Here is a 113932-nt window from a genome sequence, read left to right as displayed (position 1 = left end):
GCCGCCTCCGCGCTGTACGCGGCGCTGACGCGCCAAGTCGAATCGATCAGCCTGCGCCTGCCTACAGTGCGCGATGGCGAGTTGCAACCGCTCGAAGACGTGCGCTTCGAAGCGGCAGGCTTTGGTCCGTCCGCGCGGCTGTGGCCGGTCACGGAGCCCGAGCGTGACCGCGGGCTGGATCGCGAACAGACGCTGTTGGAATACTTCGTGTTCCCGCAGAAATTCAACTTCGTCGATCTATGCGGCTTCGATGCGTCGATGCTGCCGATGGGTGAATCGCAAATGACCTTCGAGATCGAACTGAACGCTCGCGTGCCTGTCGACTATCCGGTCAGTCGCGACAGCTTTCGTCTCTTCTGCACGCCCGTGATCAATCTGTTCGAAGTGGACGCGTTGCCGCTGCGGCCGACAGACCGGCATGACCGCGAGCATCGCGTACGTCTGCAGCAGGATGTGGCGGGGCACGTCGAGCCGTATCACGTGCTCGCGGTGACGGCGGCCGATCCGGAAGACAGCGCGCGCCACGCCTACGGCGCATTCACGAGCTTCCGCCATCGCGGCTGGACGCTGCGCTACGAGAAGCCTGAGCGGTATTTCCATACCTCGATGCGCTTTGGCGTAACCGGCCGCGAACTCTGGGTGACGCTTTCCGGTTCGCTCTGGGAGCGCTTCCATGCGGATGCCCGACACGATGAGAATCGTCCAAAGCCGGACGGCTACCTGACGGTTCGCGCGCTCGCGAACAACGGACGCCTGCCGCGCATGGCGCTGTCCGAGGCGACGATCAACGAGACCGTGTCGGGTTTTACCGGCATCGCTTCCGTGCGCAATCTGACAGCGCCGACTTTGCCGCTCTATCCTCCGCGCTATCACCCGGAGTACGACTGGCGCGTGCTCGGGCACTACACGGCAGGCGGCGCGAATGAGTTGAACATGATCGGGATGGGCGGCGTGGTGGTGCTCCGTGAGGCGCTGGAGCTCTACGACTGGTCACACGACGAAAGCATCGCGCGACGCATCGATGCGATTCGAGACGTGCGGCTGTCCGAGCATGAAAGCGTGGGAAAGGGGCCTATGCGCTTCGAGATTCGCGTTCACGTTCGGCTCGATGCGAGTGCGTTTGACGGACCCGGCGATGCGACGCTCTTCGGCGATGTCCTGAGCCGCTTCGTTGGCCGCTATGCAAGCTTCCATCACGCGACGCGGCTCGTGCTGAATATCGACGGCAAGGACACGCTTTTTCCGCTCATGGAATTCGAGGGTGCGCCTTTCTAATAGCCGCATCGCTCAGGGTTTTCCTGTATCCCTCCACGCCACAGCAACCCCAACCCAATGCCATACTCCCCGGAATAAACTTCCACGGAGCATCCGGTTTTGTTCGATCTCACGTCGCTGGCTCTCTTTCTGCGCGCCGTCGAAATGGGCAGCCTGTCCAAGGCGGCGCAGCAATCGCATATGTCGCTATCGACGGCGAGCCGGCGCATCGCGCTGCTCGAACATCACTTTCGCGTGGGGCTTCTGAATCGCACGTCGGCGGGTGTCGAGCCCACGCCGGCCGGCGAAGCGCTCGCGCGTCACGCCACGGAACTGCTGCTCAGGACCGACGCGATCTATAGCGAGCTATCCGATTACACGAAAGGCTCCGTCGGCCGCGTGCGCGTGTTCGCCAATATCTCCGCGATCAGCCAGGACTTGCCCGATCATCTGCGTGCGTTCTCCCAGCGCTATCAGGACATCAAGCTGCATATCAGCGAATTGCGCAGCATGGACATTCTTCAGGCGCTGCGCGAAGGGCGCGCGGATGTCGGCGTGGTGACGTCGCAGAGCGGCATGGAAGGCATTCGCCTCGCGCCATATTGCACGGATCGCATCAGCGTCGTCGTGCCCGAAGATCACGTTCTGCAAGGCGATCAGATCGATTTCGCCGCGCTGCTCGAGCACGATATCGTCGGTCTGGACGATAAGGCCGAAGTCACGCGCATGCTCGTCAAGGAAGCCGCGCTCGCGGGCCGCACGATCCGCTTTCGCGTACAGGTGCAAAGCTTCGAAGGCATGTGCAGGCTGATCGCGGCGGGGCAGGGCATCGGCGTGTTGCCCGAAGGCGCGGTGCGGCTCTTTCGCGAACCCATGCGTCTGCGCTTCATTCGCCTGACGAATCCGTGGGCCGAGCGCGTGATGTCGGTCGGCATACGCGTGGGCGCGGCGCCTTTGCCCGCGCGCAGGCTCTTCGATTATCTGAGCGGACTCGCGCCCGCATCGCTCGTCGCGCCCGGCGGGGAGCGCGCCGCAAGCTGAGCCCTTGCGGATATTCGAAGACTCCCGTTTCCGGATTCGCACTTCCGCAGCAACAACGCCTCCGCTAGATTTCCCCTCAGATCAAACGTCGAAAACTAGGAGACAGAGCGCAATGGCAACGACACATCACATCGCCGTCATTCCGGGCGATGGCATCGGCAAGGAAGTCATGGTCGAAGGGCTGCGCGTGCTGAAGGCCGCCGCCGCGCGCTACGACATCGCGCTCGATTTCGACGAGTTCGCATCATGGTGCACCGAGCATTACGTCCAGCACGGCACGATGATGCCCGTCGACTGGGACAAGCAGATCGGCAAGCACGACGCGATCTTCTTCGGCGCGGTCGGCACGCCCGACATCGTGCCGGACCATACGGCGGTGTGGGAATCGATCATCAGGATTCGCCGCGAGTTCGATCAATACGTGAACCTGCGTCCCGTGCGGCTGATGCCCGGCGTGCCTTCGCCGCTCGCCAATCGCAAGCCCGGCGACATCGACTTTCTGGTCGTGCGCGAGAACACCGAAGGCGAGTATTCGTCGGTCGGCGGACGCATGTTCGAAGGCACCGAGCGCGAGTTCGCGACGCAGCAGGCGGTCTTCACGCGCACGGGCGTCGATCGCATTCTCGACTTCGCGTTCAAGCTCGCGCAGAGCCGTCCGAAGCAGCAGCTCACCGCCGCGACCAAATCGAACGGCATCTCCATCACGATGCCGTACTGGGACGAGCGCCTTGCCGAAGCGGCGAAGCGCTATCCGGACATCGCGACGAACAAGTTTCACATCGACATTCTGTGCGCCCATTTCGTGCAGCATCCTGACCGTTTCGATGTCGTGGTCGCGTCGAATCTCTTCGGCGACATTCTTTCCGATCTCGGTCCCGCATGCACGGGCACCATCGGCATCGCGCCTTCGGCGAACCTGAATCCCGAGCGGCGCTTTCCATCGCTCTTCGAGCCGGTACATGGATCGGCACCCGATATCGCGGGCAAGGGCATCGCCAATCCGATCGGGCAGATCTGGTCGGCCGCGCTGATGCTCCAGCATCTCGGACGCGGCGACGCGCGCTACGAAGCGGCGGCGAAGACCATCCTGTCGGCCATCGAAAGCGTGCTCGAAAACGGCCCGCGCACGCCCGACATGGGCGGCACGGCGAACACCATCGAAGTCGGCAAGGCGATCGCCGAAGCCGTCACCGAACATGCACTGATCACGGAGTAAGCATGGAATACCGTCACTTCATCGGCAACGCGTGGAAAGCGGGCGACAACGGCGAATCGCTCGATGTCATCGATCCGAGCACCGGCGAGCCGTTCGCGGCGATTGCACGCGGCAACGCCGCCGATATCGCCACGGCTGTCCACGCAGCGCGCAGCGCAATGGGCGATGCGCTCGACGGTCCGTGGGCGAAGCTCTCGCCTGTCGAGCGCTCGAACCTGCTGTTCGCCTATGCGAACGCCGTTCTCGAACACGCCGACGAACTCGCGCAACTCGAAGCGCGCGACACCGGCAAGGCGCTCAAGACCGCGCGCACCGATGCGGCCGTGCTCGCGCGCTATCTGCAGTATTACGCGGGTTGCGTCGACAAGCTGCACGGCGAAACGCTGCCCTATACGACCGGCTTTACCGTGCTGACGGTACGCGAGCCGATCGGCGTGACGGGCCACATCATTCCGTGGAATTACCCGATGCAGATCTACGGCCGCAGCGTCGGCGCGTCGCTCGCGGCGGGCAATGCGTGCGTCGTGAAGCCCGCCGAGGACGCGAGCCTGTCGATCGTGCGGCTCGCAGAAATCGCCGCCGACGTCGGCTTTCCGGCTGGCGCGATCAACGTCGTCACCGGACTCGGCAGCGAGGCGGGCGCGGCGCTGTCGGCGAACGAAGGCATCGGTCATATCTCGTTCACCGGCTCGACCGCGACGGGCGCGCTCGTCGGACGCACGGCGGCGGAACGTCATTGCCCGAGCGTGCTCGAACTCGGCGGCAAGTCACCGCAACTCGTTTTCGACGATGCCGATCTCGACGAAGCCTTGCCCGTGATCCAGAACGCGATCGTGCAGAACGCCGGACAAACGTGTTCGGCGGGCAGCCGTCTGCTGGTTCAGCGCGGCATCTACGAAACCGTGATCGGACGTCTCGCGCAGCGTTTCGAAGCGCTGCGTTCCGGGCCGCCCGCGATGGATCTCGACATGGGTCCGCTCGTCAACGCGAAGCAACATGCGCGTGTGCGCAGCATCGTCGAGCAGGCGGAAGGCGAAGGCATACGCGTCGCGGCGCGCGGCAAGATCGTCGTGGAAGCGTCGCGCAATGGCTTCTTCCAGGAAGCGGTGCTGTTTCGCGACGTGCCGCCGCAAAGCCGGCTCGCGCAGGAGGAAGTCTTCGGCCCGGTGCTCGCGGTAATGCCCTTCGACGACGAAGCCGAAGCCGTGAAGCTCGCCAATGGCACGAACTACGGTCTCGTCGCGGGCGTGTGGACGCGCGACGGTTCGCGCGGCCTGCGACTCGCTCGCAAGCTGCAGGCGGGCCAGGTGTTCATCAACAACTATGGCGCGGGCGGCGGCGTCGAGTTGCCGTTCGGCGGCGTGAAGGCGAGCGGGCATGGACGCGAGAAGGGCTTCGAAGCGCTGTACGGCTTCACGAGCCTGAAGACCATCGCGATCAGGCACGGCTGAGTCTCGCGCGGGTTCACATCATCATGGCGACTCTCAACATCATCGGCGCGGGGCGGGTCGGCGCGACGCTCGGCAATCTGATCGTCGCGAACCGCGTGCTCGATATCGGCGATGTATGCGACAGCGATCTCGCGCATGCGCATGAAGCGGTCGATTTCATCGGCGCGGGCCGCGCGCTCGACGACATCGCCGCGATGCATCCCGCCGATATCTGGCTGCTCTCGGTGCCCGATGCACGCATCGCGGACGTGGCGCAAGCGCTTGCGGCGCATCGCAAGCATGATGCGCCGACGATTGCCGTGCATTGCAGCGGCGCGCTCGACGCCGACACGCTCGCGCCCTTGCGCGCGCTCGGCTGGAGCGTGGCGAGCGCGCATCCGATGCTGAGCTTCGCGAAGCCCGGCACGGCCGTGTTCCAGTTCGAAGGCACGCCATGCGGACTCGAAGGCGATCGCGCCGCCCGCGATGCATGGAGCGAGATTCTCGCGGCCATCGGCGCGCGCTGCTTCGATATCGAGCCGGGCAGCAAGGCGCTTTATCACGCGGCGGCGGTCGTCGCATCGAACTTTCTGCCGATACTGGCGGCGATGTCCGTCGAGATGTGGCAGGCGGCCGGCATTCCGCAAGCGCTCATCGAAGACATGATGCACACGCTCACGCGCAATGCCGCCACCAACGTCGTTTCGCTCGGGCCGAAGGATGCGTTGACCGGTCCGGCGGCGCGCGGCGATCGCGCGGTCGTGGAAGTGCAATCGCAGGCGATCGGCGCGTGGGACACGGTATCGCGCGATGCCTACGACGCGCTCTCGACGCTCGCCACGCGCCTCGCGCTGACGGGCAAGGTGCGAGGGTAATTGACGCGATCAAACAGCGAAATCCGTCGAACTCGATGACTCACGCCACGCGTCCGTTTCGGCTTCGACATGCGCGTTCTTCTCCGCGATGGGCTTCAGCGTGTCGGTGCCGAGCGCGAGGCGCAGCGGCGGCGTTTGCGCATCGGCGAGCGTGATGAGCGGCGTGCGGTCATTGATCAGGGGATATCGCCGCAAGCCACAGCGCCTGTTGCAGAGCGTCGAACCGGCGCTTGCGATGCTCACGTCTGCCATCGCGGATGCGAAGAACGCGAAGGAAGAGATCGCCGGGCCGTTGCGCATCAGCGCGCCGAAAGCGCTCGGTAGTTTTTTCGCCGTCGCGCATATCCGCGAAGGACGTCTCGTACCCTTGCTCACGCGTCAAATGACGCAGCGCGAATCGATCTACATCTACTATCGGCATCGAACGGAGCGGCCGCTTCGCGTGCGAACGTTCATCGACTTCACGATCGCAAAGCTCGCGGGAAACGCCGATTTCTGCCTTACGCCGACGCGATTGCGCGCGCTAGCGAAATGAACGGCCCGATTCCCTGCGATATCGCGAAGCGCCGATTAGAATCCATCTTGCCTTTGCATCCTCCATTTCACGCAAGCTACCGGAGCCACGCAATGAAGATGATCAATGCGCTCAGATTTGCCGCCGTTGCATCAGCGATAGCCTTTTCCGTCAACGTATGGTCGCAGACCAGCGATGCGGGATCGACCCAGTCCGCGACGCCTTCGGCGAGCACGGGAAGCTCCAAATCGACGGCGCGCAAAGCCAACCGCGCGCTCAGCAAGAAGGTGTCTCAGGCATTGCAGAAAGGCGGCATCGACACGAACGGCATGAATGTGATCGCCAAGAACGGCGCGATCACGCTCGCCGGTCACGCAGCCGATGGCGAGCAGATCGACCAGGCGGCGTCGATCGCGAAAGGCGTGGACGGCGTGAAGTCGGTGAAGAATGTTCTGACGATTCAGGAAGGCGGGCAGTAACACACTGCTTCTGAGCGCGCGCTCGCGCATGTCATGAACTCGTTCCTGGATGTCGGCGATCGCGAACGGCAACGCCTGCCGTTTCGCGAATCGCTGCTCGCGATGCTCGGCATCGCGTTCGTCACGATGCTCGTCGCGCTCGATCAGACCATCGTCGGGACCGCGATGCCGCGCATCGTCGCCGAACTCAAGGGCTTCGATCTGTACGCGTGGGTCGCGACGTCGTACATGCTCGCGTCCGTCATCACCATTCCGATCTTCGGGCGGCTCGGCGACCTTTACGGACGAAAGCCGTTTCTGCTCGCGGCGATCGTGCTGTTCACGCTGGCGTCGGTGCTGTGCGGATTCGCCGACAGCATGCTGTTCCTGGTAATTGCGCGCGGCGTGCAGGGCATCGGCGGCGGCATTCTGCTCGGCACGGTGTTCGCCGCCGTCGCCGATCTCTTTCCCGATCCGAAGCTGCGTCTGCGCTGGCTCGTGCTCGTCACGTCGACGTTCGGCGTCGCCAACGTGATCGGCCCGACGCTCGGCGGCATGCTCACGCAGATGCGCGGCTGGCGGCTCGTGTTTTTCGTCAACGTGCCAATCGGCATCGTCTCGCTAATGTTCGTGCTGATGTTCGTGCCGAACCTGCATCATGCGAAGACGCGTGGACGGATTCAGCTCGACTGGCTCGGCGCGTGCGTCGTCGCGGTGACGCTCGGCGCATTGCAACTGCTGATCGAACTGCTGCCGAAAGAAGGCGTCTCGCGCACGACGATCGTGCTTGCGCTCGTCACGCTCCTGTTCGGCGCGACACTGTACTTCTGGGAAAAGCGCATGGGCTATCCCGTCGTGCCCGTCGACGTGCTGATGGACCGCAAGCTCGCCGCGCTTTTCGCGATCTCCGTGCTCGGCGGCTTCGCGCTCTTCTCGATGGCCTTCTACATTCCGCTGCTGTTTCAGGGCGGCTATGGCATGTCGCCGCACGATTCGGGCATGCTCATCACGCCGCTGCTGCTCGGCACGACCGTCGGCAGCATGATCAACAACCGCATCGTCACGCGCATCCCGCGTGCGAACGTGCTGATGTATGCGGGCTTCGCGCTTTCCGTGGCCGGCTGTCTCGCGCTCGTCTCGCTCGATGGTCACGAACCGCATGCCGTCTGGATGGCGTGCATGGGCGCGAGCGGACTCGGTCTCGGGCTCGTCGCGACGAATCTCACCATCTGCTCGCAACAGATCGTCGCGCGCGAGCAGATCGGCGCGGTCACGGCGTTGCTGCAATCGCTGCGCATTTTCGGCGGCATGCTGGGCACCGCGATCACCGGCGCGCTGCTCGGGCATCTCTATGCGCAAAACGTGCATCGTCCGCTCGATTCGTATCAGGCGACGCAGTGGCTCAAATCGTTCGCGAGCCCGGACCTGCTGATCGACCGTGCGGAACAGTCTGCGCTGATCGAACGCCTCGTCGCGGCGGGCCAAGCGGCCGATGCGATGACGATGATGCACTCGGCGCGCATGGCGCTCGTCGCGTCGATTCACGTCGGGCTCGTGGTCGCCGCGATGGCGGCGTTCGTCGGCCTCTGTCTCGCGTGGTTCGTGCCTGCGGTGCGCGTCGATTATGGCGATGCGAAAGGACAAAGCGCGTGACGTTTGCCGAACGACCATGCGAAACGGTGTCAGCGTTTGCCGCCGAGCGCCTTCACAATGTGTCTCGTCGGCTCGCTGGTCGCGAGTCGTGAAATTTCCGACATATGAACCCAGCGGCAGCGAGAGATTTCATTGCTCGCGCGCGGCTTCGCGTTCTTCGGCACATCGCAGAAGAAGACGTGATGGTGCTTCTGCCTTCCACGATGCTGAAACAGGAATTTTGCCGACTTGCCCGCGAGACGCGTTTCTTCCTTGAGTTCGCGAAGCGCGGCGTCCGAAAGATGCTCGCCTCGCTTGAGCATGCCGCCGGGCAGCGCCCACTTGGTGCGACGTCGCGCCACCAGAAGTATCCGGTTGCCCTTCCGACAAATGACGGTGGCTCGCTTCCTCAAACCGACTCCGTTATCTATAAGCTATGTCCTGTCAACGGACCCAGTGTACCCAACCGTTTTTTCATTGTGGAGCATCCGATGACAGCGGCATTTTCCGTATTGCGCATGAAGCAAGACATGTTCCGCTCGCCCCGCGCAGCGGGTATGCATGTTGCGTAACCGGGTCATTCGGTAACAGGGAGCGATCATGGACGATCGAACGCGCATCACGGCCGAAGCCAGATTCGGCGATCTCGCGTCGCCGCTGATCGACGAGGCGATGCAGCACGCTGCCACGCTCGACGGAAACACGGACCCGGAAGTGCTTCACAAGCTGCGTGTTGCGTTGCGCAGGCTGCGCACTTTGTTCTGGGCATACCGGCCTTTGCTGGACGAAGAATTCGATACGCGTCAGCGCGCCCTGTTCAGGTATCTCGCGACATCGGCGGGCAGCGCGCGGGACTGGGACATTCTGATCGAATTGCTGCATGAACTCGATGTCGAAGGATTCGACGAAACGGTGAAGGCGCATCGGGCTAACGTGCTCGCGACGAGCATCGAAAATCTCGCCAACGCGGACATGAAGCATGTGCTGCTGAGCGGATTGAAGGAAGCGAATCATCAGCTCAACACGGGACCGCAACGCGTGCCGGTCGAACGGTTCGCGAAGAAGCGCATCGGCGCGGCGCGCAGTCAGCTGAAGAAGCGCATCAAGCGGGCGTTGCGCGCGAAACAGTCAGACTATGCTGCGTATCACGAAGTGCGCAAGGCGGGAAAGAAGGTGCGTTATCTGATCGAGTTTTTCGAGCCGGATATCCCGGCGAAACTGCGCGCCGAGGTGAAGAGCCTCAAGCGGCTTCAAAAGCGCTTCGGCGCGTTGAACGATGTCGTTGCGAGCCGCGATTTGCTTTCGAATTCACGAGGCGAATTCGCCGACGATGCCAGCGAAAAGCACGCGTTACGTGCGCTGAAGGCGGAGCAGAAACATCGCTTCAAAGCTGCGAGAAAAGCGATTCGTTGATATCGTCGTGATCGCATATCGGCCGAAAGGATGTTGTCATCATGGCGCGCAACGAATACGTTGTCTTCAAGGGCACGGTCAAGCTCGGCGTCCCCTTTCTTCAGGGCTATAAGGGCGATCCGCATTACGTGATCGTCAGCGAGGACGCGAACGGCAAGCCATTCGACATCGTCACCAACGTGAAATCCGATAGCTCGCTGACGGGGCCAGCGGGTTATCTCGTGCTGTATGTCTGGAATCGATACTTCGATCATCCGATGACGGCCGATCTCGACAAGCTGTCGGCGGGTGTGTCGACAGCGAACTTCCCGAAGCTCGATTACGTGCACGATTCGCGACTCGTCGATCTCGACGCGATGCGCCCGATCCCGCTCGACACCAAGGACGAGAAGAACGATATCAATGCGCTTCTCAACGAGATGCTGCAACTGGACATGTCGGCGAACGGCGTCGATTACGTCTATGAAACGCCGAGCTATAGCGACGATCGCCTCGGATGGAAGCCGACGAAAGACGTGACCGTCTATGGCTTTGGCTTCCTGTTCGAGCCGGGGAAGGACGGGCTGCACGAGACGCATATGAATCAGGGCAACCCGAAGCCGGGCAAGGGCACGCATGTCAAGGACCACTCGAACGAGAACGGCGTGTTTCAGGACGGCGCGGTCATGATCGAATTGGACGGCAAGTTTCAGGCGCTGTTCGTCGCGTTCCAGACGCAGCTCGTGCCGACCGACAGCCGTGGCCGCCCGATACCGGGCCAGTCGCATCCCATTCTGCATGGCAAGACGTGATCGATCGCGCGGGAAACGCGCAGGTTGACGTACGCGCGACGAGGGCTTTGAGCCGATTCGCGCGATGACAGGCACAATACGATGAATCCCCATCCGGATTGGCCCGCAGAGGCCGCCGGCCTTCGCTCATTCGTCGTTGTCATGAACCACGCTCATCCTTCGAAGAATTCCCCGCAATTCCTGCTGTTTCTGGTTTGCCTGTTCGCGTCGGCGGGGCAGCTCGCCATCGATATCTACGTGCCCGCGTTGCCCGCGATGGCGCGTTACTTCGCCACGTCGCCCCAGGCGATCCAGTCGAGCGTCTCCGGCTACATGGCGGCGTATGCGATCGGTCAACTGGTCTTCGGCCCCATCGCCGATGCGTACGGGCGCAAAAAAGTGCTGGCGTTCGGGCTCGTCGTCTTCACGCTCGGCTGCTTACTGTCGCTCGCGGCGACGAACCTCGAAACCTTCCTGCTCGCGCGGTGCCTGCAAGGCTTCGGCATCGCGGCGACCAACCTGCTCGCGAAGGCGATCATCACCGATTCGTTCAAGGGCCTGGCGCTGCTGCACGCGTTCACCTACATGTCGATCGCGTGGGGGCTCGCGCCGATCGTGGCGCCCGTGATCGGCGCGCACTTGCAGGAATGGTTCGGCTGGAAGTCGTGCCTCGTCTTTCTGCTCATCTATTCGATCGTGATGTGGACGCTCATATGGCGCTATCGCGAGACCTTGCAGAAGCCGGTGCATCTCGCGCCGCGCACGCTGTTCACGAATGCGGGCAAGGTGTTGTCGAGCCGCGTTTTCCAGAGCTGTTTTCTCGCGCAAGGGCTGTGCTACAGCATCCTGCTCGTATTCAACATCGTCGGCCCCTTCATGGTGCAGAACACGCTGCACAAGCCGCCGACGTACTTCGGCTATCTCGCGCTCGCCATCGGCATGATGTATTTCCTCGGCGGGCTGTCGAACCGCGTGCATGGCGCGCGTCTGCCGAGCGCGGAGCAACGGCTGCGCATCGGCGCGCGCGTGATGGCGGGCGCATCGGTCGTCATGCTGCTGCTCTCGCTGACGGTCGGCCTCACCGTATGGACGTTGTCCGCGCCGGTGCTCGTGATGGGCTTCTGCGCCGGCGCGATGTACCCGACGCTGATGGCAAAGGGCAATTCGCTCTTTCCGCATATCGCGGGCCTTACCGCGGCGATTCTCGGCTGCTCGCTCTTGCTCGTGTCGTCGGTGATGATGGGTCTCGCGGGCTTCGTGTCGGTGCAGATTCTCACGCCCCTCGCGGCGTTCTTCGTGATTCTCGCGTTCACCGTCGTCGCGATGGTGACGTTGCTGCTGCGCCATCTGGAGCAGTCGCAGGCCACCGGCACCGTGCGGGAAGGCGTCGACGCAGCCTGATGCGCCAAAGCGGTGCGGCCTGCAATGCATTGCAGAAAAGCTTGTTTGTCCAAGTCTTTTTGAAGGCTTAGATTCGAGCTGTTCATGCATCGAGGAGGCGAGCCATGCCGCACTTCCTGACTCACTACTGGCAGGCGCTTTCGGGCCCTTCGCAGCGTGCGCGTGAGCGTTCGGCCAACGACGCGCACGCCGCGAGCGAAACCACGCGCGCCGAGCAGCTCGAGCACATTTCCGTCTACGCGCGCGCGGGATATTTCAACATGGGCTATACCGTGGATGCGTTTCAGTTGCCCGGAGAATCGCCGCTGCACTGAAGCGCACGAACGAGACTCACCGCGCGGCGCGCATCGACAGGCCGTTCAGCAGCCGTTGCAACTCGTCGATATTGAAAGGCTTCGCGAGTATGGTGAAGCCGGTGCGGCGCGCCTCGTCGAGCTGATCGGCGTAACCCGTCATCAGCGTGACCGGCTGATTCGGGCGCGTCGACTTGATCCATTCCGCGAGCTTGATGCCGTCGTAACTACCGGGCATCTGGATGTCGGAAAGCACGAGATCGAATTCATCGCCGGCTTCGAGCATCTGTCTCGCGGCATCGCCTGACGATGCGTGGCGCGCTTGCCAGCCGAGCACGTCGATCACGGCGCACAGGCCCGCCGCGACTTCCTCGTTGTCTTCGACGATCAGCACGGTGGACGATGGCGCTTCGCGATCGACGGTCTCCACAGGCGGCGCATCCGCAGGCGCATCGACTTCGCCGGTCCAGTGCGGCAGATAGATGTCGACTGTCGTGCCGAAGCCCCATGCAGAATTCACGCGCGCCGTGCCGCCCGCCTGCTCGGACATCGCGAGCACTTGCGCGAGTCCGAGCCCTGTCCCGGCGCCCGCGCCCTTGGTGGTGAAAAGCGGTTCGAACGCTTGTTTTGCGACGTCGGTGCGCATGCCGACGCCGCTGTCCTTGCACGAGATCACGACGTATTCGCCGGCGCCGAGACCTTCATGCGTCGACGTATAACGCACGTTGTTGCACTCGATGCGAAAGTCGCCGCCGTGAGGCATCGCGTCCTTCGCATTCACGGCGATGTTGATGAGCGCCGAGGTCAGCTCCGTCGCATCGACGCGCACGGTCCACGTCGATGGCGGCACGCGCGAGCCGAACGTGACCTTGTCGCCCACCGACGCGCGCACGAGCGGCTCGGAGTCCATCATCCAGCGATCGAGGCGGATGACCTGCATCTGAAGCGGCTGACGTCGCGCGACGCTCAGCAGGCGGCGTGCGAGCGATTGCGCATTCTTCGATGCGCGCTCCACCGCCGCGACTTCCTTTTCCAGGCCGTTGAAGCCCTTGCGCCGTGCCAGTTCCATGTTCGACGTGACGACCATCAGCAGGTTATTGAAGTCGTGCGCGACGCTCGCGACGAGATTGCCGAGCGCGCCCATGCGTTGAAGCCGCCGCGTGGCCGCGACGGCCGAGCGGCGCAGCGCAAGTTCGCCGCGCCAGTTGTGCCATGCCGCTTCTTCCGCTTTGAGGCGTCGCAGCGAGAAGCCGATCAGCACCCACAGCGCGATGCACGGAATCAGTGCGATCGACGCGATCGATACATCGCGCCGCCACCATGCGAGGCGCACGTCATGAATCGAAAAGCCCGCCGCCGCATAGACGGGATAGTCGCCGACACGCCGCCACGCCGCGAGCTTTTCATCGTTGTCGAGCGGCGATATGTAACGCATCAGACCCGTGGGCTTGCCTTGCGCAAATGCGCTCGCCAGCACCGAATGGCGATCGGGCGCATTGGGCGCGGACGCCGGCGGAAAACGCGCGAGCACGGCGCCGTCGTCGCGATGTAGCGCGAGCGTGAGCGCGGGATCGCTCACGATGAGTTCGCCATAGAAATCGAACAGATAGTCGCGCCGCACGGCAATCGCGATTTCGCCGAGAAAGCGGCCGTCTTTCGCATAGCGTGCGCTCAGCGTGTTGACGATGTCCGTGTTCTTCACGCGCCCGCGCTCGGGCATGGAAACATGAAAGCTCGAATGCGTATCGCGCGTCGCGATGAAATCCGCACGATCGCTGACGGACACATCGGGCGCGGGAAAAAAGCGGCTGCTGAGCACGAGCCTGCCGCGACTGTCGAGCACGGAGAGCGCCGCGATCTGTTCATGAGCCGCCGCGAGACGCGCGAGCTTGTCGTGCAGCTCCGACTGGCTGCGCGCGATGAAATCCGCGTCGCCGCTGCCGAGCATCTCGTCGATGCGCGAGATCAGTTCGCGGTTGATGCTGAAAACGGTGTTGGCCTTTTCGTCGACGATACGCACGAGCCGTTCGAGCGACTCGCCGGTTTCGGCGAATGTGCGTCCGTAAGTGTAGTAACCGTACAGGCAGAAAAATGCGAAGGGAATGACGATCGACGCAACGAGTGCAGCGAAGAGCCGTCTGCGCGCCGCGCGAAAGTCGAGCGGTGGCAGAGAGGGCAGGGTCTCTGCGGTGCCCGAAGCGGAGTGTTCTTCAGATTCGTTCATGGCGCGTTGCAAGGCGTGCGCGAGCGCCGAAACGCTCGTTTCGATGGTAGCACGCAGGTCTGTCATCGCCATGCATGAGTGCGCATCGGTCGTCGCGCAATCAGGCTGTGGTATAAGCACCGCATGCGCGCGCCCGCTCGCGGCGCGCAACGAACGTAACAGGAGCATGCAGTGAGAAGGACCGCCGAAAACAAGCTGAAGGTGGTCGCAGTGCGGGTCGATCCACAATTCGAACAACGGCTGCGACTTCTGGCGGAAGTGACGGGGCGCAAGCAATCGTTCTTCCTCCAGCAGATGATCGAGAACGGCATCGGCGCAATGGAAGAAACCTGGCTGCCGCCGGACGTGCTCGAACAAGTGAGGAGCGGTGCGTTGCCGCCGTTGCAGCAGGATCGCGTCTCGACCGCGGACCTCTTCGGCGATCAGGCCGATGAATGATCGATGATGGCGACGCCCCGATCGCGCTTCATCGCGCATGACGCGACATGCGAAGACGATGTGCTCGCGCGCATCGTCTTCGGTGCGGCGAGCGGCGGGCCGTGCATCGAAAGCGGTGTGCCGACGCTGCGCCTCGCGATGTGCGACGACTCTCACGACGGCTTCGCCGAAATCTGGACAGGCAACGGGCCGATCCGCAGCGGACGCTTCAACGATCTCGTCTTCGCGCACGACGACGAGTTTCTCTTTTGCGCGGGCTTCATCGCGTCGTCCGGCCGCTATACCGAAGCCACGCGACAAGCGTATGGCGATGCGTTCGCGCTCGTCGGCGAGCTGGACTTCCCGAAGATTTTCCGCATGTGGAACTTCATCCCGCACATCAACGGGGCGAATCGGGAAGGGCTCGAGGTGTATCGCGATTTCTGCCGTGGACGCGCCATCGCGTTCGAGCAGGATTACACGGGCGCATCGGGTATGCCGGCGGCGACCGGCATCGGCACGTCGGGCGATGGCGTCGGCTTCTATTTTCTGGCGTGCCGCGCAAATTCGCCGCGGCATATCGAGAACTCGCGACAAACGCCCGCGTATGAATATCCGCAGCGATACGGTCCGAAGTCGCCGAGCTTCGCGCGCGGCACCTTGTTGGACGATACGTTGTACGTCTCGGGCACCGCGAGCATTCTCGGACACGAGACCGTGCACGAAGGCGATCTCGACAAGCAATGGCATGTCGCGATCGGCAATATCGCGCATCTGATCGGCATCGAGAATCTCGAAGCGCAGAACGTGAGCGGCGGCTATACGCTGCGCGACCTCGATCAGATCAAGGTGTATTACCGTCATGCGGCGGACTTGCCGCGCGTGATGGAACTCGCGCAGACCGCGTTTCATGCGGATGCGAACATCCGCTATGTCAAGGCCGATATCTGCCGCGCCGATCTGCTCGTCGAGATCGAGGGCATTGCTTCATATCGTCGTCGATCAGACTGACGCCGATTGCCTGAGCGTCTTCACGAGGAGGCTATACAGGCCGTCCACCGCTTTGGAGCCGCGCGAATCGCGACTGCGATAGACAGCGACTTCCATCGGTTCGAGCGGACCCAGGCCTTCATCGTTGCCCAGAATGCGGAGATGGTCCGGCGCGCTGCATTGCGTCAGCACCGCGACCGCGAGACCGCTTTCGACGGCGGCAATCTGCCCGGCCAGACTCGAACTGTTGTAGACCACCTTGTAGCGGCGGCCTTGCTGCGCGAGCGAATGAATCGCGCTGCGCCGCGCGAGGCTCGCGCTTTCATAGACGGCGATCGGCAACGGATCGCGTCTCCATAATTCGAATTGCGCCGCGCCGACCCAGACCATCGGCTCATGGAACAGCAGCGTGCCGCGCCGGCCGTGATCGCGCGATACGAGCGCGATATCGAGCTCGCTATTCGCGATGCGCGGAATCAGCGATGTCGATTGCTCGCAGATCAACTCGATCTCGACGCCGCTGTGCCGCGGCGCAAAGCGCTTCAGCACGGGTGTCAGATATTTGGCCGCGTAGTCGTCGGGCACGCCGAGGCGCACGCGGCCGGTGAGTTGCTCGCCCTGAAGCGCGACCTGCGCCTCGGCATGCAGATCGAGAATGCGCCGTGCATAGCCGAGCAGCGTTTGCCCGTCGTGAGTCAGTTCGAGCGCGCGCGAGCCGCGTTCGATGAGCCGCAATCCGAGCGCGCTTTCGAGCTTCTTCAATTGCATGCTCACCGCCGATTGCGAACGATGCACTTCGCCCGCCGCGCTCGACAGCGAACCCGCATCGACGACGGCGACGAAGCACTTGAGCCAGTCCATCTGCAAATCGTGTTGTTTCATGGGTCTGATCGGAGATTTCGAAAATCGAATGGATGATCTTCGAATTATGCGCTTTTCGTTCTATCGATCGCGGCACACACTTGGGGCATGAACACGAACGCGTCATCCTCTTCCCGTACAACCGCGCGCAGTGAAGCACGATCTGCGGCAGGCGCGTTGCCCTTTATCGTCGGCTGCGCGCTGCTCGGCACGATCGGTGTTTTCCTGCACGAAGCGAATGCCGATCCGCTGACCGCGACATGGTTTCGCTGCGCTTTCGGGCTTCTGGGCATGAGCGCGTGGCTCATCTCGCGCGGACAGACCCGCTTTCTGCGCCTCACGCGCAGCAACGTTCTTTGGGTGCTCGCGGCGAGCCTGCTGATGGTGTCGAGCTGGGCGCTCTTCTTCAGCGCGGTCGAGCGCATATCGGCGGGCGTCGCCATCGTTCTGTTTCATATGCAGCCGATGTGGGTGCTGCTATTCGCATCGTTGTGGCTCAAAGAGGCGATCGGCGGGCAGCGCGTCATGGCCGTGGCAGTCGCGATGTGCGGACTCGTGCTCGCGACGGGCATCGCCGGACACGCGTCGGACGGCTCTCTGCAGCCCGCGTACTGGACGGGCGTGGCCGCATGTCTGGCCGGTTCGCTGTGCATGGCGGGCGTGACGATCACCGCGCGACGGCTGCGCGATCTGCCTGCGGGCGTGCTCGCGTGGTGGCAGTGCGCCATCGGCACGCTGTCGTTATGGATCTGGCCGATGCAGCACGGGTGGCCCGCATGGGGCATGTCGTGGGCGTGGCTCGCGGGCCTCGGGCTGATTCACACGGGCTTTGCGTACACACTGATGTATATCGGCATGGCGCGGCTCGACACCGCGCGCGTCGCCGTGCTTCAGTTCATCTATCCGGCGGTGGCCATCGTCATCGACTGGCTGGTTTTCGATCAGCGTTTGAGCGGCGCGCAGATGACGGGCATTGCGTTGATGTCGGTGGCGATAGGCTTTGCGGAGCGCGTCCGCAAGGCGTGACTCAGATGCTTCAATGACGCCCGCGCCCCGCCATTCGCGCGCGGTCGAGCATGAACTCGATGAACGCCAGCGTCGCGCGCGTGTGATGCCGGTTCGGCATGTAGAGCATGTACATGTGCGTGCCGAAGATGCTGAGCCGCCATTCGTCGAGCGCGGTGACGATCGCGCCGCGCCGCATGTCTTCCGACACGACGTAATCCGGCACGATGCCGACGCCGAGACCCGCGAGGATCGCATCGCGCAAAAACAGGAAGTTCTCGGAGATGAGGCTCGGTTCGAGGAGCACTTCGTGACGTTCATCGTCGAGATAGGCGGCGACGCGCGTCTGCTTGCCGACGACCGTCGCGGTGATCACCGGCACGACGCCCAGTTGCTCGAGCCGCGTGGGCATGCCGTGCGTTTCGGCATACGCGGACGATGCACACGCGACGTACCGCACCGGCCCCATGTCGCGCGCAACGAGACTCGGCGGCGGCTCGGGCATCACGCGCACGGCGATATCGACTTCGTCGCGCAGCAGGTCTTCGACGCGGTTTTCGAACATCACGTCGAGCACGATATCCGGGTACTCGCGCTTGAACGCGATCAGCCATTCCGACATCACGAGCTGTCCATAACCGCTCGGCACCGATAACCTCACGCGCCCCTGCAATCCTTGCCCGAGCGTCGATACCGATTCCTGCGCCGCGAAAAGCGCGTTGCGGATCGAACGGCCGTGCTCGTAGAGCTTGAGGCCGAGCTCGGTCGGCTCGACGCGTCGCGTGGTTCGCCGCACGAGCTGCAAGCCGACGGACTTTTCGAGCTGATTCAGGTGATAGCTGACATTCGCGCGCGTCATCTTGAGGCGGCGCGCCGCTTCGCTCAGATTGCCCGCATCGAGGATTTCGACCAGCAGCGTCAGCTCGTTGACGTCCACGGCATGGCTCGATTGTCAAAAGAGATTTGACAGTCTGTCAATCGAGCCTGTGATTGTCAAGGATGCCTGTCCCCGCGAGAATGCTGCCAGGTAAAACAGGAACATCGACTCAGGAGACTTCATCCATGACGCTTTCGAGCGCGCCCGAAACCGCATCCGCGGTTCAACACGAATTACGCGGCAGCGTCCTTGTCGTGACGATCGACCATGCGCCCGTCAACGCACTCAACGCTGCCGTGCGGCGCGGTCTCATCGATGCAATCGAAGCCGCCGATGCAGATGCCTCCGTGCGCGCGGTGCTGATCGTCGGCGCAGGCCGGAACTTCATCGCGGGCGCGGACATTCGCGAGTTCGGCAAGCCCGCTGTGCCGCCGTCGTTGCCGGACGTGTGCAACCGCATCGAGCGTTGCGAGAAGCCCGTCGTCGCGGCGATACACGGCGCGGCGCTTGGCGGCGGACTCGAAGTCGCGCTGGCGTCGCATTACCGGATAGCGGTCGCCGGCGCGAAGCTCGGCCTGCCCGAAGTGCAACTGGGACTCTTGCCGGGCGCGGGCGGCACGCAGCGCTCGGCGCGTCTGATCGGCGCACAGGCCGCGTTGTCGATGATGTTGAGTGGCCGTCACATCGGCGCGGAGGAAGCGCTGCGTCTGGGTCTCGTCGACCGCGTCGGCCAGAGCGACGACGTGTTCGCCGAAGGCCTTGCTTTCGCGCACGAACTCATCGCGACGAAGGCCGCGCCGCGCCGCACGAAGAACGCGCGCGGACTCGCGGACAAGGAAGCGAGCGTGGCAGCGATCGCCGCCGCGCGCGCCGAGACGCGGAAGAAGTCGCGCGGATTGCTGTCGCCGCTGAAGATCGTCGATTGCGTGGAAGCGGCGTTGAATCTGCCCTTCGACGAAGGCTTGCGCTTCGAACGCGAGCAATTCCTCGAATGCCGCGAGAGCCCGCAACGCGCGGGTCTCGTGCATGCGTTCTTCGTCGAACGCGAAACGCAGAAGTCGCCCGAAACGCGCGACGCACAGCCGCGCGCGCTCGATCGCATCGGTGTGATCGGCGGCGGCACGATGGGTGCGGGCATCGCCGTCGCGCTGCTCGACGCGGGTCTCGCGGTGACGATGATCGAGCGCGACGAAGCCTCGCTCGAACGCGGAAGCGCGCATGTCGAGAAGGTGTACGACGCGCTGATCGCGAAGGGCCGCCTGACGCACGAATCGAAAACACGCGCGCTGCAACGCTTTCATGGCGACACGAAATACGACGCGCTCGCCGATGCCGATCTCGTCATCGAAGCCGTGTTCGAGGACATGGCCGCGAAGAAGGCCGTGTTCGCGCAACTCGATCGCGTGTGCAAGCCGGGCGCGGTGCTCGCGACGAACACGTCGTATCTCGACATCGACGAGATCGCGGCGAGCATCTCGCGTCCGCAGGACGTGCTCGGGCTGCACTTCTTTTCGCCCGCGAACATCATGAAGCTGCTCGAAGTGGTCGTGCCCGCGCGCGTGAGCGCCGATGTCGTTGCGACCGGTTTCGAACTCGCGAAGAAGCTGAAGAAGGTGGCGGTGCGTGCGGGCGTGTGCGATGGATTCATCGGCAATCGCATGCTCGCGGTGTATCGCGCGGCGGCGGATCATCTGATGGAAGACGGCGCGTCGCCGTATCAGATCGATCGGGCCGTGCGCGACTTCGGCTTTCCGATGGGACCGTATCAGGTCATCGATCTGGCTGGCGGCGATATCGGCTGGGCCGCGAGAAAGCGCCGCGCCGCGACGCGCGATTCGAACGCGCGTTACGTGCGTATCGGCGATGAACTGTGCGAGCGCGGCTGGTTCGGCCAGAAAACGGGACGCGGTTTCTATCGTTACGAAGACGGTGCGCGCACGGGCACGCCGGATGCGGAAGTCGAGTCGATCATCGATGCCGAGCGCGAGCGTGCGGGCGTCAAGCCGCGACCATTCACCGATGAGCAGATCGTGCGCCGCTACCTGGCCGCGATGATCAACGAGGGCGCGAATATCGTGCACGAAGGCATTGCGCAACGTCCGCTCGATGTCGATGCCACGTTGATGCACGGCTTCGGTTTCCCGCGCTATCGCGGTGGCCCGATGCATTATGCCGATACCGTGGGTCTCGACAACGTGCTCGCAGATATCCGCGCATTCGCGCAGGAAGATCCGCTCTTCTGGCGCGCGTCGCCGTTGATCGTCGATCTCGTGGCGCGCGGGAGGAATTTCGCGAGCCTGAATCAGACGGCCTGACGCGTGGCCTTTCAATCACTCATGGAATCGCAGTCATGGACCTGACATTCAACGCAGACGAAGAAGCCTTTCGCGCCGAAGTCCTAGCGTTTCTGCGCACATCGCTGCCAGAGCATGTTGCGCAGAAGGCGCGCACGGGCGAGCGCCTGACGCGCGACGACATGGCGCAATGGCACGCCGCGCTCAACGCAAAAGGCTGGCTCGCGAATCACTGGCCGAAGGAGTATGGCGGCCCGGGCTGGACCGCGGTGCAGAAGTTCATCTTCGAGAACGAATGTGCGATTGCGGGCGCGCCGCGCATCGTGCCTTTCGGTGTGAACATGCTCGGGCCGGTGCTCATCAAATACGGGAGCGAGGCGCAGAAGCGTCACTGGCTGCCGCGTATTCTCGATGGCTCGGACTGGTGGTGTCAGGGCTATTCGGAGCCGGGCGCGGGTTCCGATCTCGCATCGGTGCGTACGACAGCCGTTCGCACGATGGAGAACGGCAGCGAGTATTACATCGTCAACGGACAAAAGACGTGGACCACGCTCGCGCACTTCGCGAACATGATCTTCTGTCTCGTACGGACGTCGCAGGATGCGCGCAAGCAGGAAGGCATCAGCTTTCTGCTCATCGACATGAATACGCCGGGCGTCGACGTGCGTCCGATCATCACGCTCGACGGCGAGCACGAAGTCAACGAAGTGTTCTTCACGGACGTGCGCGTGCCCGTTGCGAATCTCGTCGGAGAGGAGAACAAGGGCTGGACGTATGCGAAGTATCTGCTGACCTACGAGCGCACGAACATCGCGGGCGTGGGCTTTTCAGTGGCCGCGCTGAGCCGGCTGAAGGCTGTTGCGGGCAAGGTGCAATGCAACGGCCGCGCGCTCATCGACGATCCTTTGTTCGCCGCGCGTCTCGCGCGTGTCGAGATCGATCTGGAGAACATGAAGACGACGAATCTGCGCGTGATCGCGGCGGTCGCGGGCGGCGGCGCGCCAGGCGCGGAAAGCTCGATGCTGAAGATTCGCGGCACGGAGATTCGCCAGGAAATCTCTTCGCTGATGCGTCGCGCGATGGGTCCGTACGCGCAGCCGTTGATAGACGAAGCATTCGAAGATGACAAGGATGCCGAACTATCAGATGCGGCGTCGGAGTACTTCAACAATCGCAAGCTGTCGATCTTCGGCGGCTCAAACGAAATACAGAAGAACATCATCTCGAAGATGATCCTCGGTCTTTAAAGGACGCGCACGATGAATTTCCAGCACACGGAAGACCGGCGTATGCTCGCGGATTCGCTGAACCGCTTCATCGCCGAGCAATATGGCTTCGATGTGCGCGACAGGATCGCGCGTTCGCAAGAGGGCTTCAGCCGCGATATGTGGCGACGGTTTTGCGAGCTTGGCATCGTCGGCGCGTTCTTCGATGAATCGATCGGCGGCTTCGGCGGCGACGGGTTCGATGTGTCCGTCGTGTTCGAAGCGCTCGGTCGCGGGCTCGTCGTCGAACCGTTTCTCGATACGTTGATCGTCGGGCGCGCACTTGCCTTCGCGGGCGATGAGCGGCAGCGCGAGATCGTTGCGAGCATGATCGACGGGACGGCGATCGCAGCATTCGCGCATGACGAACCCGGCTCGCACTACGAGCTTGCACGCGCGAACACGCGCGCGACCCGGCATGGCGATGGATGGATGCTCAACGGCGCGAAGGGCGTCGTGCAGCAGGGCGAACATGCGGACGTGCTGCTCGTGTCGGCGCGCACGTCGGGCAACGAGTACGACGAAGCGGGCATTTCGCTCTTTATCGTGCCGCGCGATGTGCAGGGCGTGAAGATGCGCGGCTATCGCAAGATCGATGGCGGACGCGTGGCGGAAGTATCGCTCGAAAATGTGACGCTCGATGCCAATGCGCTCGTCGGCAATGAAGGCGATGCCTACGCGACGCTCACGCATGCGATCGGATATGGTCTCGTCGCGCTCGTGTCGGAAGCGGTCGGCGCGATGGATGTCGCGAAGGAGCACACGCTCGAATATTTGCGCACGCGTAGGCAGTTCGGCGTGCCGATCGGCGCGTTTCAGGCGTTGCAGCATCGCATGGCCGATGTGCTGCTCGAGATCGAGCAGGCGCGTTCCGCTGCGATCAATGCGGCGGCGGCGGTCGGCGCATCGGGTGTTGCGCGCGAGCGAGCGTTGTCGGCGGCGAAGCATTCGGTCGGGCGCATCGGCACGCTCGTCGCGGAAGAGTCCATTCAGATGCATGGCGGCATCGGCATGACGTGGGAGCTGCCGCTTGCTCATTACGCGAAGCGGCTCGTGATGATCGATCATCAATTGGGCGATGAGGATCATCATCTCGCGCGGTATATCGCGCTGGGGCGGGGGGCGCTTCGCTGAAGCTTCACTACTTCAAGCCGGGATCATACAAATAGGAGACAATGACGCCCTAGCTCGCAACCCAAGGACCATGTAGAGCAACAGATAAACTCGCGAGCCAGGTTCCCGGACCTCCAGATAGTGGCAACCGAAAATATCTACAACCCGAGTCTCAACGCACCCGCCCCGGCACGCGCGCGAAGCTCGACGCCGAACGTCATCGTGCTGTGCGGCACGCTCATCGCGCTTCTCATGGTGGCGCTTTGCGCGCTGGTCCTGTATCAGGGCCGGGTCGATGCGCTCGATCGCGCGCGCGACACGTCCCGCAATCTCGCGTTGCTCGCCGAGCGCGACATCGAGCGCAATTTCGAACTCTACGAACTGTCGCTGCAAGCGGTCGTCGAAGGCGTCGAACGCGACGACGTAATGAGCCTTCCGCCCCGCCTGCGCAACGACGTGCTGTTCGACCGGGCGGCCACAGCGCGCGATCTCGGGTCGATCCTCGTGCTCGACGAGAACGGCAAGATCATCATCGATTCGGGCAGCCTCGTGCCCCGGCCGGGCGATTTCGCGGATCGCGGCTATTTCACGGTCCAACGCGACCGGCCAGACGCCGGGCTTTACATCAGCGGCCCGTATGCGTCGCGATTGCGCGGCGGCGCGCCCAGCATCGCGTTGAGCCGCAGACTCTCGCGTCCCGACGGGTCCTTCGCGGGCGTCGCGATGCTCGCCATCAACCTCGAATACTTCCGCAATCTTTTCGCGGGGCTTTCGCTCGGGCCGCACGGCGCGGTGTCGCTCATCAATCACGACGGCCTGATGATCATGCGTCAGCCGTTCGATCCGCGCGTGATCGGCCGCGACATCAGCCAGGCCGATACCTTCAAGAAATTTCGGGCGGCGGAGCAGGGCAGCTTCAGCGAAACATCGTCGATCGACGGGAGGCGCCGCCTCTACTACTTCCGCAACTTCCCGAATCTGCCGCTCATCATCATGGTGGCCGAAGGAGAAGAGGACATCTACGCGGCATGGCGGCGGCGCGCGATCATCATCGGCTCGTCGATGGGCGTGCTCGCTATCGGATTCATCGCGTTGTCGTTCGTGCTCGCCGCGCAATTCAGGCGGCGCATGCGCGCGGAGTCGGAGCTACAGTTGCTCGCGCGCACCGATGGACTCACCGGGCTGCACAATCGCCGCACGCTGGGCGAGATTCTCGATCAGGAATGGCGCAGGGCGCGCCGCACGCGCAGTCTCTTTTCGCTGCTGTTCGTCGATATCGACCGCTTCAAGGCCTTCAACGATGCCTACGGCCATCAGGCCGGCGACGACGCGCTCGCGGCCGTCGCACGCTGCATCGGCGACAACATACGGCGGCCCGTCGATACCGCCGCGCGCTACGGCGGCGAGGAGTTCGTCGTCGTATTGCCCGACACGCCCGCCGACGGCGCCGCGAAAATCGCCGAGAAGATTCGCGCGGCCATCAGCGATCTGTCGATCGAGCACGCGGGCAGCGAGTTCGGCCGCGTCACGGCGAGCATCGGTCTCGCGAGCTGGCGGCCGGAACGCGACGACGACGTAAGCGCGCTCATTCGCGCGGCCGACGAGGCGCTCTACGATGCGAAAGCGCGCGGGCGCAACCGCATCATGCAGGCAAGTTTCGTCTGAGACGGTGGACGAAAGTTCGTCGCGCAACGGCCGGGCATGTGCGTGCACGCAAAATGCTTGTTTTGCCGTAAGCTCTCGACGCCGCGCGGGCCGCCCGCCCACGACGCGACCGACCCGAACCCTTCCGATGACCCAAACGCCCGATCCCGAAGCCCGCCGCCTCGCCACGCTGGCGCGCTACCACACGCTCTTCAACGCGATCGATGACGGCTTTTGCATCATCGAATTCATCGATGGCCCGCACGGACCGCTCAGCGATTATCTGCACGTCGAAGCCAATCCGGGATACGAGCGGCACTCGGGCATTCGCGACATCGTCGGCAAGACCTTGCGCGAGATCGATCCGACCGATGCCGACGGCTGGGTCGAAATCTACGGCGACGTTCTGCGCACCGGCGCGACCGCGCGTTTCGAGCGCTACTTTCTGTCGGCGGGGCGGCATATCGAGGTGTCGGCGTCGCGCGTCGAACCGCCCAGCCTGCGGCAAGTGTCGATCCTCTTTCGCGACATCTCCGCGCGCAAGAAAGCGGAGGAAGAACGCGATCGCGCGATCGCGTCGCTGCGCGCGTTCAACGAAACGCTGGAGCAGCGCGTCGCCGAGCGCACGGCGGAATTGATGCGCGCGGAAGAACAACTCCGTCAGGCGCAGAAGATGGAAGCGGTCGGTCAGTTGACGGGGGGCCTCGCGCACGACTTCAACAATCTGCTGGCGGGCGTGTCGGGCTCGCTGCAGTTGCTCGGCATTCGGCTGAGCCAAGGACGGATCGCGGAGGTCGACAAATACGTCGTCGCGGCGCAAGGCGCGGTGCGGCGCGCGGCGGCGCTGACGCATCGGCTGCTGGCGTTTTCGCGGCGGCAAACGCTCGATCCGCGTCCCACGGACGTCAACGCGCTCGTCAACGGCATGACCGAGCTGATCCAGCGCACGGTCGGCCCGGGCATCAAGGTGGAGTCTGTCGGCGCGACGGGCCTGTGGCCCGCGCTCGTCGATTCGGGACAACTGGAAAACGCGCTGCTCAACCTGTGCATCAATGCACGAGACGCGATGCCCGATGGCGGGCGCATCACCATCGAAACGGCCAACAAGTGGATCGACCACCGCGCGGCCCAAAGCCACGACATGCCCGAAGGCCAGTTCCTGTCGCTGTGCGTGACGGATACCGGCACCGGCATGACGCCCGATGTCATCGCGAATGCGTTCGATCCGTTCTTCACGACCAAGCCGATCGGCATGGGCACGGGCCTCGGTCTATCGATGATCTACGGCTTCGCGAAGCAATCGGGCGGCCAGGTTCGGATCTATTCCGAAGTCGGGCAGGGCACGACGGTCTGCATCTATCTGCCGCGCTTCTATGGCGGTGTCGATGACGATGCCGCCGATCAATCCGCATCGCCGATCTCCGGCGCGGAGTCGGGCGAAACCGTGCTCGTCGTCGACGATGAACCGAGCGTTCGCATGCTTATCGTCGATGTGCTGGAAGAGGCCGGCTACGCGGTGATCGAAGCCGCCGACAGCATCGCGGGCCTCAAGCTGTTGCAGTCGAATGTGCGGATCGATCTGCTCATCAGCGATGTCGGCTTGCCCGGCGGCATGAACGGACGCCAGATGGCCGATGCGGCGCGCGAGGCGCGTCCCGATCTGAAAGTGCTCTTCATCACCGGCTATGCGGAGAATTCGGTGATCGGCAATGGACGCCTGAAGCCCGGCATGCAAGTGCTGACCAAGCCGTTCGCGATCGAAACGCTGGCCGCGCGCGTGCGCCAGCTCGTCGACGAGTAAGGACGCCCGCGCGCTACTGCGCCTCGCCGCCCGCCATCGACTCGATGATGCTCTCGAGTTGCGCGCTCATCGGCATGTCGAGGCTTTTTCCCGACGGCAGACGTTGCAGGAACCAGCGCTTGTATTGACGCTCGATTTCGCCATCGGCGGCGAGGTTCTGGAACGTATCCTTCACGACTTGCGCAAGCTGGGGATCGTCCCTGCGATACATGATGCCGTACGGGTCATACGACAGATAATCGCCGATCACCTGATACGCGCCGCCCTTCGCCGCGTTCTCCGCGATGAGGCCGTAGAGCAGCACGTCGTCGGTGGCGAAGGCATCGGCCTCGCCGTTCGCGACGCGCGCGAAGCCTTCCGCGTGATCCGGCACGATCTGCAACTGCAGGCCGAGCGCGAACTTCCGGTCGAGATCGCGCAGCGCCTTCTCGTTCGTCGTGCCTGCCGTCACCGCGACCTTCTTGCCCGCGAGATCGCGAAACGAGCGGATCGGCGACCCTTTCCTGACCATCACCTTGGTGCCGGCCACGAAGAAGATCGGCGAAAAGGCCACGCGTTTCTGCCGCTCGACGTTGCTCGTGGTCGAGCCGCATTCGAGATCGACACGGCCATCGACGACCGCTTCGATGCGATTCTCCGGCGTCACGGGCACCCACCGGATGTTCAGGTTCTTGTGCACCGCATTGCCGATCGCGGCGACGATCGACTTGCAGAGTTCGATCGAATAGCCGATCGGCTCCTTGCGCGCGTTCAGATACGAGAACGGCACTGAGGCATCGCGATAGCCGATCGCGATCGTGCCCGTGTCGCGCGCCTTGGCGAGCGTGCCGGTCAGCGTCGCGGGCGCGTAGGCGTCGTTGTCGGGCGGCGGTGTCTGCACGTCGTCGGCCGCGCGCGCGTTCGGAGCGATCGCGATCAGGCTGGCCGCAGCCAGCGCCGACCAGAAGCGCTGCGTCTTCATGGCTCGTCTCCGTCAGACCTGCGCGGGATGCGCGAGCGACGCGTCCTGTTCGGCCTCGATGCGCGCCGCATTCTTCGCCGCCTCCGATTCCGTCAGCAGCTCGCCTTCCCACTTCGCGACGACCGCGCTCGCGATCGAATTGCCGACGGCGTTGGTCGCCGAGCGCCCCATGTCGAGGAAGGTATCGACGCCGAGAATCAGCAGCAGTCCCGCCTCGGGAATGTTGAAGTGATTGAGCGTGGCCGCGATCACGACCAGCGACGCGCGCGGCACGCCGGCCATGCCTTTCGATGTCAGCATGAGGATCAGCAGCATCGTGATCTGCGTGCTGATCGGCAGATGAATGCCGTACGCCTGCGCGATGAAGAGCGTCGCGAACGTGCAATACATCATCGAGCCGTCGAGGTTGAAGGAGTAGCCCATCGGCATCACGAAGCTGGAGATCTTGCGCTTCACGCCGAAACGATCGAGCGCGTCGAGGATCTTCGGATACGCGGCCTCCGAGCTCGCGGTCGCGAACGAAAGCATGAACGCTTCCTTGATGAGCGACAGCAGCTTGAACACGCGCCGCCGCAGGAACAGGAAGCCCGCGAGCACGAGCAGGCCCCACAGCAGAAAGAGGCTGATATAGAAGTCGGCCATGAAGACCGCGAACTTCAGAAGGATCGTCAGCCCGTTGACCGCGACGGTCGCGGCCATCGCGGCGAGCACGGCGAGCGGCGCGAGCTTCATCACGTAGCCGGTGATCTTGAGCATGACGTGCGATAGCTGATCGATCGCGGCGAGCAGGATCTTGCCGCGTTCGCCGAGCGCGGCGAGCGCGACGCCGAAGAACATCGAGAACACGACGATCTGCAGGATCTCGTTGTTGGTCATCGCTTCGGCAAACGAGCGCGGCACCATGTGACTGACGAAGTCTTTCAGCGTGAACTTCGATGTCGCGAGATTCGCCGATGCGCCGATGTCGGGAAGCGGCAAGCCGAGGTTATCGCCGGGCTTGAGCAAGTTCGACATCACGAGGCCGAGCAGCAGCGAAATGAGCGACGCGGTGAGGAACCAGCCGAGCGCCTTGGCGAATACGCGTCCGACCGAGGCGGCGTCGCCCATGTGCGCGATGCCGACGACCAGTGTGGAGAACACGAGCGGCCCGATCAGCATCTTGATGAGGCGCAGGAACACGTCGGACACGAGGGAGATGTAGCCGGCGATCTCCGTGGCGGTCTTCTTGTCGGGAAAGCTCGTGAAGATCATGTAGCCAACCACTATGCCGATGACCATCGCGCCGAGAATCCAGATGGCTGCGGAGTTCTTCTTCATGTCCAGGCCTCCATTGACTGCATATCGAACGAATGCAATGGCGAATTTCGGATGGATCAGGCGATGCAAAAACGAACGCGGCGCCGCTCAGTATAGAGCGGCGCCGCGGCGTGTGTCCGCGAACACTCGAAATGTTAGCGGCGTAGTTCCATCTTTGCCGGAACTCAGCCCGGCGTGCGCTCCGAAACCGCTTCGCGGCGCGCGTTGTAGGACGGCGCGCTGCCGTCGTCGGGCAGCGTCGAGCTTTGCGCCGCCGCGAGCAGTCTTTCGACGGACGGGCCCATCGCGTCCGTGAAGGTCTTCGGATGCACGCCGATACCCAGCACCAGCACGGCCATCGCGCCGAACAGCACGAGTTCGCGCTTGCCGAGATCGCGCAGACCGGCGACGCGCTCGTTCTTCACCGCGCCGAAAATCACGCGCTTGACCATCCACAGCGTATAGGCCGCGCTCAGGATCAGCGACGTGGCCGCAGCCGCGCCGATCCAGAAGTTCAGGCGGATCGCGCCCATCAACACTAGAAACTCGCCGACGAAACCCGAGGTGCCCGGCAGGCCGACATTGGCCATCGCGAACAGCATCGCGCAGACCGCGAAGCGGGGCATCGTGGTGGCGACGCCGCCGTACGCATCGATCGAGCCATTTTTCGTGCGCTCGACGAGCACGCCGGTGCACAGCAGCATCGCGCCGGACACGATGCCGTACGACAGCATCTGCACGACCGCGCCTTCGGTGCCGAGGCGGTCGAAGGTAAAGAGGCCGAGCGTCACGAGACCCATGTGCGCGACTGCCGAGTAGGCAAGCAGCTTGCGCATGTCCGTCTGCGCGAGCGCGACGAGGCTGCCGTAGATCACCGCGACGAGCGACAGCGCGATCATCGCCGGGGCGAAGAAGTGCGATGCGTCGGGCACGATCGGCAACACGTAGCGCAACATGCCGTAGCCGCCGATCTTCAGCATGCCGAGCAGCACCGCCGCGCCCGTCGGACCTTCCGAGTTCACGTCGGGCAGCCAGGTGTGGACCGGCCACATCGGCACCTTGACCGAAAACGCCGCGAGGAAGCAGACGAAGACGACGATCTGCGGCGTGAAGCCGAGCTTCAGGTTGCGCCATGCGTCGATATCGAAGGTATGCGCCTGCGTCCACAGATAAACGAGCGCGGCCAGCATTGCAAGCGAGCCGAGCAGCGAGAAAAAGAAGAAGCGAATCGCCGCGTACACGCGCCGCTCGCCGCCCCACGTGCCGATCAGCAGATACAGCGGAATCAGCGAAGCCTCGAAGAACACGAAGAACAGCATGCCATCCAGCGACGCGAACACGCCCTGCATGCAGCCCGACAGCACGAGGAACGCGCCGTAGTATTGCGCGACCTGCTTCGTGACCGAGCGCCACGACGCGACGAAGATGATGAGCGTGGTGACGGCCGTCAGCACCGTGAACCACAGCGAAATGCCGTCGACGCCCAGATGGTACGAAATGCCGAACTGCGGCAGCCACTCGACGCGCTCGACGAACTGCATCGCGCTGGACGACGCGTCGAAGCGGGAGAGCAGCGGCACGACGGGCAACAGGCTGAGAATCGCGCCGAACAGGGCGACGGCGCGCGAGAGCGTCGCGGAGGCGCTGAACGTCAGCACGAAGATGCCCGACACCACTGGAATCCAGATAAGAAAACTGAGAACTGACGGCAGATGCATAGCTCGGTCGAAATCGGGCGCAAAGCACGGCCAGCACGCGAAGAAACGTGCTCGCTGGGAAGGCGCTGACAGTGGAATGTAAGGCAGGACGAGTGCGCGGAGGCTTGAATCCGGCGCGCAGCCCGAATGACTTAGGCGTATTCCTAAGGGTTAACGAGGATAACTCAAAAGAATAGTTTTTTGTGCATTGCGGCGTATCAAATTCATTGCGCCGAACGACCTTGACTTTTTTACCGATTCCGGCTCGGCGGCACGTCGACGTGAATGAATCGTTCGTTCGCTTCGGGCTTGCCCTGATTTGCCGGAAGCCGCGTGGCCCTTAGCCTAGAACGCAAGGAAGGAGACAAGCATGAAGAAAACATTCAAGGCCGTCGTCTTTGCGCTCGTCGCGTATCTCGTCGCCGATCGCGCCATGCTCCACGCGCAGGGACGCGACCTGGCCGCGTCGTCGTGCGCGCAGAGCGCGGCGCAGATCGAATTCGACGCCCTGAGCAAGGGCTTCAGCCACGCCGCCGCGAGCAGCCAGCGCGACGCGTTCCGGTCGCAATGCCTCGTGTCGGGCCGCGCCGAGTCCGGCACGGCCGTCGCAATGCGCTGAATCGGCGTCAGTTCAGCTTCACGGTAGGCCGCACGCGCTCGCGCAGCCATTGGCTCGCGGCGTACATCAGCGCCCGCTTGACGCCCGTCAGCCCCATGATGTGCCGGCGATACAGATGCCGGTAGCACGACGCCGCGAACCATCCGTCGATGAACAGCGGCCGCCGCAGCAACTCGCTCATCAGCGCGCCCGCCGCGCCTGCGCGTCCGAAGGAGACGAGCGTGCCCTGATCGCGGTACGCGAAGAGCGGCACGGCGCGTTCGTCGAGGCGGCGCGCGAGGGCATCGGCGAGATAGACGGCCTGCTGAAACGCGGCCTGCGCGCGCGGCGGCACGAGCGCGTCGCCTTTCGCTGCGGCGCACGCGGCGCAGTCGCCCATCGCGTAGATGCCTGAGCCGGGTTCGACCTGCAAGGTTGCATCGACGATCACCTGTCCCAGCCGGTTCAGCGGCAATCCTTCCAGCGTGCGCAACACCGGCGCGCCTTCCACGCCCGCAGCCCAGATCGTGATGTCGCTTGTGAGCGTTTCGCCATCCGCGGTCGATACGGCGTGCTCGTCCACCGAACGCACGCGGCAACCCAGCCGCACTTCCACGCCGAGCTTGGCGAGCACGTCCTGAGCGCGCGTCGAAATGCGTTCGGGCAGCGCGGGCAGCACGCGCGGCGCGCCTTCCAACAGACGAATGCGGATGTCGCTGGCCGGGTCGATCGACGCGAGGTGATACTCGCGCAGCATTTCCGCCGATCCGCGCAGCGCGGCGGCCAGTTCGACGCCCGTCGCGCCGCCGCCGATCACCGTCACCGAAACCGGCGTGCGCGCCGCGCCGGGCGTCGCCTGCCGCGCATGACTCGAACGCAGAAGGCTCGACAACAGACGCCGCCGGAACGTTTCCGCCTGCTCCACCGTTTCGAGCGTCAGCGCATGCTGCGCCGCGCCGGGAATCGAGAAGAAGTTCGTCACGCTGCCGAGCGCGAGCACGAGCGAATCGAAGGCGAGCGTTCGCTTCGGCAGGAGCGGACGTCCGTCGATATCGGTCGTCTCGTCGATGACGATCTCGCGGCGTCCACGATCGATGTTCGCGAGCGCGCCCTGCTCGAAGCGAAAGTGATTCCACTTCGCGTGCGCGGCGTAATCGATCTGATGACTCGATGCATCGATCTGTCCCGACGCGACTTCATGCAGAAGCGGCTTCCAGAAGTGCGTCGGAAAGCGGTCGATGAGGATCACCTCGGCGCGCCGCCGCTTGCCGACGCTATTGCCCAGACGCGTCGCGAGTTCCAGCCCCGCGGCGCCGCCGCCGACGATCACGATGCGATGAGGCGAATCGACCTGCCGTTGCGCGTAAGGATTCAACATCATGGCTCTCCCGGAAGTGCTGTGTGGATGCTTGACGACCTCGTTGGAAAAAATATAAGGTCCCGAAAACATATGCGCTATTTAGTATTTATCGCCGACTCATAAGTTTTCACTAATGTTAAAGACCACGACCTTCCGTCAGTTGCGCACGCTGCAGACCGTCGCGCGCGTGGGCAGCATCTCGGGCGCCGCCGATGAACTGCATCTCACGCAGCCGGCGGTCTCGTTGCAAATCTCGTTGCTCGGCGAAGCCGCGGGCACGCCGCTTTTGCGCCGCGTCGGCCGCGAAGTGCAGCTCACGGCTGCGGGCGAAGTAATGGCGCGTTACGCGAACGAAATCCTGAGCCTTTGGAACGAAGCGGGCGAAGAAGTGGCGGCGTTGCGCGGCGAACTGGGCGGCACGTTGCGCATCGGTGCGATCACGACGGCGGAATATCTCGTGCCGCCGCTGCTCGTGCGCTTCACGAAGGAGCGGCCCGGCGTGAAGCTGCAGTTTCGCATCGGCAATCGCGATGACATCGTCCGCATGCTCGCGACGAATGAAATCGATCTCGCGATCATGGGACGGCAGCCGCGCGAACTGCGCACGAGCGCCGCCGCATTCGCGAAGCATCCGATGGCGTTCGTCGCCGCACCTTCGCATCCGCTGATGCGCGCGAAGCGCCTGCGTCTGACCGATCTCGAATCGGCGAATCTGCTTGTCAGAGAGCGCGGCTCGGGCACGCGCGTCGCGATCGAAGGGCTGTTCAAGGAAGCGGGTCTGAAGCTGCATGCCGCGTCCGAGTTATCGAGCAATGAAGCGATCAAGCAGCTCGTCGAAGCGGGACTCGGCGTGGCGTTTCTTTCGCTGCACGCGTGCGCGCTCGAAATGCAGGCGGGCTTGCTCGCGACGCTTCCCGTGCCTTCGACGCCGATCGAGCGCGCTTGGCATGTCGTGCATATGTCGGAGCGACGCCTGCCTCAGGTCGCGAATGCGTTCAGGGAATTCTTGATTCAGTCGGGAGCGGCCGTCGCGGGCCTGACTGCGCCGCCGGAAACGCACAAGCTGCGTTCGACGCGCAGAGAGAAGAAAACAGAAGTCGTTGCGGATGCAACTGGTGCCCAGGTCGGGACTCGAACCCGAACGCCTCGCGGCGCTACCCCCTCAAGATAGTGCGTCTACCAATTCCGCCACCTGGGCAAGGGGACCGAATTGTAGCGGGAAAATCGGGAAATGCGAAGGGCTTCGATCATCGCGTGCATCGTCGCGACGCTACTACAATATTCGGCAAAGCAACGGTCTCGTCGGATTCGCCTGAATAATCACATCGGTTCGCCCATACGGGAGCGTCCATGTTCGGCAACAGCTTGCGTTTCGAAGTGGGACCCGACTGGCAAGTCAACGTCGCCACCGATAGCTGGCTCATCGCGACGCTTCTCGTGATCGCCATGCTGCTGGCGATTTTCCTCGCGAGCGTCATCTGCTACTACCTGACGCGCTGGATCATGCTCGTGATCGTCAACCGGCTCGCACGCAAGGAAGGGCGCAAGTGGCTGATCGCGGCGGAGCGACATCGCGTGTTTCATCGGCTTGCGCCGCTCGTGCCTGCCGCTATCGTCTATGCCGCGGCGCCGTTGCTCACGGGGCTCACGTTTCCGGTGATCCCGGCGCTCGGCAAGCCGCTCGCCATACTCGCGGCCTGCTACATGGTCTACACGATGGTGCGCGCGGCGCTTGCATTGCGCGACAGCATCGACGAGCGCTATAGCCACTTTCCTTCGGCGAGCGAGCGGCCCATCAAGAGCTTTCTGCAGATCGCCACGATCGTCGTGTATCTCGTCGCGCTGATCGCGGTCGTTTCGCTGCTGCTCGAGCGTTCGCCCGTTTATCTGCTCACCGGTCTCTCCGCGATCACGGCGCTGCTCATCATCATTTTTCGCGACTCGCTGCTCGGCTTCGTCGCCAGCATCCAGCTCGCCGCGTACGACATGCTGCGCGTGGGCGACTGGATCGAAGTGCCCGGATATGTCGCCGATGGCATCGTGATCGATATTGCCTTGAATACGATCAAGGTGCGCAACTTCGACAACACCGTCGTCATGTTGCCCAGCCAACTGCTGCTGACGAACAGCGTGAAGAACTGGCGCGGCATGGTCGCGTCGGGCGCGCGACGCTTGCGGCATGCGATTCACTTCGACGTGGACACGATCCGCTATCCCGACGACGCGTTGCTCGCGCAATTGCACGCAGCGATAGAAGAGCCGCTCGTGACCGTCGAAGGCGAGCGCCGCACGAACCTCGGTTTGTATCGGCACTATCTCAGCGGATATTTGCGCGCGCACCCGGCCGTGCGTCGCGACATGCCGCTCGTGATTCGCCACGTCCAGTCCACGACGGCGGTCGTGGCACTGGAGATCTGCGTGTTCATCGACGAGATTCGCTGGGAGCGCTACGAGGCGTTGCTATCGGACATGCTCGATCACGCTTATGGCGTCGTGCCGTTTTTCGGCCTGCGCTGCTGGCAGCGCGAGCGTTCGGTGTCCGCGCCATCAGGAAGGTGATCGAACCATGCTTGCGTGATCGGCGCGGTGCTTGGACACCGCTTTCAGCGGCGCGAGCACGCGACGAGCATCCTCGAGTTCCTTCCTCATTTCGTCGATGAGCCATTGCGCCACCGCGCGCGTGCTTTCCGACGGATTCGACGAGCGATGTTCGAGCACGTAATTGCAGCCCGTTTCGATGTATCGGTCCCACGCGGGAATGACCTTGCCCTCGTTCAACGGCGCCGCGATCGCGAGCAGCCAGCCGAGCACGACGCCTTGTCCGAGCATCGCGCATTGCACGGCGAGTCCGGGATCGGTGTGATGCACCGCTTCGCCGATGCCCTTGTCGGACAGCCCCGTCGCACGATGAAAATCCGCCCAGGAAAGCGTGGTCACGTCGAGATGAATATAGGCGTGACCTTCGATGCTCGCCGGCGTATCGAGCGGGCCGAATTCGGCGAGATAGTTCGGACTACAGACAGGAACGATGATCTCCGGACAAAGAAGAAGCGGTTCCTTCTCCGAACCCGGACCATGCAGCCGGATGCCGAGGTCCGCATCTTCGAGCGGTCCGTAGAGCCGCCCGGCCATCACTTGCAAGCGCAGATTGATGGAAGGAAACGCGCGGCGAAACCCCGCATAACGCGGCAAGAGCCACAAGGCGGCGAAGCCGCTCGCGAGCGACAGCGTGACGATTTCGCCTTGCGCATGATCGCGCTTGAGTTCATCGATGGTATCGCCGATCTGCCCGAAACCCGATGCAACGGCGCGCTGCAATGTTGCGCCGCGATCGGTCAGGGTAAGTCCTAGCTTCGTGCGATCGAAGAGCCTGAAGCCGAGCGCGTCTTCGAGACGCGCCACCATGCGGCTCACGGCGACGGGCGTCACGTTGAGTTCGCCGGCCGCCTTGGTGAAACTCAAGAGCCGCGCGGATGTTTCGAAGACGAGCAGTGCCTGAAGGGACGGAAGTCGCAGACTCATACAACACCATGTTAAGGGGCGTGCATCCATTTGTAATTTGACGGCGCATATTGACCTCCTTACCTTGAGTCCGACGCTTACTTCTTCTCGCAGGCCATGACCACTGCTTCGTCGGACCCGTTGCTTCAGCCCTTTGCCCTCAGGCATCTCGTACTCAGAAACCGTGTGATGAGCACGAGTCACGCGAGCCGTCTCACGCGTGATGAATTCCCTCAGGAGGTTTATCAACGGTATCACGAGGAAAAGGCGAAAGGGGGTATCGCGCTGACGATGTTCGGCGGCTCGTCGAACGTCAGCCTCGACAGTCCCAATACGTTCCAGCAGATCAACGTCTCGACCGATGCCGTGGTGCCGCATCTGCGGCGCTTTTCCGATCGCGTCCATACGCACGGCGCAGCGCTCATGTGCCAGATCACACATCTCGGGCGGCGCGGCGATGCATACACGGAACCGTGGCTGCCGATGATCGCGCCATCGGCCGTGCGCGAAACGCTGCATCGGGCGATGCCGCAGGCTATCCACGATGCCGACATCAAACGCGTGATCCGCGACTTCGGCCTTGCGGCGAAGCGCTGCCGCGATGGCGGTCTGGACGGCATCGAAACGCATGCGGGCGGGCATCTCATCGGCCAGTTCATGGACCCGACCGTGAACCTGCGCACCGATAAATACGGCGGTTCGACGGCGAATCGCGTGCGCTTCGCAATCGAGGTTCACGAAGAAATACGCAAGCAGGTGGGCGACGATTTCATCGTCGGCTTTCGCTTCGCGCTCGAAGACGGATGCAGCTTCGAGGAAGGGCTGGAGATGTCGCGCATCCTGCAGAGCACGGGTCTGTTCGATTTCTTCAACGTCACGTTCGGGCGCATGGACACGAAGATGTCGCTCGCGGTCAACTCGATGCCGGGCATGTTCGTGCCGTCTGCACCGTGGCTGCCCAAAGCGGCCGCGTTCAAGCGCGCGGTCGATCTGCCCGTCTTCCACGCAGCGAAGATCGCCGATCTCGCCACGGCGCGTTATGCGATACGCGAAGGCCTGCTCGACATGGTCGGCATGACGCGCGCGCATATCGCGGAGCCGCATCTCGTGAAGCTCGTCGAAGCAGGCAAGGAGGATGAAGCGAGGCCGTGCGTCGGCGCATCGTTCTGCCGCAACTTTCGCGCGACGTGCATTCATAACCCGGCGACGTCGCGCGAGACGTATCTCACGCATGACATACCGGAGGCCGCGCAGAAGAAGCGCGTGCTCGTCGTCGGCGCGGGACCTGCGGGCCTCGAAGCCGCGCGCATCTGCGCGACGCGCGGCCATGACGTCACCGTGCTCGAGGCGAACTCGGAGGCGGGCGGACAGATGTTGCTCGCGGCGACGGGAAGCTGGCGGCGCGATCTTATCGGCATCGTCGACTGGCGCGTGGCGCAACTCGACAAGCTCGCTGTCGATGTGCGCTACAACCACTACGCCGAGTTGAGCGACGTGCTCGATCATGGCGCGGATGTGGTCATCGTCGCGACGGGCGGCCTGCCGAATCTCGATGCGTTGCCGGGCGGCGAGCTCTGCAAGTCCGTCTTCGATGCGCTCACCGAAACGCCGCCGCGCGAAGGCAGCGTGCTCGTCTACGACGGCACGGGCCGGCATAACGCGTATCTCTGCGCCGAGCGTTATGTCGATGCGGGCCTTGCTGTATCGCTCGCGCTCATCGACGGCGTGCCCGCGCAGGAAACCGGCGGACGCGGCGACGATCAGGTCTGGATGCGCAATATCGCGCGCTGGGATGTGCCGGTCCGCACGAACATCGAATTGATCGAAGTGAGCGCGACCGATGGCGGCAAGCGCCGCGCCGTGTTCCGTCATCATCTGACGAACGAGCTCGTCGAGATGGAAGCGGATCATGTCGTGGTCGAGCGCGGCATGCTCGCGGTCGAGGATCTCTTCGAAGCGGCGCGCATGTATTCGGCCAATGACGGCTACACCGATGTCGAAGCATTCGCGACAGGCAAGCCGCAACCCGAAGCGAAGGAACGCGAGGAAGGACAGTTCCACTTGTACCGCATCGGCGATGCCAGCGCGTCGCGCGATATCCATACGGCCATCTATGACGCCTATCGGCTTTGCATGGCGCTGTGAAGGCAGGTTGCATCTCATCCGTTGAAACGACAATGAACGAGCGAGGCTCACATGACATTGCCGAAGGACTTCGTAGTTGCCGATCCGAGCCGCCGCAAGGCGATCAAAACGCTTGCCGCGGCAGGTGCGGCGACGCTGATCTTGCCGGGCGCATCGTCGCTTGCATTCGCCGCGAACGAGCCCGCGCCGCAACGCGGCGGACGCATCCGCGTGGCGCTCGCGAATCAGTCGCTGATGGACTCGCTCGATCCCGCGAAGGGAACGCATACCGGCGATTACGCTCGCGCGTACATGTTCTATAGCGGCCTCACCGAACTCGACGCCGACTTCAAGACGCAGAACGCGCTCGCGGAGAAGCTCGAATCGGACGACTTCACGACATGGACCGTCACACTGCGGCCCAACGTGCATTTCCACGACGGCAAGCCGCTGACATCCGACGATGTCGTGTTCTCGTTGATGCGCCACAAGGACCCGGCGACCGGCTCGAAAGCGAAATCGATAGCGGATGGCATCAGCTCGGTGAAGGCGGCGGGACCGTTGAAAGTCGAGATCACGCTGACCGAGCCGAACGTCGATCTTCCCGCGCTGCTCGCGATTCCGCATCTCGTGATTGTCGCCGCGAACACGACCGATTTTTCGAAGGGCAACGGCACGGGACCGTTCACATGCAAAGAGTTCACGCCGGCGCAACGCTGCATCGGCGCGCGCAATGCGAACTTCTGGAAGCCGGGGCGTCCGTATCTGGATGAGGTGGAGATCATCGGCATCGGCGATGATGCAGCGCGCACCAATGCGCTGCTCGCGGGCGATGTGCAGCTCATCTCGCCACTGCCCGCGCGCGATGTCGACCGCGTGAAGCAGACCGGCAAGGTGACCGTGCTCGAAAGTCCGTCGCAACTCTATTCCGATCTCGCGCTGCGGCAGGACATGCTGCCGACGAAGAGCGCGGACTTCAACGAAGGCATCAAGTATCTGCATGATCGCCAGCGCATCGTGAACGTGATGTTGCGCGGACACGGCACGCTCGCGAACGATCATCCGGTGCCCGAGTGGCATCCATACTTCATGAAGGGATTGCCTCAGCGCACGTTCGATCCGGACAAGGCGCAGTTCCACTTCAAGAAGGCCGGCACGCCGGGCGCGCGTGCGGAGATCATCGCGCCGCCATCCGTCGAGACCGCGCTCGATTCCGCGATGCTGATCCAGCAGGCGGCGAAACAGGCGGGCGTCGACATCAACGTGCGCCGCGTGCCCGCCGATGGTTACTGGACGACCTACTGGATGAAGTATCCGATGACCTACGGCTCGATCCTGCCGCGCCCGACGCTCGATCTGCTGTACACGCAGTTCTTTCGCTCGAACGCGAACTGGAACGAGTCCGGCTGGAAGAACGAGCAGTTCGATCAACTGTTGATACAGGCGCGCCGCGAACGCGACGAAGCGAAGCGCAAGCAGATGTACGGCGACATGCAGACCATCGTCTACCAGAAGAACAGTCTCGTGATTCCGGCCTTCATCAACTTCATCGACGCGCAAAGCTCGAACTTGCGCGGCTTGAAGGGGACGCCGTCAGGACGCGTGATGGGCTATCGGTTCGCGGAGTTCGCGTGGCTCGCGAAGGCGTGACGATCGATTACCACACGGCCTGGCTCGTCAGCGCAAATTGCGTGAACGTCGCATCGGTGGATGGCTTGCCGTTGAGCGCCATCTGCTCGATGGTATCGACGAGCGGCAGGCCGAGTCCTTCCAGCCACGAGGAAAGGCCGTAACGCAAGGGCGTATCGATGCGCACGAACATGCCCGCGTTCAGCGCGAGCCAATAGCTGATCAGCGCTTTGGCGCGGTTCTGGTCCGCCGACTCGGGCGCGACGACCGGGCCGATCACGTGACCATCGCCGAAACGTCGGAAGAGCGCGAAGCCGATCAGTTCGCCATCGCGATCGAGTGCGATGCCGCTCCCGACATCGAGCAATTGCGGCATGAGTTCCGTGCGATCCAGCCCGCTTGCGCGCGATGCCAGCGCGGCAAGACGCGGCGTATCCTTCGCGCCGATCGGACGGAGCCGTTCGCCCGGCGGCAGCGAAACGAGCGGCGGCTGAAAGGCCGCGCCCTGATGTTGATGAATGGTGTCGATGGTTTCGAAGCCGCGTTCCACGCAAAGCGGTTTGCCTTCGTTCGATGCGTGGATCAGCAGCATGCGCGGACCGAGCTTCGCACGCAGGCGGTCGAGCAGTCCGCGCCCGATGCCGCGCCGCTGATGTTCCGGCGACACGATGAACATGCCGAGCGTCGCCGCATCCGCGCCGAACTGAAACGCGAGCGCCGTACCGACGAGCGCACCGTTCTGATCGACCGCCGCGAAGCCGCTGCCGATACGCGCCGCGAAACGCCAATCGTCCGCGCGATGCCGCCATTTCACGGACGCGGACAACGCGTGCGCTGCAGGAAGGTCGTCGAGCGTTAAAGCCCGGTATTCGACCACTTCGTTATTGTTCGAGTCAGGCACGCGGCCTCCTCAGTTTGAAGACATTTACCGTGACTTTGACACCGCGCAGCGCGCATGGCTAGGACGATCTTCCTGTCCCGCACGGCGCGAGATTCCGCCGCGTGGTGCAACGCAAAACCGCAGGTTATCGCGGCAAGAACGCGCGCGCTGTGCTGAATCGGCAATTTTGTCGGCGAAATATGCCGGCGCGCTGGCCCTACGATGGAGTCATGTCAACGCAACATGCCGAGGAGGACTCACGCATATGGACCGGTTCGATCCTGCCAGCATCGTCATCAGAAGCGGGCACTTCATCGGCGGCGAACTGATCGATGCGGGCGCGTCGCGTATCGAGGTAACGCGTCCGTCGGATGGCGTCGCGTATGCCTCGGTGCCCGTCGCCGATGACGCGATGATCGACTACGCCGTGCAGAACGCCTACAGCGCGTTCAAAAAGAGCGACTGGGCCCGCCGCGCGCCACGCGAGCGCGCACGCGTGCTGCGCAGGTTCGCCGATCTCGTCGCTGCCGACGCTGCGAATCTCGCGCCGCTCGAAGCGATCGGCTCGACGCGCCCGGTGCGCGACGCATACAACTGGGACGTGCCGTTCACCGCCGAGAGCATTCGCTTCTATGCGGAGCTTGCCGACAAGATCGGCGGCGATGTTGCGGCAACGGATCATCGACATCTCGGCATGACGATCGCGGAGCCGTATGGCGTGATCGGCGCGATTGCTCCGTGGAATTTTCCGCTCGTGATGGGCATATGGAAGACCGCGCCCGCGCTCGCGGCGGGCAACGCGGTCGTGCTGAAGCCTTCGGAGATGACGCCGTTCAGCGCGTTGCGTCTCGCCGAGCTCGCGCTCGAAGCGGGCGTGCCGCCGGGCATCTTCAACGTCGTTCAGGGCGATGGCCGCACCACCGGCGATGCGCTCGTGCGTCATCCCCGCATCGGCAAAGTGACGTTCACCGGATCGACGCACACCGGCGCCGCGATCATGGCCGCATGCGCGCAAAGCGGCACGAAGCCGGTCACGCTGGAACTGGGCGGCAAGAGCCCGCAGATCGTGTTCGCCGACGCACCGCGCATCGATGAGGTCGCACGTCGCATCGCGGGCGCCATCACGGGGAATGCGGGGCAAGTGTGCGTCGCGGGATCGAGGCTGCTCGTGCAGCGCGGCATCGCCGAAGAACTGACGGATCGCATCGCGCAAGCATTCGGCGAACTGAAAGCGGGCGCGACCTGGGCTGCGGGCACCACCTTGCCGCCGATCATTTCGGAGCCGCAGGCGCAGCGCATCGATGCGATCGTTCAGCGCAGCATCGCGAACGGCGCGACCTTGCGTTGCGGCGGAAAGCGTGCCGATGCTGCGACGCCCGGCGCGTTCTATTCGCCAACGTTGCTGTGCGACGTCACGCAGGAGAGCGACGCCGTGCGCAATGAAATCTTCGGCCCGGTGCTCACCGTGCAGTCGTTCGACACCGAAGAAGAAGCGTTGGAACTCGCAGCGCATCCGGACTACGGCCTTGCTGCGGGCGTGCATACCGCGGACATCGGTCGCGCGTTGCGCATGGTACGCGGCATCGAAGCGGGCACGGTATGGGTGAATCGCTATGGACGTACCAGCGATTTCGTGATTCCGACGGGCGGCTACAAGCGCTCTGGCATTGGCAAGGATCTCGGACGGCAGGCTTACGAAGCGAATCTGCGCTTCAAGAGCGTGCTCATCGATACGGAAGTCTGAAGCGCACGATCGTTCCAAACGTGCGCCGCATTTTCTGCTGTGGCGACGCCTCAAAACGCATGACTTATATCGTCGCGAGGCACGCATTCAACGCCATCAGTCATTTTTGCCTTGTTTAAATTTTCTCGACACTTCGCTGTTTCTTGTTTCAACCAACACACGACAGGACTGACATCATGATCGATTTCGAGCCGAAGTACATCACGTTCGACTGCTACGGCACGCTGACGAAATTCCGCATGGCCGACATGACCCGCGAGATGTACGCAGACCGCCTGCAGGGCGACGACCTCGAACAATTCGTCAAGTTCTTCGCGGGCTATCGCCGCGACGAAGTGCTCGGCGCGTGGAAGCCGTATCGCGACGTGATCGTCAATTCGGTGCGCCGCGCGTGCGAGCGCATGAACGTCGAATTCAACGAAGCCGAAGCCGAAAAATACTACCTCGCCGTGCCGACGTGGGGCCCGCATCCGGATGTGCCGGAAGGTCTCTCGCGTCTCGCGAAGAAGTACAAGCTCGTGATTCTGTCGAACGCATCGGACGATCAGATTCAGAGCAACGTCGACAAGCTCGGCGCGCCGTTTCATCGCGTGTTCACGGCGCAGCAGGCGCAGTCGTACAAGCCGCGCATGCAGGGCTTCGAGTACATGTTCGATCAATTGAACTGCAATCCGGAAGACGTGCTGCATGTGTCGTCGAGCCTGCGCTACGACCTGATGACCGCGCACGACATGGGCATCAAGCACAAGGCGTTCGTGAAGCGCGGCCACGAGCCGGGCACGCCGTACTACGAGTATTACGAAGTGGACACCATCGGCGATCTCGCCGGTCAACTCGGTCTGTAATCGAAGCCACTTCACGCGAGCAATGCCGATGAAACTCGACTCCTACTGGCTCGATACCGCGCCTTCGATCATCTCGACGTGCGAAGGCCCGGCGGATGGCCAGGCCGATGTCGCCGTGATCGGCGGCGGGTTCACCGGTTTGTCGGCGGCGCTCGCGTTGGCGAAGCGCGGCGCGTCGGTCGTCGTGCTCGATGCCGGGCGCATAGGCGGCGGCGCGTCGGGACGCAACGGCGGTCAATGCAATACGGGCGTCGCGCAGGATTATGCGGCGCTGCGCTCGCAACTCGGCGTGGAGCGCGCGCAAGGCTGTTATCGCGCGTATGCGGCGGCGGTGAGCACGGTCGAACGTTTGATCCGCGAAGAAAACATCGATTGCGACTATCTCGCGTCGGGCAAGCTGAAGCTCGCCGCGAAGCCGCATCATCTCGAACATATCGCGACGACCGCCGAGTTGATCCGGCGCGAAGTCGATCCGGATATCGATGTGCTCGATCGCGAGCAGGTCCGCAATGAAGTGCAGTCCGATGCCTTTCACGGCGGGCTGTTGCAACGTCACGGCGGACAGATGCATATGGGCAAGTTCGCCGTCGGCCTCGCGAATGCAGCGGCGAGGCAAGGCGCGCGTCTCTATGATCACGCTGAAGTCACGGCGATCGCGAAGGAAGGCGGCGCCTATCGAATCGATTCGAAGCGCGGCACGTTGCGCGCAAGGCAAGTGCTGATCGCGACAGGGCCTTCGAAGCATGGACCGTTCGCGTGGTATCGGCGCAGGCTTGCACCGGTCGGCTCGTTCATCATCGTGACGGAGCCGCTGCCAGCGGAACAACTGAAGCAACTGTTGCCGCAGCGCCGCTCGTACACGACGAGCCGCCTGATGCACAACTATTTTCGCGTGACGCCCGATTCACGTTTGCTGCTCGGCGGACGCGCGCGCTTCACCGCGTCGGAACGTCCATCGGACGCGAAGAGCGGACGCATCCTGCAGGCGAATCTCGCAGCTATTTTCCCGAGTCTCGCCAGTGCGCGCATCGACTATTGCTGGGGCGGTCTCGTCGATATCACCGCGGATCGCCTGCCACGCGCGGGCCAGCACGATGGCATCTATTTCTCGATGGGCTACAGCGGCCACGGCACGCAGATGTCGACGCACATGGGCCAGATCATGGCCGACGTGATGAACGGCAACGCCGATGCGAACCCGTGGCGCGATTTCGACTGGCCCGCGATTCCGGGCCATACGGGCAAGCCGTGGTTCCTGCCGCTCGTCGGCGCGTATTACTCGATCAAAGACGTTTTCTATTGAAGCATCGAAAGCAAAGACAGACGGCCTTCATCCAATAACCAAGCCGTCGAACATTCACAGTCCCTATCGCGGAGAAGTTCATGAGCATCGACAAATCGCCTGAAGCACTCGTTCACGCCGATGCCGGCAAACGCCTGGAAGAACTGACGCGCCGTGGCGCGTCCCGGCGCAATGTCCTTCGCGCGATGGCCGCGGGCGGACTCATGTCAATGACGGGCGCGGGTCTGCTCACCGCGAGCGGCGCGGCTTTCGCGCAGGACAAGCCGAAGCAGGGCGGACGCATTCGCGTGGCGACGCAGTCGTCGTCAGCCGCCGATACGCTCGATCCGGCGAAGGGCGCGCTCGGCACGGACTACGCGCGCGGCTTCATGTTCTACAGCGGCCTGACCGAACTCGACAATCATCTCGGCGCGAAGATGGCGCTCGCCGAATCGCTCGAAACGAAAGACGCGACCGTGTGGGTCGTGAAGCTGCGCAGCGGCGTGCAGTTCCACGATGGCAAATCGCTCGCGCCACAGGACGTCATCTATTCGCTGATGCGCCATAAGGATCCGGCGGTCGGCTCGAAGGCGAAGACGCTCGCCGATCAGTTCAAGGAAATCAAGGCGACCGGCCCGAACGAGCTCACGATCACGCTGACGGGCGCGAACGCGGACCTGCCCGTGATTCTCGCGGACTCGCACTTCCTCATCATCAAGGACGGCACGACGGACTTCAAGACGGCGGTCGGCACGGGCCCGTTCAAGCTGAAGGAGTTCTCGCCGGGCGTGCGTACCGTCGGCGTGCGCAACGAGAAGTACTGGAAGCCGGGCATGCCGCATCTGGACGAAGTGGAGCTGATCGGCATCGCGGACGAACCCGCGCGCGTGAACGCGCTGATGTCCGGCGACGTGCAGCTCATCAATGCAGTGAGCGCGCGCTCGACCGAGCGGATCAAGGGCACGCCGGGCTTCGCGGTGCTGGAAACGAAGACGGGCCAGTACACCGACCTCATCATGCGCGACGATGGCGGCATCACCGGCAATGCGGATTTCCGCCGCGGCATGATGTACCTGATGGATCGCGAGCAGATGCGCAAGACGATCTTCCGCGGCTATGGCGCGATCGGCAACGATCAGCCTATCGATCCGAGCAACAAGTACTACATGTCGGGTCTGCCGCAACGCGGCTTCGATCCGGACAAGGCGAAGTTCCACTTTCAGAAGGCGAAGCTCGGCAGCACGCCGATCCAACTGTACGCATCGCCGGCGGCGGAAGGTTCCGTGGAGATGGCCGTGCTGATGCAGCAGGTCGCGCCGCAAGCGGGCATCAATCTGCAAGTGACGCGCGTGCCGGCGGATGGTTACTGGTCGAATCACTGGATGAAGCATCCGCTCGGCTTCGGCAACATCAACGCGCGCCCGAGTGCGGACGTGATCTTCACGCAGTTCTTCAAATCCGATGCGCCGTGGAACGAAGCGAACTGGAAGAGCCCGCAGTTCGACCAGATGCTCGTCGCCGCGCGTGGCGAACCGGACGATGCGAAGCGCAAGAAGATTTACGGCGACATGCAGGAGCTCGTGCATACGGACGGCGGCATCGGCATTCCGATGTTCCAGAGTTCGCTCGACGCGCATACGACGAAGCTGAAGGGCTTGGGCGGCATTCCGCTCGCGGGCCTGATGGGCTGGATGTTCGCGGAGAACGTGTGGCTCGAGGCATGAGCATGCTTTGAAGCGGGATGTGCGCCATCTTCCGATGGCGCGCGCAGTCAAAACTTCAACGAGAGAGAGGCGTTTATCCGATGAAAGCTCATGCGCAACGACTCGTCGCCGCGCGCCTCGGCCTCGCGCTGCTCACGCTGCTGATCGTGTCGATGGTGGTGTTCGGCATCACCGGTCTCTTGCCGGGCGATGCCGCGCAACAGGCGCTCGGTCAGGCGGCGACGCCCGAACAGGTGGCCGCGCTGCGGCATCAGTTCGGCCTCGATCAGCCTGCCGTCACGCGTTATCTGCAATGGCTTCTGCATGTGGTGACGGGCAACTTCGGCACGTCGCTGTCGAACAATCTGCCGGTCAGTGAACTCATCTCGACGCGTCTGCCGAATTCGCTCGTGCTCGCGGGGTTGACCGCGCTGGTGTCGGTGCCGATCGCGTTGTTCATCGGCATTCTCTCGGCGATGTATCGCGGCTCGCTCGTCGATCGCGTGCTCAACGTGCTCACGCTTTCGACGGTGGCGGTGCCGGAGTTTCTCGTCGCGACCATCGCGGTGCTGATCTTCGCGGTGAAGCTGCGCTGGCTGCCGGCGTTGTCGTATCTGTCGGATGTATCGTCGTTCGGCGCGCTCGTGCGGACCTATGCGATGCCAGTGATGACGCTCTGCTGCGTGATCCTCGCGCAGATGGCGCGCATGACGCGCGCGGCGGTGCTCGATCAGCTCAACGCTTCGTATGTGGAGATGGCGGTCCTGAAAGGCGCCTCGCCCATGCGCGTCGTGTTGCGGCATGTGTTGCCGAACACCATCGGGCCGATTGCAAATGCGGTTGCGCTCTCGCTTTCGTATCTGTTCGGCGGCGTGGTGATCGTCGAATCGATCTTCAACTATCCCGGTCTCGCGAGCCTCATGGTCGACGCCGTCACCAATCGCGACATGCCGCTCGTGCAGGGCTGCGTGATGGTGTTCTGCGCGGCTTATCTCGCGCTCGTGCTCATCGCCGATCTGGCTCAGATCGTCTCCAACCCGAGGCTGCGTCAACGATGAATCGGAACGTCACTTCTCACGCCACGACCGTGCTATACGATCAGCCGCCCGCCGATGCCCCGCAGGAGCAAGCGCCCGTCGTCGTCAGGCGCGGCCTCATGAGCCGCCTCGTCAACCGCTTTTCGGTGCTGGGTCTCATCGGTCTGTTCATCGTCGTCTTCTGGCTCGTGGTCGCGTTCGTCGGGCCGGTTGTCGCGCCTTATAAAGGCGGCGCGTTCACATCGACGGAAGTGTTCGGCTCGTATAGCGCGGCACATCTGCTCGGCACCGACTATCTCGGCCGCGACATGCTGAGCCGCATTCTTTACGGCACGCAATACACGGTCGGCCTCGCGCTCGCCGCGACGGTGGCCGCGAGCGTCATCGGCACGTTCTTCGGTCTCGTGGCCGCCGTGTCGGGACGCTGGGTCGATGAAGTGCTGAGCCGCCTGTTCGATGCGCTCATTTCGATCCCGAGCAAGATTCTCGCGCTCGTCGTGATTGCCGCATTCGGCTCGTCCATTCCGATGCTGATGATGGTCGCCGCACTCGCCTATATCCCCGGTGCCTTCCGCATCTCGCGCTCGCTCGCGGTGAACATCATGACGCTCGAATACGTGCAGGTCGCGAAAGCGCGCGGCGAGAAGCTCTTCTATATCGCACGCGTCGAAGTGCTGCCCAACATGATTCACCCGATGCTCGCGGACTTCGGCCTGCGCTTCGTGTTCATCGTGCTGCTGCTTTCGGGCCTGAGCTTTCTCGGTCTCGGCGTGCAGCCGCCGAACGCGGACTGGGGCTCGCTCGTGCGCGAGAACATCGGCGGGCTGGCGGAAGGCGCGCCGGCGGTGCTGATGCCGGCAGTCGCGATCGCGACGCTGACTGTAGGCGTGAATCTGCTCATCGACAGTTTGCGTCGTCATGGCGCGCGTTCGCATGGAGGCGGCCAATGACATCGAACACAGGCACGAACATGATCGAAGTGAAAGGCTTGCGCGTCGTTGCTGGCGCGGCGCCGGATCCCGTCGTCGAGATCGTGAAGGGCGTCGACTTCGCGGTGAAGAAGGGAGAAGTGCTCGCGCTGATCGGCGAGTCGGGATCGGGCAAGACGACCATCGCGCTCGCGCTGCTCGGTCATGCGCGCGGCGGTTGTTCTATCGCGGGCGGCTCGGTGAAGATCGGCGATACCGATGTGTTGTCGCTCGACGCGAAGGGCCGTCGCGCATTGCGTTCGCGCACCGTCGCGTATGTCGCGCAGAGCGCATCGGCGGGCTTCAATCCGGCGCGCACGATCATGGATCAGGTCACGGAACCCGCGCTGCTGCACAAACTCATGACGCCCGCTGTCGCGCGTGAGAAAGCGATCAGCCTGTTTCGTTCGCTCGCGTTGCCGAATCCCGAGACCATCGGCGATCGTTATCCGCATCAGGTGTCGGGCGGCCAGTTGCAGCGCTTGATGGCGGCAATGGCGCTGATCACCGATCCCGCCGTCGTCGTGTTCGATGAACCGACCACCGCGCTCGACGTGACCACGCAGATCGAAGTGCTCGCCGCATTCAAGGGCGTGGTGCGCGAGCTGGGCACGACGGCCGTGTATGTGTCGCACGATCTCGCGGTCGTCGCGCAGATGGCGGATCGCATCGTCGTGTTGAACGGTGGACGCGTGCGCGAGAACGGCGCGACCGCGCAAGTGCTCGACGCGCCGGCCGACGAGTACACGCGCCAGTTACTCGCGGCAACGCGCCGTCCCGAAGTGGAACGCGCAACGCCCGACGATGCACGCAAAGTGCCGCTGCTCGAAATCCGCAATCTGAGCGCGGGCTATGGACGCATCGATGCGAACGGCGTGCCCGCCGTGCGCGTGCTCGATGATGTGAGCCTGAAGATCGCGCGCGGCAGCACGCTTGGCGTGATCGGCGAATCGGGCTCGGGAAAGACGACGCTCGCGCGCGTGATCGCGGGTCTCGTCGATCGCGCGCACGGCGACGTGCTGCTCGACGGCAAGTCGTTGCCAGCGAAACTATCGGAACGCACGCTGGATCAATATCGTCGCGTACAGATCGTGTTTCAGAACGCCGATACCGCGTTGAACCCGAGCCGCACCATTGCCGATATTCTCGCGCGGCCCATGAACTTTTATCACGGTCTGCGTGGCGCGGCCGCGCAAAAGCGCATGCTGGAGCTGCTCGATCTCGTGAAGCTGCCTGCATCGATCGCGAAGCGTCAGCCGGGCGGCCTGTCGGGAGGGCAGAAGCAGCGTGTGAATCTTGCGCGCGCGCTCGCGGCGAATCCCGAGCTCATTCTCTGCGATGAAGTGACGTCCGCGCTCGATACGGTCGTCGGCGCGGCGATTCTCGATCTGCTCGCCGAGCTGCGTCGCGAACTGAATGTGTCGTACATGTTCATCAGCCACGACATCTCGACCGTGCGCGCCATCTGCGATGAAGTCATCGTGCTGTATGCGGGCCAGTGCGTCGAAGCGGGCCAGCGCGATGCGCTTTCGCATCCGCCGTATCACCCTTATACGGGCTTGCTCGTCGATTCGGTTCCTGCGTTGCGTCCCGGCTGGCTCGATTCACGTCGTGCGATGGCGCTCGGCGCATTGCCCGCGCTCGGTCCGGAAAGCGATGCGCCCGAGTTGTGCAGCTTCCGTTCGCGCTGTGCGGCGCGCATCGACGGCAAGTGCAACGTGACGCCGCCCGCGAAGAAGACTTTGCCTTCGGGCGCGCACATCCTGTGTCATCACAGCGCCGACGATCTCGCCCGCATGCAGTCGATGGAAACGGTGACGGCATGAGCGGACGCTTCGTGAGAGTCGCCGAGAAAGGACGCAGGACGTTCGAGATCGTCATCGACGGCAAGCGTGCGCTCGCAGCCGAAGGCGACACGCTGATGGTCGCGCTGCTCACATCGCACGAAGCATTGCGCGACTCCGAGTTCGGCGATGGCCGCCGCGCGGGCTTCTGCGTGATGGGCGCATGCCAGGACTGCTGGGTGTGGACCGCTAACGGCGAGCGCGTGCGCGCGTGCACGACGCAGGCGGCCGAAGGCATGTCGATCGTCACGCGTCTTGCAGAAGCGCAGGAGGGCGTATGGCCGCGACTGTGATCGTGATCGGCGCAGGACCGGCGGGCGTGCGTGCGGCGCAGGCGCTCGTCGAAGCGGGCTTGCGTCCCGTCGTTATCGATGAAGGCAGACGCGACGGCGGGCAGATCTATCGTCGTCAGCCGGAAGGATTCAAGCGCACGTACGAGACCTTGTACGGTACGGAAGCAACGCGCGCGCGTGCATTGCACGATGCGTTCGATGCGTTGCGCCCGAAGATCGACTACGTGCCCGATACGCTCGTCTGGAACATCGAGCCGAATGCACTGCACACGGTGAGCGGCACGCGTCATCGCAAGCTCGCGTTCGATGCGCTCATCATTTGCAGCGGCGCGACCGATAGGCTGATGCCCGTTCCCGGCTGGCATCACGCGGGCGCGTATAGCCTCGGCGGCGCGCAGGTCGCGCTCAAATCGCAGGGCTGCGCGATCGGTTCGCGCGTCGTGATGATGGGCACCGGTCCGTTGCTCTATCTCGTCGCCGCGCAATACGTGAAGGCGGGCGCGACAGTAAGTGCGGTGCTCGATACATCGACGTTCGCGCAGCGTCTGCGCGCGTTGCCGCAACTGCTCGCGATTCCATCGGCGTTAAGGAAGGGCGTCGCGTTGATGCGCGTGCTGAAAGATGCGCGCGTGCCGGTTCATCGCGGCATCACGCCGGTCGAGATTCGAGGCACGCCCGAGCATGGCGTGCAAGGCGTGCGCGTCAGGCAAGCCGATGGCGCGATGCTGCAAGTCGGATGCGATGCCGTCGCGCTCGGCTATCACTTGCGCCCTGAAACACAGCTCGCCGATCTCGCGGGCTGCGAGTTCCGCTTCGATCGGGCGTTGCAACAGTGGCTTCCCATCGCCGATGTGGATGGCCGCAGCAACGTGAAAGGCATCTATCTTGCCGGCGATGGCGCGCGCGTGCGCGGCGCGGATGCCGCCGAGCGCGCGGGACGTCTTGCGGCGCTCGCGGCGTTGAAGGACATCGGCATGACGTGCAGCGAAGACGAAGCCAACAAGTTGCGCTTGCAACTAAATCGCTTCACGCGCTTTGCTTCCGGCTTGCGCACCGCGTTTCCGTGGCCCGCGCGCTTTGCCGCCGCCTTGCCGGATGAAACCATCGTGTGCCGATGTGAAGCGATAACGGCAGGCGACCTGAGGCGCGTCGTGAACGACATGGGCGCGAAGGAAGCGAATCGCGCGAAGGCTTTTTCGCGCGTCGGCATGGGCCGGTGCCAAGGCCGCTTCTGCGCACATGCGGGCGCGGAAGTCATTGCAGCCGAAGCACGCGTGCCGCTGGAAGCGGTCGGCCGCTTGCGCGGGCAAGCACCGGTGAAACCTCTGCCCATGGCGCTCGCGCCGCACAAGAATCTGGAGACCAGCGAATGAACGAGCGCGCCGATGTGATCGTGATCGGCGGGGGCATCGTCGGCACGACGACCGCTTTCTTTTTGCGCCGTCGCAAGCGTTCCGTGATCCTGCTCGAACGCGGCTTGACCGGACAACAGGCGAGCGGCGTGAACTTCGGCGGCGTGCGTCGCCAAGGCCGCGCGCTGGAGCAACTCGCAATGTCGAATCGCGCGCTGCAAACGTGGCGGCGTTCCCGCGAACTGCTCGGCGAAGATGTCGAGTTCTTGCCATCGGGGCATACGCGCGTGTGCTATCACGCGCATGACGCGGAATACTTTCATCGCTATGCCGCCGATGCGCGCGCTTACGACCTCGATCTAGAAGTGCTCGAAGGCGCGGCCATGTTCGAGCGCTTTCCTTTTCTGGGCCGCGACGTGATCGCCGCATCCATCTCGCCGCTCGACGGCCACGCGAATCCGCGTCTTGCCGCGCCCGCGTTCGGGCGTGCTGCCGCGCGGCTCGGCGCGCGCGTCGTCGAGAGCACGGAAGTGGTGCGCGTAGAAAAGGAAGCGGGCGGCTTTCGCGTGGAAAGCGCGGCGGGCGATGTGTATCGCGCGGAGCAAGTGCTGATTTGCGCGGGCGCGTGGGCCAATACGCTATCGACGCAATTCGGCGAACCCGTGCCGCTCGTCGCGCGCGGCCCGCAAATGGCGGTGACCGAACCCGTGCCTTACGTGTTCAAGGCTTCGATGGGCGTGTACACGTCGATCAAGGAAGAGAGCGTTTATTTCCGGCAAGTGGAGCGGGGCAATATCGTGCTCGGGGGCGGACCGCCCGGACCCGCGGACGCAGACACGCGACGCGCTTCCGTCCTGCCCGAGAACACCGTCGCGCAACTGGCGCAGTTCCGCCGCATGGTGCCCGCGATGCGCCCGCTGCATGTGATTCGCGTGTGGAGCGGCGTGGAAAGCTATCTGCCGGATTCGGAGCCGGTGATCGGTCCTAGTTCGAAAGCCGATGGCCTGTTCTACGCGTTCGGCTTCAGCGGATCGGGCTTTCAGATCGGACCGGGCGTGGGCGAGACGCTTGCCGAATTGCTCGATACGGGCAGCACGCCGATCGATCTTTCTTCGTTTTCCATCAGACGATTTCAGCGCGCTTCGTCGACGCACGCGCAATCGCTTACCTCCGAGACTTCGCCATGAGCCAAGCCAATCTGGTCGACGCGCTCGCCTACATCGAAGCCAATTTCGACAAGACCGTGAGCCTCGCGCAACTCGCGGATCTTTCGGCGCTGAGCGTGTCGCGCTTCGCGACCGTGTTTCGCGAGCAATTCGGACTTTCGCCGTACAAGTACCTGTGCGAGTTGCGCGTGCGGCGCGCGCAGACGTTATTGCTCGCGGGCGTGCCAGGATCGGTCGTCGCGACGGAAGTGGGCTTCTTCGATCAGAGTCATCTGGCGCGGCATTTCAAGCGCCTGTGCGGCATGACGCCGAGCGCGTTCGTCGAGCGCGCGCGCAGAAAAGCGCGCTCAGCCGAGCTCGATGCCGGTCTGGGCAAGCGCGTCACGCAAGCCCAGCCGCGGGTATTTGCTTTCGACGGAGCGCATGTCGCTTAGCGCTTCCTGGATGATCCATTCGCGCACGCTGGCGACGATGGGCCGCATCGACTTGTTCGGCGGCGTGAGCAGACAGCAACGCCGGCTCGTGACCACCAGTTCTTCTTCGGCAGGCACGAGCGCGCCTTGCGCGAGCCAGTGCGACGTCACGTTGAGCCATCCGAGCGCGATGCCTTGTCCGAGCAACGCCGCCTGCACGACGATCGCGTAATCGTTGAAACGCAACATGCCCGCTGCATGGCGCTCCTTTGAAGCGAACGCATGAAAACGCTCGTGCCAGCCGCGTTCTTCATCGTCCATCACGATGACGGTATCGCCATGCGCGCGCGCCGCATCGGTCTCTGCGAGTTCGTGATAACGCGGATTGCAAAGCGGCAAGAGCATCTCGGGCATCACGAGCACCGCGTGCTCGTCGATCTCTTCGTCGTGAACAAAGCGCATGCCGAGATCGACATCGACGAGCGGCCCGCCGATGCGCCCCGATATCAATTGAAACCGCAGATCGACCGATGGAAACGCCTGATTCAGACGGCTCATGCGCGGCATGAGCCAATGCGTGGTGAAGCCGGTCGATACGGAAAGCGTGACGGTCTCGATGCCCGTCGCGCGCGCCTCGATTTCGCGGATCGCACTTTCGATGCCGCTGAAGCCTTCGGAAATCTTGCGATAAAGAATCTCGCCGCTCTCCGTGAGTTCGATGCCGCCGCGCACGCGCTCGAAAAGCCGCACGCCGATATGGTCCTCCATGCGCGCGAGCATGCGGCTCACCGCGGGCTGACTCACATAAAGCTCCTGCGCGGCGCGCGTGAAATTACCGCAGCGCGCGGCCGCTTCGAATACGAAAAGCGCATTGGCGCTCGGCAGTTTCTTGCGAAGGTTTGGCATGACTTCATGTTATGCCCGATCCAACAATTTTGGAATTGCCGTCAAAAACATCGCGACTTAGTATTTTCCCAACCCCTCTATTTCCGACGAGACGAACGACATGGACGCACGCGCTAAAACGGGAGTGTCGATCAGGTCCGCGACGAAGCGCTATGGCGCGGTGACGGCGCTCGATGACGTATCGCTCGATATCGCGCCGGGCGAATTCGTCTCGCTGCTCGGGCCTTCTGGCTCGGGCAAGACGACGCTGCTCGGCATTCTCGGCGGCTTCGTGCAGCCGAGCTCGGGCAGCGTGTGGGTCGGCGAGCGTGACATTACATTTGCGCCACCGCACAAGCGCGATATCGGCATCGTGTTTCAGAACTACGCGCTCTTTCCGCACATGACGGTAGGCGAGAACGTCGCGTTCTCGCTGCGTGCGCGGCGCGAGCCGAAATCGACATGGGCGAAGCGCGTCGCCGAAGCACTCGCCATGGTCGAACTCAAAGGTTATGAAAGCCGCAGCATCCATCAGCTTTCAGGCGGACAGAAGCAACGCGTGGCGCTTGCCCGCGCAATGGTGTTTCAACCGCAACTCATTCTGATGGACGAGCCGTTGTCCGCGCTCGACAAGCAACTGCGCGAGACCATGCAAATCGAATTGCGCAGACTGCATCGGCAGCTCGGGGCGACCATCGTCAACGTGACGCACGACCAGCGCGAAGCACTCACGATGAGCGATCGCGTCGCCGTGTTGAAGGACGGCAGGCTCGTGCAGATCGACACACCCGAGCGCCTGTACGACCGTCCTTGCGATGCGTTCGTCGCGAGCTTCATCGGCGAAGCGACGATGCTCGATGTCACGCGCGCCGGCGACGATGCCGTGCGTCTCGGCGATACGGTTCTGCGCACCGCGCATCCATTGCCGCGCGGCGAGAAGCTATTGCTCGCGGTGCAAACGGAAAAGCTCGTCATCGACGGCGAGAACCGTCATGCGGATGCGAACCGTCTTTCATGCCGCGTGACCGAAGTGCTCTATCAAGGCGAGAGCCTGCGCGTGTTCGCCGCGCTCGCCGACGGCACGGCGATCAGTCTTCGGCAACCCGGCAGCCACGACGCGCGCAAGCGCATCCCCGAGCCGGGCGCATCGATGACGGTCGCGCTCGATCCGCAAGACACGATCGTCGTGTCGGCCTGATTTCTTCTCACCGCCTGTGCACGGGCGATTTCGACTGCAAACGTAGATACGCAACCCGTAAAGGATGACGCAATGAATCTCACCGATTTCAAGGTCCTGACCTTCGATGTCGTCGGCACGCTGATCAACTTCGAAAAAGGCGTGCTCGATTCCGTGCGCCGGCTGGGCGGAGCGAAGGCAAAGGACCTGACCGACGATCAGATCTTCGAGCCGTACATGGAAGGGCGCGCGAAGTATCCGGGCAGATCGAGTCATGAAATGGCGAACGTGTATCTGCATCTCGCGAGCAAACTCGGCTTGTCCGACGATGCGCAATCCGCCGCGGCATTCCAGCGCGATGTGCTCGAATGGCCCGCATTCGAAGACTCGGTCGCGGCATTGAAGCGTCTGCGCAAGCACTTTCGTCTTGTCGCGATGACCAACGCGGATCGCGTTGCGTTGTCGGCCTATGCTCACACGCTCGGCAATCCGTTCGACGATACCGTCTGCTGCGATGAGACCGGCGTCGCCAAACCCGATCCGCAATTCTTTGCCTATAACCGTGGACGTCAGGCGGCGTTCGGCTATAAGTTCGAAGAGATCCTGCATACGGCGCAGAGCCAGTATCACGACATCGGCATCGCAACGAAGCTCGGTTATTCGACATGCTGGATCGAGCGGCGCCAGGGCATGAAGGGCTTCGGCGCGACACCCGTGCCCGAGAGCGTGACGACGCCGACGTGGAAGTTCGCGACGCTCGCCGCGCTCGCGGATGCCGTCGACGACGAACTCCGCGCCGCCGCCTGACCATGCGCGCCCCGACGACACCGCTGCGCCCGCAACCGGACTCGTTGTGGCGGGCGATAGCCGCGCCGATGAGCACCGGCGCACCGCTCGCACGCGATATCGATGTCGAAGTGGCGATCATCGGCGCGGGCTATTCGGGCTTGAGCGCCGCCTATGCGCTGCAAAAGCGCGGCGTCGAATGCGCGGTGCTCGATGCGAATCCGATCGGCTGGGGCGCAAGCGGACGCAATGGCGGCGTGGTGTCGTCGAAGTTTCGTCTCTCGTTTGCGACGATCGCGAGCACGCATGGCATCGATGTCGCGAAGCGCATGCATCGGCTCGCGCACGATGGCGTGCGCACCGTCGAGGCGTTCGTCGACGAGTTCAAGCTCGAACGCGCGCGCTTCGAACATACGGGCAGCCTGCGTTGCGCGCATACGGAACGTGCGCTCGCATCGATATGCGCCGAGGCGGACTGGGTTCGCACGACGCTCAACGATACGTCGATGAGCGTGCAATCTCGTGCTGAAGTCGAACATGAGACAGGCTCGAAGGGCTTCGTCGGCGGCGTGTTGAGCGCGGACGCGGGCACGATCCTGCCGCTCGAATACGTGCGCGGCATCGCGGCCGGTCTGATCGCGCGCGGCGTGCCGATCTACGAAGCGACGCCTGTCATCGACATGTCGCTCGAACAGGACGGCCGCGTGCTGTTGACGGCGCCCGGCGGCACGGTGCGCGCGAAGCAGGTCATCGTCGCGACGAACGCCTATTCGAATCTGACCGAGGCAACCGCTTCATATCATCGCGAGCTCGTGCCGTTCAGAAGCGCGATGATCGCGACCGCGCCCTTATCTCCGGAACTCGATGCGCAGTTGATGGTGAACCGCCGCAGCTACACCGAAACGCGCCGCATGATGAAGTGGTTCCGCAAGGTCGATGGCCGCATGTTGTTCGGCGGCCGCGACGCGTTCGGCAAGGAAGGCGAGCCGACCGGCTTCGATGCGCTGCAACGCGCGATGGTCGCGCTCTTTCCGCAATTGAAGGACGTGCCGGTGGAATTTCGCTGGTCGGGTTATGTCGGGATGACCTTCAACGCATTGCCGCACGTGGGCCGCAGCGACGATGCGACCACGTTCTGTCTCGGCTATAACGGCGCGGGTGTCGCGATGGCCAGCCTGATCGGTCAGCATGCCGCTGCGCTTGCGCTCGGTGAGAAGCCCGAACTCGCGCTGCTCGCGCAAGACGGCTTGCGGCCCGTACCGTTTCATGCGTTGCGCGCGCCGGGTGTGCGGCTCGTCGCTGCGTGGTATCAGTTCCTCGATGCAGTAGGTGCATGATGACGACAGCCAAACGGATTCTCCAGGACCCCGCCGTGATGCAACCCGCGACGATCGATCCATCGGTGCGGCATCAGCGACGCGAAGACCGCGCGATGCTGCTGTTGATGGCGCCCGCGCTGTTCGTGGTCGTCGTATTGCTCGTCGTGCCGCTCGCGTGGCTGTCGTGGCAATCGTTCTATCACGACGGCGTGTTCTCGCTCGTCAATTACAAGCGTGTCTTTACCGGTGCCTATCTCGACACCTTTCTGCTGACGTTCAAGCTCAGTTTCATCGTGACGGCGATTACGCTGCTGCTCGGCTATCCCGTCGCGTATTTCGCGGCATCGATATCGCCGCGATGGAGCGCGCTCGTGCTCGGCATGGTGATTCTTCCGTTCTGGACGAGCGTGCTCGTGCGAACGTATGCGTGGCTCGTGCTCTTGCAACGCACCGGTCTCATCAACAAGGCGCTGCTCGGCATGGGTCTGATCGAGCGCCCGTTACAGCTTTCGTATAACCAGTTCGGCACGATCATCGCGATGGTGCATATCCTGTTGCCGTTCATGGTGCTGCCGCTCTACTCCGCGATGCAGAAGATTCCGCCAAATCTCTCGCAAGCAGGTGCGAGTCTCGGCGGTTCGCCGCTGCATGTGTTCTTGCGCGTGTTTCTGCCGCTGTCGATGAGCGGGGTGCTCGCGGGCGTCACGCTCGTCTTCGTGCTGTGCCTCGGCTTCTATATCACGCCCGAGCTGATGGGCGGCGGCAAGTCGATGATGGTGTCGATGATCGTGAGCCGCAACGTCGAGATCTACAACAGTTGGGGCGCGGCAAGCTCGGTGAGCGTGGTGCTGCTTATTTGCGTGTGCGCGATCTTCTATTGCGTGAGCCGCGTGATTCCGCTCGAAAAGACACTGGGGGCGAAATGAATACCTTATCGTTCGGCCGCGTGACGCTCGGTGCATCGGTGATGCTGATTCTCGCGTTTCTGATGATTCCCGTGGTCATCGTCGTGCCGCTGTCTTTCTCGGATGCGCGTTTCCTCACGTTTCCGCCGCCTGCGTATTCGTTGCGCTGGTATCACGCGTTCTTCGATAATCCCGCGTGGATCGATGCGGCGAAGACCACCTTTGCGGCCTCGACGTGCGCGGCCTTGATCGCGACGCCGGTCGGCATCGCGGCGGCATACGGCATCCAGTACGGATCGCACTGGTCGTTGCGCTATCTGCGCACCTTGCTGATGCTGCCGCTGATGGTGCCGATCATCATCGTTGCAGTGGGCGTGTTCTTCGTCTTCACGCAGATGGGTTATGTGAACACGCTTGGCGGTCTCATCATCGCGGATACGATGCTCGGCCTGCCGTATGTGCTCATCTCCGTCGGCGCGGACTTGCGCACGTTCGATCGCACGCAGGAGATGGTCGCGCGCAGTCTCGGCATGAATCGCTTTCGCGCGTTCATGGCGGTGACGTTGCCGCAGATCAAGGCGAGCGTGATCTCGGGTGCCGTGTTCGTGTTCATTCAGGCGCTCGATGAAACCGTCGTTGCGCTCTTCATTTCGGGCGGCAACAATCAGACGCTCACGCGCCGCATGTTCGTCACGCTGCGCGATGAAATCGATCCGACCATCGCCGCCATCAGCACGATGCTGACGGCGTTGACCTTGTGTCTCGTGATGATCGTCGTCGTGAGCCGGCGATCTTCGGCTGCGGCGCGAGCCTGAATCTTTCACAACGAAAAACCATGCGACATCTACAGCAGTTCTATATCGACGGCGAATGGGTCGAACCATACGGCGATACACGTTTGCCGGTCATCGATCCATCGACTGAAGAAGCGATCGGCGAGGTCGCGCTCGGCGATGCGCGCGATGTCGATCGCGCGGTCGCGGCGGCGCGGCGTGCGTTCTCATCGTTTTCACGGGCGAGCGTCGCAGAGCGCGTAGCGTTGCTCGAGCGTTTGCTCGAAGCGTATGTCGCGCGTTACGACGAGATGGCCGATGTCATCTCGCGCGAGATCGGCGCACCGGCGAAGCTCGCTCATGCGTGGCAGGCGGCGCTCGGCAAGCGTCATATCGAAGAGACGCTGCGCACGGTCGAACGCTTTCAATGGCAACGCAAGAAGGGCACGACGCTCGTCAATTACGAGCCCGTGGGCGTGGCCGCGCTCATCACGCCGTGGAACTGGCCGATCAATCAGATTGTCTGCAAGGTCGCGCCTGCGCTCGCGGCGGGATGCACGGTGGTGTTGAAGCCGAGCGAAGTGTCGCCGATGAACGCCGTGCTTTTCGCCGAAATCGTCGATGCGGCCGGCGTGCCCAAAGGCGTCTTCAATCTCGTCAATGGCGATGGTCCGACCGTCGGCGCGGCATTGAGCGCGCATCCGGATGTGGACATGGTGTCGTTCACCGGATCGACGCGCGCGGGCATCGAAATCGCGAAGCTGGCCGCGCCGACAGTGAAGCGCGTGCATCAGGAACTCGGCGGCAAGTCGGCGAACATCCTGCTGGACGATGCCGATTTCGAAGTAGCCGTCACGGCCGGCGTGAATTCGTGCTTCAGCAACAGCGGTCAATCCTGCAATGCGCCGACGCGAATGCTCGTGCCCGCATCGCGGCACGACGAAGCGGTGCAGATCGCGTTGCGCGCAGCGCAGAAGCAGCGCGTCGGCTCACCGAGCGATCCGGCGACGACGATGGGCCCCGTCGTCAGCGACGTGCAGTTCGAACGCGTGCAGCGGCTGATCGATGTCGGCATAGAAGAGGGCGCTGCACTGGTGACGGGCGGCGCGGGGCGTCCCGCTGGACTCGAACGCGGTTATTACGTGAAGCCGACCGTGTTCGCTAACGTGAATCCTTCGATGACCATCGCGCGCGAGGAAATCTTCGGCCCGGTGCTCGCGATCATGCCGTATCGCGATGAAGAAGAAGCGATCGCCATCGCGAACGACACGCCTTATGGCCTGGCGGCTTACGTGCAATCGCAGGATCAGGAGCGCGCGCGCCGCGTGGCGATGAGAATGCGCGCGGGCAGTGTCTACGTGAACTATCCGGCGTGGGATCCGGGCTCGCCGTTCGGCGGCTACAAGCAGTCGGGCAATGGGCGCGAATATGGCGAGTGGGGACTGGAAGCGTTTCTCGAAGTGAAGGGCATCGTGGGTTACGGCGCCTGAGTCACGGCGTGCGCGGCCGGTTCATGCTTGTCGAGGACCGTGCCGCGCAATGCATCCGCCACGCGCTCGGCGATCATGATCGTCGGCACGTTCGTATTCGCGCATGGAATCGACGGCATCAACGACGCGTCGCATACATGCAGACCTTCGATGCCATGCACCGCGCCGCGCGCATCGGTCACGGCCAGCGGATCGCTCGATGAACCCATGCGGCACGTTCCCGACGGATGCCATGTCCCGCCGACATGGCGCATGACGAACTCGGTCATCTTGCGATCGTCGGCGAGCAGTTCGTCGATCGTAATGCCTTGCGTCACGACGCCTTTGATCAACGCACCACGCAACGGCCCGGCGATATCGAGCAGCGCGCTCAACGCGCCGCGCTGGAGCGCATTCCATGTTCCCGGCACCGCCACCGCTGCAACGCGCGGTGAATAGCTCGACGGAAAGATCGCATCCATCGAAGCCGATGCAAGCGTTGCAGCGCCGAAACGCAGCGCGAGCTTGAGCCGTTCGAGATCGCGGGAATCGGAGAGCATCGCGAAGTCGACGTTGGGTTCATCGAATGCATTCGCCGATGCCAGCGTGACGCGTCCGCGCGAATAGGACTTGTTGACCCAGAAGAAGATCGTGCCCAGCCGATAACCCACCGAATGCCAGCCCGAACGCGACAGGATCGCGCCGTGCATGTCGCCTTGAACGGTGTCGGCCAGGCCGGATGAAAAGCGCACGATCGCCTGCTCGTGATGTTCATCCGGAAACGGCGTGCGTGCGGCGCGCGGCAAAAACGCGGAGACCGCTATCGAAGGATGTTCCATCAGATTGCGCCCGACGCCGGGACGATCGGCCACTACGTCGATGCCGAGCGCGGCGAGTTCATCGCCGGGGCCGATGCCGCTTCGCATCAGCAATGCGGGACTGTGAATCGCACCCGCCGATACGATCACGCGATGCGCGCGCAAGTCTTGACGCGTGCCGTCGGCGCGAACGATGCGCGCACCGATCGCGCGCTTGCCATCGAACAGAATGCATTCGACGACATCGCCGGTGCGTATCGTCAGATTGTCGCGAGCGCGCGCGGCATCGTCGAGATAGCAAACCGAGGTCGGTATGCGTTCTCCGTTCGCGCTGACCGCGATCGCACCGATGAACGTGCCGTCTTCCCAAGGTCCGTTCTGATCGTCGCGCAAGGCGTGGCCCCTATCGGCAAGCGAGGCGAGCACCGTGCGCACGAACGGCGAAATGCGCGGCCATGCCGTGCGTTGAATGCGTAACGGGCCATCGCTGCCGTGCAGCGGGCCGGTGACATCGCAATCGGTTTCCAGCTTGCGAAAGTAGGGCAGACACGCTTGCCAGTTCCAGCCATCGGCGCCAAGCGCTTCCCATTCATCGTAATCGGATGGAGAGCCGCGATTGGCCATTAACGCATTGATCGCCGAGCCGCCGCCGAGAAGCCGCGCCTGTTCATAGCGTCGCAGCGCGGCGCGTTCGCTCATGCGCGCTTTCAATGCCTGCCAGATGTTGCGCGTGTCGAGATAAGCGCGGCCCGGATAGCGGCTGCGGATGGCATCGGGCATCGTGCGCGCGGAGATGTCGCGGCCCGCTTCGACGAGACACACGGTCGCGCGCGCATCTTCGGAAAGGCGCGCGGCCAGCACGCAGCCGGCCGAGCCGCCGCCAAGAATCAGAAAGTCGAACACGTCGGCGTTATTGCATGAACTTGAGCCAGCGCGCCTTCGCCTGAATGCCGGACTCGGAAGCCCACCATTCTTCGGAAAGCAACGCCTGCTTCGCCGCATTCGCGGGCGCGCTCGGCAATTCGGATGCGCGCTTGTCGGTGATCTTGCCGGTCTTGAATGCAGCCGGATTGCCCGGACCGTAATCGATATAAAGCGGCAGATTCGCCTGCAATTCCGGCGATACGGCCGCGTTAAGGAAGCGCACGGCTTCGTTCATGTTCGGCGCGTTCTTGAGGATGCAAAGCTGCGTGTTCTGCAGAATGCCGTCGTTGAACGTGAAGGCGACATCCGGATTGTCCTTCATTACGGCGCTCGCGCGGCCGTTCCAGATCATCGTCATGTCGACTTCGCCGTCGTGCAGCAATTGCGCCGACTGTCCGCCCGAAGTCCACCAGACCGTAACGTTCGGCTTGATCTCTTCGAGCTTCTTGAACGCGCGATCCACGTCGAGCGGATAGAGCTTGTCGCGCTGCACGCCATCCGCGAGCAGTGCGGCTTCGAGCACCGTCATCGGATCGTTGCGCAGTGCGCGCGTGCCGGGGAAGTTCTTGACGTCCCAGAAGTCCTTCCAGCTTTGCGGCACTTTCTTCAGCGACTTCTTGTTATAGCCGATGACCGTCGAATAGAACTCGTACGCCACCGAATAGGGCGTGCGGTATTTTTCGGGAATGGCTGCGGCGTTGGGTAACTTCGAGAAGTCGAGCTTTTCGAGCAGCCCTTCGCGCCCGCCGCGCAAGCAGTTCGACGTGGGCGTATCGACGACGTCCCAGATCGGCTTGCCGGTTGAGCCTTGCGCCTTGATCTGCGGCCACGCATCCGGAATGCTGTCCTGGTTGATCGTGATGCCGAGCTCTTTCGCGGCGGGATCGAGAATCGCCTTGGTTTGCGCTTCCTGATACGCGCCGCCTTGCGATACGAACGTGATCTTGCCCGCTGCGAACGACGGCGCCGCGCTCGCGATGGAGAGCAGCAATGTCATGGCCAGCGGACGAACGGGAAAGTGCGGACAGCGGAATCTTGCAATCTTCATCACGGCGTTTTCCTCGACAAGATTGAAGCAGTGGACGTCCTGCAGATCGCGGTCCCGTCCGGCTTCGAGCGAAGACGAGGACGGCGCGCGGATGACTAAAAATATATTGAGTCAAATAGGCGGGGGCAACGCCGGAATTGTTGGAGTGACCATGACCTGATGTTATGTCAGCGCAATGGCCACGTCCGATGCACGTTCAGAAGATCACGTAGACCTTGCGCATGGTTTCATCGACTTCCCATGTGCCTTCGGTGTTCGCCGCGAAGAAGAGCGTATCACCGCCGGTGAAGTGGATCGTGTCCTCGCCATCGGGCGTGAAGCGGCCACGGCCGGCCAGAAAATGCATGACCTCCGCTTCCTTCACCGAACGCCGGTACGTGCCCGGCGTGCATTCGAATACGCCCGTATCGATTGCTTCGCTGCCGGGAATCACTTTTTGCACGCCGGATATCTTTATTTCGTGCGTGCCGGGAAGTCCCGCCGTGCCCCAGTCTTCCAGTCCTTCGATTGCTATGCTCTGTTTGAGTTGCTGTACTTTCATTTGCTTTCTTGCCTCTTGATGGTTTTGGGTGATTGCCGGATCCCGTTATCGCGTCGGTCTATTAGCGTTGCCCCTGTGCGGGGCGGCAGTCACTTTCTTTGCCGTCGACCAGAGTTAGCGCTTTAGCGCTTACTCTGGTCCTGTGCAGAGAAAGTAACCAAAGAAAGCAGCTTCCGATACGCCCGCGGTCACACGCAGTTTGGGTAGTCCTCTCGTCGTTCGTGGGCTGCCTAAAGAGTGCCCTCATAGGCACCATCGGGCTTGGCTCGCGCACGGTCTGCCACATCGCACCACACAACAAACTGGTTCAGCACCAAATAGCTCCGGCTCGCTTCGCGGCCGACCGGTCAATCGGGAATGCGCGTGCTTCTCTAAAAACGTCTCCATCTCGCCGCCTTCGCCGGACGTTGGTTTCCCTTGCATACCCGGCGGCAGCGCGTAGCGCTGTGCCGAAGGTCTTTCGTGCTGAACCAGCGCGCTCGAAGTTATTGGGCGGCGGACCGTGCGCGAGCCAAGCCCGGTTATTGTGATGAGGGCACTCTTTAGGCGAGTGCCATCGAGGACGAGAGAACTACCCAAATTGCGTGTGACCGCGGGCCTGAAAAGCTGCTTTCTTTGCTTACTTTCTTTGCAGCAGCAAAGAAAGTGAGTGCCGCCCCGCACAGGGGCAACGCTAATAGACCGACGCGAAAGCGGGATCCGGCGACTACTGGAAGGAAAGTGAGTGCCGCCCCGCACAGGGGCAGTGCTGATAGACCGACAAGTACACGGGATCCGGCGACCTCACATCACAACCGTAGAACAGCGCTTCAACGAGCAAAACCACCTGCAACTCGAATGCGCCGTTCGATCTTGCCGAGCCGCACGACCGTCACGCCCGGACGCAACTGCCGCAGCGACGGCATCACGAGCATGCAATCGTCATAGGGCGTTTCGACCGCAACGCCCTCCGCCCAGCCGATCACGCTGCCCGCTTTCGGAAACACTTCGAGCCCCGTGTAGGCATCGGCGAAACGGAAGTCCATGCTCCTGGCTACGACCGGTTCCGTCACACGGACAACGAGCATTTCCTGCGGCGATGGCTGAACCCATCCGGCGGGCAAGTCTTCTTCGTCGATCACGCCGGATAGCAAAAGAAAGCGCGCGGTCACGTCGCGCGCGACGGTCACGGCATTCGCTTCCCAGTGCTGTCCGCATTCGATGAGCAACGCGTTCTTGTCGCTCGAAGGATCGCCGAAGCCTTCGTAATCGCGCATGCGCCGTCCTTCCGGATGACCTTCGTCGCAGATCACGGTCGCAGGCGTGCCGAGCCTCGCCGACAAGTCGATGCCTTTATCGAGCGGTCCCGCGACGATCAACGGCTTGCTCTTCTCGTGCATCGAATGAAGATCGAGCAGGAGGTCCACCGTATCGATGACGGGCCGCATCGCGCGGGCGCGGCGCAGCTCGCTCGAATCGCGCGACATGTCATCGAGCGCTTGCGCGGTCCATACACGATTGAAGTCCTGATCGACGAAGCGCGATGCATCGGGCTTGCTCGCATCGAAACGCGCGTAAGCATCGACGTTCGCGAACGCGAGCGTGAGCTTGCCGCGCCGCGGGCGCAGTCCGGCACGCAGCAAGGCATCGACGACGATCGCGCCGCACACTTCGTTGCCGTGCGTGAGCGCGTTGATCATCACATGCGGACCGTCGATGCCCGAATCGAACGTATGCACATACGGCACGCCCGCGTTGCCCGAGGCATGCGCGCCGATATCGGGGAACGCGATCTCGATCGGGTATGCGTTTGAATGCGCGTTCATTCGAGCCCGCCCTGGCAGAGATATTTGATCGAGAGGTAATCGTCGAGGCCGTACTTCGAGCCTTCGCGACCATAGCCCGATTCCTTGACGCCGCCGAACGGCGCGGCCTCGCTCGCAATCGCGCCTTCGTTGATGCCGACGAGTCCCGATTCGAGCAGACGCGATACGCGATCGATGCGCTTCAGGTTCTGGCTATAGAAGTACGCTGCGAGGCCGAAAGGCGTGTCATTGGCGGCGCGGATCGCCTCGGCTTCGTCGTCGAAGCGAAACAGCGGCACGACCGGGCCGAAGGTTTCTTCGCAGCTCAACTGCATGTCGGACGTTGCATCGGCGAGCACGGTCGGCGCGTAATAGTTGGGGCCGAGTTCCGCGAGACGCCTGCCGCCCGTCAGCGCGCGTGCGCCGCGCTTCAACGCGTCGTTTACATGACGCTCGATCTTTTCGACCGCGCGCGCGTTGATCATCGGGCCGATCTGCGCATCGGAATCAGTTGCAGGCGCAACTTTCAATGCGGCGACGCGCTTCGCGAGCAGGTCAGCGAACTTGTCATACACGGACGACTGCACATAGACGCGATTCGGGCACACGCAAGTCTGTCCGCCATTGCGGAATTTCGATGCCATCAATCCGGTGACGGCGGCATCGAGATCGGCATCGTCGAATACGATGAAAGGCGCATTGCCGCCGAGTTCCAGCGACAGCTTCTTCAACGTGCCCGCCGATTCCCGCGCGAGATACTTGCCCACCGGCGTCGAGCCGGTGAAGGTGATCTTGCGCACGCGGCCATCTTCGAGCCAGTCGGCGACCGCGTCCTGCGCGTTTTCGCGCGATGCGCTGATGAGATTCAACGCGCCCGCCGGCACGCCCGCTTCATGGGCGAGCATCACGAGCGCGAGCGCCGTGAGCGGCGTATCTTCGGCCGGCTTGCCGACGACCGTGCAACCCGCCGCGAGCGCGGGCGCGATCTTGCGCGCAATCATCGCGAGCGGGAAATTCCACGGCGTGATCGCAGCGACGACGCCGACCGGTTCCTTCACCGCGCTCATGCGCTTGCCGCGTTGCTGCTGCGGAATGATGTCGCCGTAGATGCGCGTGGCTTCGTCCGCGAACCACGCGACGTAAGACGCGCCGTACATCACCTCGCCGCGGCCTTCCGCGAAGGGCTTGCCCTGTTCGAGCGAGATGAGACGTCCGAGCGCATCGGCATGCTCGACGATCAGCGCGTGCCAGCGATGCAGGACCGCGGCGCGATCTTTCGGCAGCGTATCGCGCCACGCGGGGAAGGCGCGCGCGGCGGCATCGGTGGCGGCGCGGGCATCGGCGGGGCCGCTGTCGGCCACTTGCGCGATGACGTCGCCCGTCGCGGGATCGGTGACGGCGAAGCGTCGGCCGCTTGCAGCGGCAACCCATTTGCCGTCGATGAAGTTATCGGCGCGAATCAGATCGCTCAGTTCATATCGTTGCGTCATGATGGTCTCCAGAAAAGTCAGGCGAGCATTTGCGCAATGGCCGCGCCGACTTCCGTCGTCTTCGCCTTGCCGCCGAGATCGCCTGTATGCGGACCTTCCTTCAATACCGCCGTGATCGCGGCAAGCATCGCATCGTGTGCTTCGCGTTCGCCGAGGAAGTCGAGCATCATCGCCGCCGACCAGATCATCGCGACGGGATTCGCGATGCCCTTGCCCGCGATATCCGGCGCGGAGCCATGCACCGGCTCGAACAACGACGGGAAGTTGCGCTCCGGATTCATGTTGGCCGAAGGCGCGATGCCGATCGTGCCCGTGCAGGCCGGACCGAGATCGGAAAGAATGTCGCCGAAGAGATTGGTGGCGACGACCACATCGAAGCGATCCGGGCTCAGTACGAAGCGCGCGCACAGAATGTCGATGTGCTGCTTGTCCCACTTGATCTCGGGATACTGCGCGGCGATTTCGGCGGCGCGCGTATCCCACCACGGCATGCTGATCGAAATGCCGTTGCTTTTAGTTGCGACGGTAACTTTCTTCTCGCGCTTTTGCGCAAGATCGAATGCGAACTTCAACACGCGCTCCGCGCCCTTGCGTGTGAAGATCGACGTCTGCGATACGAACTCGCGTTCAGTGCCTTCGAACATCGTGCCGCCGACCGATGAATACTCGCCTTCGGTGTTCTCGCGCACGATCATGAAGTCGATATCGCCCGCCTTGCGATTCGCGAGCGGCGAGGGCACGCCATCGAAAAGACGAGCGGGGCGCAGATTGATGTATTGATCGAACTCGCGCCGGAATTTGAGCAGCGAGCCCCACAGCGAGATATGGTCGGGAACGGTATCGGGCCAGCCGACCGCGCCGAACAGGATCGCATCGGCATCTTGCAACTGCGCCTTCCAGTCGTCCGGCATCATCTGGCCGTGCTGCGCGTAGTAATCGCAACTTGCCCATTCGATATGCCGGTACTCCAGTTCGATACCGAAGCGCTTGCTCACCGCGTCGAGCGCGCGCACTGCTTCGGGCATCACTTCCTTGCCGATGCCGTCGCCCGGAATCACGGCAATACGATATTTGCTGGACATGTGCTACTCCGCGTGAAAATGATCGACGATAAAAAGCACGCACGTGCATAAAGCGCGTGCGTCCGTTGAATGCATGAGAATGAGAGGCGCGCGCCTCAGTGATGGTTCTGCGAGAAGAGCGTTTCGAGCGGGTAATGCGTCTTCACGAACGACGTCTTGATGATGACGTAGCTGAAGTACTTCTCGATGCCGATGCCGCGCTCCAGCAGCCCTTCGATAATACTTTGATAGTGACTCACGCTGCGCGTGACGAACTTGAGCAGATAGTCGTAACCGCCGCTCGCGAGATGACATTCGACGATCTCGTCGACATCCTTCACGGCATTCACGAAGTTGATGAAGTCTTCGCGGCGATGATCGGCGAGCGTGACTTCGGTGAAGACCACCTGCACGTCGCCGAGCTTTTCGAGCTGAATCTGCGCGCCATAACCGACGATATAACCCGCCTTTTCCAGCCGTTTCACGCGAATCAGGCAAGGGCTGGGCGAGAGGCCGACCGCATCGGCGAGTTCCACGTTCGTGATGCGCCCGCGCTTCTGCAATTGCGAGAGGATACGCAGATCGATTCGGTCCAGCTTGCTGTCGGTGCTCATCGCGGCGGGTTCGGTCTCGCATGTCGGCGGTCGGTCGATGTTATCACGCAGCCGCGCGCGAACTGAAGCCCGATGCGCCTTTCAATGCATCGCGCACGTCGCTTTGCGCGAGTACATCGTCGAGTGTCTTCGTGAGGCGCTCGAACAGCATGTCGAAGTTCGCTTCGGTATAACAAAGCGCGGGCGCGAAGCCGAGAATGTTATCGCCGAATGCGCGGAACACGAGGCCGTTTGCATAAGCTGCGGCGGCAATGCGGTCGGGCAGCTTGAGCGATGCATCGAAGCCGCGCTTGCTGTTTTTATCGGCGACGAGTTCGAGCGCGCCGAGCAAGCCGCGATGCCGCGAATCGCCGACGAGCGGATGATCGAGCAACGCATCGAGCCCTTGCGCGAAACGCGGCGCCAGCGACTGCGCATTCGCGAGCAGGCCGCCTTCGTGATACAGCCGCATCACTTCGAGGCCGATCGCTGCGCTCACCGGATGCGCCGAATACGTATGTCCATGACCGATGACCGCCGACACATCTCCGCCATCCGCGATGCCCTGGTAGACCGCATCGGACATGAGGACCGCGCCCATCGGCGCATAACCCGCGGTGAGTCCCTTCGCGACCGTCATCAGATCGGGCTCGACGCCTTCGCCTTCGCACGCGAAGAGCGGGCCAGTGCGGCCGAAGCCCGTGATGACTTCATCCGCGACGAAGAGGATATCGAGCTTGCGGCACGCTTCGCGCATCGCCTTCAGCCAGCCTTTGGGCGGCACGATCACGCCGCCCGAGCCTTGAATCGGCTCGCAGAAGAATGCGGCGACGTTGTCCGCGCCGAGTTCCGCGACCTTGGCTTCGAGCGCTTGCACCGAAGCGGCGATGAGCGCGGCGTCATCGGCGTAATCGTTGCGGTACGCGTACGGCGAAGGAATGTGATGCTGCGTCGGCAGCGGCAAATCGAAGTTGCGATGGAACGCAGGCAACGCGGTCATGCCCGCGCCGATCGACGACGATCCGTGATAGCCGCGTTGCAGCGCGATGAAATGCTTCTTCGACGGACGGCCCGTCGCGTTGTAGTAGTGCGTGATGAAGCGCAGCGCGGAATCGACGGCATCGGAGCCGCCGAGCGTGAAGTACACATGTTGCAGCGAAGCAGGCGCGAGCTCGACGAGCTTCGCGGCGAGTTCGATGGCAGGCTCCGAGCCGAAATGAAAATAGCCCGTGGCGTAGGGCAGTTTCGCCATCTGCTTCGCGGCGGCCTCGACGATGCTCGCGTGTCCATAACCCGTGTTCACGCACCACAGGCCGGAGAACGCATCGAGCAGTTCGCGGCCTTCGATGTCGCGCAGGAACACGCCATCGGCGGAATCGAGCACGGTGACGCCGCGCGCTTCATGCGCGCGATAACTGACGACTGGATGAATCAGATGCTTACGGTCGGACTCGACAAGCGACTTGATCGACATGATGCGGCTCTCTCTTCGCGAAGGGGGCGGAATGGCTCTTGACCGTTTCATACTATCGGCAGAGCCGCATCGCGTGCATCGCCAAAAAAATCGCCAAAAAGCGAATCCGCAGCGTTTTGCGGGGGGCGCGCAGCATTTTCTGCTGCGGCCTTCGCGGTCTTTGCCCGACGATTCAATAGCCGCGCGTGCGGTCGATTTCGCCGATCATGCGCTCGCCCGCGCGATGACGGCGCAAGTTCTCCAACACCATTTCGACGGCGGTTTCGGGCCGCGTGGCGCTCGCGATATGCGGCGTGAGACGCACACGCGGATGCGTCCAGAAAGGATGCTCGCGCGGCAAGGGCTCGGGATCGGTGACGTCGAGAATCGCGGCGTTCAGATGCCCGCTATCGAGCGCATCGAGCAGATCCTGCTGGATCACATGCGGACCGCGCCCGACATTGATGAACGATGCGCCCTCCGGCAAGGTCTCGAACACGCGTTTGCCGATAAGCCCGCGCGTCGCATCCGTGAGCGGCAGCAGGCACACGAGGATATCGGTGCGCGCGAGAAACGCATCGAGCGATGCCGCGCCCGCATGACATTCGACGCCTTCGATCTCATGCGGCGAACGGCTCCAGCCCGCGCAATCGAAGCCGAACGCACGCAGCGTGTTCAGCACGGCGGTGCCGAGCATGCCGAGACCGAGCACGCCGACGCGCCGCGTCGAAGCCGCGCGCACCGGCATCTCGCGCCACACGCGCTCGCGTTGCTGCGCGGCGTAATCGAAAAGATCGCGATGAATCGTGAGCACGGCTTGCGTCACATACTCGACCATGCCTTCGACGATGCCCGGCTCCGTCATCCGCACGACCGCGACATGCGGCGGCACGCCGGACAGATCGAACTGATCGATGCCCGCGCCGACCGAGAAGATCACGTCGAGATTGGGGAATGTCTGCATGACATCCGCGGGCGGCTGCCACGCGGCGAGATAGCGCACGGCATTGGCATCGCCGATATCGGGCCATACGCGAAACGGCACGTCGGGCGCTTTCAGCGCGAAGTGCGTGGCCCATTGCTTGCCGCGTTCGGGATCGGCTTTATAGAGGATCGTCATCGTGTTCAACCCAGCGCCTGGTTGATGATCGCAAACTGCGCTACCGATGCGTCATGCGGCGGCGTGCCATTGCGCGCCATTTTGATGACGGTATCGACGCGTTTCATGCCGATGCTTTCGAGCCACGCCGACAAGCCGCTTTCATCGGGCGTGTCGATGCGCGTGAACCTGCCTTCCTCATGCGCGAGCCAATGGGCGATGAGCGCTTGCGCGCGGCGCGCGTGCTGCGCGTCGGCGGTGACGGAGACCACCGGACCGATCGCATGGCCGCGCCCGAATTCGCGGATCAGTGCGAAGCCCAGCACTTCGCCGTCGCGTTCGAGCACGATGCCGTCGGCAACTTTCAGCAACGCAGGCAGGAGCGCGCTTCGATCGAGTCCGCTTGCGCGCGATGCAAGCGCGACGAGTGCATCCGTATCGCGCGGATCGATCGCACGCAGGCGCTCGCCTTGCGCGAGATCGATGCGCGGCACGGCGAAATCGGCGGATTGATGCTGATGAATCGCACCGATGCGCGCGAACCCGAGCTTCGCGTAAAGCGGCTCGCCTGCGGGCGTCGCGTGCAGCACGGTGATGCGCTTGCCGAGCGCTTCGAGCAGCAGTTCCATCAGCTTGCGGCCGATGCCTTTGCCCTGGCAGTCCGGCGCGACGATCACCATGCCGAGCGATCCGCCATCGTCGCCGTACTTCCAGCACAGCGCGGTGCCGACGACACGCTCGCCTTCCTGCGCGATGAAGCCCGCGCCGGCGTCGAGCACGAAGCGCCAGTCGTCGGCGCGATGCGGCCATTTGACTTCGACCGAAAGCGCGTGAGCGGCGGCGATGTCATCGGCGGTGAAAGGGCGATACAGCAGAGTGGATGTTTCGGCAGCGGACACGGCATGCTCCACGTCAGAGGATGCCCGCCACTGTGACACGCGGCCCTCGCTCGCGGATAGGACGATCCTGTTGCTTACGCGGCGCTTGCCTTGTTGCGCATTCCGAGCCACGTCAATCCGGCCGCGCCGAATCCAAGCGCCGCGACCGCGATCCACAACGCGATGGAAAACGATCCGGTGTGCGCGGCGATCGGTGCGGCGACGAGCGGTCCCGCGATCTGACCGAGCCCGTATGAGGCGGTCGCGTATCCCATCAATCCGGCTGCGGCTTCGCCACGCAGACGGCGCGCTTCGCGCATCGCGAACAGGGTGATGGCCGTGAACGGCAAGCCCAGCAGCAGACTGCCGATGCCGAAGCCGAGCGCGCTCGGAAACACGATGCCGAGCAAGATGCCGAGCGCCTGAATCAGATAGCACGCAGCGCAAAGCAGCCGGTTGTCCCACGACAGCGGCAGCCGCGCGGCGACCAGCGCGCCGGCGATCAGCGCCAGTCCGAAGGCAGGCCAGAAGAGATCAGGCCACGGCGAGGCCGGCAAGGCCTGTCGCGCGATGACGGGCAGAAACGTCGCGGTGATGATGTAGCCGAATCCCGCGAGACCGTAAAGGCCGACGAGCCCGATCGAATCGACGCGCGCCGATGCGTTCGCCACGCTTTTGGCGGCATGCGCCGGGCTGCGCGCGACCGGCGCCCGATGCGCGAACGCCTGCCACACGAACACGCCCGCCACCGCCGAGCAGAGCGCGAATCCGATCCATACCGATGGCGCGGGCACGCCGAGCGCCGCGGCGGCCGCGCCGAGCAAACCGGTCGCGACGATGCCCACGCCCGGCCCCGCGTAGATGACGCCGGCGAGACCGTGCGCATCGAGTTCCGCGAGCCGGCGCAATCCCCATTGCGACGCGAACACGAAGGCCCACGCGCTGACGACGCCCGCCGCGAAACGTATCGCGGCCCACATCCAGAAGAGATGGATGATGCCCATCGCGAGCGTCAGCGCGATGGTCCCCGCGAGCGCGAGACGCACCATGCGCGCGTGATCGATGCGGATCGCCGCGCACGACAACGCGCCGATCAGATAGCCGGCGTAATTGGCCGATGCGAGCCAGCCGCCGTGCCGGATATCGAGCCCGCCGCTGTTGAGCATCAGCGGAAGGAGCGGCGTGAAGGCGAACCGGCCGACGCCGAGCGCCACCGCCAGCACGACGGCGCACGCGAGCGCGGCGTTTCGGGCGTGATGCGCGGGCAGCGGCGAAGCGTGAGCGTGCGAGGCCATGAGTCGGTCGGCGAAGAAGGGATAAACCCCATCGTAGCTTGACCGATCCATCTTGAAAAATGAATAATCGAGATGCGATCAATCTTCGGAAAAGATCATGGATTTGTCTGCATTGAACATTTTCAGGGCCGTCGTGCGCGAAAACGGCGTGACGCGCGCGGCCGCGAAGCTCAATCGCGTGCAGTCGAACGTGACGACGCGCATCCGTCAACTGGAGGAGACGCTCGGCACCGATCTCTTCATCCGCGATGGCCGCCGTCTCGTGCTGACGCCCGCCGGCGAAACCCTGCTGCCGTATGCCGAACGTCTGCTCGCGCTCGCGGAGGAGGCGCGTCATGCGGTCAGCGAGAATCGTCCGCAGGGGCGGCTGCGGCTCGGGACGATGGAGAGCACCGCCGCGAGCCGTCTGCCGCGCGTGCTGGCCGCGTATCACCAGCGCTGGCCGCAGGTCACGCTCGAACTGACGACGGGCGTGACGCGCGCGCTCATCGACAGCGTGCGTGCGTTCGAAGTCGACGCGGCGGTGATGGCGCGGCCGATCGAGCCCGACACGCTGCCCGCCGAGCAATTCGAGTCCGTGCCAGTGTTCGAGGAGGAACTGACGCTCGTCACGCCGCGCGGGCAGCATCCGTCGACGATGGCGCAGGCGAGCGCCGGCCTCACGCTCATCGCGTTCGAGCGTGGCTGCGCGTATCGCTCATACGCGACGCGCTGGTACGAGCAGCAGGGCATCCGTCCCGCGCGGGTGCTGGAACTGGGTTCGTATCACGCGATCGTCGCGTGCGTAGCGGCCGGTGCGGGCGTCGCGGTGGCGCCGCGCTCGGTGCTCGAACTCGCGCGTCTGGATGACGAAGTGGATCTGCATCCGATGGGCGAATTCGGTCGCATCGACACCTTGCTCGTCTGGCGCAAAGGGCATTTTTCGGCCGCGCTCAACGCGATGCGCGAGCTTCTGGCGGAACGTCCCGATGACGCAAAGGCGGCGTGACGATGTCGTCCGGCATCAGTTAGCTATCGAATGACGCGGGCGAAGCTCATTTCACGAGCGCCTTGATGGCCAGTTTCTTTGCCATCTGGAATGTCTTGGGAAAGGTCGTTTCGATGCCCAGCACGACGCGGCTCGATAACCGCTCCATGTCCTTCGGGCAATTGAACGCCATGCCGTTGAACTCGCGCAGATTCAGCGGCTTGATCTTCGACTGGAACTGCAGGAAGCGGTGAGAAACCGGAATGAAATGCGACGTCAGAGAGCTGCGCGAAAATTGCGGACGCGTCGTGCGCAGACTGCCGTGAATCGTTTTCGAATTCCATAGAAGCACGTCGCCCTTCTGCAGGAATGGCGCGCGAAATTCGAGCCGTTGTTCGGAGAGGATCTTCTTGACCAGCTCCTTGTACTGGCCGTGATTGAACGCGACGTCGAAGTTTTTTCCGTTCTTCACCATGTCGATGCGATGACTTTGCGGCACGACGAAGAAACGCCCGGCTCCCGCGTCGATATCTTCGAGCGCGTACCAGCATCCGACCATCGTGCCGATCAATTCGCTATCGAGGTAATACGTGTCCTGATGCGGCCACGTCTCCGCGTTGCCTTCGAAATACATGCTCTGCACGAGCTTGCCTTCTTCCGAAAAAATCTCGCTTGTAATGGCTTTGACAGGCGTGCTCGCGAACGCCTTCACCGCGAGATTCTTGAGCGGCGCGAACGCTACGTCGCCGAGCGACTGAAGGTTGAGCAGCGGATTCATCACGAAGCCGTATTCGTTGATCCGGTTTTTTTCCGGATTCGCAGTGGCCTGCCGGTAGATGTATCCGGGGTACTGCTTGACCGTTTTATCGAATGCATTGCGGATCGAATCGCACGCGGCCCCGTCCACGACGCGGCGCACGACCACATAGCCGTTTTCCTCGTAGTATTGCTTTGCGGCAGCGAGGTCGGTCAGGTCGAACATGGCCGAATTTTCTTCGACCGTTTCCGGAATTTCTATCTCGGTTCCAATCGGACTGAGGATTTTGTACATGATGGCCCCAAAGGCGGAATAGACCGGCTGCACGCGGACTGAATGTTCCGCACAAGCCTATGCCGGGCGATCGGACTCACGTCGCACCTGACCGATTCCGCCAAGGGATTGGCCTCAAGCGGCAAAGCTGCAATAAGCGGCAATAAGCGGCCGCTCACTCGAACTCGAAGTTGCGCCGCGAGTAGAAGCGCTGAAGCTCGTGTTGCTGCGGCCGCACGCCGGTGAAAACTTCGACGTATTCCGGAATGCGCGACATGCGCACCGCCATGTCTTCGTGGAGCTTCATCGACACATAGCCGGCCTGCGTGTAATACGCGACGCGCGCGCGGACGTCGGCGGCGCGCGGTTCATAGTCGAAGCGCACGAACAGCGCCGTCAATGCCGCGATGCGTTGCGCATCGTCCTGCGCCATCTGCTCCGCGATCTCCTGCGATTGCTGCGACCAACTGCGCATCGCGGCTTCGAAGCGCGAGTCGAAGAGCGAATCGTCGAACCAGCAGTCGAAGACGTTGAGCATCGCTTCGCACACGCTGTCCGCGTATGCCTCGGTTCGTTCGATCCAGTGGCCGGTGTTCTTCTGCTTCCATCGGCCGAGCAACGCGGCAAGCAGTTCCTCGCGGTCCTTGAAGAACCAGTAAAAACTCGTGCGCGAAAGATTCAGCTTCTTCGCGAGCGGAAGTATGCGGACCGCATCCACGCCTCCTTCGAGAAGCCCTTCGTACGCCGCGTCCAGCCACATGTCGGCGGAGCCGCGCACCGCGTCGAGGGTCTGATCCATTTCGTTTTTTCCTGTATGCGTTCGGCTGTACACCATTGTCTCTCTACTTGACACACGTGTACAGAGCTTCTACGCTTGATTCACAACCGGCGTTCGTTCCCACTTGCTTCGAAGAGGCGCTCATGTCCACGGATCCGCTGCTGCAGCCCTATACGCTGAAACATCTCACGTTTCGAAACCGGATCATGACGACCTCGCATGAACCGGCTTACGCCGACGACGGGATGCCGAAGGAGCGTTATCGGGCGTATCACGTCGAAAGGGCGAAAGCGGGAATCGCGTTGACGATGACAGCCGGCTCCGCAGCGGTTTCGAAGGACAGTCCGCCGGTCTTCAACAACATCCTCGCGTACAAGGACGAAGTGGTGCCGTGGATGAAGGATCTCGTCGACGAATGTCACGAGCACGGCGCGAAGGTGATGATCCAGCTGACGCATCTGGGCCGGCGCACGCGCTGGGACACGGGCGACTGGCTGCCCGCGGTGTCGCCTTCGCATTGCCGCGAGCCTGCGCACAGGACCTTCCCGAAGAAGCTGGAAGACTGGGACATCGAACGCATCGTGCGCGATTTCGCGGATGCGGCCGAGCGCATGAAAGCAGCCGGGCTCGACGGGATGGAGATCGAATCGTATGGTCATTTGATGGACCAGTTCTGGTCGCCTCTGACGAATACGCTCGAAGGTCCATATGGCGGTTCGCTCGATAACCGCATGCGCTTCACGTTCGATGTGTTGCGCGCGATTCGCGAGCGCGTCGGGGAGCGCTTTCTCGTCGGCCTTCGCTATACGGCCGATGAAATGCTCGCGGGCGGCATCACGAAGGAAGAGGGCATCGAGATTTCGATGCGCCTCAAGAACAGCGGTCTCGTCGATTTTCTCAACGTCATTCGCGGGCATCTGGAAACGGATGCCGCCCTGACCGACGTGATCCCGATCATGGGCATGAAGAGCGCGCCGCATCTGGAGTTCGCGGGCGAGATCAGGCGGGCGACGGACTTTCCGACGTTTCATGCCGGGCGCATTCAGGACGTCGCCACGGCGCGCTATGCGATCGAAGCCGGCAAGCTCGACATGGTCGGCATGACGCGCGCGCACATGACCGATCCGCATATCGTGCGCAAGATCATCGAGCGCAGGGAGGACGACATCCGTCCGTGCGTGGGCGCGAACTATTGTCTCGATCGCATCTATCAGGGCGGCATGGCGCTGTGCATCCACAATGCCGCGACGGGCCGCGAACTCGAGATGCCGCACACCATCGCGCCGGCCGCGACGAAGCGCAGGATCGTCATCGTCGGCGCGGGGCCGGCGGGACTCGAAGCGGCGCGCGTCGCGGGCGAGCGCGGGCATGACGTCGTCGTGCTCGAAGCGATGAACGATCCCGGCGGCCAGATTCGTCTCACCGCGCAGAACGTCCGCCGCAAGGAGATGATGGGCATCATCGACTGGCGCATGGCGCAGTGCGAAAAGCTCGGCGTGCGGTTCAAGTTCAATACGTGGGCGGATACGGAAACGGTGCTCGCGGCGCAACCCGATGTAGTGATCGTCGCGACCGGCGGCATGCCGCACACGGAGGTTTGCAGCGAAGGCAACGAGCATGTGGTCTCGTCGTGGGACATCATTTCCGGCGACGTGAAGCCCGGCGCGCACGTGCTCATCTTCGACGATGCCGGCGATCACGCCGCGCTTCAGGCTGCCGAAACGATCGCGCAGGCGGGCGGCAAGGTGGAAGTGATGACGCCCGACCGCTCGTTCTCGCCCGAAGTCATGAGCATGAATCTCGTGCCCTACATGCGCTCGCTGCAAAAGCTCGCGACCACCTTCACGGTGACGTTCCGGCTGGAATCGGTGCGTCGCGAGGGCGGTGAACTGGTGGCGACCATCGGCAGCGATTACGGCGGCGTGACGAAGGAGCAGCGTCACGATCAGATCGTCGTCAATCACGGCACGATTCCGATGGACGAGCTTTACTTCGAGCTCAAGCCGCTATCGAAAAACCGCGGCGCGGTGAATTACGACGAACTCATCGACGGCAGGCCGCAGAGCGGAGAGACGCATCCCGAAGGACAGTTCCAGCTTTTCAGAATCGGCGATGCGGTATCGGCGCGCAACACGCACGCCGCGATCTATGACGCACTTCGTCTGGTGAAGGATCTGTGAGCGCGGTTACGGACTCAGCCGGCTGACCTTCGTGCCTTCGAGCGACACGCCGGCCATGAGACCGGCATTCGTCAGCACGAAGACCTCGACGGGATTCGTGGCCGTGGTCGTATCGAGCTGGCCGTTCGCGCCGAGCCTGGCGACCGCGACGGTCGCATCGGTGCCGGCCGCCCAGCCGTCGCGCCGACGGAATTGCGCGAGCCCATCGTCGGTCAGGAACACATAGATGATCGCTTTCGATTGCGCGCCAATCTGCAAGCCGAACGAGCCGCCCGCCGTGCTGTAGTAGCCGTCGGTGCGGCCATCGATACGCAATGCGCCTTCGCCATATTGCGCGCCGAACCAGAAGCCCGCCGCGATCACGCGAGGAAAAACGAGCACGCCGCGCGCCTTGCTCACGAGTTCGCGCGAGCCGTTCACGGAAACATATAACCGTTGCAGCGTCGCATCGACGGCGGCGTCGATGGCGCGATCGCGATCGGCCGTGCCGGCTGCGGTTTCGCCGGACGACGGACCCGTGGTCGTGCATCCGGCAATGCACAGCGCCGCCGCCGCCATGCCGCCGGTGAGCAAAAGACGCCTCTTGTTCTTCTGATTCATACGGTTCCTCTCATCGACAGTATCGTGGGCTCTCGCACTATACAAGCGTATTGCGCAGAGGGAAACGGTCCGAAGTCTGCTACGCCGATGCAAAGTCGGGACATCGGATTCGAGAGGATAAGAACATGAAGCGGCTTCGGGCATTCGTATGCGTGTTGATGTCGACGTGTTTGAGCAGCGCTTATGCGGCGCACGAGACGGCATCGCCGAATCATCATCGTCATCACGCCAAGGCGAAGGCCGCGCATGCAAGCGGGATCGATCGCTCAGGCAAGCCGCGCAAGGGCGAGGCTTCGTACTACGGCCGCAAGTTCTACAAGAAAAAAATGGCCGATGGCACACACATGGATCCGCAGTCCAACGCGGCCGCGAGCAAGACCCTTCCGCTCGGCACCAAGGCGCGCGTCACGAATCTCGAGAACGGCAACAGCGATGTCGTCGAGATCAAGGACCGCGGTCCTTATGCGAAGAACCGGATCGTGGATGTATCGCCGAAGACGGCGGACAAGCTCGGGATCAAAAAGGATGGCACCGCACCCGTCGAAGTAAAGCCGATCGAAGTTCCGCAGGCGGAAACAAAGTAGGATGGCGAAATAAATCACGTCGCGCTTCGCGCGGGTCCGCTGACGGGGAAATCCGCGAAAAGCCTGCATACCGCAGTCGCATTGCGGCAGAAATGAAGTTGCTCGCGGAACCGATGATCGCAAAAGTGCTCCGCGACTTCACCGAGCAAATGCAGATGCGTCATGCTCACGCGCTCGGGAACGAAGAGGGCGATCACATCCGTCACCGGCTTTCCATCGGGCGCGGCGTAGGGAATCGGCGCTGCGGGGCGGATATATAGCGCCATCGCCTGATTCACTTCTTCGAGTTGTCCGTGCGGGACGGCAACGCCTTCGCCAAGCGCGGTCGAACCGAGCGCCTCGCGGGCCGCGAGGCATGACGTGACTTGATCCGCCGCGAATCCATATCGATGGTCGACGAAGCGCCCGATCGTGCTGAAAAGCGCGTCCCGATTCGCGATATCCGCGCCGAGCAATATGTGCTCGGGCGTCAGCAGGCCGGATAGCGAAGTCGGTTCGTCGCGCGGCTTGACGATATGCGCCGCCGAATCACCGCCGATCGAAACGCTGCGTTCCATGAGGTTGCGCCAGGCATCGGAAGGCGTGTCCGGAACTTCGAGCAAGCCGCTTACTTTTGCCGATGGCGCGACGTCGGACAGACGATCGATCGCGCCGTGGAGGGCCGTTCGCGGCAGGATCAGCGTGAGCCGGACGCGATCGCGTTCGTGCAGTGGCGTGACGCGTATCGTCCACGGTTCGCCCACGCAGTCGCGCACGAGCGAGCGGCGCAGCGGCGTGGCATGTTTTGCGTCGATGGTTACGTGAACCATCACATGACGGCTCTCGCCGAATGGCGCGACGCGGCCCGGCGCGGTTCTCGCGAAGCCCAATCGCGCGATGAAGGCTGACAGCGCGCTGACCATGTCGACTCCTTTACGGACGCGTGGCGAAGCAAGCACTTCAGCATAAACCCGCGCACATGAAGACGACGTAAAAATGCTCAGGCGTGTGGAGAGCGAGACTCGTATGAAGCGCTCACGGCGCTTTGCATCGTGATCAGAGGGACGGAAGGGACAAATCGCGCACGTCGGAAGAGCAAAACGCGACGCGCGCGCCGATCAGTGCATGCAGGTTATGTTGCAGGCAGCGTAGAAGATACGCGGAAGACTGATCTTCGCGTCCGAGTTGCCTTTGCTTTGCGAGGCGCGTCTGCTGCCGGGCGATCATCCCCTTGCAGTCTTGAATATGGCGGTCGATTACCGTCAATTCTTTGCTCAATCTGTCACCGATACGAGAAAAAGCCCGCCGTGAGAGAGGGCGGGCCATGCGTTGCGAGCGCGCCGAGGCGGGGGCCAAAGCGCCATTTCAGAATAGCCCGGTTCGTCGATGGAATGGCCGTCCGTAACTGATCCCAAACGGGCGGCTCATGGCGTTTTTCGGGCTCGCCGCCCTCCAGTTCCGGCCGGGGTTGCCGATAAACCAGCGATCCGCGTCCCAAAGCGCTCGCAGCGTCTATCCACACTTTCCCGATGAAACTCAGTCTCAAGATTCCCCTCGCATTCGCCGCCGCGCTCGTTTTGATGTTCGCCGGCGCCCTCTATGGCATTTTCGCGCTCAACGGCTCCATCGACGCGTACCGCACCGAAGTCGCGGCCAACGTCGCCAGCGAGCGCATGGTTTCGGAGATGCTCGTCACGTTCAAGCTGCAGGTGCAGGAGTGGAAGGACACGCTCCTGCGCGGCAAGGATCCGCAGAAGCTGCAGAAGTACTGGAGCGCTTTCGAAACCCGCGAGCGCACCGTCAACAAGCTCGCGGACGAACTCAAGCGCACGCTGCCCGCAGGAGAAAGCCGCGATCTGATCGAGCGATTCGCGTCCGCGCACCTCGCGATGGGCACGGGATACCGGCGCGGCTTCGAAGCGTTCAAGTCGGCGGAATTCGAGGCATCTGCCGGGGATAGCGCAGTTGCAGGCGTCGACCGTGAACCGGCCGAGCTGCTCGAACAGGCCGCGAGGAAAATCGCCGCCGACAGCGCCCGCGTCTCCGCGCAAGCCGACGCCGATTCGCGGCAGGCATCGTTCGCCAGCATCGCGTTGATGCTCGTCGTGCTGGCGCTCGCGCTCATCGGCGGATACGTGTTCAGCCGCAGCGTGTCGCGTCCGCTCAATCGTGCGCTGGGCTGCGCGCAGGCTGTTGCAACGGGCGATCTGTCGCTCGAGTTCGATGCGCGCGGCAAGGACGAAATCGCGGAACTGCTCGTCGCGCTCAAGCACATGCAGACGAGTCTCGCGAAGGTGGTCGGGCAGGTGCGTCATAACGCGGAAGGCGTCGCGACCGCGAGCGCGCAGATCGCATCGGGCAATCTCGATCTGTCCTCGCGTACCGAGGAACAGGCCGCATCGCTGCAGGAAACCGCGGCCAGTATGGAAGAAATCACGGCGACCGTGCGGCAGAACGCGGAGCACGCGGCCGCCGCGTCGTCGCTCGCGCAAACCGCATGGCAAACCGCTGCGTCAGGTGGCGACACGATGGAGCAGGTCATCGAGACCATGCAAGGCATCTCCGAAAGCTCGGGCAAGGTGAGCGAGATCATCGCCGTCATCGATGCCATCGCGTTCCAGACCAACATCCTCGCGTTGAACGCGGCCGTGGAAGCAGCGCGCGCCGGCGAGGAAGGGCGCGGCTTTGCGGTCGTCGCGGCCGAAGTCCGCTCGCTCGCGCAACGCAGCGCGTCGGCGGCGAAGGAGATCAAGGTGCTGATCGAACAGTCGACGGGCCGCGTCGAAACCGGCGCGGCGCTGGTGCGCGATGCGGGCGCGATCATCGCCGATATCGTCGGTTCGGTGCAACGCGTGACGGGCGTCGTCGGCGAGATTTCGGCGGCGTCGGAAGAGCAGCGCAGCGGCATCGAGCAAGTCAATCTGGCCGTGACGCAAATGGACGAAGTCACGCAGCAGAATGCCGCGCTGGTCGAGCAGGCGTCCGCGGCCGCGCACGCGCTGGCGGAACAGTCCGCGTCGCTGCGTGACGCGGTGGCGGTGTTCAGATTGCGCGGTGACGCGGTTCAGGCTGCATGAGCACGCGCGATAAACTGTGCCGCATGAACGCAACGAAACGGAAAGACTCTCTGACGATGCAACGAAAGGAGCGAGCCCCCACGCGCAATCACGACCAGGCGCGGCCGGCCACGCTGATCGACTCTGTCTGGCGCGTGATGCTTCGCGTCGCGTTCCGGCTCGCGCGCGCGTGGTGGAGCCTTCGACAGCCTGAGCACGAAGGCGCGCTCGTGGCGATCTACGTCGGATCGATGCTCCTCCTGGTGAAGCCGTCGTATCGGCTCGAATGGAACTTGCCCGGCGGAAGTATCGACCCGGGCGAGACGCCTCATGCCGCGGCGCTGCGCGAACTCGAAGAAGAGATCGGCCTCACGTCGCATCCGCTACGCCCTGCGGGCAGCGCGTGCGGCATATGGGACGGGCGGCGCGACACCGTGCATTTCTTCGAGCTGCATCTCGATGCGATGCCCGAATTGCGGCTCGATAATCGCGAGATCATCGCCGTGCATTGGGCGTCGCCGGAAGAATTGCGCGGCCTTGCGTTGACGGACGCAGCGGCCGCGTATTGCGAGACTCAGCTTTGATCGCCCCAGAGGTCGTCGACCGCGCGGATCGCGAGCAAGTAGCCGTTCGCGCCGGCTCCGCAGATGACCGCGGTGGCGGCCACCGAGATCGTCGAATGGCGATACTCCTCTGAGCGCCGATGAATGTTCGTGATGTGCACTTCCACCACCGGCCGGCGAATCAGCTTGACCGCGTCGAGCACCGGAATCCGCCCGAACGAAAAACCTGCCGGGTTGATGATCAGCGCGGCGTCCTGCAAGAACGCCTCCTGAATCCAGTCGATCAGTCGACTTTCGCTGTTGGTCTGACGGAATACGCAGTCGAACTTGAGCGTCTCGCCGAGCGCGAGACAGTTCTGTTCGATGTCCTTTAGCGTCGTATGCCCGTAGATGTGCGGCTCCCGTGCGCCGAGCATGTTCAGATTGGAGCCGTTGAGAATGTAGAGTTTGCGAGCCATGGTGTCAGTGGGTGGCGCTGCGTTCGAGGGACGTGTCTTTGGTTTCCCGCGACGTCGCGATCATGAGGAAGGAAAGCAGGTTCAGCGAGCCGCAGACAGCGACGATGGCCCACGGTGAACCGTGAAAGGCATTGAGCAGCGCGACCGCGACGATCGGCATCGGTCCGCCGGTGAGCAGATTGGCGCCGGAGTAGGACAGCGCGGAGCCCGTGTAGCGCGCTTCGGTCGGAAACGATTCTGCGAACCACACCGGCTGAATGCCGCTCTGGAACTGTGTGAAGCCGAGGAAGGCGCCCATCACGGCCATCGTCATGGCGATGGAGTGCTGATTGAGGATCGGAAAGTAGATCAGGCAGCAGATCAGCGTGCAGAAGGAGCCGATCATCAGCGCGCGCTTGCGCCCGATCCGGTCGCTCAGATAGCCGCCCGCCAGAGCGCCCACGATGGCGCAGACATTGGCGACCATCAGCAGCATGAAGCCGGTCTGTTTGGGTACGCCGAGGTTCTTCGTCAGATAGCTGAGCGAGAACACCACGATCAGATAGAACAGCGCAGCCGGGCCGCAGAAGAACAGCGTGAGGCGCAGCGCGGTGCGCCAGTGGAACTTGAATACGACGCCGAGGGGATTCGCGGCGCGCGCGCCTTCGCCTTTCTTCCTGAGCGCCTCGAATGCCGGCGTCTCGCTGACCTTCATGCGGATATAGATGCCGAGCAGCACGAGCACGAAACTCGCGAGGAACGGGATTCTCCATCCGAACGATTCGAAGTCATCGGCCGACAGCAAGGCGGACAACGTGAAGAGCGCGAGATTGGCGAGTATCTGGCTGAGCGGCGAGCAAATGCCGAGCAGGCCCGAATACAGCCCGCGCTTCGAAGCGGATGCGTGTTCGACGGCCATCAATTGCGCGCCCGTCGATTCCCCGCCGAGCGCGAAACCCTGAACGATGCGCAACGAGACCAGCAACGTGGGCGCGAGGATGCCGACTTGCTGATAAGTGGGCAGCAGTCCCATCAGGAACGACGACGCGCCCATGACCGAGACCGTTATCAGCATGAGGTTGCGGCGTCCCCAGCGATCGCCGAGCATGCCGCAGATCACCGCGCCGAGGGGCCGCGCGGCAAGCCCGGCCCAGAAGCTCGCGAGCGATGCGAGCAGTGAGGCGGTCGGGTCGAGGGACGGGAAGAACAGCTTGGGAAAGATCGTGGCCGCGACCACGCCGTACAACGCGAAGTCGAACCATTCCAGCGCCGTACCGACGGTTGCGCCCGCCACCGCGCGACGCGCCATCAAGTGAGCCTGTGCGGATCGTTCGCTCGCGGCAATGTTTGGGTCAGCGATGACTGACATGACGTCTCCTGAGTTTTCGGTATCTTCAAACGTTCGTTTCTGGTGACGAACAGATGCTATTGTTTGCGCTGCCAAAGCGAGGCGTTCCGCACCGGAACTGCGTTTCATATCACGAAAACAGCCAAACGATGTCGCTGAAAAACGGTCTGCGTGTCCTCGACTTTCTCGCGTCGCAAGGCGAAGGCGCGGGCCTCTTGGCCATCGCCGATGCGCTCGCCTTGCCGCGCAGCACATGCCACCGCGTGCTCGTCGAGCTCGTCGAAGGCGGGTATGTCAGGCAGATGGCCGATCAGGGCCGCTACATCCTGACCATGCGGATGACATCGAACGGGCTGGAATTCCTGAGTCTCACGGGCATCGCGGATATCGCCCAGCCGATCATCGAACGCGTCGCCGCGCGGACCGGCGAACTGGCGCGTCTGTCGCTGGTGGACGGTGAAGCGATCATCTGGGTAGGGAAGGCGGACGGGCAACGCACCGGCTTTCGCTACGATCCCGACATGGGCCAGGCAGCGCAGCTTTCGTGCACATCGACCGGACACGCATGGCTCATGACGATGTCCGATGAACGCGCGGCCGCGCTCGTGCTGAAGCAGGGCTTCGGGCAGCCGAACGAGTTCGGACCCAATGCGCCGACGACGCTCAAGGCGCTACTCGGTTTCCTGCACGCGGCGCGCGTGCGTGGCTACGCGATGATCGACGAGGTGTTTGCGCCGCGCATGTCGGCGGTGGCCGTGCCTGTGGTCAGCGGCTCGCGCTGCGTCGGCGTGATCAGCCTGGCCGGTCCGCGCGTGCGGCTGACCGCCGAGAAGATTCACGAGTATTCGGTCCTGCTACTCGAAGCTTCCAGTGAGCTGGCCCAGTTGAGCAATCTCGCGGGATTTCCGAGCCGGCCGCCGCTCGGCAAGGGATGAGCGTTCGGCCCTTTCGGTCGCGCCCGGCAGCGACTCGCGCGGCATCGGGATCGGCCTGGTGCACAAGTTCTGATCGCGACGGCGTTCTGTCGACGATCGAACGCACATCTCACCGATTCGCTTGCTGCGCCGCTACCAGCGCACGCCAAAAGCCGCGCACAAGTCAGCGATGGCGGACTGATCCAGCGGAGCGGGACGCGGCGTCGTCATGAGCCACAGACGCGCGGTTTCTTCGAGTTCCTCGAGCGCATACGAAGCGTGCGAGACGCTGCGTTCCCACACTACCGGCCCGAGCCGTTCGAGCAATACGGCCCGCACGGACGACGCACGCCGCGCGATTTCCGCGGCCACCTGCGGGTCGCCCGGACGCCGGTATCGCACGAGCGGCACATGCCCGACCTTCATCACGTAGTACGGCGTGATGGGCGGCAGCACGTCTTCATCGCTCCATACGCCCGCGAGCGTCAGCGCGACGAGCGAAGTGGAATGCGTATGCACGATGCCGCGCGTGTCGGCGTTGTTTTCGTAGATTCGGCGATGCAGTTCCAGCGTCTTCGATGGCCGCGCGCCCGACACATGCCGGCCTTGCGCATCGACCTTCGCGATGTCCGCCGGATCGAGCCGCCCGAGACAGGCGTCGGTCGGCGTGATGAGCCAGCCATCGCCGCAGCGCGCGCTGATATTGCCCGCGCTGCCCACGGTATAGCCGCGCGCATAGAGGCTCGCGCCGACCGCGCAGATTTCCTCGCGCAATTTCGCGTCGGTCATCACGAACGTTCTCCTTCGGCATAGCGCAGGGCCTTCGCGAAGAAATCGCGTGCGCCGAAGTTGCCCGACTTGAGCGCGAGCACGAGCGGCGTCTCGCCGAGCGCGACCGTGACGGGCACGCCCGGATCGATCGGCGGTCCGATCTGCAGCATGTCGACGCCGAGCGCCTGCACCACCGCGCCCGAGGTCTCGCCGCCCGCCACCACGAACTTGCGCACGCCGCGCGCCTTCGCCTCGCGGGCGATGGCGGCGAGCGCATCCTCGACGAGCTTGCCCGCCGCCGCGACGCCCAGCTCGCGTTGCACTTCGCTCACTTCGTCGGGCGCGGCGGTCGCATAGACCAGCACCGGCTGCATCGCGTGCGTATCGATGAAAGCGAGCGCTGCCTCGACGACGGCTTCGCCACGCGCGAGCGCACGCGGATCGATGCGGTACGCGGGGCGCGTCTCGAGCCATTCCGCGACCTGCGCGTTGGTTGCCTTCGACGCGCTGCCTGCCAGAACGAGCGCCGGGCCGCTGACGGCCGGAAGATCGGCGGCCTTGTCGTTCGGCTCGATCAGTCCCGCGCGGCGGAAATTTTCCGGCAATCCGATGGCGACGCCCGAGCCGCCCGTGACGAGCGGCAACTCAGCGCACGCTTCGCCGAGCGTGCGCAGGTCGGCATCGGTGAGCGCATCGGCGATGGCGAGGCGCACGCCGTCGGCGCGCAGCTTCGCGATCGCGTCGCGCACGGCATCGGCGCCCGCCGCGACCGTCGCGCTCGCGATCAGGCCGACTGTCGACTTCGACTGACGCTGCAGCACGCGCACGAGGTTGGGATCGCGCATCGGCGTGAGCGGATGGTTCTCCATGCCGGATTCGTTGAGCAGCGCGTCGCCGACGAACAGATGTCCGCGATACACGGTGCGCCCGTTCTCCGGAAACGCCGGGCAGGCGATCGCGAAGTCGCCTTTGCCGCCGTCGGCGAGCGCATCGAGCAGCGCCTCGGCAACCGGTCCGATGTTGCCCGCATCGGTCGAATCGAAGGTCGAGCAGTACTTGAAGAAAAACCGACGGCAGCCCTGGCCGCGCAGCCAGTCGAGCGCGGCGAGCGACTGCGCGATGGCGTCGTCCGCAGCGATGGTGCGCGATTTGAGCGCGACGACGAGCGCGTCGACATCGTCGAGCACGGCGGATGCTGGCACGCCGATGGTCTGGATCGTACGCATGCCGCCGCGCACCAGCGTGCTGGCGAGGTCGGTGGCGCCGGTGAAATCGTCGGCGATGCATCCCAGAACGGGACGGCGATGGCTTGTTTGCATGGTGTTCCCTCCGGCGGCCGATTGTACGGCGCAGTGAACATTCCGTGTTAATCGATGTTAAAAAAATTGACTGTAATGATAAAGAGCGTTAACGTCTGCTCCATTGGGCGCGGGCTGTGTCCGCGACCTGTCACCCCGTTCGCCGGCTAACGTGCGTCGGCAACGCTTTTTTGCGCGGATCCCAAGATGAACTTCGAACTTCTGTTTTCCCCGGCTTCGTCGGCGCACGCGGGCCAGCCGGTGCGTTACGCGCTGACCGGCGCGAAGGGCGGTTTCGCCCGCACGCTGCTCGCGCAGACGCGGCTGATGGCGCGCCTCTTTCCGGCGGTCCTGTGCGATCTCGACGTCGCCGGGTTGCGCGCGATGTGCATCGAGCTGGGTTTCGATGAAGCCGCGCTCGTCGAATGCGCCGATGCCGCGAGCGTCGCCGCGCTCGACGCCGGCAAGATCGCGCTCGTCGCCGACGTCGCGCTGATCGCCTCGGCGCAGTACGACATCCTCGTCGAAGCGACCGGCAATCCGTCGGTGGGCTATCGCGTGGCGGTCGCGGCGCTCATCGCGAAGCGCCACGTCGCGATGGTGAGCAAGGAAGTCGATTCGGTCGCGGGCGTGTCGCTCGCGCGGCTCGCCCAGCGCCAGGGCGTCGTCTACACGACGGCGGACGGCGATCAGCCGTCGAACCTGATCGGCTGGGTGACGTGGGCGCGCGTGCTGGGGCTCGATGTCGTCGCGGCGGGCAAGTCGAGCGAATACGACCTCGTGTTCGACGATGCGACCGGCAAGGTCACACAGCTCGATCAGACGTTCGAAGCGCCGGAACTCGCCGGCCTCATGTCGCTCGGCGACGACATTCCCGCGACGCTCGCCGCGCGCCGCGAAGCGCTGCGCGGCCGCAAGACATCGGCGACGGCGGATTACTGCGAGATGAGCGTCGTCGCGACGAACACGAACCTCGTGTCCGACGTCGAACTGCTGCATTACCCGGTCGCGCGCACGACCGAACTTGCCGACATCTACGCGCTGCGCGAAGACGGCGGCGTGCTGTCGCGCTCGGGCGTCATCGACGTGTTCAACATGCTGCGCCGTCCCGACGAGGCGAGCTTCGCGGGCGGCGTGTTCGTCGTCGTGCGTACCTTCGATGCGCCGACGTGGGAACTGCTCGCGCAAAAGGGCCACGTCGTGAGCCGCAACGGCCGCTACGCGTGCCTGTATCTGCCGTATCACTTCATGGGCGTCGAGACGCCGATCACGCTGCTCGACGCGGTGCTGCACGGGCGTCCGTCGGGCGCGGCGAAGCCGGCGCAATGCGTCGTGCTGGCGGGCCGCGCGAACGTGGATATCGCCGCGGGCACGGTGCTGCACATGGGCGGCCATCATCACGACGTGACCGGCGTGCAGGCCGTGCTGCTCGATCGCAGGAACGCCCCCGCCGATGTCGCGCCGCTGTATCTCGCGGCTCACACGACGCTCGCACGCGATGTGAAGGCGGGCGAACTCATCACGATCGCCGATCTATACAACCCCGACGAAGCGCTGTTGAGCGCATGGACGACGGGCTGCGCCTGAGCGCCGCACGTTCCGATAACGACGAAATCATTCGAACACTGAATCAGGAAGGGGACACCATGCGGGGAGAATTCGGGACGATCACGATGGCCGTGATCGCGATTGTCGTGCTGATCGTTTTGATCGCGCGATACAGGCTGAGTCCGTTCATCGCGCTGACGCTGGTCGCGCTCGGACTCGGGCTCGCGGCGGGCGTGACGCCGGAGCACGCGATCGACAGCTTCACGAAGGGCTTCGGCGGCGCGCTGGCGCGCACCGGGCCGGTCGTGGGTCTGGGCGCGGTGCTGGGCGGCATCATGATCGGCACGGGCGGCGCGGACCGCATCGCGAATGCGTTCGTCGGCAAGCGGCCGTTGTGGCTCGCGCCGTGGACGGTCTGCGCGGCGGCGCTCTTGATCGGCATGCCGCATCTGTTCGACGTGAGCTTCATCATGCTCGCGCCGCTCGTCTATACGATCGCGCGGCGCACCGGCAGCCATCTGCTGTATATCGGCTTGCCGCTCGCAGCCGGCCTTTACGTGTCGCACGGTCTGCTGCCGCCGCATCCGGCGCCGACGCTCGCCGTGACCGCGTATCACGCCAACACCGGCCTCACGCTGCTTTACGGTCTCATCATCGCGATTCCGGCGGCGGTGATTACCGGTCCGCTCTTCACCGCGTTCGCGCGACGCAGCTTCGGCCCGGCGCCCGATCTTTCGAAGGGCCCCGGCGGCACGCGCACCGATGCGGAGAACGCCACCGACGTGTCGCTCGCGCTGTCCGTGCTGTGCCTGCTGATTCCGCCCGGACTGATGCTCGCGGGCACCGTCGGGATGGACTACAGCACGAAGGGCACCGGGCAATACGTGTTCTTCCAGTCGCTCAACGATCCGATCCTGTCGCTGCTTGCCGCGGTGATCTTCGCGTTCTTCGCGCTCGGCATCAAGGCGCGATTCCCGCTCGCGGACATGCAGAAGATGATCGGCAAGGGCATCGCGCCGCTCTCGGCGATCCTGCTGATTCTCGGCGCGGGCGGCGGCTTCAAGCAGATGCTGACATCGATCCATCTGGACACCATCATCGTCACGCACACGGCGAGCTGGGCCGTGAGCCCGCTCGTGCTGGCATGGGTGATCGCCGCGCTGCTGCGCGTGTGCGTCGGCTCGGCGACGGTCGCGACGGTGGCGGCTTCGGGCATCGTCGCGCCGCTGCTGGTGTCGCATCCGGGCGTCTCGCCGGAACTGATGGTGCTCGCGACCGCATCCGGCGCGGTGATGCTGTCGCATGTGAACGACTCCGGCTTCTGGCTTTTCAAGGAGTATTTCCAGCTGACGGTCTCGCAGACCCTGCGGACGTGGACGCTGATGCTGTGCGTGCAGTCGCTGGTCGGGCTCGCGGGGGTGCTGCTCATCAACATGTTCATCGGCTAAGATAAGCGACCCCCGGCGAGCCCGCGCGCCGGGGCGCTTAATGAAGGTTTTCTCATGTCGAGCCAGGCCAAACCCGATGCATCCGATGTCCCGCTGATTCCCGATCAGCGGCGCGAGGCCATGCTGCGCCAGTTGCGCCGGGACAAGGTGCTGTCGGTGCATCAGCTGATGGAATCGTTCAACTGTTCGCACATGACGGTGCGGCGCGATATCGCCGCACTCGAGGAAGCCGGATTCGTCTATACGGTGCCGGGCGGCGTGCGGATCGCGAGTCATCTGAACAGCGAGCCGAGCCATCAGTCGAAGGCGGTCGTCGAACAGCCGCAGAAGCAGGCCATCGCGCGCCGCGCCGCAGAAGGTCTGCGCTCCGGCATGTCGATCTATCTCGATGCCGGCACGACCATGCTGTCGTTCGTGCCGCATATCGTCGAGCTGTCGGACATGACGGTCGTGACCAACGACTTCCAGATCGTGCGCGAACTCGCCAGCGCGACGCATGTGAACGTCATACACATCGGCGGACAGCTCGATCACCGGAACCTGTCGAGCGTCGGCACGCTCGCGGCGGCGACGCTGCGCCAGGTCGTGCTCGACGTCGCGTTCATCTCGGCGAGTTCGTGGGACTTGCGCCGTGGCGTGACCACGCCTTCCGCGCCGAAAGTCGAAGTCAAGCTCGCTGCGATGGAAGCCGCCTCGCGCAACGTGCTCACGGTCGCGAGTTCGAAATACGGCACGGTCGGGCTATACAAGGTAGCGAGTCTCGAAAGCTTCGATCAGGTCATCACCGACGATGGCCTCGCCCCGGCTGCCGCAACGGGCATCCGTCAATCGGGAATCGATCTGGCGCTGGCCGCGGTCGAGTGATCCCGGCGGCTCGCCGCATGCATCCATTTTTCGAAAGCGCGTTTCACATCGCGGGACACGCGTCGCGCGTACGGCGCTTTGACTTTTCGCGGCTTGAAAGCGTGTTTTGCATCGCAAAAACAGTCGACTATCTCGTTGATATAAAAGGATAAATGCTGTCTTGTGTCTTATATAAGACCTGGCTCGCCAGCGAAGAAAGGGCGTTACCATGTAGTCATGCGGTTTCGCTTCGACTATTCATCTAACGCGCTTTGTTCTTAGGAGAGTCACATGGCCCAGTATCAAGACGACATCAAGGCAGTTGCCGGTTTGAAAGAGAATCACGGCAGCGCGTGGAGTGCCATCAATCCCGAATATGCCGCGCGCATGCGTGCGCAGAACAAGTTCAAGACGGGCCTCGACATCGCGAAGTACACGGCGAAAATCATGCGTGCCGACATGGCCGCCTACGACGCCGACCCGTCGAAGTACACGCAGTCGCTCGGTTGCTGGCACGGATTCATCGGCCAGCAGAAGATGATCTCCATCAAGAAGCACTTCAACAGCACCGAGCGCCGTTACCTTTATCTGTCCGGCTGGATGGTCGCCGCGCTGCGCTCCGAGTTCGGTCCGCTGCCGGATCAGTCGATGCACGAAAAAACCTCGGTCAGCGCGCTGATCCGCGAGTTGTACACGTTCCTGCGCCAGGCCGACGCGCGTGAGTTGGGCGGCCTGTTCCGTCAGCTCGATGCGGCCGAAGGCGCTGCCAAGGCCGCCATTCAGGAAAAGATCGACAACCACGTGACGCACGTCGTGCCGATCATCGCCGACATCGACGCGGGTTTCGGCAACGCGGAAGCGACGTACCTGCTTGCCAAGCAGTTCATCGAAGCGGGCGCGTGCTGCATCCAGATCGAAAATCAGGTGTCCGACGAGAAGCAGTGCGGTCACCAGGACGGGAAAGTCACCGTGCCGCACGAGGATTTCCTCGCCAAGATTCGCGCGATCCGTTACGCGTTCCTGGAACTCGGTGTCGACGACGGCATCATCGTGGCGCGTACCGATTCGCTCGGCGCGGGCCTCACCAAGCAGATTGCCGTGACGCGCACACCGGGCGACCTGGGCGATCAATACAATTCGTTCCTCGATTGCGAAGAACTGACGGCGGACGAACTGGGCAATGGCGACGTCATCATCAAGCGTGACGGCAAGCTGCTGCGTCCCAAGCGCCTGCCGAGCAACCTGTTCCAGTTCCGTGCCGGCTCGGGCGAGGCGCGCTGCGTGCTGGATTGCGTCACCGCGCTGCAGAACGGCGCCGACCTGCTGTGGATCGAAACCGAGAAACCGCATATCGCGCAGATCGGCGGCATGGTCAGCGAGATCCGCAAGGTCATTCCGAACGCCAAGCTGGTGTACAACAACAGCCCGTCGTTCAACTGGACGCTGAACTTCCGCCAGCAGGCGTACGACGCGATGAAGGCCGCGGGCAAGGATGTTTCGGCCTACGACCGCGCCCAGTTGATGAGCGTGGAATACGATCAGACCGAACTCGCGCAGCTCGCCGATGAAAAGATCCGCACCTTCCAGGCCGACGCGTCGCGCGAAGCGGGCATCTTCCATCATCTGATCACGCTGCCGACGTATCACACGGCCGCGCTGTCGACCGACAATCTCGCCAAGGAATACTTCGGCGACCAGGGCATGCTGGGTTATGTGGCGGGCGTGCAGCGCAAGGAAATCCGTCAGGGCATCGCGTGCGTGAAGCACCAGAACATGTCCGGCTCGGACATCGGCGACGATCACAAGGAGTATTTCAGCGGCGAAGCGGCTTTGAAGGCGGCGGGGAAAGACAACACGATGAACCAGTTCTGATCGCGCTCGTACTTCACGCGAAATGACAAATGGCCCGATCGGCTTGCGCTGATCGGGCCATATTTGCGTTCATCAAGACCTACCGGGGAACGCGCCGCGCTGAATCAGGAATTCGTCCAGTTGCTCGAACGTTTCGGGCATTGCTTCGTCCATTCCCTCGATGGCGACGTCGAGCGCTTCCTTCGACGGATACAGCTCGTGCATCACGAGCAGCGTCTTGCCATCCTTCTCTTCGAGGGTCACGGTCGTGACGGCGCCATCGTCGCTTTCCTCGTTGGTCCAGACGAGGCGCGCATCCGGAACCACGTCGAGGTATCTGCCGAAGAACGCCATGGGCGCCGATGCCTCGGGATGAGCGAACGCCAGCCGATAGCGCCCGCCGACACGCACGTCCTGTTCGCACGAGAGCAGGGTCGCACCGCTCGACTTCGGCACCCACCATTGCCGGAAAAGCTCGGGCGTGGTCCACGCTTCGAACACGAGCCGCGGCGGCGCGTCGAAGATGCGCGTGATGACCATCTCGCGCTCGGACTTGCGCTCCGATGCGGTGCGGTTGCTCGTGCGGTTGTTCGTGCGGGCCAGCTCATTTTCTCTGCTTGCGACCATCACGTTTCTCCTTGCGTTCGAGTTCCTCGATGACCGTGTCCAGCGCGTCGAAACGTTCATGCTTTCATGCACTGTCGATGCTCCGGCCGTTCGCCGCCACGAATGCGATGGTGAATTGTGCGCCACCTTCTTCGCGATTGACAGCCGCGATCCGCGCGCCGAATCCGTCGACGATGGGCGACGTGATCGCGAGCCCGAGGCCGGGTCCGTGTCCGCGCGGCTTGGTCGTGACGAGGGCTCGAACAGAAGCGCGAAGTTTTCCGAAGGCGAGGTTCGCGGCACGCGCCGCATTCCGAAATTTCAGAATCGCTCGATTTTCGATGGGCGAGCTTTTAGACTGCGAGTTGCCCTTTCACGCAACGGAGCGCTTCACGCATGACGAGAACCAACGAATATCAGCAGCCGATCGGCGAAGCGGTAACGGACTGGAAAACGCGTGAGCGCCCGGCGCGCATCGGCATCGACGGCAGGCATTGCCGCATCGAGCCGCTCGACTTGGATCGCCACGCGGCCGATCTCTTCGATGCCTACGGCCGCGCACCGGACGGCAGCGACTGGACTTATCTTTTCGTCGGGCCGTTCGCGGATTTCGAAACCTTTCGCGACTATCTGGCGAAAGCCGCCGCGTCCGCCGATCCGCTGCATTACACGGTCATCGATTCGGCGAGCGGCAAGGCGGTCGGCACGCTCGCGCTGATGCGGATCGAGCCTGTGCATGGCGTCATCGAAATGGGCAGCGTCACGTTCTCGCCCCTGCTCAAGCAGACGCGCATATCGACGGAAGCGCAATATCTGCTGATGCGCCATGTCTTCGACGATTTGGGCTACAGGCGCTACGAATGGAAGTGCGACAGCCTGAACGCGCCTTCGCGCAAGACGGCGCTTCGGCTCGGCTTCGAGTTCGAAGGCATCTTCAGGCAGGCGATCGTCTACAAGGGACGCAATCGCGATACGGCGTGGTACGCGATCATCGATAAGGACTGGCCGCGCATCCGGCGCGGCTTCGAACGCTGGCTCGCCGACGATAACTTCGACGTGAACGGCAGGCAGCGTGCATCGCTCGCGCAATTGCGGGACGAGGCCGCTTAGAAAGCGCATCGCCCGCGATTGCGCGTGCTTCGATTACTTCTTGATTTCGAGCAGTTCGACTTCGAACGTCAGGTCGCTGTTCGGCGGAATCGTGCCGACGCCGCGGCTGCCGTAGGCGGTTGCGGCCGGGCAGGTCAGCTTCGCCTTGCCGCCGACCTTGATCTTCTGCACGCCTTGCGTCCAGCACGGAATCACGCGGTTGAGCGGGAAGGTCGCGGGGCCGCCGTGCTTGCTCGAGCTGTCGAATTCGGTGCCGTCGGCGAGCGTGCCGCGATAGTTGACGCTCACGGTGTCGTCGGCGGTGGGTTGCGCGCCGGTGCCTTGCTTGAGGTGCTCGACGACGACACCCGACGGCAGCTTCTCGGTGGTGTTGGCGGCGAACGCGGTGGTTGCGATGGCGGATGCGGCGAGCAGAGCGATGACTGATTTCATGCGATAACCTCGTTGAACGGAAGGGCCATTATATCGACAGCCCTTTGGCCTCAATTCGTCCGCGCCTCCGGGCATTCCGTCCGGTACCAGATATCGACCTGACGTTGCGCCGCATGCAGATCGTCGGGATAGTACGGGTCGAAAAATTTCGACGGATCGTAGCCCGCTCGTTCGAGCGCGGCCAGTTCGCTCAGATTGCGCTCGCGCGTCAGCGGCGCGTGGTTTCTGAGCGCGGTGAGATCGCGGCATTGCGCAGCGCTCAGATTCGGCGCGCCTGGCTGCGAGCCGCCTGCGGCACAACCGGCGAGCGCAATGGCGAGCGCCGGGATCATCGATAGTGTTTTCATGTTGCGTTTTCCTCCGGTTCGGGGCGTCTATCGGAAGTATCCCTAGTTGAGCGGAAATCCGCTCGAACTGCTTCGCGCAGCCCGGCGAGCGCTGCAGCCGCGCCATTGTTTGCGAATCGCGAATGACGCATTCGGCGGTTCGCCCGTTCTTTTCGAAGCGCGTCTGAGTCACCCTCTGTTGCGTCGACGATGCCGCATTTCAACCACGCGGCGCGCGATTCTGACTCAGGAGACAAAGATGACCTCGAACCGGTGGGATACGTCCTACGAATGGAAAGCCGTGACGCTGCTTGCGCTCGGATTCGGCCTTGTCGGCCTCGATCGATGGCTGATCGCGCCGCTCTTTCCGGCAATGATGAAGGACCTGCATCTCACCGCGCAGGATGTCGGCAACTGCATCGGCATACTGGGGCTGTCGTGGGGCGTGTTCGCCGCGCTGATGGGCGGCATCTCCGACAAGATCGGACGTCGCAAAGTGCTGATTCCCGCGATCATCGCGTTTTCGCTGCTATCCGGATTTTCGGGCGTCGCGGGCGGCCTCGCCAGCCTGCTCGCCGTGCGCTCGCTGATGGGCGTCGCCGAAGGCTCGTTCTGTCCGACGAGTTTCGCCGCGACCGCCGACGCCTCGCATCCGAAGCGGCGCGGTTTCAATCTCGGGCTGCAGCAAAGCGGATTCGCGCTCTTCGGGCTTGCGCTTTCGCCGATCATCGCGACGCAACTGCTCAACGTCGTGTCGTGGCGCTGGGTGTTCGCGCTCGTGTCCATTCCCGGCTTGATACTCGGCGTGCTGATGTTCTTCGTGATTCGCGAACCGGCGTCGGCGCCTGCGCAACAGCAGGCCGCGAAGGGCAACTGGCGCGACGTGCTGAAGAGCCGCAACATTCCCGTCGCGATGGTCGCGCTCTTCTGCGCGATGACGGGCGTCTTCGTGCTCGGCGCGATGCTGCCGCTTTACCTCACCGACTATCTCGCGCTCGACACGCAGCGCATGGGCATCGTCGTATCGGCGATTGGCTTTGGCGGATTCGTCGGCCAGTTCGCGTTGCCGGGACTCTCCGATCTCGTCGGACGGCGGCTTGCGAGCATCGCCGGTTTCGCGGGCACGGCCGTCATGCTGTACGTGTTTCGCGGCGTCGGGGCGCAGCCGCTCGTTCTGTTCATCGTGCTGTTCGTGGCGTCGTTCTTCACGCTCGGCCTCGTTTCGCTGCTGTCCGGGCCGGTCGCGACGGAAGCGGCGCCGATCGGCATGGTGTCGACGGCGATCGGCATCGTCGTCGGCGCGGGCGAGATCTTCGGCGGCGGCGTGGCGCCCGCGATCGCGGGTTTCGTCGCTACACGATTCGGAATCCAGAATATTCTGTGGCTCCCGATTTGCGCGGTGATTCTGGGCATCGGCGCGAGCCTGCTGCTCGAAGAGACCGCGCCCGCCCGCGTGCGCGGAAAAGCGCGCGGCGTGGGGCTCGTCGGAGGCGAGCAGCCCGAGTAAGCGCATACGCGCGCTGCGGATACACTGACATGCTGGACACGCTCGAAAGGGACCAGCATGGATCGTTTTCTCAGCATAGAGGCCTTCGTGCGCGTGGCGGAGACCAGCAGCTTCGCGGAAGCGGCGCGGCAGCTCGGCGTCGCCAGTTCGGTCGTCACCACGCGCATTCAGCAGTTGGAGAAATTCCTCAATGTGCCGCTGTTTCATCGCAGCACGCGGCACGTCAGGCTATCCGATGTCGGCGAGGCGTTCTATCGGGACTGCGCGGAAGTGGTGGGGCGCGTCAACGAACTGACCGACCAGATGCGCGAGTTGCGCGCGACACCGACCGGGCGGCTGCGCATTCAGATGTTGCCGGGCTTCGCGCTGGGTCACTTCGGCGCATCGCTGGCCGAATTCAATCGACGGTATCCCGGCATCCAACTCGACGTGATCGTCAACGACCGTGTCGTCGATCCGATCGAAGAGGGCTTCGACGTCGCGTTCCAGATCTTTCCGGCGATCTCCGAATCGCTGATCGAGCGGCGTCTCTTCACCGTCCGGCGGCTCTTTTGCGCCGCGCCTTCCTACGTGAACGAACATGGCGCGCCGCGGCATCCGCGCGAACTGCTCGATCACAGGACGGCGCTTTACTCGGGCTATCCGTCGCGCAATCGCTGGACGATGACGCGCGGCAGCGAGGTCGTCGAAATAGAACTGCCGGGCATCGTGCGTTCGAATTCGGTGCACTTGCTGCACGACTACGCGCTGACGGGCGGCGGCGTGGTGTGCCTGCCGACGCTCGTCGCGAGCGCGTCGCTGCTCAATGGCTCGCTCGTGCCGATTCTGCCGGACTACGCGCTCTCTCCGATGAACTTCGCAGCCGTCTATCCCGCGACGCAGCGGCAAGGGCTCAAGGTGAAAGCGCTGGTCGAATTTCTCGCCGAGCGGCTGGGTCCGGAGCCGGCGTGGGACGTGCCGCTCATCGAACGAGGATGGGTTAGTTAGCCATGCAACTAACTTTCCTTTCGCGCCCGCCCCTTGAACAACGCGCTCAACGACGCTGCGGCCCGAACATGCGCGACAAGGCCCGCGCGAGTTCCTTCACAACGGCATCGGCAGTCGGGTGATGCAGCAGCGCGATATCCATTGTCTCGATGGCGGGCAAGCCGCTTTTCGCTGTCAGCACGACGTGATCCGGCGATACGGCGCGCGCCGGAAGCAGGCTGATGCCCAGACCATCGGCGACGGCCGCCTGGATGCCGCTCAGACTCGAACAGATGAACGCGAGCCGCCAGCGTCGGCCGATGCTTTCGATCGCATGGGTCATGTCGTCGCGATACAGCCCGCGCGGCGGAAACGCGACGAGCGGAATCGGATCGAGTTGAATCGACGGATTCGTCGCGCTGTCGATCCATCGCAATTGCTCGGGCCATGTCGCGACGGCTTCGCGGCTATTGCGCCGCTGCTTCACGAGGACGAGATCGAGATCGCCGCGATCGTAGCTGTTGCTCAGATCGCGGACCAGTCCGCTCGTCACTTCGAGCTTCACTTGCGGATGCTTGCGATTGAAGGCCGCGAGCATGTGCGTCGTCGGTCCGCCGACGAAGTCTTCCGGCACGCCGAGCCGGACCGTCACGCCGACGTTCGCGCCCGATAGCGCCTCGATCATTTCGTCGTTGAGCGCGAGCATGCGGCGCGCGTAGGCGAGCAAGGTTTCACCGGCGTCGGTCGGGCGAACATCGCCGCTGCCGCGTTCGAGCAGCTTGTGCCCCGCCATGTCCTCGAGCCGGCGCACCTTCTGGCTGATCGTCGATTGCGTCGAATGAAGCCGCGCGGATGCGGCGGTGAAGGTGCCGCAATCGGCCACCATGACGATGGCCTTCAGCAAGTCGAGGTCGAACAGCGGCGTGCGTGCGTTGGGAAGGTGTTTCATCGACCCGATGGATCTTCGAATGGGACATCGACTTCTATCACGCGCGAAGGGCGCTGGCAATCGCGTGATAGTGTTCCGGTAGGGCAGTGCGTCCGCTTACCGATATCGCCGACATGACTCGTTCTCTCTATCTCTGCAATGTCCGCCTGGCCGATGGCCAACGGGTTTCCGTATCCATCGTCGATGGCCGTATCGACGCGCTCGGCGCAGATGCCGCCGCCCCACGCGATGCGCAGATCGAAGACGGCGGCGGCGCGTTGCTGCTGCCGGGCTTCGTCGAAGGTCATACGCATGTCGATAAGAGCAACTGGGGGCGTCCGTGGTATCGCAACGAAGTCGGCCCGCTGCTCACCGATCGCATCGGCAACGAACGCGAATGGCGCAGGACATCGGGACACGATGCGGCCGCGCAATCGCTCGCGCTGTCGCGTGCATTCGTGGCTGCGGGCACGACGCGTCTGCGCACGCACGTCGATATCGACACCGACGCACGCCTGCGCCATCTCGAAGGCGTACTCGCAACACGGCAGACGATGCGCGATACGCTCGACATGCAGATCGTCGCGTTTCCGCAGTCGGGCATGCTGATTCGTCCGGGCACCGTCGAGCTGCTCGGCGAAGCGCTCGCAGAAGGCGCCGATGTGCTCGGCGCGCTCGATCCCGCGTTGATCGACGGCGATCCGGTCGCATCGTTGAACGCGACCTTGGCGCTCGCGCAACGCTATCGCAAGCCGATCGACATCCATCTGCACGAACCGGGCGAGATCGGCGCGTTCACGCTGAAACTGCTGCTGGATCGCGTGCAAGCGTCGGGCATGCAGGGACAGGTCGTCGTCAGTCACGGCTTTTGTCTTGGCGCGCTGCCGGAGCGCGAGCGCGATGTGCTGCTCGATCGCATCGCTGATTTGCGCGTGGCGCTGCTGACGAGCGCGCCGCCTTCGTGCACGGTGCCGCCGCTCAAGCTATGCCGCGAGAAGGGCATCACGATGTTCGGCGGCAACGACGGCATCCGCGATACATGGACGCCGTACGGCGTGCCCGACATGCTCGAACGCGCGATGCTGATCGGCATGCGCTACGACTTGCGGCGCGACGACGATCTCACGATCGCGTTCGATTGCGTGAGCGATGCGGCAGCGCGCGGCTGCGGTTTCGCGGACTACGGCCTGCGCGTGGGCGCGCGCGCGGATCTCGTGCTCGTCGATGCCGAGACCGTCGCCCATGCGGTCGTGACGCGGCCCGTGCGCAAGCTCGTCGTTGCGAACGGACGTATCGTCGCGCGCGACGGCGTGCTGACGCCGCCTCGCGCATGACGCTCAACGCGGTGCGTTGAGCGTCAGCTTCATATGGCGGTTCACGTCCTTGTACAGCAGATAGCGGAAGCGGCTCGGTCCGCCCGCATAACAGGCTTGCGGACAGAATGCGCGCAGCCACATGAAGTCGCCGGCTTCGACTTCGACCCAGTCCTGATTCAGCCGATACACCGCCTTGCCTTCGAGCACATACAGGCCGTGCTCCATCACGTGCGTTTCTGCGAACGGAATCACGCCGCCCGGCTGGAACGTAACGATGTTGACGTGCATGTCGTGACGCATGTCGCTGGTATCGACGAAACGCGTCGTCACCCAGCGGCCTTCGGTGCCCGGCATCGGAATCGGCTCGATGTCCTGCTCGTTCGTGACGAACGCTTCGGGAAGCGGCACGCCATCGACGGCTTCATAGTGCTTGCGAACCCAGTGAAAACGCGCCGCATCCTTATGACGATTGCGCAACTGCCAGTTCGTGCCGGGCGGAATGAACGCATACCCGCCTGTCTTAAGAACATGCAAGGTGCCTTGCAAAGTCAGTTCGATCTCGCCTTCGACGACGAACAGCACGCCTTCGGCATTCGGGTCCTGTTCGGGCTTTTCGCTGCCGCCGCCCGGCGCCACTTCCATGATGTATTGCGAGAACGTCTCGGCGAATCCGGTAAGCGGACGCGCGAGCACCCAGAGACGCGTCTTGTCCCAGAACGGCAGATGACTCGTGACGATATCGCGCATCACGCCTTTGGGAATGACGGCATACGCTTCAGTGAACATCGCGCGATCGGTGAGCAGCTCGGTCTGCGATGGATGACCGCCGTGCGGCGCGTAGTACGTGTTGCTTGACATACGAAAGTCTCCGTTAGGTTCACGCCGTCGTCGTGATTTCGACGCCTTGGTCGTCCGGCTTTCCCGGACGCTAATGACAGGCGCGACGAATTTACCCGGCAGAACACATACAAAATATCGGAGATGCGCGCTATCGACAAATTAAATGTTCGAATGTAGGGTATCCATTTCCTGAATGGGGCAGCGAACGATTCTTTATGCAGACGCTTACGAAGATCAGCGAAGAACATGCCCGAGCACGATCACATACACCGCCGTGATCGCAAGCTGACATAAGGTGAACGGCAATCCATAGCGCAGAAAGCGCCCGAAGCTGACCGGCGCGCCTTCCTGCGCGCAGATTCCCGCTGCCACGATGTTCGCCGCCGAGCCGACGAGCGTCGCGTTGCCGCCGAGCGTCGCGCCGTACATCATGCCGATGAAGACCGGAATCACCGCGTCGGGCCACTGCGTGAACTGGTCGGAGAGCGCGGCCTCCGGCACGAATTCCGCCGTGACGAGATAGCCCTTGACCATCACGATCGACGCAGCCGCGACCGGCACGTTCGCGAGCACGGAAGAGAGCAGGCCGATGCCGCCGATCATCGCGAGCGCGACGAGCGCGAGTCGCGTACCGAACACTTCATACAGCTTGAGCGACATGACTTGCAGCAGTCCCGTCTTGGCCATGCCCTGCACGAGACAGAAAATGCAGGTGAGGAACAGCAGCGTCTTCCAGTCGACGTCGCGCAGCACGCGATCGGTCGGCTCGACCCTGAACGCATACGCGACGAGCAGCGCGAGCGCACTCGCGATCACGGCGACGACGGGTGGCACGATGCGCGTCGGCAACTCTTCGCCGAGCACGAAGAGGACCATCATCAGCGCGAGCACGACGACGGCGAGCGCCGCGTACACGGGCCGCTTGAGCTTCGTTCCCGGGCTGCGCGGCGGTAGCGGCGTGACGCTGCGCCAGATGCCGCGCATGAGGATCGGCAAGAGCGGAATCACGACGATGATCGCGAGCAGACCACCGAGGCTCGCGTGCCGCAGATACTCGCCGAAGCTCATGCCGATCGAACTGCCGACGAGAAACGTCGCCGGATCGCCGACGAGCGTCAGCAGGCCGGCGGCGTTGCTGAGCAGGGCGGTGAGGATCAGCGGCGGCACGATATCGAGTTCGAGCGCGCGCGCGACCCGAACGATGATCGGCGCGAGCAGGATCACCGTCGTCGCGTTGGGAAGCAAGGCGCATAGCGGCGCGACGATCACGATCAAGAGAAGCAGGAAGCGTTTGCCGCTGCCCGCCGTCGCGCGCAGATAGTATTCGCCGACGAGATCGAAGAGACCCGTCGTCGAAAGAATCCGCGCGACGATCATGCCGCCGAACAGCAGGCTGATCGGTCCTGCCGCGGTGCGCGCGGTCGCGATAAGATCCTGCTCGTCGATGATGCCGAGCGCGATCAGCACGCTTGCACCGACGAGCGCGGCGACGGCGATGTCGATCAGATCGAAGGCGATCACGAGGATCACCGCCGAGAACACGCCGACTACGAGATAGATTTGCCAATCGCTCATGATGGGCTCGCGCGGGCGCTATTGCATCGGCGGCGCATACATCAGGCCGCCGCGTCGGTAGAGTTCGTTCAGTCCGCGTTCGAGTTTGAGCGGACTTCCGGTGCCGAGATTGCGGTCGAACATTTCTCCGTAATTGCCGGCGCTTTTCAGCGCACGAATCGTCCAGCCGGGGTCGATGCCGAGCGTCGCGGTGACGCTCGCATCCGGCACGAGCGCGCGGGCCACGATCGGATCGCGGACGCGCTCCGCTTCGTTGCTCCGCGTCACGCCGACTTCTTCGGCGGTGATGAGCGTGAAGAGCACCCAGCGGACGATGACGAGCCAGCGGTCATCGTCGCCGCGCACGGCGGGCGCGTGCGGCTGCTTCGAGATTCGCTCGGTCAGGATCGTCATGGACGACGGGCCGCCCGGCGCGCGGCTGCGCAGCGTGGCGAGCAGGGAGGTATCGGCGGTCACGGCGCCGCATCGGCCGGAGACGAACGCGTGCTCCAGTTCCGTCACCGAGCCGAGCACGAGCGGCTTCAGGTCGAGCGCGTTCGCATTCGAATAGCCGGCGAGATTGCTTTCGCTCGTGGTCTCGCGTTGCACGCAGACCGTGGCGCCCCTGAGCGACGCGAGCGTGCGAATGCCGCTCTTCGCCGGCACCATGAACGCCTGAGCGTCATAGAACAGCACGCCCGCGAACTGCACGGCGAGCGTGCCTTCGCGCAGCAGCGTCCAGGTCGTGTTGCGCGCGAGCAGATCGACGCGGCCCGTCCTGAGCGCCGGAAAACGCGCGGACGTCCTGAGTGGAACGAAGGCGACCTTGTTCGCGTCGCCGAGCGTCGCGGCGGCCACCGCGCGGCAGAAGTCCGCGTCGATGCCCGACCAGTGCCCGGACGCATCCTGCTGTGAAAAGCCCGCGATGCCGTCGCTGACGCCGCATCGCAGAACGCCGCGCGCCTTGACTTGCGCGAGCGTGTCCGATCCCGCCGCGAGGACGGGCGCGCCCGATGTCAGCAGCGCGAGCAGCACGGCGCCGACGATCGCGATGAATCTCCCCGATGCGTTTGCCATCGTCTTCTCTTGTTGAAGACTTCCGTTCACGGCGTATTGCCACGCAGTTCATGCTCGAAAGGCGAGCGTGTGATATTGCTTGTTTCTACCCGTTCGAAGAGACACGTGACAATAAGGTTGTAGACGAAAACGGATTCAGTTCAAGCGGTCATTTACCGGATACTGTTGCCCCGCCAGGGGCTGGGAGAATTCGATGCGCGCCTTCGTCTCGCTGCCGGTTCTTGCGTTGCCGATGCTTCTCGCCGCGTGCAACACGCCGCCGATTCCGCCGGGCAAATCGGTGGACATACCCACGGCGCTCCAGAACGTCCTCGATGGCGTGTGCAACTTCCGGAAGACGCAGGCCGAGCGCAAGCAGAACTACGGCGTGGCGATCGATTCGATCACCGTCGAACTCGATCTGACCGTCGATGGTGCGCAGACTCCGCCCGTCGCCGTCGCGCCCGATATCAAGTTCATCCCGACCGTCAGTTACGGGCACATCATCACGGCGAACACGGGAAGCAGGCTGCTCGTATCGCTGAAGAATCTCGATGGCGCGAAAGGCGCGGACATGCAGTGCCCGCCGCCGCCGCCGCCCGCCAGCCCCGCTAAGTAAGCGAGGGTTTACCGCAATCCATTCCTGCTTGACGTCGGCTGCGCTGCGCCGGATACTTTGTCCGTACAAAGTGATGTTTAAGACAGGAGGCATGACGCAATGCATTCGGACAGAGTAGGCAAGCAGCGATATCGGGCGAGTTACGGCCGTTATCTGGAGGATTTCACAGTCGGCGATATATACGAGCATCGCCCGGGCCGCACGATCACAGACGCGGACAACATTCAGTTCTCGCTGCTGACGATGAACTTTCATCCGATGCACTGCGACGCGCATCACGCCTCGAAGAGCGAGTTCGGCAAGCTTCTCGTGAGCAGCGGCCTCACGGTCGCGATCGTGCTCGGCATGTCGGTGAACGACGTGAGCGGCAAGGCCATCGCCAATCTCGGCTGGAAGGAAATTCGCCTGACGGGCCCTGTTTTTGCGGGCGATACGCTCTATGCGGAGTCGGAAGTGCTCGAAGTGCGCGAATCGAAATCGCGCCCGACGCAGGGCATCGTCACGGTGCACACGCGCGCGTTCAATCAGGACGGCAAGCCCGTCATGGATTTCATCCGTACCGCGCTGATCGCCAAGCGCGGCCACGGCACCGCCGAAGACTGACCGCACATATCGCCGGCGTTGTCGCGCGCCGGCGTCCCGTTTCCGTTTCGCATACAAGACCGTTCGATTGCATCGATGCATCGGCGCACGGCGGCGAGACGGTTCATCGTCACAGTACTGGAGACAACTGTGAGTCATTACGTTAGCTCGGGCGCCCGGCTGGACCGGCTGCCGATGTCGCGTTTTCACTGGAAGATTCTGGGCCTCATCAGCGCGGGCGCGTGCCTCGACGCGTTCGACGTCTATCTCGCGGGCGGCGTATCCGCCGCGATGCTCAAGGCGGGTTTCTCGACGATGCAGCTCAACGCATTGTTCGTGTCGTCGGGCTTTTTCGGCATGGTGATCGGCGCGGGCTTGTCCGGCTATCTCGGCGATCGCTTCGGACGCCGCTCGTCGTATCAGTTCAATCTCGCGCTCTTCGGTTTGATGTCCTTCGTCGCCGCGTTCGCACCGAATATCCAGTGGCTGATCGGCGCGCGCTTCGTCATGGGCATCGGGCTGGGCGCGGAGCTGGTCGTCGCGGCGGGCACGTTGTGCGAGTTCATTCCGCCCGCGTATCGCGGACGCTGGATTTCGCTGCTCGGTCTCATCGTCAATTCGGGTCTCGTGCTCGCGACGAGTGTCGGTTACGTGGTGATTCCGCATCTCGGCTGGCGCTGGATGTTCGGCATCGCGGGCATCGGCGCGGTGATCGTATGGGCGCTGCGTCATCGCATGCCGGAATCGCCGCGCTGGCTCGAATCGGTCGGACGCACGCAGGAAGCCGAGGACACCGTGAGCGCGATCGAAGCGGAAGTCGCGCATCAGAAGGGACCGCTGCCCGACTGTGCGCGCACGCAGAATCTCGAAGTGCCGCGCGCGCCGCTGTCGGCGCTGTTTCGCCGCGGCATGATCGGACGCACGCTGACGGCCGCATTGACGGCGATCGCGGTGAACGTCGCGGTGTACGGCTTCGTCGCGTGGCTGCCGACGTTCTTCGTCCACGAAGGGCGCGATATTGTCACGTCGCTCGGCTTCACGACGCTGATGTCGTTCGGCGCACCGTTCGGCGCAGTGCTCGGCTACCTCACCGCCGACCGCCTCGGACGCGCGAAAGGTCTCGTGTTCTATAGCGTCATCGCGATCGTGCTGGGCTTCGTCTATCCGCAGATGACGGCCAACGCGGCGATCGCCATCGTCGGCTTCACGCTCGTCAGTTGCATCTTCGGCATCGTCACGCTGGGTCTCTTCGGCTACGTGCCCGAGCTCTTCCCGACCGCGCTGCGCCTGCGCGGCACCGGCGTGGCGGGCGTGTGCGGACGTATCGCGTCGATGCTCACGTCGTATGCCGCCGTGATCCTGTATGCGCAACTCGGGCTGTTCGGCGTGCTCGGCATGGTCGCGGGCGTTCTGATCCTGCTCGTGATCGCCGTGCTGAGCCTCGGCGTGGACGCGAACCAGTTCTCGCTGGAAGAAGTCTCGCCCGATGAAGAAGCCAACGCAGACGATCTGCCGCTCAACCATCAGGGAGCCACGCGATGAACGCACGCAACGACATGCAGCAGGCGCAAACCGTATCGCAACGCCTTGCATCGTTTTCGACGCATCTGCAATTGAGCGACGTGCCGCAAAGCGTGCGCGAGCGCGCGAAGCATCTGATTCTCGACGGCATCGGCCTGGCTTATGCGACCTTGAAACTGCCGTACGCGACCTCGACGCTCGCCGCGATGCAGGAGCTCGGCAGCGGCGAAGCGACGGTGTTCGGCCACACGCAGAAGCTCGCATTGCGCGATGCGATGCTGCTCAACGGCCTTCTGATTCACAGCCTCGACTTCGACGACACGCATGCACGCGGCGTGATCCACTCGACGGCGAGCGCGTTTCCGGTCGCGTTCAATCTCGCCGAGCGCGAGAACGCGAGCGGCGCGGATCTGCTCACCGCGTATCTCTGCGCGATGGAAGTATCGACGCGTGTCGGCTCGGCGGCGAAGAGCGGCTTTCACAACGCGGGCTTTCATCCGACGGGACTCGTCGGCGCATTCGGATGCGCGCTCGGCGCGGCGCGTCTTCTGGGTCTGCCGGTCGAAGCGGCGCGGCATGCGCAAGGCATCGTGCTGTCGATGGCATCGGGCAATCTCGAGTTCCTGCAGGACGGCGCGTGGACCAAGCGTCTGCATCCGGGATGGGCGGCGGTAGCGGGCGCGACTTCGGCGACGCTCGCGAAGCATGGTTATATCGGTCCGGGCGCGGCTTATGAAGGACGCTTCGGTCTCTATGCGCTTTACATGAAGACGCCGCTCGAAGCGGGCGATATCGATATCGCAACGGCGGGCCTCGGCGAGACATGGGAGATCGACGGCGTTGCGTTGAAGCCGATTCCCGCGTGTCACTTCACGCATGCTTCGTCGGATGCGGCCATCGCGCTTCATCGCGCACATGGTTTGCAAGCCGACGACATCGAGCGTGTGATCGTGCGCGTGCCCGGCCCGACGATTCCCATCGTGTGCGAGCCGGTCGCGCCGAAGCAAAAGCCGTCGAACAGCTATGACGCGCAGTTCAGCATTCCGTACATCGTCGCGACGGGGTTGTTGCGCGGCCGCTTCACGCTCGACGATCTCGAAGCCGAAGCGCTCGCCGATGAAACCGTGCGCGCCGTCGCGGCCCGCGTCACGCACGAAGCGGATCAGGACTCGACGTTTCCGCGTCACTACACCGGCGAAGTGATCGTCCATACGCGGGACGGCCGCATGCTGACGCATCGCGAGTCGATCAATCGCGGCTCGTCGGACAGGCCGCTCACGAATGAGGACATCGTCGCGAAGTTCTTCGACAACGCGCAGCGCAACGTATCGCGCGATGCCGCCGAGCGCATCTGCGAAGCGGTGCTCTCGCTCGACACGCGACCGGCGCGCACGCTTGCGCAAGCGCTCGCATAAGACGTACACACGAATACAGGAGAAGCAATGGCCACCATCGACGCCGATCAACAGCAGGACATGAGCAATTACGAAGAGAACGAGACGCTCATTCTCGACATGCTCGACCGCTTCCTCAAGACGGAAGTGAAACCCTACGTGCACGAACTCGATGCGAAGGACGAGTATCCGCACGAGATCGTCGAGAAGATGAAGGACATGGGACTCTTCGGCTGCCTGATCTCGCCCGAGTACGGCGGCCTCGGTCTCACGACTTCGACGTACGCGAAGATCGTCGATCGCATTTCCGCGGTATGGATGTCGGTGAGCGGCATCATCAATTCGCATCTCATCATGGCGATGACGATCCAGCGCAACGGCACCGAAGCGCAGAAGCGCGAGTTCCTGCCGCGCATGGCGACGGGCGAGCTGCGCGGCGGCATCGGCCTGACCGAACCGGATTGCGGCACGGACCTTCAGGCGATCCGCACGGTCGCGAGGCGCGACGGCGATCACTATGTCGTCAACGGCAGCAAGACGTGGATCACGAACAGCAAGTACGGCAACATCCTCGCGCTGCTCGTGAAGACCGATCCGGAAGCGCAGCCGCGTCACAAGGGCATGAGCCTTCTGATCGTCGAGAAGGGACCGGGCTTCGAAGTGAGCCGTCAGTTGCAAAAGCTCGGCTATAAGGGCATCGATACGTGCGAGCTTACGTTCACCGATTTTCGCGTGCCGGTGTCGAGCGTGATCGGCGGGCAGGAAGGGCTCGGCCTCAAGCAGATTCTGAGCGGGCTGGAGCTGGGCCGCATCAATGTCGCCGCGCGCGGGGTCGGTGTTGCGCAAGCCGCGCTCGATGAAGCGGTCGCGTATTCGCAGCAGCGCAAGACCTTCGGCAAGCCGATCTGCGAGCATCAGGCGATTGCGCTCAAGCTCGGCGAAATGGCGACGCGCGTGGAAGCCGCGCGCCTTCTGACGGACTCGGCCGCGCGCGCATACGACAAAGGTCTGCGCTGCGACATGGAAGCGGGCATGGCGAAGTACTTCGCAACCGAAGCGGCTGTCGAGAACAGCATGGAAGCAATGCGCATTCATGGCGCGTATGGCTATTCGAAGGAATACAACGTCGAGCGGCTGTATCGCGATGCGCCGCTTCTGACCATCGGCGAAGGCACCAACGAGATGCAACGCCTGATCATCGCCAAGATGCTGATTGCGAGGAACCCTGCATGAGCCTGCCTCTTTCCGGCGTACGCATCGTCGCCATAGAACAATACGGCGCGGGTCCGTTCGCGACGCAACATCTCGCCGATCTCGGCGCGGAAGTCATCAAGATCGAAAACTTCCGCGAAGGCGGCGATGTGGGCCGCAACGTGGGACCGCATTTTTTCGGCGAAGGCGATAGCCACTTCTTCGAAGCGTTCAATCGCAACAAGTGCAGTCTGACGCTCGATCTGAAGAAGCCCGAAGGGCGCGACGTGCTGCTCGATCTCGTCAAGTCGAGCGATGCCGTCTTCAACAATCTTCGCGGCGATCTGCCCGTGAAGCTGGGTCTCACTTACGATCAGTTGAAGGACGCGAATCCGGCTATCGTATGCGCGCATTTGTCGGCATATGGACGCACCGGCAGCCGCGCATCGTGGCCCGGCTACGACTATCTGATGCAGGCGGAAGCGGGTTATCTCTCGGTCACTGGCGAGCCGGACAGTCCGCCGGCGCGCTTCGGTCTGTCGATCATCGATCTGATGACGGGCACCACCGCCGCGATGGCGCTGCTCGCGGGTCTCGTGCAGGCGCGCACGACGGGCATCGGCCGCGACATGGACACGAGTCTCTTCGATGTCGCGCTGCATAACCTCGCGTATGTCGGCACTTGGTATCTGAACGGCGGCACGGTGACAGGACGGGACCGGCGCTCCGCGCATCCGTCGCTGACGCCGAGCCAGCTGTACAAGACGAAGGACGGCTGGATCTTCCTGATGTGCAACAAGGAAAAGTTCTGGGGCGTGCTGGCGGAGATACTCGACAAGCCTTCGTGGATCACCGATGAACGCTTCTGCAATTTCAAGGCGCGGCTCGCGAATCGCGATCTCGTCGAACAGGAACTCGATGCGGCGCTTTCGCGCGCGACGACCGCCGAATGGCTCGCACGTCTGGGCGGACGCGTGCCCGCCGCGCCGGTGTACGACATCAAGCAGGCGCTCGACAATCCGTTCGTCGCGGAGCGGCAAGGCGTGACCGAAGCGGAGCATCCGCGCTTCGGCAAGGTGCGCAACGTGGCGGCGCCGGTTCGCGTGAACGAGACCTTGCCCGCGCGTTCGGCGCCCGAACTGGGACAGGACAACGCGAGGCTTTTCGCCGAACTCGGTTACGATGCTGGTCGGATCGCCCGGTTGCGCGAGAGCGGTGCGGTGCAATGACGATGCTCGCACCGGATGATGTCGCGCGACAGGCGGATCCCTCCGTCAATCCTTCATCGTGCGTGCAAAAGATGGTCAACGTGCTCGGTCAGCAGCCGCGCTATCTGCAATTGGCGCAGACGCTCATCAACGAAATACAGAGCGGGCGCTTTCCGGTGGGCTCCACCATTCCCACCGAATTCGAACTCTGCGAGCAGTTCGGCGCGAGCCGCTCGACCGTGCGCGAGGCAGTCAAGCAGCTCGTGCAGCTCGGCATGGTCGTGCGGCAGGCGGGCATCGGCACGACCGTCAAGGCCGTGAATTCGGAAGGCAGCTATCGGCAGGTCATGCAGCAGTTGAGCGACCTGCATCGCTATTCCGCCGATACCGCGCTCGAGGTCCTGAAGAAAGAGACCGTCGAAGTGAGCGATGCGTCGCTCTGCAAGATGTTGCAGGCGAAGCCCGGCGAAACGTGGTTGCGTCTCGAAGGCATTCGTCGTTCGCCGGAGAGCGTCGATCCGATCTGTCATACCGAGGTCTATATCCAGCCGGCGTTTCGTTCGCTGACAGGCATCGAGGATGATCCACACACGCCGATCTTCACGATGATCGAGCGTCAGTTCGGCGAGCAGATCGCGCGCGTGGAGCAGGAGATTCGCGCGGTGGCGCTGCCCGCGAACATCGCGCGTCTCGTCAACGCGAAGGCGCGTTCGCCCGCGCTATGGCTGTCGCGCCGCTACTTCAACAAGCGCGGCGAGATCGTCGAAGCGGCGGTCAGCATTCATCCCGCCGACCGCTTCAGTTATTCGGAGACGTTCCAGCGCGGCTGGAGCGGCACCTGACGCATTCGAGGAAATCCGCATGATTGCACGCAGTTTTCTGTTCGTTCCGGGCGATCGTCCGGAACGGTTCGACAAGGCATTGGCGACGCACGCGCATCGCGTGGTCATCGATCTGGAAGATGCCGTGGCCATCGATGCCAAGGCGCAAGCTCGCGCGCAGATCGCGCATTGGTTACGTGAGACGCATGAGCGCGTCGTGATTCGCGTCAACGCTTTCGGTACGCCATGGCACGAAGAAGACGTCGCGATGATTCGCGCGGCGAACGTGCGCGCCGTGATGGTGCCGAAGGCCGAAGATGCGGCGCAACTCGCGGATATCGCGGCACGTTGCGCCGATGACGTCGAGTTGATCGCGCTGGTTGAGAGCGTTGCGGGCGTGGTGCGTATGCGCGAGATCGCGCAATGCGGGCGCGTTGCGCGGCTCGCGTTCGGCTCGTTCGATTTCGGCGTGGACGCGGGCATCGACGGCACCGGGCGCGAACTGGACTACGTGCGTTCGCAGTTCGTGATCGAGTCGCGGTTTGCGGGCCTGCCGCCGCCGATCGATGGCGTAACGCTCGCGACGGGCGACCTCGACGCGATCAACGCCGACGTGCTCGATGCGCGCCGCTTCGGTTTCGGCGGCAAGCTATGCATTCATCCGAAGCAGGTGGACGCCGTGAATGACGGCTTCGCACCGAGCGCCGCCGAACGCGAATGGGCGGCACGCGTGCTCGCTGCGCTGGAAGCGAATCCGCGCGGCGCGATCTCGGTGGACGGGAAGCTGGTCGACAAGCCGATCGTCGATCGTGCGCGAAGAATTCAAGCCGCGTGAACGGGGTTCAACGGAGAACAACCGAATGAAGATATTGGTTCCAGTGAAGCGCGTCGTCGATTACAACGTGAAGGTCCGCGTGAAATCGGATAACACGGGTGTCGATATCGCCAACGTGAAGATGTCGATGAACCCGTTCGATGAAATCGCTGTTGAGGAAGCGGTGCGATTGAAGGAAGCGGGCGTCGCTACGGAAGTGATCGCTGTGTCGTGTGGTGTTACGCAATGTCAGGAGACGTTGCGGACGGCGTTGGCTATCGGTGCGGATCGCGCTGTGCTGATCGAAAGCGCAGAGGAATTGCAGCCGTTGGCGGTGGCGAAGCTGTTGAAGGCATTGGTCGATCAGGAGAAGCCTGAACTCGTGATCCTCGGCAAGCAGGCTATCGATGACGATTCGAATCAGACCGGTCAGATGCTTGCTGCATTGACGGGTTTGCCGCAAGCGACGTTCGCATCGAAGGTCGTTATCGCCGATGGTAAAGCGACTGTATCGCGTGAGGTCGATGGCGGCGCCGAGACGCTTTTGTTGAAGCTGCCCGCGGTAATCACGACAGACCTGCGCCTGAACGAGCCGCGCTATGTGACGCTGCCCAACATCATGAAGGCGAAGAAGAAGCCTTTAAGCACGATGACGCCTGCCGATCTTGACGTCGATGTCGCGCCGCGTCTGAAGACGCTGAAAGTCGTCGAGCCGCCGAAGCGCAGCGCGGGCATCACGGTGCCCGACGTGAAGACGCTGGTCGAAAAACTGAAAACCGAAGCGAAGGTGATCTGAACATGACGATTCTCGTAATTGCAGAACACGACAATGCGTCGATCAAGGCAGCGACGCTGAACACGGTTGCGGCGGCATCGAAGATTGGTGGCGATGTGCATGTGCTGATCGCGGGCTCGAACGCGCAGGGCGCGGCGGATGCGGCGGCGAAGATCGCGGGCGTCAGCAAAGTGCTCCTCGCCGATGCGCCGCAACTCGCTGAAGGCCTCGCGGAAAACGTCGAAGCTACGGTGTTGAACATCGCGAAGGATTATTCGCACATCCTCGCTCCGGCGACCGCGTACGGTAAGAACATCGCGCCGCGTATCGCTGCACACTTGGATGTCGCGCAAATCAGCGACATCACCGCCGTCGATAGCGCCGATACTTTC

101 protein-coding genes, 1 tRNA gene and 5 pseudogenes (1 of these 107 cut by a window edge) are annotated in these 113932 nt (G+C 63.3%); 67 read left to right on the top strand and 40 right to left on the bottom strand.

What is annotated here, in order from left to right:
* The 5 genes from tssF to NCR93_RS26585 form a co-directional block, all read left to right on the top strand.
* Positions 1 to 1275: the 3' portion of a type VI secretion system baseplate subunit TssF gene (gene tssF, locus NCR93_RS26605; protein WP_350029160.1), read on the top strand. 414 nt of this gene lie to the left of the window's left edge; the window shows 1275 of its 1689 coding nt (coding positions 415-1689); its start codon lies off the left edge, out of view; its stop codon occupies positions 1273 to 1275.
* Positions 1276 to 1374: 99 nt separating this feature from the next.
* Positions 1375 to 2295, top strand: coding sequence for a LysR family transcriptional regulator (locus NCR93_RS26600; protein ID WP_175981393.1), 921 nt, complete (start codon positions 1375 to 1377; stop codon positions 2293 to 2295).
* Positions 2296 to 2407: 112 nt separating this feature from the next.
* On the top strand, positions 2408 to 3511 hold the full coding sequence (locus NCR93_RS26595) for a tartrate dehydrogenase (RefSeq protein ID WP_175981395.1): 1104 nt from the start codon (positions 2408 to 2410) through the stop codon (positions 3509 to 3511).
* Between the two features lie 2 nt (positions 3512 to 3513).
* The gene (locus NCR93_RS26590; protein WP_175981397.1) at positions 3514 to 4962 is read left to right on the top strand and encodes an aldehyde dehydrogenase family protein; all 1449 of its coding nucleotides are present in this window, start codon (positions 3514 to 3516) and stop codon (positions 4960 to 4962) included.
* A 23-nt stretch (positions 4963 to 4985) separates the two neighbouring features.
* Positions 4986 to 5816 carry a Rossmann-like and DUF2520 domain-containing protein gene (locus tag NCR93_RS26585; RefSeq protein WP_008347056.1) on the top strand — a complete coding sequence of 277 codons (831 nt, stop codon included), beginning with the start codon at positions 4986 to 4988 and terminating at the stop codon, positions 5814 to 5816.
* A gap of 9 nt (positions 5817 to 5825) precedes the next feature.
* Here the strand turns inward: NCR93_RS26585 and NCR93_RS26580 are convergent.
* Positions 5826 to 5981 (bottom strand): annotated as a pseudogene (locus tag NCR93_RS26580) (short-chain dehydrogenase/reductase); the annotation flags it as partial.
* 151 nt (positions 5982 to 6132) lie between these two features.
* On the opposite strand from NCR93_RS26580, the pseudogene NCR93_RS26575 reads away from it, so the two are divergent.
* The 3 genes and pseudogenes from NCR93_RS26575 to NCR93_RS26565 form a co-directional block, all read left to right on the top strand.
* Positions 6133 to 6351 (top strand): annotated as a pseudogene (locus NCR93_RS26575) (LysR family transcriptional regulator); the annotation flags it as partial.
* 92 nt (positions 6352 to 6443) lie between these two features.
* On the top strand, positions 6444 to 6809 hold the full coding sequence (locus NCR93_RS26570) for a BON domain-containing protein (protein ID WP_008347050.1): 366 nt from the start codon (positions 6444 to 6446) through the stop codon (positions 6807 to 6809).
* A gap of 33 nt (positions 6810 to 6842) precedes the next feature.
* Complete coding sequence (locus NCR93_RS26565) at positions 6843 to 8441, top strand: MFS transporter (RefSeq protein WP_008347047.1); 1599 nt, start codon at positions 6843 to 6845, stop codon at positions 8439 to 8441.
* 29 nt (positions 8442 to 8470) lie between these two features.
* Here NCR93_RS26565 and NCR93_RS26560 read toward each other — a convergent pair whose 3' ends face one another.
* Positions 8471 to 8833 carry an NUDIX hydrolase gene (locus tag NCR93_RS26560; protein ID WP_175981399.1) on the bottom strand — a complete coding sequence of 121 codons (363 nt, stop codon included), beginning with the start codon at positions 8831 to 8833 and terminating at the stop codon, positions 8471 to 8473.
* A 187-nt stretch (positions 8834 to 9020) separates the two neighbouring features.
* Between NCR93_RS26560 and NCR93_RS26555 the strand changes: the two genes are divergently transcribed.
* The 4 genes from NCR93_RS26555 (at position 9021) to NCR93_RS26540 (ending at position 12318) form a co-directional block, all read left to right on the top strand.
* The gene (locus NCR93_RS26555; RefSeq protein WP_008347044.1) at positions 9021 to 9833 is read left to right on the top strand and encodes a CHAD domain-containing protein; all 813 of its coding nucleotides are present in this window, start codon (positions 9021 to 9023) and stop codon (positions 9831 to 9833) included.
* 41 nt (positions 9834 to 9874) lie between these two features.
* Entirely contained in the window at positions 9875 to 10624 is a 750-nt protein-coding gene (locus NCR93_RS26550; protein ID WP_175981401.1) for a DUF2278 family protein, read from the top strand.
* A gap of 141 nt (positions 10625 to 10765) precedes the next feature.
* Positions 10766 to 12004: a multidrug effflux MFS transporter gene (locus NCR93_RS26545; RefSeq protein ID WP_175981403.1), complete on the top strand. Its 1239-nt coding sequence runs from the start codon at positions 10766 to 10768 to the stop codon at positions 12002 to 12004.
* A 104-nt stretch (positions 12005 to 12108) separates the two neighbouring features.
* Positions 12109 to 12318, top strand: a complete 210-nt coding sequence (locus NCR93_RS26540; RefSeq protein WP_008347038.1) for a hypothetical protein — start codon at positions 12109 to 12111, stop codon at positions 12316 to 12318.
* Between the two features lie 16 nt (positions 12319 to 12334).
* On the opposite strand, the gene NCR93_RS26535 is transcribed toward NCR93_RS26540, so the two are convergent.
* On the bottom strand, positions 12335 to 14521 hold the full coding sequence (locus tag NCR93_RS26535; RefSeq protein ID WP_239295246.1) for a hybrid sensor histidine kinase/response regulator family protein: 2187 nt from the start codon (positions 14519 to 14521) through the stop codon (positions 12335 to 12337).
* A 171-nt stretch (positions 14522 to 14692) separates the two neighbouring features.
* Between NCR93_RS26535 and NCR93_RS26530 the strand changes: the two genes are divergently transcribed.
* On the top strand, positions 14693 to 14959 hold the full coding sequence (locus NCR93_RS26530; protein WP_033536447.1) for a YlcI/YnfO family protein: 267 nt from the start codon (positions 14693 to 14695) through the stop codon (positions 14957 to 14959).
* Between the two features lie 3 nt (positions 14960 to 14962).
* On the top strand, positions 14963 to 15949 hold the full coding sequence (locus NCR93_RS26525) for an FkbO/Hyg5 family chorismatase (protein WP_239295247.1): 987 nt from the start codon (positions 14963 to 14965) through the stop codon (positions 15947 to 15949).
* Here the strand turns inward: NCR93_RS26525 and NCR93_RS26520 are convergent.
* Positions 15941 to 16810 carry a LysR family transcriptional regulator gene (locus tag NCR93_RS26520; RefSeq protein WP_008347029.1) on the bottom strand — a complete coding sequence of 290 codons (870 nt, stop codon included), beginning with the start codon at positions 16808 to 16810 and terminating at the stop codon, positions 15941 to 15943. The genes NCR93_RS26525 and NCR93_RS26520 overlap by 9 nt on opposite strands.
* A 156-nt stretch (positions 16811 to 16966) precedes the next feature.
* Here NCR93_RS26520 and NCR93_RS26515 point away from each other — a divergent pair, with 156 nt between their 5' ends.
* Positions 16967 to 17815 carry a DMT family transporter gene (locus tag NCR93_RS26515; RefSeq protein ID WP_175981407.1) on the top strand — a complete coding sequence of 283 codons (849 nt, stop codon included), beginning with the start codon at positions 16967 to 16969 and terminating at the stop codon, positions 17813 to 17815.
* A gap of 10 nt (positions 17816 to 17825) precedes the next feature.
* On the opposite strand, the gene NCR93_RS26510 is transcribed toward NCR93_RS26515, so the two are convergent.
* Positions 17826 to 18731, bottom strand: a complete 906-nt coding sequence (locus NCR93_RS26510) for a LysR family transcriptional regulator (protein ID WP_175981409.1) — start codon at positions 18729 to 18731, stop codon at positions 17826 to 17828.
* 125 nt (positions 18732 to 18856) lie between these two features.
* Between NCR93_RS26510 and NCR93_RS26505 the strand changes: the two genes are divergently transcribed.
* The 5 genes from NCR93_RS26505 (at position 18857) to NCR93_RS26485 (ending at position 26788) form a co-directional block, all read left to right on the top strand.
* Positions 18857 to 20986, top strand: a complete 2130-nt coding sequence (locus NCR93_RS26505) for a 3-hydroxyacyl-CoA dehydrogenase NAD-binding domain-containing protein (RefSeq protein WP_175981411.1) — start codon at positions 18857 to 18859, stop codon at positions 20984 to 20986.
* 35 nt (positions 20987 to 21021) lie between these two features.
* Entirely contained in the window at positions 21022 to 22212 is a 1191-nt protein-coding gene (locus NCR93_RS26500; RefSeq protein ID WP_175981413.1) for an acyl-CoA dehydrogenase family protein, read from the top strand.
* A 12-nt stretch (positions 22213 to 22224) separates the two neighbouring features.
* A complete protein-coding gene (locus NCR93_RS26495; RefSeq protein WP_175981415.1) occupies positions 22225 to 23364 on the top strand; it encodes an acyl-CoA dehydrogenase family protein in 1140 nt (379 codons plus the stop codon).
* 120 nt (positions 23365 to 23484) lie between these two features.
* A complete protein-coding gene (locus NCR93_RS26490; RefSeq protein WP_051996395.1) occupies positions 23485 to 25008 on the top strand; it encodes a sensor domain-containing diguanylate cyclase in 1524 nt (507 codons plus the stop codon).
* A 127-nt stretch (positions 25009 to 25135) separates the two neighbouring features.
* Positions 25136 to 26788 (top strand): ATP-binding protein, encoded by a 1653-nt coding sequence (locus NCR93_RS26485; protein ID WP_175981417.1) that lies wholly within the window; start codon positions 25136 to 25138, stop codon positions 26786 to 26788.
* A 13-nt stretch (positions 26789 to 26801) separates the two neighbouring features.
* Here the strand turns inward: NCR93_RS26485 and NCR93_RS26480 are convergent, their stop codons facing one another.
* From NCR93_RS26480 to NCR93_RS26470, 3 genes are all read right to left on the bottom strand, one after another.
* Positions 26802 to 27749: an amino acid ABC transporter substrate-binding protein gene (locus tag NCR93_RS26480; protein ID WP_008347016.1), complete on the bottom strand. Its 948-nt coding sequence runs from the start codon at positions 27747 to 27749 to the stop codon at positions 26802 to 26804.
* A 12-nt stretch (positions 27750 to 27761) separates the two neighbouring features.
* Positions 27762 to 29066: a dicarboxylate/amino acid:cation symporter gene (locus NCR93_RS26475; protein ID WP_008347015.1), complete on the bottom strand. Its 1305-nt coding sequence runs from the start codon at positions 29064 to 29066 to the stop codon at positions 27762 to 27764.
* A 164-nt stretch (positions 29067 to 29230) separates the two neighbouring features.
* Complete coding sequence (locus NCR93_RS26470) at positions 29231 to 30763, bottom strand: complex I subunit 4 family protein (protein WP_175981419.1); 1533 nt, start codon at positions 30761 to 30763, stop codon at positions 29231 to 29233.
* A gap of 349 nt (positions 30764 to 31112) precedes the next feature.
* Between NCR93_RS26470 and NCR93_RS26465 the strand changes: the two genes are divergently transcribed.
* The gene (locus tag NCR93_RS26465) at positions 31113 to 31361 is read left to right on the top strand and encodes an adhesin (protein ID WP_175981421.1); all 249 of its coding nucleotides are present in this window, start codon (positions 31113 to 31115) and stop codon (positions 31359 to 31361) included.
* A gap of 7 nt (positions 31362 to 31368) precedes the next feature.
* Here the strand turns inward: NCR93_RS26465 and NCR93_RS26460 are convergent, their stop codons facing one another.
* On the bottom strand, positions 31369 to 32721 hold the full coding sequence (locus NCR93_RS26460; protein ID WP_008347009.1) for an NAD(P)/FAD-dependent oxidoreductase: 1353 nt from the start codon (positions 32719 to 32721) through the stop codon (positions 31369 to 31371).
* Positions 32722 to 32833: 112 nt separating this feature from the next.
* Between NCR93_RS26460 and NCR93_RS26455 the strand changes: the two are divergent.
* Positions 32834 to 33763 (top strand): annotated as a pseudogene (locus NCR93_RS26455) (LysR family transcriptional regulator); the annotation flags it as partial.
* A gap of 50 nt (positions 33764 to 33813) precedes the next feature.
* Here the strand turns inward: NCR93_RS26455 and NCR93_RS26450 are convergent.
* Positions 33814 to 33898: transfer RNA gene (locus NCR93_RS26450), tRNA-Leu, on the bottom strand.
* Positions 33899 to 34050: 152 nt separating this feature from the next.
* Here NCR93_RS26450 and NCR93_RS26445 point away from each other — a divergent pair.
* Complete coding sequence (locus NCR93_RS26445; protein WP_175981423.1) at positions 34051 to 35259, top strand: mechanosensitive ion channel family protein; 1209 nt, start codon at positions 34051 to 34053, stop codon at positions 35257 to 35259.
* Here the strand turns inward: NCR93_RS26445 and NCR93_RS26440 are convergent.
* A complete protein-coding gene (locus NCR93_RS26440; protein ID WP_175981425.1) occupies positions 35248 to 36222 on the bottom strand; it encodes a LysR family transcriptional regulator in 975 nt (324 codons plus the stop codon). The genes NCR93_RS26445 and NCR93_RS26440 overlap by 12 nt on opposite strands.
* Before the next feature lie 96 nt (positions 36223 to 36318).
* Between NCR93_RS26440 and NCR93_RS26435 the strand changes: the two genes are divergently transcribed.
* Complete coding sequence (locus NCR93_RS26435; protein WP_175981427.1) at positions 36319 to 38346, top strand: FAD-dependent oxidoreductase; 2028 nt, start codon at positions 36319 to 36321, stop codon at positions 38344 to 38346.
* 51 nt (positions 38347 to 38397) lie between these two features.
* A complete protein-coding gene (locus tag NCR93_RS26430) occupies positions 38398 to 39975 on the top strand; it encodes an ABC transporter substrate-binding protein (protein ID WP_175981429.1) in 1578 nt (525 codons plus the stop codon).
* Positions 39976 to 39982: 7 nt separating this feature from the next.
* Here NCR93_RS26430 and NCR93_RS26425 read toward each other — a convergent pair whose 3' ends face one another.
* Complete coding sequence (locus tag NCR93_RS26425) at positions 39983 to 40855, bottom strand: GNAT family N-acetyltransferase (protein WP_250532305.1); 873 nt, start codon at positions 40853 to 40855, stop codon at positions 39983 to 39985.
* 244 nt (positions 40856 to 41099) lie between these two features.
* On the opposite strand from NCR93_RS26425, the gene NCR93_RS26420 reads away from it, so the two are divergent.
* The 11 genes from NCR93_RS26420 to NCR93_RS26370 all read left to right on the top strand — a co-directional run bounded on the left by NCR93_RS26420 (position 41100) and on the right by NCR93_RS26370 (position 53502).
* Positions 41100 to 42578 (top strand): aldehyde dehydrogenase family protein, encoded by a 1479-nt coding sequence (locus NCR93_RS26420; protein WP_175981433.1) that lies wholly within the window; start codon positions 41100 to 41102, stop codon positions 42576 to 42578.
* Positions 42579 to 42754: 176 nt separating this feature from the next.
* On the top strand, positions 42755 to 43423 hold the full coding sequence (locus tag NCR93_RS26415) for a haloacid dehalogenase type II (RefSeq protein WP_008346995.1): 669 nt from the start codon (positions 42755 to 42757) through the stop codon (positions 43421 to 43423).
* Positions 43424 to 43451: 28 nt separating this feature from the next.
* Complete coding sequence (locus tag NCR93_RS26410) at positions 43452 to 44726, top strand: NAD(P)/FAD-dependent oxidoreductase (RefSeq protein WP_175981435.1); 1275 nt, start codon at positions 43452 to 43454, stop codon at positions 44724 to 44726.
* 80 nt (positions 44727 to 44806) lie between these two features.
* Entirely contained in the window at positions 44807 to 46429 is a 1623-nt protein-coding gene (locus NCR93_RS26405) for an ABC transporter substrate-binding protein (RefSeq protein WP_008346991.1), read from the top strand.
* An 80-nt stretch (positions 46430 to 46509) separates the two neighbouring features.
* Positions 46510 to 47466: an ABC transporter permease gene (locus tag NCR93_RS26400; RefSeq protein WP_175981437.1), complete on the top strand. Its 957-nt coding sequence runs from the start codon at positions 46510 to 46512 to the stop codon at positions 47464 to 47466.
* Positions 47463 to 48395 (top strand): ABC transporter permease, encoded by a 933-nt coding sequence (locus NCR93_RS26395; protein WP_175981439.1) that lies wholly within the window; start codon positions 47463 to 47465, stop codon positions 48393 to 48395. Before NCR93_RS26400 ends, NCR93_RS26395 begins: the two co-directional genes overlap by 4 nt.
* Positions 48392 to 50239, top strand: coding sequence for an ABC transporter ATP-binding protein (locus tag NCR93_RS26390; protein ID WP_175981440.1), 1848 nt, complete (start codon positions 48392 to 48394; stop codon positions 50237 to 50239). The genes NCR93_RS26395 and NCR93_RS26390 overlap by 4 nt, the downstream gene beginning before the upstream one ends.
* A complete protein-coding gene (locus NCR93_RS26385; RefSeq protein ID WP_175981442.1) occupies positions 50236 to 50550 on the top strand; it encodes a (2Fe-2S)-binding protein in 315 nt (104 codons plus the stop codon). Before NCR93_RS26390 ends, NCR93_RS26385 begins: the two co-directional genes overlap by 4 nt.
* Positions 50535 to 51923, top strand: a complete 1389-nt coding sequence (locus NCR93_RS26380) for an FAD/NAD(P)-dependent oxidoreductase (protein WP_175981444.1) — start codon at positions 50535 to 50537, stop codon at positions 51921 to 51923. Before NCR93_RS26385 ends, NCR93_RS26380 begins: the two co-directional genes overlap by 16 nt.
* On the top strand, positions 51920 to 53089 hold the full coding sequence (locus tag NCR93_RS26375; RefSeq protein WP_175981446.1) for an NAD(P)/FAD-dependent oxidoreductase: 1170 nt from the start codon (positions 51920 to 51922) through the stop codon (positions 53087 to 53089). Before NCR93_RS26380 ends, NCR93_RS26375 begins: the two co-directional genes overlap by 4 nt.
* Positions 53086 to 53502, top strand: coding sequence for a helix-turn-helix domain-containing protein (locus tag NCR93_RS26370; protein ID WP_175981448.1), 417 nt, complete (start codon positions 53086 to 53088; stop codon positions 53500 to 53502). The genes NCR93_RS26375 and NCR93_RS26370 overlap by 4 nt, the downstream gene beginning before the upstream one ends.
* Here NCR93_RS26370 and NCR93_RS26365 read toward each other — a convergent pair.
* Positions 53416 to 54387 carry a LysR family transcriptional regulator gene (locus NCR93_RS26365; RefSeq protein WP_008346980.1) on the bottom strand — a complete coding sequence of 324 codons (972 nt, stop codon included), beginning with the start codon at positions 54385 to 54387 and terminating at the stop codon, positions 53416 to 53418. The genes NCR93_RS26370 and NCR93_RS26365 overlap by 87 nt on opposite strands.
* Positions 54388 to 54487: 100 nt before the next feature.
* On the opposite strand from NCR93_RS26365, the gene NCR93_RS26360 reads away from it, so the two are divergent.
* The 6 genes from NCR93_RS26360 to NCR93_RS26335 all read left to right on the top strand — a co-directional run bounded on the left by NCR93_RS26360 (position 54488) and on the right by NCR93_RS26335 (position 60816).
* On the top strand, positions 54488 to 55564 hold the full coding sequence (locus tag NCR93_RS26360) for an ABC transporter ATP-binding protein (protein ID WP_175981450.1): 1077 nt from the start codon (positions 54488 to 54490) through the stop codon (positions 55562 to 55564).
* 72 nt (positions 55565 to 55636) lie between these two features.
* Positions 55637 to 56350, top strand: a complete 714-nt coding sequence (locus NCR93_RS26355) for an HAD-IA family hydrolase (RefSeq protein ID WP_175981452.1) — start codon at positions 55637 to 55639, stop codon at positions 56348 to 56350.
* 2 nt (positions 56351 to 56352) lie between these two features.
* On the top strand, positions 56353 to 57666 hold the full coding sequence (locus NCR93_RS26350; RefSeq protein ID WP_175981454.1) for an NAD(P)/FAD-dependent oxidoreductase: 1314 nt from the start codon (positions 56353 to 56355) through the stop codon (positions 57664 to 57666).
* Positions 57663 to 58574 (top strand): ABC transporter permease, encoded by a 912-nt coding sequence (locus NCR93_RS26345; RefSeq protein ID WP_008346976.1) that lies wholly within the window; start codon positions 57663 to 57665, stop codon positions 58572 to 58574. Before NCR93_RS26350 ends, NCR93_RS26345 begins: the two co-directional genes overlap by 4 nt.
* Entirely contained in the window at positions 58571 to 59368 is a 798-nt protein-coding gene (locus NCR93_RS26340) for an ABC transporter permease (RefSeq protein ID WP_008346975.1), read from the top strand. The genes NCR93_RS26345 and NCR93_RS26340 overlap by 4 nt, the downstream gene beginning before the upstream one ends.
* A 20-nt stretch (positions 59369 to 59388) precedes the next feature.
* Entirely contained in the window at positions 59389 to 60816 is a 1428-nt protein-coding gene (locus NCR93_RS26335; RefSeq protein ID WP_175981456.1) for an aldehyde dehydrogenase family protein, read from the top strand.
* Here NCR93_RS26335 and NCR93_RS26330 read toward each other — a convergent pair.
* The 11 genes from NCR93_RS26330 to NCR93_RS26280 all read right to left on the bottom strand — a co-directional run bounded on the left by NCR93_RS26330 (position 60804) and on the right by NCR93_RS26280 (position 73779).
* Entirely contained in the window at positions 60804 to 62516 is a 1713-nt protein-coding gene (locus NCR93_RS26330) for a GMC family oxidoreductase (RefSeq protein WP_175981458.1), read from the bottom strand. The two genes, NCR93_RS26335 and NCR93_RS26330, sit on opposite strands and share 13 nt — an antisense overlap.
* A gap of 7 nt (positions 62517 to 62523) precedes the next feature.
* The gene (locus NCR93_RS26325; RefSeq protein ID WP_008346971.1) at positions 62524 to 63585 is read right to left on the bottom strand and encodes an ABC transporter substrate-binding protein; all 1062 of its coding nucleotides are present in this window, start codon (positions 63583 to 63585) and stop codon (positions 62524 to 62526) included.
* A 196-nt stretch (positions 63586 to 63781) separates the two neighbouring features.
* Positions 63782 to 64126, bottom strand: coding sequence for a cupin domain-containing protein (locus NCR93_RS26320; RefSeq protein ID WP_175981460.1), 345 nt, complete (start codon positions 64124 to 64126; stop codon positions 63782 to 63784).
* Positions 64127 to 64935: 809 nt separating this feature from the next.
* Positions 64936 to 65931 (bottom strand): M14 family metallopeptidase, encoded by a 996-nt coding sequence (locus tag NCR93_RS26315; protein ID WP_175981462.1) that lies wholly within the window; start codon positions 65929 to 65931, stop codon positions 64936 to 64938.
* Entirely contained in the window at positions 65928 to 67400 is a 1473-nt protein-coding gene (locus NCR93_RS26310) for an NAD-dependent succinate-semialdehyde dehydrogenase (protein WP_175981464.1), read from the bottom strand. The genes NCR93_RS26315 and NCR93_RS26310 overlap by 4 nt, the downstream gene beginning before the upstream one ends.
* A gap of 17 nt (positions 67401 to 67417) precedes the next feature.
* A complete protein-coding gene (locus NCR93_RS26305) occupies positions 67418 to 68482 on the bottom strand; it encodes a tartrate dehydrogenase (RefSeq protein WP_008346962.1) in 1065 nt (354 codons plus the stop codon).
* Positions 68483 to 68577: 95 nt separating this feature from the next.
* Positions 68578 to 69075, bottom strand: coding sequence for an Lrp/AsnC family transcriptional regulator (locus NCR93_RS26300; protein WP_008346961.1), 498 nt, complete (start codon positions 69073 to 69075; stop codon positions 68578 to 68580).
* Positions 69076 to 69118: 43 nt separating this feature from the next.
* Positions 69119 to 70528 (bottom strand): aspartate aminotransferase family protein, encoded by a 1410-nt coding sequence (locus NCR93_RS26295; protein ID WP_175981466.1) that lies wholly within the window; start codon positions 70526 to 70528, stop codon positions 69119 to 69121.
* Between the two features lie 172 nt (positions 70529 to 70700).
* Positions 70701 to 71627, bottom strand: a complete 927-nt coding sequence (locus NCR93_RS26290; RefSeq protein WP_175981695.1) for a 2-hydroxyacid dehydrogenase — start codon at positions 71625 to 71627, stop codon at positions 70701 to 70703.
* 5 nt (positions 71628 to 71632) lie between these two features.
* Positions 71633 to 72505, bottom strand: a complete 873-nt coding sequence (locus NCR93_RS26285) for a GNAT family N-acetyltransferase (RefSeq protein WP_175981468.1) — start codon at positions 72503 to 72505, stop codon at positions 71633 to 71635.
* Between the two features lie 74 nt (positions 72506 to 72579).
* Complete coding sequence (locus NCR93_RS26280) at positions 72580 to 73779, bottom strand: YbfB/YjiJ family MFS transporter (protein WP_175981470.1); 1200 nt, start codon at positions 73777 to 73779, stop codon at positions 72580 to 72582.
* A 97-nt stretch (positions 73780 to 73876) separates the two neighbouring features.
* Here NCR93_RS26280 and NCR93_RS26275 point away from each other — a divergent pair, with 97 nt between their 5' ends.
* On the top strand, positions 73877 to 74767 hold the full coding sequence (locus NCR93_RS26275; protein ID WP_008346954.1) for a LysR family transcriptional regulator: 891 nt from the start codon (positions 73877 to 73879) through the stop codon (positions 74765 to 74767).
* A gap of 46 nt (positions 74768 to 74813) precedes the next feature.
* On the opposite strand, the gene NCR93_RS26270 is transcribed toward NCR93_RS26275, so the two are convergent.
* Together NCR93_RS26270 and NCR93_RS26265 are read right to left on the bottom strand one after the other, a co-directional pair.
* The gene (locus tag NCR93_RS26270; protein WP_239295251.1) at positions 74814 to 75728 is read right to left on the bottom strand and encodes a phytanoyl-CoA dioxygenase family protein; all 915 of its coding nucleotides are present in this window, start codon (positions 75726 to 75728) and stop codon (positions 74814 to 74816) included.
* Between the two features lie 223 nt (positions 75729 to 75951).
* Complete coding sequence (locus NCR93_RS26265) at positions 75952 to 76575, bottom strand: TetR/AcrR family transcriptional regulator (RefSeq protein ID WP_175981473.1); 624 nt, start codon at positions 76573 to 76575, stop codon at positions 75952 to 75954.
* Positions 76576 to 76697: 122 nt separating this feature from the next.
* Between NCR93_RS26265 and NCR93_RS26260 the strand changes: the two genes are divergently transcribed.
* A complete protein-coding gene (locus NCR93_RS26260; protein ID WP_175981475.1) occupies positions 76698 to 78734 on the top strand; it encodes an NADH:flavin oxidoreductase in 2037 nt (678 codons plus the stop codon).
* 6 nt (positions 78735 to 78740) lie between these two features.
* Here the strand turns inward: NCR93_RS26260 and NCR93_RS26255 are convergent, their stop codons facing one another.
* The gene (locus tag NCR93_RS26255) at positions 78741 to 79334 is read right to left on the bottom strand and encodes a BPSL1445 family SYLF domain-containing lipoprotein (protein WP_175981477.1); all 594 of its coding nucleotides are present in this window, start codon (positions 79332 to 79334) and stop codon (positions 78741 to 78743) included.
* Positions 79335 to 79459: 125 nt separating this feature from the next.
* On the opposite strand from NCR93_RS26255, the gene NCR93_RS26250 reads away from it, so the two are divergent.
* Positions 79460 to 79918 (top strand): septal ring lytic transglycosylase RlpA family protein, encoded by a 459-nt coding sequence (locus NCR93_RS26250; protein ID WP_175981479.1) that lies wholly within the window; start codon positions 79460 to 79462, stop codon positions 79916 to 79918.
* Positions 79919 to 79932: 14 nt separating this feature from the next.
* Here the strand turns inward: NCR93_RS26250 and NCR93_RS26245 are convergent, their stop codons facing one another.
* Positions 79933 to 80820, bottom strand: coding sequence for a PTS sugar transporter subunit IIA (locus NCR93_RS26245; RefSeq protein ID WP_239295252.1), 888 nt, complete (start codon positions 80818 to 80820; stop codon positions 79933 to 79935).
* A gap of 133 nt (positions 80821 to 80953) precedes the next feature.
* On the bottom strand, positions 80954 to 81175 hold the full coding sequence (locus NCR93_RS26240; RefSeq protein ID WP_175981483.1) for a hypothetical protein: 222 nt from the start codon (positions 81173 to 81175) through the stop codon (positions 80954 to 80956).
* A 251-nt stretch (positions 81176 to 81426) separates the two neighbouring features.
* Here NCR93_RS26240 and NCR93_RS26235 point away from each other — a divergent pair, with 251 nt between their 5' ends.
* Positions 81427 to 82974, top strand: coding sequence for a methyl-accepting chemotaxis protein (locus NCR93_RS26235; RefSeq protein WP_175981485.1), 1548 nt, complete (start codon positions 81427 to 81429; stop codon positions 82972 to 82974).
* 56 nt (positions 82975 to 83030) lie between these two features.
* Positions 83031 to 83537: an NUDIX domain-containing protein gene (locus tag NCR93_RS26230; RefSeq protein ID WP_175981487.1), complete on the top strand. Its 507-nt coding sequence runs from the start codon at positions 83031 to 83033 to the stop codon at positions 83535 to 83537.
* Here the strand turns inward: NCR93_RS26230 and NCR93_RS26225 are convergent.
* Both NCR93_RS26225 and NCR93_RS26220 read right to left on the bottom strand, forming a co-directional pair.
* On the bottom strand, positions 83528 to 83974 hold the full coding sequence (locus tag NCR93_RS26225; protein WP_175981489.1) for a type II 3-dehydroquinate dehydratase: 447 nt from the start codon (positions 83972 to 83974) through the stop codon (positions 83528 to 83530). The genes NCR93_RS26230 and NCR93_RS26225 overlap by 10 nt on opposite strands.
* Positions 83975 to 83978: 4 nt before the next feature.
* Positions 83979 to 85262, bottom strand: a complete 1284-nt coding sequence (locus tag NCR93_RS26220) for an MFS transporter (protein WP_008346933.1) — start codon at positions 85260 to 85262, stop codon at positions 83979 to 83981.
* Between the two features lie 188 nt (positions 85263 to 85450).
* Between NCR93_RS26220 and NCR93_RS26215 the strand changes: the two genes are divergently transcribed.
* Positions 85451 to 86236 (top strand): IclR family transcriptional regulator, encoded by a 786-nt coding sequence (locus NCR93_RS26215; protein ID WP_175981491.1) that lies wholly within the window; start codon positions 85451 to 85453, stop codon positions 86234 to 86236.
* Positions 86237 to 86368: 132 nt separating this feature from the next.
* Here NCR93_RS26215 and otnC read toward each other — a convergent pair whose 3' ends face one another.
* Positions 86369 to 87004, bottom strand: a complete 636-nt coding sequence (gene otnC / locus NCR93_RS26210; protein WP_175981492.1) for a 3-oxo-tetronate 4-phosphate decarboxylase — start codon at positions 87002 to 87004, stop codon at positions 86369 to 86371.
* Complete coding sequence (gene otnK, locus NCR93_RS26205; RefSeq protein WP_175981494.1) at positions 87004 to 88305, bottom strand: 3-oxo-tetronate kinase; 1302 nt, start codon at positions 88303 to 88305, stop codon at positions 87004 to 87006. The genes otnC and otnK overlap by 1 nt, the downstream gene beginning before the upstream one ends.
* Positions 88306 to 88491: 186 nt before the next feature.
* Here otnK and NCR93_RS26200 point away from each other — a divergent pair, with 186 nt between their 5' ends.
* The 4 genes from NCR93_RS26200 to NCR93_RS26185 all read left to right on the top strand — a co-directional run bounded on the left by NCR93_RS26200 (position 88492) and on the right by NCR93_RS26185 (position 93995).
* Positions 88492 to 89871, top strand: coding sequence for a homoserine dehydrogenase NAD-binding protein (locus NCR93_RS26200; RefSeq protein WP_008346927.1), 1380 nt, complete (start codon positions 88492 to 88494; stop codon positions 89869 to 89871).
* A 59-nt stretch (positions 89872 to 89930) separates the two neighbouring features.
* Complete coding sequence (locus NCR93_RS26195) at positions 89931 to 91280, top strand: GntT/GntP/DsdX family permease (protein WP_175981496.1); 1350 nt, start codon at positions 89931 to 89933, stop codon at positions 91278 to 91280.
* Positions 91281 to 91334: 54 nt separating this feature from the next.
* Positions 91335 to 92144, top strand: a complete 810-nt coding sequence (locus tag NCR93_RS26190; protein ID WP_008346923.1) for a DeoR/GlpR family DNA-binding transcription regulator — start codon at positions 91335 to 91337, stop codon at positions 92142 to 92144.
* A 270-nt stretch (positions 92145 to 92414) separates the two neighbouring features.
* Positions 92415 to 93995, top strand: a complete 1581-nt coding sequence (locus NCR93_RS26185) for an isocitrate lyase (RefSeq protein WP_008346921.1) — start codon at positions 92415 to 92417, stop codon at positions 93993 to 93995.
* A gap of 72 nt (positions 93996 to 94067) precedes the next feature.
* Here NCR93_RS26185 and NCR93_RS26180 read toward each other — a convergent pair whose 3' ends face one another.
* Positions 94068 to 94514 (bottom strand): SRPBCC family protein, encoded by a 447-nt coding sequence (locus NCR93_RS26180; RefSeq protein ID WP_239295253.1) that lies wholly within the window; start codon positions 94512 to 94514, stop codon positions 94068 to 94070.
* On the opposite strand from NCR93_RS26180, the gene NCR93_RS26175 reads away from it, so the two are divergent.
* Positions 94504 to 94980: a hypothetical protein gene (locus NCR93_RS26175; RefSeq protein ID WP_175981271.1), complete on the top strand. Its 477-nt coding sequence runs from the start codon at positions 94504 to 94506 to the stop codon at positions 94978 to 94980. The two genes, NCR93_RS26180 and NCR93_RS26175, sit on opposite strands and share 11 nt — an antisense overlap.
* A pseudogene (locus tag NCR93_RS26170) lies at positions 94977 to 95687 on the top strand (GNAT family N-acetyltransferase); the annotation flags it as partial. The gene NCR93_RS26175 and the pseudogene NCR93_RS26170, both read left to right, overlap by 4 nt.
* Positions 95688 to 95723: 36 nt before the next feature.
* Here the strand turns inward: NCR93_RS26170 and NCR93_RS26165 are convergent.
* Together NCR93_RS26165 and NCR93_RS26160 are read right to left on the bottom strand one after the other, a co-directional pair.
* A complete protein-coding gene (locus tag NCR93_RS26165; RefSeq protein ID WP_008346914.1) occupies positions 95724 to 96122 on the bottom strand; it encodes an FKBP-type peptidyl-prolyl cis-trans isomerase in 399 nt (132 codons plus the stop codon).
* A gap of 50 nt (positions 96123 to 96172) precedes the next feature.
* Positions 96173 to 96469: a DUF4148 domain-containing protein gene (locus tag NCR93_RS26160; protein ID WP_175981500.1), complete on the bottom strand. Its 297-nt coding sequence runs from the start codon at positions 96467 to 96469 to the stop codon at positions 96173 to 96175.
* A gap of 238 nt (positions 96470 to 96707) precedes the next feature.
* Between NCR93_RS26160 and NCR93_RS26155 the strand changes: the two genes are divergently transcribed.
* Positions 96708 to 97955: an MFS transporter gene (locus NCR93_RS26155; protein ID WP_175981502.1), complete on the top strand. Its 1248-nt coding sequence runs from the start codon at positions 96708 to 96710 to the stop codon at positions 97953 to 97955.
* A 57-nt stretch (positions 97956 to 98012) separates the two neighbouring features.
* The gene (locus NCR93_RS26150; protein WP_008346907.1) at positions 98013 to 98942 is read left to right on the top strand and encodes a LysR family transcriptional regulator; all 930 of its coding nucleotides are present in this window, start codon (positions 98013 to 98015) and stop codon (positions 98940 to 98942) included.
* Positions 98943 to 98988: 46 nt separating this feature from the next.
* Here NCR93_RS26150 and NCR93_RS26145 read toward each other — a convergent pair whose 3' ends face one another.
* Positions 98989 to 99870 carry a LysR family transcriptional regulator gene (locus NCR93_RS26145; protein ID WP_008346906.1) on the bottom strand — a complete coding sequence of 294 codons (882 nt, stop codon included), beginning with the start codon at positions 99868 to 99870 and terminating at the stop codon, positions 98989 to 98991.
* 113 nt (positions 99871 to 99983) lie between these two features.
* Between NCR93_RS26145 and NCR93_RS26140 the strand changes: the two genes are divergently transcribed.
* A complete protein-coding gene (locus tag NCR93_RS26140; RefSeq protein WP_175981504.1) occupies positions 99984 to 101183 on the top strand; it encodes an amidohydrolase family protein in 1200 nt (399 codons plus the stop codon).
* Positions 101184 to 101186: 3 nt separating this feature from the next.
* On the opposite strand, the gene NCR93_RS26135 is transcribed toward NCR93_RS26140, so the two are convergent.
* From NCR93_RS26135 to NCR93_RS26125, 3 genes are all read right to left on the bottom strand, one after another.
* A complete protein-coding gene (locus NCR93_RS26135) occupies positions 101187 to 102023 on the bottom strand; it encodes a bifunctional allantoicase/(S)-ureidoglycine aminohydrolase (RefSeq protein ID WP_008346903.1) in 837 nt (278 codons plus the stop codon).
* A 216-nt stretch (positions 102024 to 102239) separates the two neighbouring features.
* A complete protein-coding gene (locus NCR93_RS26130; protein WP_250532304.1) occupies positions 102240 to 103580 on the bottom strand; it encodes an ArsB/NhaD family transporter in 1341 nt (446 codons plus the stop codon).
* A gap of 18 nt (positions 103581 to 103598) precedes the next feature.
* Positions 103599 to 104636: an amino acid ABC transporter substrate-binding protein gene (locus NCR93_RS26125; protein ID WP_175981507.1), complete on the bottom strand. Its 1038-nt coding sequence runs from the start codon at positions 104634 to 104636 to the stop codon at positions 103599 to 103601.
* 193 nt (positions 104637 to 104829) lie between these two features.
* Between NCR93_RS26125 and NCR93_RS26120 the strand changes: the two genes are divergently transcribed.
* The 10 genes and pseudogenes from NCR93_RS26120 to NCR93_RS26075 form a co-directional block, all read left to right on the top strand.
* Positions 104830 to 105234, top strand: coding sequence for a hypothetical protein (locus NCR93_RS26120; RefSeq protein ID WP_175981509.1), 405 nt, complete (start codon positions 104830 to 104832; stop codon positions 105232 to 105234).
* Between the two features lie 99 nt (positions 105235 to 105333).
* Positions 105334 to 105837, top strand: a complete 504-nt coding sequence (locus tag NCR93_RS26115; protein WP_008346896.1) for a MaoC family dehydratase — start codon at positions 105334 to 105336, stop codon at positions 105835 to 105837.
* Between the two features lie 174 nt (positions 105838 to 106011).
* Positions 106012 to 107358 carry an MFS transporter gene (locus NCR93_RS26110; RefSeq protein WP_008346894.1) on the top strand — a complete coding sequence of 449 codons (1347 nt, stop codon included), beginning with the start codon at positions 106012 to 106014 and terminating at the stop codon, positions 107356 to 107358.
* Entirely contained in the window at positions 107355 to 108752 is a 1398-nt protein-coding gene (locus NCR93_RS26105) for an MmgE/PrpD family protein (protein WP_175981511.1), read from the top strand. Before NCR93_RS26110 ends, NCR93_RS26105 begins: the two co-directional genes overlap by 4 nt.
* Before the next feature lie 27 nt (positions 108753 to 108779).
* Positions 108780 to 109964 carry an acyl-CoA dehydrogenase family protein gene (locus NCR93_RS26100; RefSeq protein ID WP_008346890.1) on the top strand — a complete coding sequence of 395 codons (1185 nt, stop codon included), beginning with the start codon at positions 108780 to 108782 and terminating at the stop codon, positions 109962 to 109964.
* The gene (locus NCR93_RS26095) at positions 109961 to 111151 is read left to right on the top strand and encodes a CaiB/BaiF CoA transferase family protein (RefSeq protein WP_008346888.1); all 1191 of its coding nucleotides are present in this window, start codon (positions 109961 to 109963) and stop codon (positions 111149 to 111151) included. Before NCR93_RS26100 ends, NCR93_RS26095 begins: the two co-directional genes overlap by 4 nt.
* A gap of 71 nt (positions 111152 to 111222) precedes the next feature.
* The gene (locus NCR93_RS26090) at positions 111223 to 111972 is read left to right on the top strand and encodes a GntR family transcriptional regulator (protein ID WP_051078976.1); all 750 of its coding nucleotides are present in this window, start codon (positions 111223 to 111225) and stop codon (positions 111970 to 111972) included.
* 19 nt (positions 111973 to 111991) lie between these two features.
* Positions 111992 to 112786, top strand: a complete 795-nt coding sequence (locus tag NCR93_RS26085; protein ID WP_175981513.1) for an HpcH/HpaI aldolase/citrate lyase family protein — start codon at positions 111992 to 111994, stop codon at positions 112784 to 112786.
* 25 nt (positions 112787 to 112811) lie between these two features.
* Positions 112812 to 113561, top strand: coding sequence for an electron transfer flavoprotein subunit beta/FixA family protein (locus NCR93_RS26080; RefSeq protein WP_175981515.1), 750 nt, complete (start codon positions 112812 to 112814; stop codon positions 113559 to 113561).
* A 2-nt stretch (positions 113562 to 113563) separates the two neighbouring features.
* Positions 113564 to 113932: pseudogene (locus NCR93_RS26075) on the top strand (electron transfer flavoprotein subunit alpha/FixB family protein); the annotation flags it as partial.

The sequence above is a fragment of the Caballeronia sp. ATUFL_F1_KS39 genome, from assembly GCF_023630985.1.
Taxonomy (GTDB): Bacteria; Pseudomonadota; Gammaproteobacteria; order Burkholderiales; family Burkholderiaceae; genus Caballeronia; species Caballeronia zhejiangensis.
The sequence above is the reverse complement of the archived record's forward strand: the minus strand, read 5'-3'. Positions and strand labels throughout refer to the sequence as shown.

Excerpts from the sequence above, each read along its gene's own strand:
- NCR93_RS26595 (WP_175981395.1), top strand. The coding sequence starts at position 2,408 with ATGGCAACGACACATCACATCGCCGTCATTCCGGGCGATGGCATCGGC.
- NCR93_RS26590 (WP_175981397.1), top strand. The coding sequence starts at position 3,514 with ATGGAATACCGTCACTTCATCGGCAACGCGTGGAAAGCGGGCGACAAC.
- NCR93_RS26585 (WP_008347056.1), top strand. The coding sequence starts at position 4,986 with ATGGCGACTCTCAACATCATCGGCGCGGGGCGGGTCGGCGCGACGCTC.
- NCR93_RS26570 (WP_008347050.1), top strand. The coding sequence starts at position 6,444 with ATGAAGATGATCAATGCGCTCAGATTTGCCGCCGTTGCATCAGCGATA.
- NCR93_RS26565 (WP_008347047.1), top strand. The coding sequence starts at position 6,843 with ATGAACTCGTTCCTGGATGTCGGCGATCGCGAACGGCAACGCCTGCCG.
- NCR93_RS26555 (WP_008347044.1), top strand. The coding sequence starts at position 9,021 with ATGGACGATCGAACGCGCATCACGGCCGAAGCCAGATTCGGCGATCTC.
- NCR93_RS26550 (WP_175981401.1), top strand. The coding sequence starts at position 9,875 with ATGGCGCGCAACGAATACGTTGTCTTCAAGGGCACGGTCAAGCTCGGC.
- NCR93_RS26545 (WP_175981403.1), top strand. The coding sequence starts at position 10,766 with ATGAACCACGCTCATCCTTCGAAGAATTCCCCGCAATTCCTGCTGTTT.
- NCR93_RS26540 (WP_008347038.1), top strand. The coding sequence starts at position 12,109 with ATGCCGCACTTCCTGACTCACTACTGGCAGGCGCTTTCGGGCCCTTCG.
- NCR93_RS26535 (WP_239295246.1), bottom strand. The coding sequence starts at position 14,521 with ATGAACGAATCTGAAGAACACTCCGCTTCGGGCACCGCAGAGACCCTG.
- NCR93_RS26525 (WP_239295247.1), top strand. The coding sequence starts at position 14,963 with ATGATGGCGACGCCCCGATCGCGCTTCATCGCGCATGACGCGACATGC.
- NCR93_RS26520 (WP_008347029.1), bottom strand. The coding sequence starts at position 16,810 with ATGAAACAACACGATTTGCAGATGGACTGGCTCAAGTGCTTCGTCGCC.
- NCR93_RS26505 (WP_175981411.1), top strand. The coding sequence starts at position 18,857 with ATGACGCTTTCGAGCGCGCCCGAAACCGCATCCGCGGTTCAACACGAA.
- NCR93_RS26500 (WP_175981413.1), top strand. The coding sequence starts at position 21,022 with ATGGACCTGACATTCAACGCAGACGAAGAAGCCTTTCGCGCCGAAGTC.
- NCR93_RS26495 (WP_175981415.1), top strand. The coding sequence starts at position 22,225 with ATGAATTTCCAGCACACGGAAGACCGGCGTATGCTCGCGGATTCGCTG.
- NCR93_RS26485 (WP_175981417.1), top strand. The coding sequence starts at position 25,136 with ATGACCCAAACGCCCGATCCCGAAGCCCGCCGCCTCGCCACGCTGGCG.
- NCR93_RS26480 (WP_008347016.1), bottom strand. The coding sequence starts at position 27,749 with ATGAAGACGCAGCGCTTCTGGTCGGCGCTGGCTGCGGCCAGCCTGATC.
- NCR93_RS26475 (WP_008347015.1), bottom strand. The coding sequence starts at position 29,066 with ATGAAGAAGAACTCCGCAGCCATCTGGATTCTCGGCGCGATGGTCATC.
- NCR93_RS26470 (WP_175981419.1), bottom strand. The coding sequence starts at position 30,763 with ATGCATCTGCCGTCAGTTCTCAGTTTTCTTATCTGGATTCCAGTGGTG.
- NCR93_RS26465 (WP_175981421.1), top strand. The coding sequence starts at position 31,113 with ATGAAGAAAACATTCAAGGCCGTCGTCTTTGCGCTCGTCGCGTATCTC.
- NCR93_RS26460 (WP_008347009.1), bottom strand. The coding sequence starts at position 32,721 with ATGATGTTGAATCCTTACGCGCAACGGCAGGTCGATTCGCCTCATCGC.
- NCR93_RS26445 (WP_175981423.1), top strand. The coding sequence starts at position 34,051 with ATGTTCGGCAACAGCTTGCGTTTCGAAGTGGGACCCGACTGGCAAGTC.
- NCR93_RS26440 (WP_175981425.1), bottom strand. The coding sequence starts at position 36,222 with ATGAGTCTGCGACTTCCGTCCCTTCAGGCACTGCTCGTCTTCGAAACA.
- NCR93_RS26435 (WP_175981427.1), top strand. The coding sequence starts at position 36,319 with ATGACCACTGCTTCGTCGGACCCGTTGCTTCAGCCCTTTGCCCTCAGG.
- NCR93_RS26430 (WP_175981429.1), top strand. The coding sequence starts at position 38,398 with ATGACATTGCCGAAGGACTTCGTAGTTGCCGATCCGAGCCGCCGCAAG.
- NCR93_RS26420 (WP_175981433.1), top strand. The coding sequence starts at position 41,100 with ATGGACCGGTTCGATCCTGCCAGCATCGTCATCAGAAGCGGGCACTTC.
- NCR93_RS26415 (WP_008346995.1), top strand. The coding sequence starts at position 42,755 with ATGATCGATTTCGAGCCGAAGTACATCACGTTCGACTGCTACGGCACG.
- NCR93_RS26410 (WP_175981435.1), top strand. The coding sequence starts at position 43,452 with ATGAAACTCGACTCCTACTGGCTCGATACCGCGCCTTCGATCATCTCG.
- NCR93_RS26405 (WP_008346991.1), top strand. The coding sequence starts at position 44,807 with ATGAGCATCGACAAATCGCCTGAAGCACTCGTTCACGCCGATGCCGGC.
- NCR93_RS26400 (WP_175981437.1), top strand. The coding sequence starts at position 46,510 with ATGAAAGCTCATGCGCAACGACTCGTCGCCGCGCGCCTCGGCCTCGCG.
- NCR93_RS26395 (WP_175981439.1), top strand. The coding sequence starts at position 47,463 with ATGAATCGGAACGTCACTTCTCACGCCACGACCGTGCTATACGATCAG.
- NCR93_RS26390 (WP_175981440.1), top strand. The coding sequence starts at position 48,392 with ATGACATCGAACACAGGCACGAACATGATCGAAGTGAAAGGCTTGCGC.
- NCR93_RS26385 (WP_175981442.1), top strand. The coding sequence starts at position 50,236 with ATGAGCGGACGCTTCGTGAGAGTCGCCGAGAAAGGACGCAGGACGTTC.
- NCR93_RS26380 (WP_175981444.1), top strand. The coding sequence starts at position 50,535 with ATGGCCGCGACTGTGATCGTGATCGGCGCAGGACCGGCGGGCGTGCGT.
- NCR93_RS26375 (WP_175981446.1), top strand. The coding sequence starts at position 51,920 with ATGAACGAGCGCGCCGATGTGATCGTGATCGGCGGGGGCATCGTCGGC.
- NCR93_RS26370 (WP_175981448.1), top strand. The coding sequence starts at position 53,086 with ATGAGCCAAGCCAATCTGGTCGACGCGCTCGCCTACATCGAAGCCAAT.
- NCR93_RS26365 (WP_008346980.1), bottom strand. The coding sequence starts at position 54,387 with ATGCCAAACCTTCGCAAGAAACTGCCGAGCGCCAATGCGCTTTTCGTA.
- NCR93_RS26360 (WP_175981450.1), top strand. The coding sequence starts at position 54,488 with ATGGACGCACGCGCTAAAACGGGAGTGTCGATCAGGTCCGCGACGAAG.
- NCR93_RS26355 (WP_175981452.1), top strand. The coding sequence starts at position 55,637 with ATGAATCTCACCGATTTCAAGGTCCTGACCTTCGATGTCGTCGGCACG.
- NCR93_RS26350 (WP_175981454.1), top strand. The coding sequence starts at position 56,353 with ATGCGCGCCCCGACGACACCGCTGCGCCCGCAACCGGACTCGTTGTGG.
- NCR93_RS26345 (WP_008346976.1), top strand. The coding sequence starts at position 57,663 with ATGATGACGACAGCCAAACGGATTCTCCAGGACCCCGCCGTGATGCAA.
- NCR93_RS26340 (WP_008346975.1), top strand. The coding sequence starts at position 58,571 with ATGAATACCTTATCGTTCGGCCGCGTGACGCTCGGTGCATCGGTGATG.
- NCR93_RS26335 (WP_175981456.1), top strand. The coding sequence starts at position 59,389 with ATGCGACATCTACAGCAGTTCTATATCGACGGCGAATGGGTCGAACCA.
- NCR93_RS26325 (WP_008346971.1), bottom strand. The coding sequence starts at position 63,585 with ATGAAGATTGCAAGATTCCGCTGTCCGCACTTTCCCGTTCGTCCGCTG.
- NCR93_RS26320 (WP_175981460.1), bottom strand. The coding sequence starts at position 64,126 with ATGAAAGTACAGCAACTCAAACAGAGCATAGCAATCGAAGGACTGGAA.
- NCR93_RS26315 (WP_175981462.1), bottom strand. The coding sequence starts at position 65,931 with ATGAACGCGCATTCAAACGCATACCCGATCGAGATCGCGTTCCCCGAT.
- NCR93_RS26310 (WP_175981464.1), bottom strand. The coding sequence starts at position 67,400 with ATGACGCAACGATATGAACTGAGCGATCTGATTCGCGCCGATAACTTC.
- NCR93_RS26305 (WP_008346962.1), bottom strand. The coding sequence starts at position 68,482 with ATGTCCAGCAAATATCGTATTGCCGTGATTCCGGGCGACGGCATCGGC.
- NCR93_RS26300 (WP_008346961.1), bottom strand. The coding sequence starts at position 69,075 with ATGAGCACCGACAGCAAGCTGGACCGAATCGATCTGCGTATCCTCTCG.
- NCR93_RS26295 (WP_175981466.1), bottom strand. The coding sequence starts at position 70,528 with ATGTCGATCAAGTCGCTTGTCGAGTCCGACCGTAAGCATCTGATTCAT.
- NCR93_RS26290 (WP_175981695.1), bottom strand. The coding sequence starts at position 71,627 with ATGACGATCCTCTATAAAGCCGATCCCGAACGCGGCAAGCAATGGGCC.
- NCR93_RS26280 (WP_175981470.1), bottom strand. The coding sequence starts at position 73,779 with ATGGCCTCGCACGCTCACGCTTCGCCGCTGCCCGCGCATCACGCCCGA.
- NCR93_RS26275 (WP_008346954.1), top strand. The coding sequence starts at position 73,877 with ATGGATTTGTCTGCATTGAACATTTTCAGGGCCGTCGTGCGCGAAAAC.
- NCR93_RS26270 (WP_239295251.1), bottom strand. The coding sequence starts at position 75,728 with ATGTTCGACCTGACCGACCTCGCTGCCGCAAAGCAATACTACGAGGAA.
- NCR93_RS26265 (WP_175981473.1), bottom strand. The coding sequence starts at position 76,575 with ATGGATCAGACCCTCGACGCGGTGCGCGGCTCCGCCGACATGTGGCTG.
- NCR93_RS26260 (WP_175981475.1), top strand. The coding sequence starts at position 76,698 with ATGTCCACGGATCCGCTGCTGCAGCCCTATACGCTGAAACATCTCACG.
- NCR93_RS26255 (WP_175981477.1), bottom strand. The coding sequence starts at position 79,334 with ATGAATCAGAAGAACAAGAGGCGTCTTTTGCTCACCGGCGGCATGGCG.
- NCR93_RS26250 (WP_175981479.1), top strand. The coding sequence starts at position 79,460 with ATGAAGCGGCTTCGGGCATTCGTATGCGTGTTGATGTCGACGTGTTTG.
- NCR93_RS26245 (WP_239295252.1), bottom strand. The coding sequence starts at position 80,820 with ATGGTCAGCGCGCTGTCAGCCTTCATCGCGCGATTGGGCTTCGCGAGA.
- NCR93_RS26235 (WP_175981485.1), top strand. The coding sequence starts at position 81,427 with ATGAAACTCAGTCTCAAGATTCCCCTCGCATTCGCCGCCGCGCTCGTT.
- NCR93_RS26230 (WP_175981487.1), top strand. The coding sequence starts at position 83,031 with ATGCAACGAAAGGAGCGAGCCCCCACGCGCAATCACGACCAGGCGCGG.
- NCR93_RS26225 (WP_175981489.1), bottom strand. The coding sequence starts at position 83,974 with ATGGCTCGCAAACTCTACATTCTCAACGGCTCCAATCTGAACATGCTC.
- NCR93_RS26220 (WP_008346933.1), bottom strand. The coding sequence starts at position 85,262 with ATGGCGCGTCGCGCGGTGGCGGGCGCAACCGTCGGTACGGCGCTGGAA.
- NCR93_RS26215 (WP_175981491.1), top strand. The coding sequence starts at position 85,451 with ATGTCGCTGAAAAACGGTCTGCGTGTCCTCGACTTTCTCGCGTCGCAA.
- otnC (WP_175981492.1), bottom strand. The coding sequence starts at position 87,004 with ATGACCGACGCGAAATTGCGCGAGGAAATCTGCGCGGTCGGCGCGAGC.
- otnK (WP_175981494.1), bottom strand. The coding sequence starts at position 88,305 with ATGCAAACAAGCCATCGCCGTCCCGTTCTGGGATGCATCGCCGACGAT.
- NCR93_RS26200 (WP_008346927.1), top strand. The coding sequence starts at position 88,492 with ATGAACTTCGAACTTCTGTTTTCCCCGGCTTCGTCGGCGCACGCGGGC.
- NCR93_RS26195 (WP_175981496.1), top strand. The coding sequence starts at position 89,931 with ATGCGGGGAGAATTCGGGACGATCACGATGGCCGTGATCGCGATTGTC.
- NCR93_RS26190 (WP_008346923.1), top strand. The coding sequence starts at position 91,335 with ATGTCGAGCCAGGCCAAACCCGATGCATCCGATGTCCCGCTGATTCCC.
- NCR93_RS26185 (WP_008346921.1), top strand. The coding sequence starts at position 92,415 with ATGGCCCAGTATCAAGACGACATCAAGGCAGTTGCCGGTTTGAAAGAG.
- NCR93_RS26180 (WP_239295253.1), bottom strand. The coding sequence starts at position 94,514 with ATGGTCATCACGCGCATCTTCGACGCGCCGCCGCGGCTCGTGTTCGAA.
- NCR93_RS26165 (WP_008346914.1), bottom strand. The coding sequence starts at position 96,122 with ATGAAATCAGTCATCGCTCTGCTCGCCGCATCCGCCATCGCAACCACC.
- NCR93_RS26160 (WP_175981500.1), bottom strand. The coding sequence starts at position 96,469 with ATGAAAACACTATCGATGATCCCGGCGCTCGCCATTGCGCTCGCCGGT.
- NCR93_RS26155 (WP_175981502.1), top strand. The coding sequence starts at position 96,708 with ATGACCTCGAACCGGTGGGATACGTCCTACGAATGGAAAGCCGTGACG.
- NCR93_RS26150 (WP_008346907.1), top strand. The coding sequence starts at position 98,013 with ATGGATCGTTTTCTCAGCATAGAGGCCTTCGTGCGCGTGGCGGAGACC.
- NCR93_RS26145 (WP_008346906.1), bottom strand. The coding sequence starts at position 99,870 with ATGAAACACCTTCCCAACGCACGCACGCCGCTGTTCGACCTCGACTTG.
- NCR93_RS26140 (WP_175981504.1), top strand. The coding sequence starts at position 99,984 with ATGACTCGTTCTCTCTATCTCTGCAATGTCCGCCTGGCCGATGGCCAA.
- NCR93_RS26135 (WP_008346903.1), bottom strand. The coding sequence starts at position 102,023 with ATGTCAAGCAACACGTACTACGCGCCGCACGGCGGTCATCCATCGCAG.
- NCR93_RS26130 (WP_250532304.1), bottom strand. The coding sequence starts at position 103,580 with ATGAGCGATTGGCAAATCTATCTCGTAGTCGGCGTGTTCTCGGCGGTG.
- NCR93_RS26125 (WP_175981507.1), bottom strand. The coding sequence starts at position 104,636 with ATGGCAAACGCATCGGGGAGATTCATCGCGATCGTCGGCGCCGTGCTG.
- NCR93_RS26120 (WP_175981509.1), top strand. The coding sequence starts at position 104,830 with ATGCGCGCCTTCGTCTCGCTGCCGGTTCTTGCGTTGCCGATGCTTCTC.
- NCR93_RS26115 (WP_008346896.1), top strand. The coding sequence starts at position 105,334 with ATGCATTCGGACAGAGTAGGCAAGCAGCGATATCGGGCGAGTTACGGC.
- NCR93_RS26110 (WP_008346894.1), top strand. The coding sequence starts at position 106,012 with ATGTCGCGTTTTCACTGGAAGATTCTGGGCCTCATCAGCGCGGGCGCG.
- NCR93_RS26105 (WP_175981511.1), top strand. The coding sequence starts at position 107,355 with ATGAACGCACGCAACGACATGCAGCAGGCGCAAACCGTATCGCAACGC.
- NCR93_RS26100 (WP_008346890.1), top strand. The coding sequence starts at position 108,780 with ATGGCCACCATCGACGCCGATCAACAGCAGGACATGAGCAATTACGAA.
- NCR93_RS26095 (WP_008346888.1), top strand. The coding sequence starts at position 109,961 with ATGAGCCTGCCTCTTTCCGGCGTACGCATCGTCGCCATAGAACAATAC.
- NCR93_RS26090 (WP_051078976.1), top strand. The coding sequence starts at position 111,223 with ATGGTCAACGTGCTCGGTCAGCAGCCGCGCTATCTGCAATTGGCGCAG.
- NCR93_RS26085 (WP_175981513.1), top strand. The coding sequence starts at position 111,992 with ATGATTGCACGCAGTTTTCTGTTCGTTCCGGGCGATCGTCCGGAACGG.
- NCR93_RS26080 (WP_175981515.1), top strand. The coding sequence starts at position 112,812 with ATGAAGATATTGGTTCCAGTGAAGCGCGTCGTCGATTACAACGTGAAG.